Source organism: Dyadobacter ginsengisoli DSM 21015 (assembly GCF_059568735.1).
Map to the genome: position 1 here is coordinate 288,358 of NZ_JCANTY010000009.1, position 99,903 is coordinate 388,260.

General features: G+C 49.3%; 76 protein-coding genes. 46 read left to right on the forward strand and 30 right to left on the reverse strand.

Translation table 11 applies throughout. The features are described 5' to 3' along the window. Window positions 1-55 precede the first annotated feature (55 nt). From BP71_RS30465 to BP71_RS30475, 3 genes are read left to right on the forward strand one after another with little or no spacing between them, the layout of a single operon-like run. Window positions 56-649 carry a hypothetical protein gene (locus tag BP71_RS30465; protein WP_496385392.1) on the forward strand — a complete coding sequence of 198 codons (594 nt, stop codon included), beginning with the start codon at window positions 56-58 and terminating at the stop codon, window positions 647-649. Beyond that, on the forward strand, window positions 649-3,993 hold the full coding sequence (locus BP71_RS30470; protein ID WP_496385393.1) for a VCBS repeat-containing protein: 3,345 nt from the start codon (window positions 649-651) through the stop codon (window positions 3,991-3,993). Before BP71_RS30465 ends, BP71_RS30470 begins: the two co-directional genes overlap by 1 nt. An 8-nt stretch (window positions 3,994-4,001) precedes the next feature. Further along, window positions 4,002-7,340, forward strand: a complete 3,339-nt coding sequence (locus tag BP71_RS30475; protein ID WP_496385394.1) for a VCBS repeat-containing protein — start codon at window positions 4,002-4,004, stop codon at window positions 7,338-7,340. Here the strand turns inward: BP71_RS30475 and BP71_RS30480 are convergent, their stop codons facing one another. From BP71_RS30480 to BP71_RS30500, 5 genes are all read right to left on the reverse strand, one after another. Further along, window positions 7,341-9,725 carry a TonB-dependent receptor gene (locus BP71_RS30480; RefSeq protein ID WP_496385395.1) on the reverse strand — a complete coding sequence of 795 codons (2,385 nt, stop codon included), beginning with the start codon at window positions 9,723-9,725 and terminating at the stop codon, window positions 7,341-7,343. Between the two features lie 63 nt (window positions 9,726-9,788). Next, window positions 9,789-11,003 carry a DUF4249 domain-containing protein gene (locus BP71_RS30485; protein WP_496385396.1) on the reverse strand — a complete coding sequence of 405 codons (1,215 nt, stop codon included), beginning with the start codon at window positions 11,001-11,003 and terminating at the stop codon, window positions 9,789-9,791. Next, window positions 11,004-13,748 carry a glycoside hydrolase family 31 protein gene (locus BP71_RS30490; RefSeq protein ID WP_496385397.1) on the reverse strand — a complete coding sequence of 915 codons (2,745 nt, stop codon included), beginning with the start codon at window positions 13,746-13,748 and terminating at the stop codon, window positions 11,004-11,006. Between the two features lie 97 nt (window positions 13,749-13,845). Beyond that, window positions 13,846-15,141, reverse strand: a complete 1,296-nt coding sequence (locus BP71_RS30495) for a hypothetical protein (protein WP_496385399.1) — start codon at window positions 15,139-15,141, stop codon at window positions 13,846-13,848. A 59-nt stretch (window positions 15,142-15,200) separates the two neighbouring features. Then, a complete protein-coding gene (locus BP71_RS30500) occupies window positions 15,201-15,989 on the reverse strand; it encodes an SDR family oxidoreductase (RefSeq protein WP_496385400.1) in 789 nt (262 codons plus the stop codon). 177 nt (window positions 15,990-16,166) lie between these two features. On the opposite strand from BP71_RS30500, the gene purH reads away from it, so the two are divergent. The 3 genes from purH to BP71_RS30515 all read left to right on the forward strand — a co-directional run bounded on the left by purH (window position 16,167) and on the right by BP71_RS30515 (window position 20,363). After that, the gene (purH, locus tag BP71_RS30505) at window positions 16,167-17,702 is read left to right on the forward strand and encodes a bifunctional phosphoribosylaminoimidazolecarboxamide formyltransferase/IMP cyclohydrolase (protein WP_496385401.1); all 1,536 of its coding nucleotides are present in this window, start codon (window positions 16,167-16,169) and stop codon (window positions 17,700-17,702) included. A gap of 61 nt (window positions 17,703-17,763) precedes the next feature. Next, window positions 17,764-18,582 carry a hypothetical protein gene (locus BP71_RS30510; protein WP_496385402.1) on the forward strand — a complete coding sequence of 273 codons (819 nt, stop codon included), beginning with the start codon at window positions 17,764-17,766 and terminating at the stop codon, window positions 18,580-18,582. Window positions 18,583-18,743: 161 nt separating this feature from the next. Next, window positions 18,744-20,363 carry a sodium:solute symporter family transporter gene (locus BP71_RS30515; protein ID WP_496385403.1) on the forward strand — a complete coding sequence of 540 codons (1,620 nt, stop codon included), beginning with the start codon at window positions 18,744-18,746 and terminating at the stop codon, window positions 20,361-20,363. A gap of 135 nt (window positions 20,364-20,498) precedes the next feature. Here BP71_RS30515 and BP71_RS30520 read toward each other — a convergent pair whose 3' ends face one another. Next, window positions 20,499-20,942: a peptidylprolyl isomerase gene (locus BP71_RS30520; RefSeq protein WP_496385404.1), complete on the reverse strand. Its 444-nt coding sequence runs from the start codon at window positions 20,940-20,942 to the stop codon at window positions 20,499-20,501. A gap of 132 nt (window positions 20,943-21,074) precedes the next feature. Next, window positions 21,075-21,842 (reverse strand): lytic transglycosylase domain-containing protein, encoded by a 768-nt coding sequence (locus tag BP71_RS30525; RefSeq protein ID WP_496385405.1) that lies wholly within the window; start codon window positions 21,840-21,842, stop codon window positions 21,075-21,077. Between the two features lie 450 nt (window positions 21,843-22,292). Here BP71_RS30525 and BP71_RS30530 point away from each other — a divergent pair, with 450 nt between their 5' ends. The 6 genes from BP71_RS30530 to BP71_RS30555 all read left to right on the forward strand — a co-directional run bounded on the left by BP71_RS30530 (window position 22,293) and on the right by BP71_RS30555 (window position 26,740). Then, window positions 22,293-23,483 carry a molybdopterin molybdotransferase MoeA gene (locus tag BP71_RS30530; protein WP_496385406.1) on the forward strand — a complete coding sequence of 397 codons (1,191 nt, stop codon included), beginning with the start codon at window positions 22,293-22,295 and terminating at the stop codon, window positions 23,481-23,483. A 53-nt stretch (window positions 23,484-23,536) separates the two neighbouring features. Beyond that, entirely contained in the window at window positions 23,537-23,776 is a 240-nt protein-coding gene (locus tag BP71_RS30535; protein WP_496385407.1) for a MoaD/ThiS family protein, read from the forward strand. Window positions 23,777-23,799: 23 nt separating this feature from the next. Further along, a complete protein-coding gene (locus tag BP71_RS30540) occupies window positions 23,800-24,228 on the forward strand; it encodes a molybdenum cofactor biosynthesis protein MoaE (RefSeq protein ID WP_496385408.1) in 429 nt (142 codons plus the stop codon). Between the two features lie 66 nt (window positions 24,229-24,294). Then, the gene (gene moaCB / locus BP71_RS30545; RefSeq protein ID WP_496385409.1) at window positions 24,295-25,203 is read left to right on the forward strand and encodes a bifunctional molybdenum cofactor biosynthesis protein MoaC/MoaB; all 909 of its coding nucleotides are present in this window, start codon (window positions 24,295-24,297) and stop codon (window positions 25,201-25,203) included. Further along, a complete protein-coding gene (gene moaA / locus BP71_RS30550) occupies window positions 25,175-26,206 on the forward strand; it encodes a GTP 3',8-cyclase MoaA (RefSeq protein WP_496385410.1) in 1,032 nt (343 codons plus the stop codon). Before moaCB ends, moaA begins: the two co-directional genes overlap by 29 nt. Window positions 26,207-26,323: 117 nt before the next feature. Further along, window positions 26,324-26,740 carry a T9SS type A sorting domain-containing protein gene (locus BP71_RS30555; RefSeq protein WP_496385411.1) on the forward strand — a complete coding sequence of 139 codons (417 nt, stop codon included), beginning with the start codon at window positions 26,324-26,326 and terminating at the stop codon, window positions 26,738-26,740. A 62-nt stretch (window positions 26,741-26,802) separates the two neighbouring features. Here the strand turns inward: BP71_RS30555 and BP71_RS30560 are convergent, their stop codons facing one another. The 3 genes from BP71_RS30560 to BP71_RS30570 form a co-directional block, all read right to left on the reverse strand. Further along, window positions 26,803-28,020, reverse strand: a complete 1,218-nt coding sequence (locus BP71_RS30560; RefSeq protein ID WP_496385412.1) for a glycosyltransferase family 87 protein — start codon at window positions 28,018-28,020, stop codon at window positions 26,803-26,805. 27 nt (window positions 28,021-28,047) lie between these two features. Beyond that, window positions 28,048-28,977 (reverse strand): alpha/beta hydrolase, encoded by a 930-nt coding sequence (locus tag BP71_RS30565; protein ID WP_496385413.1) that lies wholly within the window; start codon window positions 28,975-28,977, stop codon window positions 28,048-28,050. Between the two features lie 263 nt (window positions 28,978-29,240). Further along, complete coding sequence (locus BP71_RS30570; protein WP_496385414.1) at window positions 29,241-29,828, reverse strand: hypothetical protein; 588 nt, start codon at window positions 29,826-29,828, stop codon at window positions 29,241-29,243. A gap of 129 nt (window positions 29,829-29,957) precedes the next feature. Between BP71_RS30570 and BP71_RS30575 the strand changes: the two genes are divergently transcribed. The 3 genes from BP71_RS30575 (at window position 29,958) to BP71_RS30585 (ending at window position 37,089) form a co-directional block, all read left to right on the forward strand. Further along, entirely contained in the window at window positions 29,958-33,038 is a 3,081-nt protein-coding gene (locus BP71_RS30575; RefSeq protein ID WP_496385415.1) for a PVC-type heme-binding CxxCH protein, read from the forward strand. Window positions 33,039-33,509: 471 nt separating this feature from the next. After that, window positions 33,510-36,089, forward strand: coding sequence for a PVC-type heme-binding CxxCH protein (locus tag BP71_RS30580; RefSeq protein WP_496385416.1), 2,580 nt, complete (start codon window positions 33,510-33,512; stop codon window positions 36,087-36,089). 79 nt (window positions 36,090-36,168) lie between these two features. Beyond that, on the forward strand, window positions 36,169-37,089 hold the full coding sequence (locus BP71_RS30585) for a hydroxypyruvate isomerase family protein (protein ID WP_496385417.1): 921 nt from the start codon (window positions 36,169-36,171) through the stop codon (window positions 37,087-37,089). A 90-nt stretch (window positions 37,090-37,179) separates the two neighbouring features. On the opposite strand, the gene BP71_RS30590 is transcribed toward BP71_RS30585, so the two are convergent. Next, window positions 37,180-37,488: an isoamylase early set domain-containing protein gene (locus tag BP71_RS30590; RefSeq protein ID WP_496385419.1), complete on the reverse strand. Its 309-nt coding sequence runs from the start codon at window positions 37,486-37,488 to the stop codon at window positions 37,180-37,182. Between the two features lie 146 nt (window positions 37,489-37,634). Continuing rightward, window positions 37,635-39,896: a TonB-dependent receptor gene (locus BP71_RS30595; RefSeq protein ID WP_496385420.1), complete on the reverse strand. Its 2,262-nt coding sequence runs from the start codon at window positions 39,894-39,896 to the stop codon at window positions 37,635-37,637. 176 nt (window positions 39,897-40,072) lie between these two features. On the opposite strand from BP71_RS30595, the gene BP71_RS30600 reads away from it, so the two are divergent. After that, on the forward strand, window positions 40,073-40,483 hold the full coding sequence (locus BP71_RS30600) for a DoxX family protein (protein WP_496385422.1): 411 nt from the start codon (window positions 40,073-40,075) through the stop codon (window positions 40,481-40,483). Between the two features lie 43 nt (window positions 40,484-40,526). On the opposite strand, the gene BP71_RS30605 is transcribed toward BP71_RS30600, so the two are convergent. Beyond that, window positions 40,527-41,498, reverse strand: a complete 972-nt coding sequence (locus BP71_RS30605; protein WP_496385424.1) for an aldo/keto reductase — start codon at window positions 41,496-41,498, stop codon at window positions 40,527-40,529. A gap of 203 nt (window positions 41,499-41,701) precedes the next feature. On the opposite strand from BP71_RS30605, the gene BP71_RS30610 reads away from it, so the two are divergent. From BP71_RS30610 to BP71_RS30635, 6 genes are all read left to right on the forward strand, one after another. After that, window positions 41,702-42,424, forward strand: coding sequence for a M23 family metallopeptidase (locus BP71_RS30610; protein WP_496385425.1), 723 nt, complete (start codon window positions 41,702-41,704; stop codon window positions 42,422-42,424). A 66-nt stretch (window positions 42,425-42,490) separates the two neighbouring features. Beyond that, a complete protein-coding gene (locus BP71_RS30615) occupies window positions 42,491-43,777 on the forward strand; it encodes an aminotransferase class V-fold PLP-dependent enzyme (protein ID WP_496385426.1) in 1,287 nt (428 codons plus the stop codon). A 180-nt stretch (window positions 43,778-43,957) separates the two neighbouring features. Then, window positions 43,958-44,566 carry a Cj0371 family chemotaxis-regulating polar lipoprotein gene (locus BP71_RS30620; RefSeq protein ID WP_496385427.1) on the forward strand — a complete coding sequence of 203 codons (609 nt, stop codon included), beginning with the start codon at window positions 43,958-43,960 and terminating at the stop codon, window positions 44,564-44,566. Between the two features lie 12 nt (window positions 44,567-44,578). Further along, window positions 44,579-45,751 carry a glutathionylspermidine synthase family protein gene (locus BP71_RS30625; RefSeq protein WP_496385428.1) on the forward strand — a complete coding sequence of 391 codons (1,173 nt, stop codon included), beginning with the start codon at window positions 44,579-44,581 and terminating at the stop codon, window positions 45,749-45,751. Between the two features lie 246 nt (window positions 45,752-45,997). Further along, window positions 45,998-46,330, forward strand: a complete 333-nt coding sequence (locus BP71_RS30630; RefSeq protein ID WP_496385429.1) for a hypothetical protein — start codon at window positions 45,998-46,000, stop codon at window positions 46,328-46,330. Window positions 46,331-46,508: 178 nt separating this feature from the next. Further along, window positions 46,509-48,188, forward strand: a complete 1,680-nt coding sequence (locus BP71_RS30635) for a glycosyl hydrolase (protein WP_496385430.1) — start codon at window positions 46,509-46,511, stop codon at window positions 48,186-48,188. Here the strand turns inward: BP71_RS30635 and BP71_RS30640 are convergent. Next, window positions 48,172-51,135: a glycosyltransferase family 2 protein gene (locus BP71_RS30640; RefSeq protein ID WP_496385431.1), complete on the reverse strand. Its 2,964-nt coding sequence runs from the start codon at window positions 51,133-51,135 to the stop codon at window positions 48,172-48,174. The two genes, BP71_RS30635 and BP71_RS30640, sit on opposite strands and share 17 nt — an antisense overlap. Beyond that, window positions 51,132-52,451 carry a glycoside hydrolase family 2 TIM barrel-domain containing protein gene (locus BP71_RS30645; RefSeq protein WP_496385432.1) on the reverse strand — a complete coding sequence of 440 codons (1,320 nt, stop codon included), beginning with the start codon at window positions 52,449-52,451 and terminating at the stop codon, window positions 51,132-51,134. The genes BP71_RS30640 and BP71_RS30645 overlap by 4 nt, the downstream gene beginning before the upstream one ends. A gap of 193 nt (window positions 52,452-52,644) precedes the next feature. Between BP71_RS30645 and BP71_RS30650 the strand changes: the two genes are divergently transcribed. The 13 genes from BP71_RS30650 (at window position 52,645) to BP71_RS30710 (ending at window position 69,189) form a co-directional block, all read left to right on the forward strand. Then, window positions 52,645-53,283, forward strand: a complete 639-nt coding sequence (locus BP71_RS30650) for a GntR family transcriptional regulator (protein ID WP_496385433.1) — start codon at window positions 52,645-52,647, stop codon at window positions 53,281-53,283. 366 nt (window positions 53,284-53,649) lie between these two features. Continuing rightward, window positions 53,650-56,826, forward strand: a complete 3,177-nt coding sequence (locus tag BP71_RS30655; RefSeq protein ID WP_496385434.1) for a SusC/RagA family TonB-linked outer membrane protein — start codon at window positions 53,650-53,652, stop codon at window positions 56,824-56,826. 12 nt (window positions 56,827-56,838) lie between these two features. Further along, window positions 56,839-58,425 (forward strand): SusD/RagB family nutrient-binding outer membrane lipoprotein, encoded by a 1,587-nt coding sequence (locus BP71_RS30660; RefSeq protein WP_496385435.1) that lies wholly within the window; start codon window positions 56,839-56,841, stop codon window positions 58,423-58,425. A 10-nt stretch (window positions 58,426-58,435) separates the two neighbouring features. After that, the gene (locus BP71_RS30665) at window positions 58,436-60,499 is read left to right on the forward strand and encodes a beta-N-acetylhexosaminidase (RefSeq protein ID WP_496385436.1); all 2,064 of its coding nucleotides are present in this window, start codon (window positions 58,436-58,438) and stop codon (window positions 60,497-60,499) included. Between the two features lie 115 nt (window positions 60,500-60,614). After that, window positions 60,615-61,415 (forward strand): creatininase family protein, encoded by an 801-nt coding sequence (locus BP71_RS30670; RefSeq protein WP_496385437.1) that lies wholly within the window; start codon window positions 60,615-60,617, stop codon window positions 61,413-61,415. A 52-nt stretch (window positions 61,416-61,467) separates the two neighbouring features. Beyond that, window positions 61,468-61,848, forward strand: coding sequence for a RidA family protein (locus tag BP71_RS30675; protein WP_496385438.1), 381 nt, complete (start codon window positions 61,468-61,470; stop codon window positions 61,846-61,848). A gap of 33 nt (window positions 61,849-61,881) precedes the next feature. Continuing rightward, window positions 61,882-62,835 carry a 3-hydroxyacyl-CoA dehydrogenase family protein gene (locus BP71_RS30680; RefSeq protein WP_496385439.1) on the forward strand — a complete coding sequence of 318 codons (954 nt, stop codon included), beginning with the start codon at window positions 61,882-61,884 and terminating at the stop codon, window positions 62,833-62,835. Then, window positions 62,832-63,965, forward strand: coding sequence for a mandelate racemase/muconate lactonizing enzyme family protein (locus BP71_RS30685; protein ID WP_496385440.1), 1,134 nt, complete (start codon window positions 62,832-62,834; stop codon window positions 63,963-63,965). Before BP71_RS30680 ends, BP71_RS30685 begins: the two co-directional genes overlap by 4 nt. Beyond that, entirely contained in the window at window positions 63,962-64,900 is a 939-nt protein-coding gene (locus BP71_RS30690) for a DMT family transporter (protein WP_496385442.1), read from the forward strand. Before BP71_RS30685 ends, BP71_RS30690 begins: the two co-directional genes overlap by 4 nt. Before the next feature lie 13 nt (window positions 64,901-64,913). Next, on the forward strand, window positions 64,914-65,870 hold the full coding sequence (locus BP71_RS30695; protein ID WP_496385443.1) for a dihydrodipicolinate synthase family protein: 957 nt from the start codon (window positions 64,914-64,916) through the stop codon (window positions 65,868-65,870). A gap of 68 nt (window positions 65,871-65,938) precedes the next feature. Then, on the forward strand, window positions 65,939-66,682 hold the full coding sequence (locus BP71_RS30700) for an SDR family NAD(P)-dependent oxidoreductase (protein ID WP_496385444.1): 744 nt from the start codon (window positions 65,939-65,941) through the stop codon (window positions 66,680-66,682). 29 nt (window positions 66,683-66,711) lie between these two features. Then, window positions 66,712-67,785, forward strand: coding sequence for a hypothetical protein (locus tag BP71_RS30705; protein ID WP_496385445.1), 1,074 nt, complete (start codon window positions 66,712-66,714; stop codon window positions 67,783-67,785). Window positions 67,786-67,797: 12 nt separating this feature from the next. Beyond that, complete coding sequence (locus BP71_RS30710) at window positions 67,798-69,189, forward strand: Gfo/Idh/MocA family protein (protein WP_496385446.1); 1,392 nt, start codon at window positions 67,798-67,800, stop codon at window positions 69,187-69,189. Window positions 69,190-69,196: 7 nt separating this feature from the next. Here BP71_RS30710 and BP71_RS30715 read toward each other — a convergent pair whose 3' ends face one another. Together BP71_RS30715 and BP71_RS30720 are read right to left on the reverse strand one after the other, a co-directional pair. Beyond that, a complete protein-coding gene (locus BP71_RS30715; RefSeq protein ID WP_496385447.1) occupies window positions 69,197-69,532 on the reverse strand; it encodes a cupin domain-containing protein in 336 nt (111 codons plus the stop codon). Window positions 69,533-69,544: 12 nt separating this feature from the next. Then, window positions 69,545-70,207 (reverse strand): hypothetical protein, encoded by a 663-nt coding sequence (locus tag BP71_RS30720; RefSeq protein ID WP_496385448.1) that lies wholly within the window; start codon window positions 70,205-70,207, stop codon window positions 69,545-69,547. 427 nt (window positions 70,208-70,634) lie between these two features. Here BP71_RS30720 and BP71_RS30725 point away from each other — a divergent pair, with 427 nt between their 5' ends. The 7 genes from BP71_RS30725 (at window position 70,635) to BP71_RS30755 (ending at window position 80,201) form a co-directional block, all read left to right on the forward strand. After that, window positions 70,635-71,189 (forward strand): hypothetical protein, encoded by a 555-nt coding sequence (locus BP71_RS30725; RefSeq protein ID WP_496385449.1) that lies wholly within the window; start codon window positions 70,635-70,637, stop codon window positions 71,187-71,189. A gap of 136 nt (window positions 71,190-71,325) precedes the next feature. After that, the gene (locus BP71_RS30730; protein ID WP_496385450.1) at window positions 71,326-71,889 is read left to right on the forward strand and encodes a carboxymuconolactone decarboxylase family protein; all 564 of its coding nucleotides are present in this window, start codon (window positions 71,326-71,328) and stop codon (window positions 71,887-71,889) included. Between the two features lie 94 nt (window positions 71,890-71,983). Then, entirely contained in the window at window positions 71,984-72,550 is a 567-nt protein-coding gene (locus BP71_RS30735; RefSeq protein ID WP_496385451.1) for a carboxymuconolactone decarboxylase family protein, read from the forward strand. A 27-nt stretch (window positions 72,551-72,577) separates the two neighbouring features. Continuing rightward, entirely contained in the window at window positions 72,578-75,349 is a 2,772-nt protein-coding gene (locus BP71_RS30740) for a TonB-dependent receptor (protein ID WP_496385452.1), read from the forward strand. A gap of 6 nt (window positions 75,350-75,355) precedes the next feature. Next, window positions 75,356-76,573: an MFS transporter gene (locus BP71_RS30745; RefSeq protein WP_496385453.1), complete on the forward strand. Its 1,218-nt coding sequence runs from the start codon at window positions 75,356-75,358 to the stop codon at window positions 76,571-76,573. A gap of 191 nt (window positions 76,574-76,764) precedes the next feature. Next, window positions 76,765-77,907 carry a DUF3179 domain-containing (seleno)protein gene (locus BP71_RS30750; protein ID WP_496385454.1) on the forward strand — a complete coding sequence of 381 codons (1,143 nt, stop codon included), beginning with the start codon at window positions 76,765-76,767 and terminating at the stop codon, window positions 77,905-77,907. Window positions 77,908-77,981: 74 nt separating this feature from the next. Continuing rightward, window positions 77,982-80,201, forward strand: coding sequence for a TonB-dependent receptor family protein (locus BP71_RS30755; RefSeq protein WP_496385455.1), 2,220 nt, complete (start codon window positions 77,982-77,984; stop codon window positions 80,199-80,201). Window positions 80,202-80,350: 149 nt separating this feature from the next. Here the strand turns inward: BP71_RS30755 and BP71_RS30760 are convergent, their stop codons facing one another. The 3 genes from BP71_RS30760 to BP71_RS30770 form a co-directional block, all read right to left on the reverse strand. Beyond that, window positions 80,351-81,916, reverse strand: coding sequence for a hypothetical protein (locus BP71_RS30760; RefSeq protein ID WP_496385456.1), 1,566 nt, complete (start codon window positions 81,914-81,916; stop codon window positions 80,351-80,353). After that, window positions 81,916-82,449, reverse strand: coding sequence for an RNA polymerase sigma factor (locus BP71_RS30765; protein ID WP_496385457.1), 534 nt, complete (start codon window positions 82,447-82,449; stop codon window positions 81,916-81,918). The genes BP71_RS30760 and BP71_RS30765 overlap by 1 nt, the downstream gene beginning before the upstream one ends. A 199-nt stretch (window positions 82,450-82,648) precedes the next feature. Beyond that, window positions 82,649-82,972, reverse strand: coding sequence for a hypothetical protein (locus tag BP71_RS30770; RefSeq protein ID WP_496385458.1), 324 nt, complete (start codon window positions 82,970-82,972; stop codon window positions 82,649-82,651). A 197-nt stretch (window positions 82,973-83,169) separates the two neighbouring features. Here BP71_RS30770 and BP71_RS30775 point away from each other — a divergent pair, with 197 nt between their 5' ends. After that, entirely contained in the window at window positions 83,170-84,342 is a 1,173-nt protein-coding gene (locus BP71_RS30775) for an alpha/beta hydrolase family protein (RefSeq protein ID WP_496385459.1), read from the forward strand. Here the strand turns inward: BP71_RS30775 and BP71_RS30780 are convergent, their stop codons facing one another. The 4 genes from BP71_RS30780 to BP71_RS30795 form a co-directional block, all read right to left on the reverse strand. Next, window positions 84,343-84,759 (reverse strand): hypothetical protein, encoded by a 417-nt coding sequence (locus tag BP71_RS30780; protein WP_496385460.1) that lies wholly within the window; start codon window positions 84,757-84,759, stop codon window positions 84,343-84,345. Between the two features lie 55 nt (window positions 84,760-84,814). After that, entirely contained in the window at window positions 84,815-87,262 is a 2,448-nt protein-coding gene (locus tag BP71_RS30785; RefSeq protein WP_496385461.1) for an outer membrane beta-barrel protein, read from the reverse strand. 98 nt (window positions 87,263-87,360) lie between these two features. Further along, window positions 87,361-88,980, reverse strand: a complete 1,620-nt coding sequence (locus BP71_RS30790) for a M56 family metallopeptidase (protein WP_496385462.1) — start codon at window positions 88,978-88,980, stop codon at window positions 87,361-87,363. Window positions 88,981-88,992: 12 nt separating this feature from the next. Next, window positions 88,993-89,379, reverse strand: coding sequence for a BlaI/MecI/CopY family transcriptional regulator (locus tag BP71_RS30795; RefSeq protein ID WP_496385463.1), 387 nt, complete (start codon window positions 89,377-89,379; stop codon window positions 88,993-88,995). Window positions 89,380-89,532: 153 nt separating this feature from the next. Here BP71_RS30795 and BP71_RS30800 point away from each other — a divergent pair, with 153 nt between their 5' ends. Further along, window positions 89,533-89,760 (forward strand): hypothetical protein, encoded by a 228-nt coding sequence (locus tag BP71_RS30800; protein ID WP_496385464.1) that lies wholly within the window; start codon window positions 89,533-89,535, stop codon window positions 89,758-89,760. Here BP71_RS30800 and BP71_RS30805 read toward each other — a convergent pair. Both BP71_RS30805 and BP71_RS30810 read right to left on the reverse strand, forming a co-directional pair. After that, window positions 89,757-90,161, reverse strand: coding sequence for a hypothetical protein (locus tag BP71_RS30805; RefSeq protein ID WP_496385465.1), 405 nt, complete (start codon window positions 90,159-90,161; stop codon window positions 89,757-89,759). The two genes, BP71_RS30800 and BP71_RS30805, sit on opposite strands and share 4 nt — an antisense overlap. Before the next feature lie 95 nt (window positions 90,162-90,256). Then, complete coding sequence (locus tag BP71_RS30810) at window positions 90,257-91,459, reverse strand: SGNH/GDSL hydrolase family protein (RefSeq protein WP_496385466.1); 1,203 nt, start codon at window positions 91,457-91,459, stop codon at window positions 90,257-90,259. A 315-nt stretch (window positions 91,460-91,774) separates the two neighbouring features. Between BP71_RS30810 and BP71_RS30815 the strand changes: the two genes are divergently transcribed. Together BP71_RS30815 and BP71_RS30820 are read left to right on the forward strand one after the other, a co-directional pair. Then, window positions 91,775-92,698: a methylenetetrahydrofolate reductase gene (locus BP71_RS30815; protein ID WP_496385467.1), complete on the forward strand. Its 924-nt coding sequence runs from the start codon at window positions 91,775-91,777 to the stop codon at window positions 92,696-92,698. Between the two features lie 419 nt (window positions 92,699-93,117). After that, window positions 93,118-93,618 (forward strand): hypothetical protein, encoded by a 501-nt coding sequence (locus BP71_RS30820; protein ID WP_496385468.1) that lies wholly within the window; start codon window positions 93,118-93,120, stop codon window positions 93,616-93,618. 285 nt (window positions 93,619-93,903) lie between these two features. On the opposite strand, the gene BP71_RS30825 is transcribed toward BP71_RS30820, so the two are convergent. The 4 genes from BP71_RS30825 to BP71_RS30840 all read right to left on the reverse strand — a co-directional run. Beyond that, a complete protein-coding gene (locus tag BP71_RS30825; RefSeq protein WP_496385469.1) occupies window positions 93,904-94,431 on the reverse strand; it encodes a hypothetical protein in 528 nt (175 codons plus the stop codon). A gap of 110 nt (window positions 94,432-94,541) precedes the next feature. Further along, window positions 94,542-94,877 carry a hypothetical protein gene (locus tag BP71_RS30830; RefSeq protein ID WP_496385470.1) on the reverse strand — a complete coding sequence of 112 codons (336 nt, stop codon included), beginning with the start codon at window positions 94,875-94,877 and terminating at the stop codon, window positions 94,542-94,544. 402 nt (window positions 94,878-95,279) lie between these two features. After that, complete coding sequence (locus BP71_RS30835) at window positions 95,280-95,867, reverse strand: cupin domain-containing protein (RefSeq protein ID WP_496385471.1); 588 nt, start codon at window positions 95,865-95,867, stop codon at window positions 95,280-95,282. Between the two features lie 221 nt (window positions 95,868-96,088). Continuing rightward, window positions 96,089-99,903 (reverse strand): FG-GAP-like repeat-containing protein (locus tag BP71_RS30840; protein ID WP_496385472.1); only part of this gene is annotated, 3,815 nt, incomplete at its 5' end.

The window sequence follows — 99,903 nt, forward strand, 5'->3', positions numbered from 1 at the left end:
GCATATTGCCAAAAATGCTCGAACACATCGAGCATTTTTGTTTTTTTAGATTACAATGAATATTGGCAAGCAAGTATACCTGCTGATCATAGCAGTGGCAGTGATGATCGGCTCCTGCGGAAAGCGGGATTCAGATGAAGAGACAGCAGAAAAGTACTTTCAATCGCTGGGAGAAAATCAGGCGCGGTTGCTGGTTCAGATAAATGGAAAAGAGTTCTATTCCGATGCCAGCGTTTTTGGTGGACAGATCCTGCTTTCCGACAATGTACTGAACATTAGCCTGACCGACCAGTTCGGGGGTAAAACGATGCTCAGTCTCGCAAAAGAAAAGTGGTATGAGCAACATCCGATCCGCTGCGTGATAGAGCCTGATGCTCCCGATGGAACAAGCCTGAAAATCGGGAAGATTATCGATAAGCAACAGATGATCGGCGAAGGGTACATGATGACGAAAGGGGAGATTTCTGCGCCGGTGTTTACAAAGGACAAAATGATCTTTAAGATAAAGGGCGAGGTTGGGAAATACAGTGATTTCCAGCGCCCCGACCAGTTTTTGCCAGTTGAGGGGATGATCGTTTACAAAAAGCCCGCAGTTAGCCTGGGTAACATCACAGAAAAGGAGGCTTTCAGTTCTATGATTCCAAATTAATGATGCGCAGATCTGCCATTTCCGTTTCAAAGGGGCTTATTCCCTTCCTGGTGTTTCTTATTTTTTCATGTAAAGAAAAAAATGAAGACGCTCCCGGATTATTCGAAGAACTGAATGCCTCAGAAACCGGTATCGACTTTATTAACAAAATAGAGGACCGTGAGGATATCAACATATTCAACTACCGTAATTTTTACAATGGTGGCGGGGTATCGGTAGGCGATATTAACAATGACGGCTTGCCTGATATCTATTTTACCGCAAACATGGGTGAAAACAAACTTTACCTCAATAAAGGTAATTGGAAGTTTGAAGACATCACTGCCAAAGCCGGTGTGGCAGAACCCGATAAATGGAGTACAGGAGTGGTAATGGCCGACGTGAACGGAGATAACCTGCTTGATATATATGTATGCAATGCCGGCTATCAGAAATTTGTCAACAAACAGGGGAATTCACTCTATATCAATAATGGCGACCTCACTTTTACCGAATCCGCCGCTAAATATGGCCTGAATGAGACAGGCTACACGACACATGCCGCTTTTCTGGATTACGATCTCGACGGCGACCTGGACGCCTATATCCTCAACAACAGTTTTATCCCTGTAAATACGCTTAACTACGCCAACGACCGTAACCTCCGTGCCAAAGACTGGCCGGTAAAGGACTTTTTGAAAGGTGGCGGAGCCAAACTCCTGCGAAATGACCAGGGCAAATTTGTAGATGTGAGCGAGGAAGCGGGCATTTATGGCAGCCTCATAGGCTTTGGGCTTGGTGTAACCGTCGGCGATATCAATGGGGACCTTTACCCGGATATTTATATCTGCAATGACTTCTACGAAAAGGATTATCTGTATATCAACCAGAAAGACGGCACTTTTTCAGAGGAGCTTGAAAAACGCGTCAAGCACACCAGTCTTGCGTCGATGGGCGCGGATATGGCCGACATTAACAATGACGGTTATCCGGAGTTGTTCGTTACCGATATGCTTCCCCGAGATGAGTATCGGTACAAGACAACCACTTCATTTGAAAATCATTACCTGTTCAATCTCAAAAAAGAGAAAGGGTTTTATAACCAGTATATGCAGAATAGCCTGCAACTGAACAATCAGGATGGCACTTTCAGCGAAATCGCCAATTACTCCGGCGTCGCGGCAAGCGACTGGAGCTGGGGCGCCTTGCTTTTTGATGCGGATAATGATTCGAAGACCGATATCTATGTATGCAACGGGATTTTTCACGATATCCTCGATCAGGATTTTATCGATTTTTTTGCTAACGAGGTTACGCAAAAAATGGTGATGTCCGGAGAAAAGGAAAACATGCAGAACATCATCGATCGTATGCCCTCGACACCCATTGCGAATAACTTTTTCCATAATGAAGGAAATCTTCAGTTCAGGGAGAAGGCGAAGGAGTTTGGGTTTGGGAAGGCATCATTCTCTAATGGTGCAGCCTACGCCGATCTGGACAACGACGGGGACCTCGATCTGGTGGTCAACAATGTTAATGAACCCTGTTTTGTATATAAAAACAAATCGGAGGCAGCAAAAGAAAAGAACCACTTCGTGCGGCTTAATTTGAAAGGGGAAGGGATGAATAGCAGGGCCATCGGCTCACAAGTAACGGTCTACGCGGGTGGGCAGGTTTTCAGCAGACAGGTGAACCCCTCTCGTGGCTTTCAGTCCAGTACCGAATATCCATTTACGATCGGCCTGGGGAAGATCGATCGTATTGACTCTATCCGTGTGTTGTGGCCCAACCGTAAGTTAAGCCGTCTGACAGGCGTCAAAACGGACACTATGCTGACGTTTGCGATCGGTGATGCGAATGCAGACTTTATTATGCGTACCGAACAGCCACAACCGGTACTCAGTGCAGTTGTGGGAACAGGACTTGGGGCGCATCAGGAAAATAAATACGAAGATTTTTACAGTGAGCGGAATATCCCCGTGATGCTCTCGCAGGAAGGGCCTAAGGCGGCGATAGGTGACGTGAACGGCGATGGGACGGATGACATCTACCTCTGCGGAGGAAAGGAACAGGGCGGGCAGCTCTATTTTCAGAAAGGAGGAAGGTTTATCAAGTCCACACAGAAGGCATTCACGGATCTGGCGGGCTTCGAAGACACTGCCGCGACGTTTTTTGATGCCGACGGCGACGGAGATCTGGACCTGGTGGTTGGCAGCGGGGGAAATGAAACGCTGGTGACCAGCCCCGATTTGCCTACCAGGCTTTATTTCAATGACGGAAAAGGAAATTTCGCGATCAATATCCGGGCACTACCTCCCAATGCGATGAACACCGCCGCGATCGCGCCTTGCGATTATGACCGGGATGGCGATCTGGATTTGTTTGTGGGTAGCCGTAGCGTACCGCGCGAGTATGGGTCGAGCCCGTCGAGCTACCTTTATGAAAATGATGGGAAGGGTATATTCAAGGAGGTCGGCAAAACGATCGCTCCGGAGTTGAGCAAACTGGGTATGGTGCGGGATGCCAGTTGGGTCGATGTAGACGGTGATCAAATAAAGGAACTTGTTGTCGCAGGCGACTGGATGGCCCCGGCGGTATTGAAATACGCGCAAGGGAAATTTCAGAAAACGCAATCCGGGCTGGAAGCTTACGCTGGTTTTTGGGGCTGCCTGAAACCCGTGGATCTGGATGGAGATGGCGACCAGGACATTGTACTGGGCAATATTGGTGAAAATTTTTCATTGAAAGCATCCGCCGCTTCGCCCCTCAAAATCTGGATCAACGATTTCAACAAAAACGGAACGATCGAAAAAGTAATCTCTAAAACCGTCGACGCAAAGGATGTGCCGATCCTTCTGAAACGCGAGATGACCACGCAGTTCCCTTTTTTAAAGAAGAAAAGCATTAAGCATTCCGAATACGCGACCAAAACCGTGCAGGACTTGTTTCCGGCCGATCTTCTGGATGGTGCCGTGGAAAAGTCTGTCAACTACATGGAATCGGCCATAGCGGTCAACGATGGCAAGGGGCATTTCAAAATCACCCCGCTTCCGTACATGGTGCAGTTTTCTTGCCTGAATGCCATTGAAAGCGCGGATGTCAACCAGGATGGCCGGCCCGACCTGATCGTCGGCGGCAATTTTACCCATTTCATACCCCAGCTCGGAAGTCTGGATGCGTGCCGCGGCAATGTGTTGATCAACAAAGGCAACATGCAGTTTGACGTGCTGCTCAGTAACCGAAGCGGGCTGGTGCTGGACGGTGAAGTAAAGCAAATCAGTCCTATTGAGATCCAGGGGCGCCCCTACCTCATCGGGCTGATTAATAACGCCGTCCCGGCGCTGTTCAAAATCAACAAACTGTAATCGTTTCAATGCAATTCAAAAGACTGTTTCTCGTAGGTATTATTGTAGTCCTGGCAGGCGTTTTCATGTCCTGCTCGAAGGAGAAAGACCGGCTGGATTACAGTTTTGACCTGCTCACTTCGGAACGGACAGGGATTGATTTCTCCAACACACTCAAGCCGACCAGGGATTTCAATATCTTCTATTATATGTACTTCTACAATGGGGGTGGGTTGGGGGCCGGCGACTTCAACAACGATGGCCTGATCGACCTCTGTTTTTCGGCCAATCAGGAACCTAACCGCATTTACCTGAACAAAGGGGGAATGAGATTCGAAGACGTGACGCCCAAAGCCAATTTCAAAGGAGAAAAGGGGTGGTCAAACGGTGTATCTGTGGTTGATATTAACCAGGATGGCATGCTCGATATTTACATCAGCCAGGTCGGGAATTTTGAGAATATGAAAGGACATAACCTGCTTTTTGTATGCCGCGAAATCACGAAAGAGGGTATTCCCGTTTACGACGAGCGCTCGAAGGAATATGGACTGGACCTGGTCGTGTTCGGAACGCAGGCGCTTTTCTTTGATTATGACCTGGATGGCGACCTCGATATGTTCCAGCTTAACCATTCTGTACACCAGAACGGAACATTTGGGCGACGGGACCTTTTTGCAGACACCTATCATCCGCTGGCGGGCGACAAGCTTTTCCGGAACAATGGAGGGAAGTTTGAAGAAGTATCGCGCACGGCGGGTATTCACAGTTCTGCTTTGGGATATGGCCTGGGATTGGGAGTAGGAGACCTCAATTTCGACGGCTATCCCGATATGTACGTCGGTAACGATTTCCATGAGAATGACTACCTGTATATCAACCAGAAAAATGGCACATTCACCGATCAGACAGACTCTTCGCTCATGCACACGAGCCAGTTTTCAATGGGCGTCGATATCGGTGACCTGAACAATGATATTTTCCCCGAAATCGTATCGCTCGATATGCTGCCGTCGGATTATGAGATCCTGAAAAAGTCGGAAGGCGAGGATATGTACAGCATATTCCGGTACAAGATCAGGCAGGGTTATAACTACCAGTTTGCCAGAAACAATCTGCAATACAACAACGGCAACGGGACTTTCAGCGAAATGGGCATGTATGCGGGCATGCATGCGACGGACTGGTCATGGGCTGCATTGTTTACCGACTTTGACAACGACGGTTTGAAGGATCTATTCATTTCGAATGGTATTCCCAAACGGATGAATGATACAGACTATATCCGGTTTGTATCCGGCGACGTGGTTCAGGAAAAGATCCGCAATAAGAATTTCGACGAAAACGACCCCGGGCTGGCTGATAAACTGCCGGAGATCAAGTTACCGAACAAGTTTTTTGCAAATAAAGGAGATTTGTCTTTCGCGGATCTGGCCGGTAACATCCGTAATGACCAGGTTTCATACTCCAATGGAGCGGTATATGCCGATCTCGATAATGACGGCGACCTGGATATGGTGACCAATAATATCAATGAAAAGGCATTTGTGTATGAAAATCTGAGCAGTCAGAAGACCGGCAAAAACGACTACCTCCGGTTATACCTCAAAGGGAAAAAAGGGAACCTGAACGCTATCGGCGCTAAATGCCTGGTATTCAAAAAAGACAATGTGCTGAGCTACGAAAAATTCCCGGTGAGGGGTTTTCAGTCAAGCATGGAAGTGCCCCTGCATATTGGATTGGGGAAAAAGGCTGATGTGGATTCAGTGGTGGTCATTTGGCCGGATAACAGGTATCAGACGTTGCAGCCCGCAGCATTACACGATTCCATATCGCTGACTTACCCGGAAAAGCTGCCTCTTTTTGATTACGAACACGTTAAACGAGCCCGCGCCAGCAGTTCGTACGCGTTCGAGGATATTGCTGCCACGCTGGGCATTAATGTAAAGCATGAGGAGAATAACTTTATTGAGTTCGACCGCAACTCGCTGATTCCTTTTGAAGTAACGGCTGAAGGCCCTGCGCTGGCCATTGCGGACATTAATCACGACGGGCTGGATGATATTTATGTAGGCTCATCCAAAATGCTGAAAAGCCATTTGTTCCTGCAAAAACCGGACGGCAAGTTCACGGAATCTTTTCAACCGACGTTGGCACGTGACAGTACCTATGAAGAAGTGGACGCGACCTGGGCCGATGTAAATCGCGACGGACATGTCGATTTGCTGATTGCTACAGGCGGAAATGAATATAGCAATAATTCGCCCTACCAAATGCCGCGCATTTACCTGAACGATGGCAAAGGGAACCTGAGTGCTAAGGAAGATGCCTTTGCCGATATCTTCGTTACGGCGTCGTGCATTATTCCGTTCGATTTTACTGGGGACGGCATTACAGATCTCTTTATAGGCGGACGGGCCGTTCCTTTGAATTATGGTGAAATTCCTCGGTCCTATTTGTTGAAAAATGATGGCACGGGCAGGTTTATGGATGCAACAGCGCAGTATAGCAAGGAGCTGGCATCCATAGGCTATGTCAAGAATGCAAAACTGGCGGATATGGATCGTGACGGGGATCAGGACCTGGTACTGGCATTGGAATGGGGGGGGATCTGCATGATGCAAAACAATGGGAGGACATTTATCAAAAAGATGCTCACAGTCCGCAACGGCTGGTGGAATTTTGCCATGTCGTATGATTTTGACGGTGACGGTGATATGGATATTCTCGCAGGAAATCTCGGATTGAACAGCCGTCTGAAAGCCGATGAAGCGCAACCCGTGAAAATGTATATCAGTGATTTTGACGGTAATGGCAGGAAAGAACCGATCCTGACCTCTTACCTCAACGGAGTAGAAGCTCTTTTCCCGACTAAACAGGAAATGGAGAAGCAAATGCCGGTGATCAGAAAAAAGTATATCTATGCTTCGGAATTTGCCAAAGCGGGTCTGGGAGATTTGGTGGGGGAAGACAAACTGAAAAAAGCACAGGTGCTCACGGCTGACTATTTTCAGAACGCGATACTGGTCAATGACGGCAAAGGTAACTTTGCCCTGAAACCACTGCCGTTCCATGCGCAATGGGCGCCATTTTACGACGCCCATATCATCGATGCGAATGGCGACAAGCTGCCAGATGTGCTCATGATGGGCAACTTCTATGACTGCAATATCCAGATGGGGCGTTACGATAGCGACTACGGTACAGTGCTGATCAATACGGGGCAGTGCAATTTCAGAGTTGAGCAACTGAACAATCTGCCGATCAGGGGGCAGGTGAAGAAGCTCCGCGAAATCAGACTGAAAGGCGGGATGGGCATTGTTGCGGCCCGGAACGATGACAAACTAATGGTTATCAGCCGGAAAAAATAATCAGAAAGTGAAATGGTATGCGATCGTGGCGATGGGCGCTGCGAAAATGTTGAGCTGATAGCTTTTCGTAACCTTGTTTTCTGTTTTGAAAAATACGGAATAGGCATTCTTGCGGGCATAGATATTGTAAATAGAGAATGTCCAATGCCCGTTACAACGCCGTTTTTTCATACTGGGATTGTAAATGTTCCAGGCGAAGTCGAGGCGATGATAGTCCGGAATGCGTTTGTTGTTGCGCTGGTCATAGAACGGGTACACGTTGTTCTGATAGTTGATAAAACCCAACGGCTCGGTGTAAGGCCTTCCGGTACTGTATGCAAATGTGAAGCCGAATGAGTTGTGACTGTCGATCGTCAGGTCGAGCGATGCATTGAAATTGTGCGGTTTGTCGTAGTTGGCGGGATACCAGTTGCCATGATTTACGAGTTCGACCAATGCCGCTCCCTCGCGGACGACGTTGAGTGAGCGGGCGAAAGTATAGTTGGCCCAGCCTTTCACATTGCCTTTCTTTTTGGATAACATTAATTCGACGCCGTACGACCGGTTTTTCCCCTGAACAAGCTGCGTTTCGGGAAACCGTTGCAGCAGAAAATTAGCGCCGGGTTTATAGTCCATCATGTTGTTGGAAAGGCGGTAATATCCTTCCAGTGAAAAATCAAAAATGTCTTCTTTGAAGGATTGATAATAGCCGGCGGTAAACAAGTTACTGATCTGCGGTCTGATATGTTTGTCACTCGTTTTCCATCGCGAGGTAGGAATCGGCGTTGCAGTATTGGACACAACCTGAATGTACTGCCGCATCAGATTGTAGCCGAATTTGAGCGAAATGTGTTCCGCCAGTGCATAGCGGATACCTACGCGCGGCTCCGGACCGCCATAGGACCCGGCGATTTTTCCTTGGCTATACAGGGTCGAATCAATGACAGAATAGTCATCCCTGGGCTGTCCGGGTTGATAGTGGCGTACAACTGCCGGCCCCGCTGCTAAAAACAGTGAATAGCGGAGGCCGACGGATACGGCCAGTTTTTCGGAAAGACTAACCTCGTCGTCGGCATAAAGGGCCAGTTCAAGGGCACGTTCGGCAGGTGTTTGAATGTAGTTCACGTGTTTGCTCTGGCCGGGCAGCAATGTTCCGGGTTGGATGCGGTATTGCGTGGCGATGATACCGGTTTCGAACTTGTGGCGTGTATGCTGGTAATTGATGTTGGATTTAATCTGCCGTTGCTCCACCGCTGATTCGAGCCGTACGACATTGCCGGTTTTCTGCTCGCGTGTGCCGATATTAGGAGTATATCTCGCGAAAATAACGGAGGTCTGGACATTCAGATGGGGAGAGAGCACATGCAGCCAGCGCAGGATGGAGTTGGTAGTGATGTGTTTATAATAAGTGTCCGTCCCGACGACATTGGGCAGGTTGGTAAGCAAATCTGTTTTGAAATAATCATCACTGTGATAGCCCATCCAGGTGAGGGTGTTCCGGTCATTGATTTTCCAGAATGATTTAATCGACAGTTCGCCGAACCGGGCACGGATGTTGTCCAACCTTTTATCCAGTTTGGGAAGAATAAAATCATTGAATGCGCCACGCCCGGCTACATAAATGCCCAGTTTGCCTTTTATCACGGGCGCATCCACCATCAGGCTGTTGGAAACCAGACTGATCCCTCCCGCCAGTTTGAGTTTTTCAAGATTGGGATTTTTGGTTGATATATCCAGCACGGACGCAACCCTGCCGCCAAAGCGCGCGGGGACGTTGCCCTTGTAAAGGTCCAGATTACTGACGGTGTTGGGAGGGATCACCGAAAAGAGCCCGAACATATGGGTTGGATTGAAAATCGGGGTATCGTCAAGCAGGATCAATGTCTGATCCGTAGTGCCTCCCCGAATGTTCACACCATTGGAAGCTTCACCCACGCTCGAAACGCCCGGCAACATCTGAAGACTCCGGAGAATATCCAGCTCGCCAAATGCCGAGGGTAACTTTTCAAGTGTTTTAATATTGATTTGAAGCGAACCCAGGACGGGTTGCCTGACTGTCTGATCAAAACCTTTGCTGGTAATCAATACCTCTTCCAGCTGGTTGGATGTTGGTGAAAGCAACACATCGAAATGCGCTTTTTCGGTGCCGTCTTTGATGAATGCGCGAAAAGTTTCATAGCCCACATGCCGGATCACCAATACATGATCGCCGGAAGGCAAATTAACGGAAAAACTGCCTTTTTCATTAACCCGTACCGTCGACCCGTTGCGCCTGTAATCGATCACTGCCGAAGCTTCTTTTAATGGCACCAAAGTAACCGAATCCCGCACCTGGCCTGTCACGACCACCTGTGCAAAGCCATTGTATCCGGTGATGGCCAAAAGCAAAAAGAAAAAACGCTTCATGTATAAATTATTCAGTCATTCCAGTTTCGTGGCGGATTCATCCTGCTCTTTCAAATTATTGTCCTACTCCGTCCACCTCCATCCTCCGGGTAAAAACGGCGTCCTCGACCGGCTCTTCTTGCATATTGCGAGGGGGATGTACGGGCGCTCCGGAGAGCGTTCTTCCAGGATCTGGTCCCGGTTGTGGATCGTTTTGAAAAGCTGGTTGAGCAGAGCTGCATTACGGATTTTCTTCCGCCAGAGCATAGTCCTGTATTCTGCCGTCGAAGAAGCCGTGAAATAGCCGATCACCAGTTCGTTTTTGTCATTGGTATTGACTACGTTGCCCTGGATAGGTGCGGGAGGTGTATCAGCCAGCGTTCCTGAATTTGCCGCCTGATCCTGGATCAGCTTCAGGAACCTGTACGCGCCCGGTGTTAATGAGTTTTGCTGTAAACTGACCAGGCAGGGATTGGATTGAAGCAGGGGAATTTGCGCCACGAGCTTGTCTTTCTGGCTCTGTCCGTTGGTATATACATCGGAATAAATGTTGATGCCATTGCTGTAAAAGATATCCCAGCACAGATCTTCACAAGAGTAGTCAAAGACACTGTTGAAAGGCATGGTGAGATCCTTGAAACAATCGCCGTCCACGCCATTTTCGACGTCAAAAAGGTAATACTTCCCCTGATTGCAAGTGGCGCAGGTCTTCTGCACTTCCCAGAGTGTCCATTGCCAGCGATAAAAATTCTGTTCACCTGCCGGGTCATCAAAATCCAGGTAAATGTCGTTGCTGGGTGTAAAATCGCCGTAGTATTCGGAAAGCCTGGATATTCCTTTGGGATTAAAAACATCATATGCACGCGTAACCGGCGCGACGGGTAACATCTTCTCAATGCCCGATTCGTAGCTTTTACCATCTTCGGTAATGAATTGGAGCTGATAGGAATCGCCGGTTTTGCCGCGGAATGTCGGCGGAAGATCATATATCCCGGATTCGCCTTCTGTAAGCGAGACCTGAGAGGAGCCGTTCACGATAAGCTTTACCCTGGCACCCGAAAGCGGCAATGTGGAAAGCCCTTTGGTCCAGATAGTTTGTGTGAATTCAGAGCTCTCATTTTTTGCTTCCGGATTGGTTTTAGATAAGGAAATAAATTGGGGAATGTCCATGTTGGTAATCACGCCATCGACCACGATATATTCCTTCGCCGTACCAAAAACCACGCTGAATGGCTCTACACACGCATTGTTGCATGTCAAGAGGATCAGGAGAGCCGTTAGTAGCCGTTTCGTTATCATTTATTCAACCACAATTTTCTTGGAGTAAAATTGTCCGTCTCCGTTTTTGAACCTCAGAATGCAAATCCCATGGAGGCCGTGTGCATTGATTTCCGAGCAGATGACCTGTCCTTTCGCGAATGCCCCGAGCGACTTTTGCACCAGAATAGCCCCGGTTGCATTGCATATTTCAAGTGTATAGCTACCGGTTTCGGGAATTTTGGAATGAACCAACAATGTTTTTCCTGCGGGTAGCGGGTTCGGGAAAGCCTGTATGCTGTTTTCCTTCTCTTGAAAGTCCATACCGGTGATTACCGACAATCCGTCCCGGACTATCGAAATATTCAGGGGGTTTTGACATTGCCAGTTCGTGCGGATCATCAATTGCCGGTTCTTAAGGTCGTAATAGGCCGTTTCGGGCCGGAACTCGCCAGGCAGGTACACCACCGGCAGCGCCTGGCCATCCAGCGTGACTGAAACAGGCGGAGACGTTACATGCTCGATTTCAAAAAGCATGACCCGTTGGGGGAGCGCCTGACTATGGCTTTGTGTGCGCCGTACACTGATCTGAATGTTATTTTCTGAAACATTTCCCATCAAATCTATGAGCTCGAACCTGCCGCTGCTCAAAGTCGTGGGGTCGGTACCGTCGTCATGAAAGAATGTGAAAGTAGAGGAAGGGACCGAGACATCCTGGAAAAACTTCACGGTGAGGCTGTCGGAACGATATTCATTTGTAGATCTCATACCGACTGAGGTCGCCATCGGAACAAATGCACCTGCCTTCGCATATACAGGAATATGATCGATTGTTAAATTGGGATATGCTGCACCTTCATTCTGCATTGAATTGGTCCAGAAATTGAACCACTTACCTTCCGGTAACACGACCTTCCGTGAAGGCATGCCATGGAGGAGCACTGGCGCGATCAGCAGATTTTCTCCAAAGAAATATTGGTCAGCGACATTCCCCAATGCCTTGTTCGGGGTGAAATAATCCAAGGGCATGCATATTGGGCGGCCCGACATGCTGTTTCGCCATGCGAGCGAGTAGAGATAAGGTAATAGCTGATACCGGATTTGCATGTACCTCTTAACTATGGAGTAAAACGGCTCGGTCAGGTTGAACGGCTCGACGTTGGATCGTCCGCCATTGACACGGAGGACGGGGCTGAACGTCGCCATTTGCAGCCATCTTAGATCCAGCTCCTCATCTTTCTCCGGCTTGTCCGACATTGTGACAAATCCGCCGGCATCGGAGTGCATATAGGCGAGCCCCGACATTCCGGACTGGACTATAATGGGTATCTGGGTTTTCAGCCCTGCCCAATAGCGGGCGACAGCGCCACTCCAGGGCAGCACACCAAAACGCTGGGCACCGGTCCAGCCGGAACGGGTGAGATGAAAAAGCCGTTTGCCCGGGTAATTTTGGTGGTAAAAGTTGTACAGGTTTTGCGACCAGAGGAGGGGATATAGATTGTGCATCTGAAATGCATTGCCGGGTGTAAAGGATGCGTTCCGGAACTCATACTCCGGCTCGGTTTGATCCGACCACCAGCCCTCGATGCCTTCATCGATTAGTTTTTTGTATCGGCTTGTCAGCCAGTTCCGGGTAGCAGGTTTGAAAATATCCAGCAGTGCAGCCTCTCCGCCTGGAATATCCTGGACGAAAGTGTCACGCCCACCGGTTTTTGTTGCGAAGAGCGAGAGCGATTCCGCGTTGCTGTAATCGGGTGTTTGAGCGGTCACATAGGGATCGTTGGAAAGGATCGTTCTGACGCCCTTTTCGCGTAACCGCCTGATCATTTCTACCGACTGGGGCCATTTGTCCTGATCCCATTCAAAACTGCCACGGTTATCCAGCCCTCCATACCACTGCGGATCGAGGGCGAGTGCATCCACTGGAAATCCCTGGCTTTGCAGTTTACTGATCGCAACGGTCGCGTCACTTTCATTCTCATATCCTGTTTTGGATTGGATGTAGCCCAACGCCCAGCGTGGTGGAAGAGGCTGGCGACCGGTGAGCAGGGTGTATTTTTCGAGGATTTCATCGTTGCTGTCGCCATCGATGAGGTAATAGGACCATTGCCCGGTGCTGGCGGCTTCTACCGTCAGGCGTGTGGAATCGACCGCACCCACATACATACGAATGGAGCCTGGATGGTTGCTATCGAACAGGATGCCGTACCGGTGTGAAGATACGATGAATGGGACATTGAAGCTTTGGGACAGCCCAGTAAGCTGATCGTAGTAGACTGGCTCAGCGGTGTTGTAAAAATCGAATGCCTTCCTGTTCAGATCGGGTCCGAATGGACGGGCACCGGCACCGTGGAATACGTCTTTTGGGTCGATGCCAAACGTAAAGCGAATAGAGTCCCGGGTGACAGTTACGCCGTTACTTTCCCGGATCTTGATCTCCGTGCCGGATAGTAATGTTATGCTCAGCGGTTTTTTGGTTATTTCAAGTGCTGATTTGCCAAAACGGATTGAGAGCAAACCGGCGGTCTCTGTGATCGGCGGCAGGGGAGTGAGGGGATTGGGTGCAATCGTGTAAGAGCTATCACCTGCGACACCCGTACCGGAAAGGATAGTCTGAATTTTGAAAATGCCTTCGGCAGGCACCTGCACGGTCATTATGCCTTTTGTCCCCTGAATCGTCAGGCTTGTTGGCGATTGCCGGAAGCTCACAAAATCACCGCTCCCTTGTCCGTGTGAGTACGGGCCTGTCAGAAGGAATATCAACGCAAGCAAGTACTTGTTTATCATAAGCTTAAAACGGGAAGGAGCCGGCGGGCCTTCTTCCTAAATTTAAGTTAAATAAACCGAATTGACTTGCTATTGTCCTATAATTTATGCGGTAAGATCAAAGTTTGAAGTTAAGCGATCCATTGATGGTAAGCATCCTGGTATATTGGTCGTATGTACCGCCAAACCGTGAAAAGAAACTCTGCCAGGTATCGTCGGGCATGGGAGTCTCGTTTCTTTTTTTCGAAGAATAGGTGTGACTTTCGATTTTAGGATAAATGCCACCGATAAATTTCGCCGTGAGGCGGAGGGTTAGCCGCTTGCCGAGCGGGTATTTCGCTCCCAAACCCGCATTGATACCGATCATCGTGTAGGGTCTTTTTAGTTGAGACCAAATCGTCATATAACTAATTGGTGCTTCTTTACTCTCCTGATAACCCGCAGATAGCCCGATTTCACTGTCTGTCATCCTTACAAGGCTTGGACCTGCGAATGCAAATAGCTGCAATTTGCTCTTCTCTTCCGGGATCAACACATACACGGCCGAAAGGTCAAGCTGAATGGTTTTGTAAGAATAATCGCGCATTTTTAGCTGCGGAATAAACTTTTCGGGCGTGAGCAGGTGCAGCGGGAATTTGACAGTATACCAGCCCATGTTGTCAACATAGGCATGGCGGTTAGATGTATTATTAACGTAAGCGTCGAGGTTAATACTCACCCTTTTGGCAAGACGCAGGTCAAAGCTAAGGCCGATGGGGATAGAATAGCTGTTGCTGAATTTTGTCTTTTTATAATCATCAACCATTTTTTCTTTTCCAAAATTTACGTCAAATCCTGTCCTGTTATACCCCAATCCGACATAAGGACCAATGTGAAGTGAAGTTTTGAACTGGTTGAGGTTTTGTTCATAAACGGTTTGTTCAGACTTTATGGCTTCATTCGCATAATAGGTGAGGTTCTTGAAATAGCGGGCAGAATACTGCGGCTGAATATTGGATTCTGAATAATATTGTTCCAATAACTCTTTCCCAAAAATGAGCGGTAGTGCACGTTTAAAATGGGCTTGGGAAACAACGAGAAGCGAATCATCTTTTTGGATATAGAAAAGCTTCTCATCTTCATTGAACAAAAGGCTGAATTTTCCTTTGACAAACAGAACCAACAAGCAGGTCTGCGATTTGATGTCCCTGCTTACCAGGAATCTCCCATTGGCTGATCTGACTTCCTTGATATCACTAAATGGTATACGCCGGATCTGATCCTCTTTTTTGAGGGCAAGGTTTTTCTTTTTAAGGTTTACAACGACCTTTCCGGTTAAGACATTCTCATTGGATTTAAGAAAAATGCTGTCATTTTGAGCAATAGAAGTAAGTGCGATGGCCGACCATAGCGCGGTAAGTAAATATCTGATCATAAGAGGCGTTTATGTAACCCAAATATACTAAAGATCATGAGATACAAGCCCTCTCGGTGTCACAAACTCTCCGTCCGCCCCCCATCCACAGCCAAGCTCACCCCATTAATACTCCCCGCAGCCGGGCTGCACAGGAATGCCACTGCCGCGGCTACTTCCTTGGCTTCGCTGAATCGGCGGATGGGAATGGAGGCTTTCAATTCTTCGGCAACCTGCTCCTTGGGTTTGCCCTGGCTTTTGCTGCGCATTTCAAAAACGGAGTCGAGTCGCGCCGTTTCGGTGTAGCCGGGGAGCACATTATTGACCGTAATGCCAAATTGCCCCAGTTCCAGCGAGAGCGTTTTGGCCCAGCTGGCCACGGCACCGCGGATGGTGTTGGATACGCCGAGGCCGATGATAGGCTGCTTCACCGAAGTGCTGATAATGTTGACAATGCGGCCGAAACCTTCCTTCTTCATAGACGGTACCACGGATTGCGCCAGAAACTGGTTGTTGATCACATGCATTTGAAATGCTTGCAGAAACTGGTCCGTTTCCGCTTCGATGATCGGGCCGCCGCTGGGGCCGCCAGTGTTATTGACAAGTATATGAACGTCCGGACAGAGCCGGAGATAGTTTTCGATGGCTGATTTGACGACCGCGTGGTCGGCGAAATCGGCTACCACGTAGCGGTGAAGCTGGCCGAGCGATGTATCCAGGTCTTCGACGGCCTCACGGAGTTTTTCTTCATTCCGGGCTACGAGGGTCACATTTGCGCCCAGTAACGCGATTTCAACGGCGGCGGCGAGGCCGATGCCCTGGGTACTTCCGCATACCAATGCTGTTTTTCCGGTCAGGTCTAGGTTCATGGTTTTGACTTTTTAAACTTGATTTCAGAATGATAACGTTTTGTTTTTCGGCTGCTTCGATTCAGACTTCGTACTTTTTTCGGCTATCTTTGCGGTTTATTTTTCAACATGGGACCCGCCGAAAAGCTGAAAGTAAGCAAAATCCCGCATTTGTAATCTTAGAGCAAACGTTGCACAATGTCTAAAAAAATCCAATCCGCGCTTATTTCTGTTTATTACAAAGACGGACTTGAGCCTTTGGTCCGCCTCTTGCATAACAATGATGTCAAGCTTTACTCGACCGGAGGAACGCAGACTTTCATTGAAAACCTGGGTGTTCCTGTAACTGCTGCCGAGGAACTTACCGGCTATCCTTCCATTTTCGGAGGACGTGTAAAAACATTGCACCCTGCGATTATGGGCGGCATTCTGTATCGTCGGGACGACGAAGGAGATGTGGCACAGGCACAGCAATATAATATCCCTGCTATCGATATGGTGGTGGTAGATCTATATCCTTTCGAGGAGACCGTAGCATCCGGCGCGAGCGAGGAAGAAATCATCGAGAAAATAGACATTGGCGGTATTTCACTGATCCGCGCAACTGCCAAGAATTTTAAAGATACGCTGATCGTCTCTTCCCGCAGCCAGTATGCAGAGGTGGTGGAGTTGCTGAATGCGAAGGCAGGTGCAACCGATATCGAAGACCGCCGGTATTACGCTGGTCAGGCATTCGGAGTTTCCTCGCACTACGACGGGGCGATCAACCGCTTTTTTACGACCGGAAAGGAGAAAACCGAAAAAGATCTCTTCGACTTTACCAGCCTGGCCTCGCAAACATTGCGTTACGGCGAAAATCCACACCAGAATGCGACCTATTACGGCGACCTGGAAGGTATTTTCGATAAACTGCACGGGAAAGAACTTTCTTACAACAATCTTGTAGATGTAGACGCGTGTGTGAGCCTGATCGATGAATTCGTCGACGCGGAGCCTACATTCGCAATCATCAAACATACCAACGCCTGCGGTATCGCCACGGCTCCCACCGCGAAGCAAGCCTATGACAATGCGCTGGCATGCGACCCGGTGTCGGCATTTGGCGGTGTGGTGATCACCAATACAAAAGTGGACCTGGCCACTGCTGAGGAGCTGAACAAGTTGTTCATGGAAATCCTGATCGCACCTGCCTATGAAGAGGAGGCATTGCAGCTGCTGAAATCCAAAAAGAATCGGATTCTGCTGAAACGTAACGCCGTGGATCTTCCCCAGGTAATGTTCAAAACGATACTGAATGGGGTGCTGGTACAGGATAAGGACCTGTCTACGGAGGTGGCATCGCAATTCACGACTGTTACTGAGAAAGCGCCTACTGATAATGAGTTGACTGCGCTTGAATTTGCACTGAAAGTCTGCAAGCATACCAAATCCAATACAATCGTACTTGCCAAGGAAAACCAGTTGCTGGCAAGCGGAACGGGACAAACCTCGCGCGTAGATGCATTGCGCCAGGCGATCGAGAAGGCAAAGGCATTTGGCTTTGACCTGAACGGCGCGGTAATGGCGTCTGATGCTTTCTTCCCGTTTGCCGATTGCGTTGAGATCGCGCATCTTGCAGGGGTAACCGCCGTAGTTCAGCCCGGTGGTTCGATCCGCGACAAGGATTCAGTTGACTATTGCAATGCAAATGGCGTTGCAATGGTGACCACAGGGGTTCGTCACTTTAAGCATTGATTTTTAATGCCACAAAGAGCACGAATGTTTTCGTGTTCTTTGTGGCAAACAAAATTTCCCTTTGAAAACCCGCCCCATCCGGAAAGTTGCTCAATTCTTTCTGACCGGATTATTCATCCTGTTGGGCAGCCTCTTTTTTCTCTATCCTCAGATATTCTACTGCGAGTTGATCGCCAGTTCCGGTTTTAGATCGGACAATGGAAAGGTCTATTTCAGTCCGGATATTTCGAAAAGCAAATACAACAAGCTAAAAAGCGTCGTAGCACTGGCCGAAGCACGCGTCGATTCCTTCTATTCAGGCCGAAAATCAAATCCCAAAGTCATCATCTGTCAGACACCGCAGCAGTACCAGAAGTATTGCAGCAGTACCGAGGGCGCGGGGTGCAGCATTGGCACGCCCTGGGGGAGTTCATTTGTGATTTTAAATGCGCAGGGAATGAATATTGACGTGATCGCGCATGAAATGGGGCACATCGAACTGCTGGCAAGACTGGGCTGGTGGAAAACGACAACCGACATTCCCCAATGGTTCAATGAGGGGCTTGCATTGATGCTCGACCGACGATTTGTGACGGAAATATTGCCCCGTGAGCGGTACCGCGCATATAGGTACGAATGGCGCTACTACACGAGAAACGGGCGCGAAATGCTCCTGCTGGATGATATTTCAACCATCACCGAATTTTTCAAAGGTGACCAGAAGCACGTCATGACGGCCTATATGACGTCCGGTATGGAGGTTTCTTATTGGGTAGCAAGGCGTGGTAGTGCTGGTTTACAACGATTTATAGCCGATATGAATGCCGGCGTTCCGTTTAAGGAGGCATATGGGCCCCATACACCCCACCATTTTAAAGATTCGAAGAAAATATCAGAGTAAAGCTTCATGAATATCCTCTTGTAGCTATATTTATGGGCTCCTTTTGAAAACAGGGAACAAAACAGCCATGTCCTTTTTGATTTTGTACTATTTTCGGAAAATAATGTACGTTTCGATCTAAGCTGATCCATCTCATTCATTCATCTATTTTATTATTTGAAATGCAACAATTACAGACCCTGGATTATGTCGTTTTCTTCTTCTATTTCATTTTAGTGTCCGGTTATGGTTATTGGATTTATCAGCGGAAAAAATCAAATGTTGAATCTACGAAAGACTTCTTCCTGGCGGAGGGCTCATTGACCTGGTGGGCCATCGGCGCATCACTGATCGCGTCCAACATATCCGCGGAACAGTTTATCGGGATGTCAGGAAACGGGTTTTCCATGGGTTTGGGTATCTCCACTTACGAGTGGATGGCGGCGGCGACACTGGTGATAGTGGCCGTCTTTTTTATGCCCATTTACCTGAAGAATAAAATTTACACAATGCCTCAGTTTCTGAGTCAGCGCTATAACCAGTCGGTGAGTCTGATCATGGCGGTGTTCTGGCTCGCATTGTATATTCTGGTGAACCTTACTTCGATCCTGTACCTGGGTGCACTGGCAGTGTCGGGTATCTCGGGCCTCAATTTTCAGTTTTGTATGATAGCCCTGGCGACTTTTGCTATCATCATTACCATTGGCGGGATGAAGGTGATTGGTTTTACAGACGTGATCCAGGTGTTTTTCCTTGTAATCGGTGGATTGGCAACAACCTATCTGGCGATCAACCTGGTTTCCGACAATGCCGGCGTGGAAGGGATCATGAACGGGATCAGGGTAATGCGCGAAAATCACGATGATCACTTTCATATGATCTTCCCCAAAGCGAGTCCCTTTTACATGCAATTACCCGGCTTGACGGTGCTGCTGGGCGGTATGTGGATCGTGAACCTGAATTACTGGGGGTGTAATCAGTATATTACCCAGCGTGCATTGGGAGCTGATCTGAAAACGGCTCGTAATGGTATCCTTTTCGCTGCATTTCTGAAATTACTGATGCCGGTAATCGTTGTGTTGCCCGGTATCGCCGCTTACGCGTTGTATAGCAAGGGGATGTTCCAGGCCGAAATGCTGGGTGAAGACGGTGTAATCAACGCAGACAAGGCCTATCCGGTACTGCTTAACCTGCTGCCCACCGGTTTGAAAGGTCTTTCATTTGCTGCATTGACAGCCGCCGTGGTTGCCTCACTCGCGGGTAAAGCAAACAGTATTTCCACGATTTTCACGCTGGATATTTTCAAAAATTACATTGGTAAAAATGCCGATGAAAAGACACTGGTTCGCATCGGACGTGCCGTAGTGGTAATCTCGATGATCATCGCGATCATCGTGTCGCCTTATATGGGTATCGATAAAAAAGGAGGCTTCCAGTTTATTCAGGAAATGACCGGTCTGTTATCACCGGGTATTTTTGCCTCGTTTATCATGGGCTTTTTCTGGAAGAGGACTAACTCTGCCGGTGCTTTGTTCGCAATTGTCGGCGGTTTCCTGATCGCCCTTGCGATGCATAATAATGTATTCCCGTTTGCAGACTGGTCACAGGTGCCGTTCCTGGATCGTATGGGTCTGGTATTCCTGATCTGTGTAGTTGTGATGGTTATTCTCGGTCTGATCCTGCCCGACGAGCGGAAAGGTCTGGCCATCGATGCTTCCATGTTTATGCCGCACCGGACGTTTGTGATTGGGGCGGTTGTTGTAATAGCCATCATTTCCTATCTGTATGGACATTTCTGGTGAGATATTGGGAGGGTAGCAAAGAACCGCTTGTACTAACTCAAACATGTTTAAAATTAAAAGGCCGGCTGATCCATTGTACAATGGATCAGCCGGCCTTTCTCTGTGGTGGTTACCACACTAATATTTCCGAAGGGCTTACGCCTCCTCTTCGATGATCGTAATCTTCTGGATTTTGTCACCCTGACGGATCAGATCTACTGTCTCCACGCCTTCTACCACACGGCCGAAGCAGGTATGGTTTCTGTCCAGATGCGCGGTGTTATTTCTACTGTGGCAGATGAAGAACTGAGAACCACCGGTATTGCGTCCGGCGTGTGCCATGGAAAGCACACCACGGTCATGATATTGGTTACCACCAGTCAGTTCGCAGTCGATTTTGTAACCTGGTCCCCCACGACCGGTTCCGGTAGGATCGCCGCCCTGTACCATGAAATCGGGGATCACACGGTGGAAGATCAAACCGTCGTAAAAGCCTTTTTTAGAAAGGTCAACAAAGTTTTTCACTGTTCCGGGTGCATCCTCATCGTAGAATTCGATCAGCATGGTCCCTTTGTCAGTGATCATTTCCGCTTTTGTCATGTGTTTTAAAGAGTATTTTGGATAAAAAGGTACGTTGTCCGAAAGGCTGTTGAGCCTTGTGCATTAACAACACAAAGAAAAGGATAATGTATCCTTTTCTTCTCATGAACGGTCAAAATAAAATAGCTGGGATTACGATCCTGCGTCGGCTTTGGCCAGTGCTGCCATTTTTTTCTGCTCGGTTTTGAATGCCGACAGGCGGTCGACGACCTCGCCGCTTCCCCATTCACGGCTTCTTTCCGGATTGGAGAACCATTCTTTTACAGCAAGCACCTTGTAGAGATATCTTGCGGTTTCCGAATTCAGCCGGAGTTTGAAATAATCGTCTTTATTTTGCGAATCCATCCTGTTTTGGATGTGCGTCGGACCTGCGTTGTATGCAGCGGCAACCAATGTCCAGGAACCCAGCTGGCGGTATAAATTGCGCAGGTATTTACCTGCTGCGTGGGTCGATTTGACCAAATGTTTGCGGTCGTCCCTGGTTTCGTTTACAACCAGCCCGAGAGATTTTGCGGTGGAAGGCATTAATTGCCAGTACCCGCCTGCGCCGCGATGTGAGGTGACATCATCGCTCATTGCGCTCTCTATCAAAGGAATATATTTAAAATCGGCTGGTACTCCGTACTTCTTAAGAATGGGTTCAATGATCCGCATTCTCTTTTTGGTCTTGGTCATCAGCTTACGAAAAGTGGGGTTGTCGTAATTTCTGATCATGTTTTGATATCGCTCGGCGATTCGAAGCTCTGATAATGGGATAGCCTCGCCACAGAAGTCAATAGCAAGAAGATCTGAATCAATAATGTTGGTTTCTTTCAGCTCCTTCTTTTCCACCTCCACCTCGCTCACCGGGGATTTCCCAAATATTGCGATTGAGAAGGCCATAAAGATAAGTCTAATCATGCATGTTGTATTTCGTGAAACATCATTTTAGGCATCTAGCCAGAGTGCAAAGATAACGGTATTGAATTAATAATATTTCAAAACGGACTAAAAAACTGATTGATAGGCGATTAGTAAAAGTAATTCTAGGACAAATTAAAGAGTGGGTAATTTGGTGTTTGAGGCGTATATAAGGAAAAAGTCTTTGTTGAAAAGCTGGAAACAAAAATTTTAATTGGTAAAATCTGCTTTGTGCAAATTGTAAGTTTTGGGGGAATATATAATTTTATTGTGATTGGCTAATTTTGAATTTTAATTTTATATTGATAATCAATCGGTTACAAACTATTGTAAATCCAAAATCTGGTATTATCTGGATTTGAGTAACCAGTTTTGGCTTTCCCCCTAAAAAGTGAGTCCGTTTGCTGCATCGAATGTAGTAACTTGCATTTCCGGATATCTTTTCGAAATATGGTCACTGTCAACGAGGCGAAAGAAAGAATTATTGCAAATGCATCCCCCCTGCCGGTAGTTCGATGTGGTCTTGAGATTGCATTGGGTAGTGTGCTGGCGGAGGACGTGATCGCACCGATCTCGTTGCCGCCTTTTCGGCAGTCGTCCATGGACGGCTACGCGATTTGGAGTTCGGATATCCGTGAAAAGGACGTAGTGTTGAGGATCACAGGAGAATCCAGGGCGGGACAAACTAAGTTGCCTGAGCTGTTGCCGGGGACAGCTGTGAGGATATTCACGGGCGCGCCTGTACCCGATCATGCGACTGCGGTGGTAATGCAGGAAAACACTTCCCGGAAAGGTGATGCATTGACTGTCCACGAGTTCCCGGTTACCGAAGGGAAAAACATAAGGCGGGTGGGGCAGCAGATTCGGGAGGGGACTGTTGCATTGTCTGCCGGTACGCCGGTGTCACCCGGCGCCATCGGGTTTTTGAAAGGTATGAATGTCAACGAGGTAATGATACGTCGTAAACCCACTATCGGGTTACTGGTAACGGGTGACGAACTGCTGCATGCTGGCGACACGCTGGTGCCGGGCAAAATATATGAGTCCAACTCAGCAATGCTTGCGGGTGCATTGCGGCAAGAAGGTATTCAGAACGTGGAGGTTGGTTATACCTCTGATGATCTGGAGGATACGATCCGGGGACTTGACAAATTATTGGAAAGTCACGACGTCGTACTGGCCTCCGGTGGGATTTCGGTAGGCGATTACGACTTCGTAGGGGCGGCTCTGGAAGCTCTGGGAGCCGAAACCATCTTTTACAAGGTGAGACAAAAACCGGGTAAGCCTTTGCTGTTCGGGAAGAAAGCGGGAAAACTGATTTTTGCCCTGCCCGGGAACCCGGCTTCGTCGCTGGTTTGCTATTATGAATATGTACTTCCTGCATTGCGCCGGATGACAGGATGGAACGATCCGTTTATGAAATCCCGTTTGATGCCGATCCGCGGAGCGTATGCATTCGATGGCGAACGGGACGAATTTCTGAAAGCAAAAATAGATGGCAGGGAAGTGGTGCCGCTGGATGGACAAGAGTCGTTTGTGATCGGGTCGTTCGCAGTGGCGGACGCGCTCATTTATCTTCCCGTGCATCAGAATAGGATACAGGCAGGCGACCTGGTAGAGGTTCACTTGCTCCCGTTCTGAACCTGCGGGACGCAAATGGGGTTTACATTGCATATCAGGCCAAATCGGAACCAATGAGCTTTCATGTCAAATATTTCGGAATGCTGGCGGAAATTGCGGGAATGTCGGACGAAATCTGGACGGCGGACCGGGCAATGACAGTGGGCAATTTCCGATCGCAGATTATGGAGAAATATCCTGCCATGCGGGATAAGAAATTCAAGATTGCAGTAAACCAGAAGATCTCGGAGGATTTCGTTCCCATCGAGATACCCGCCGAAATCGCATTGCTGCCGCCGTTTGCTGGAGGGTAGGAGATAACCAGAGAAAACTATACGTGAAAAAGGTATTTGTACAAGGACCTATCAGTCCTGATTTTGTTTCGAAGTCCATTGCCAGCCATCAGTCCAAAACAGGTATTGGTGCGCATGCTATTTTTCTCGGCCAGATCCGTGCTGACGTGAAAGAAGGCGGTGCCGTGACGGGTATTGAGTATACCGCCTACGAGGAAATGGCAGAACAGGCCTTCTATGTGATCAGGGAAGCCGCATTTGCGAAGTTCGAGCTGACATGCATGCATATTTATCACAGCCTGGGCCTCGTCCCGACTGGTGAAATCAGCCTGTTTGTATTCGTCTCATCCCCGCACCGCAGAGCGGCATTCGAAGCATCCGAATACATCGTGGAGGAAATCAAAGCGAATGTGCCGATTTTCGGTAAAGAGCTGGTCGGCGAAGCCGGCCATCTGTGGAAGGAAAACAAGTAGATCGAGTCAAGAGACAACCTGTTATTTCGTGCATTGCGACGGAATATTCGTCATTCAAAATCATAAATGGTTGATATTACGCATAAAACAAATACACTTCGTGTTGCTACTGCGCAGGCTATCGTGCAGGTAAGCAAACCGGAGACGGTGGAGGCGATCCGGAACCGCGCAGTACCTAAGGGCGATGTCTTCGAAATGGCGAAGGCGGCCGGCTTTCTTGCGGTTAAAAAAACACCCGACCTATTGCCGGACTGTCACCCCATTCCGGTGGAGTATACAGGAGTCCAATACCGGATTGAGGATTTGACCATCGTTATCGAGCTGACGGTCAAGACTATTTACAAAACCGGCGTGGAAGTAGAGGCTATGCACGGCGCTTCGGTAGTCGCATTGACGATGTACGACATGCTTAAGCCGATCGATAAAGGGGTTGAGATCCGGAATATCAGGCTGCTGGAAAAGAAAGGGGGTAAAAGCGATCGCAAAACAGCTCCGGATGGATTGAAAGTGGCGGTAGTGGTTTGCTCGGACAGCATTTCAAAAGGTATCGGTGAAGACAAGTCAGGTAAAAAGATCGTTGAGAAGCTGGGTGCGTTCCGGCTGGATGTGAGCGATTACAGTATCATTGCGGACGATAAGGCAGGCATTCAGGACAAGTTGCGTACATTGCAGGAAGCTGGTTATGATATGGTATTGATCACCGGCGGTACGGGGTTATCACCCCGTGATGTGACGCCGGAGGCGGTAGCCGAGCTGCTGGACAGGGAAATTCCGGGTATTGTCGAAACTGCCCGGCAATATGGCCAGGAAAGGGTTCCGACATCAATGCTATCCAGATCGGTAGCGGGTTTTATGGATGAAACGCTTGTAATCACGATGCCGGGGAGCACCGGGGGCGTTACGGAATATATCGATGCGCTTTTCCCGCATGTTTTACACGTTTTTAATGTTTTGGAAGGAAAGAAACACGATTAGGAATACGCTGATGGCATTGCCTATTATAGATATATTTGGTCGGAAGCATACTTATCTGCGCATTTCGCTGACGGATAAGTGTAATCTGCGTTGTACCTATTGTATGCCGCAGGAGGATATGCAGTTTATGCCAACCAAATGGCTGATGCAGGCGGATGAGATTTCCCATATCGCCGGGCTATTTGTAGAAATGGGGGTCGAAAAGATCCGGCTTACCGGCGGTGAACCGCTGGTAAGGAAAGATGCCGGCGAGATTATTTCCAGCCTTGGTAAATTACCTACCTCGCTGACGCTCACGACCAATGCTGTTTATATAGACCAGTTTTTGTCTCAAATGAAAGACGCAGGGGTTACGTCGTTGAACGTTAGCCTCGATACTTTAAAGGAAGACCGCTTTAAGGCTATTACGAAACGGGACCATTTCAAAAAGACGCTCGACCATATTCAACTGCTTTTGAAAGAAGGCTTTGTGGTGAAAGTAAACATGGTCGTCATGCGCGGCACGAACGACGACGAAGTCAATGATTTTGTCAGATTGACCCTGGATGAGCCTAATCTCCATGTTCGTTTCATAGAGTTCATGCCTTTCAAGGGTAATCAATGGGATCTCTCCAAAATTGTTTCCTATGCTGATCTGCTGGAAACTGTCGGCAAAGACTTTGAATTCCAGCCTGTGCCGGGAGAATTGCATGATACGGCGAAGCGGTTCCAGGTAAATGGCGGTGCCGGTACTTTCGGTATTATCGGGACGGTGACCCATCCGTTTTGTGAAGGTTGCAACCGTATACGTCTCACCGCGGATGGTAAGCTGAAAAACTGCCTTTTCGATACTTCGGAGGCGGATCTGCTGACACCTCTGCGCAAAGGCGAAGACATTAGTCCGCTTATTTACGCTCACTTTCACAAGAAACACTTCGCACACGGCGGCCATGCCGGGTTCTCCGAACAGCAGGCGAAGGCGGAATATGAACAAAACCGCGAAATGATCGCGATTGGGGGGTAGCGCCGCTCAGCCCTCATTTTGAACCGTCCAAACTTTGTAAGCAACATGGACCGGGTCGGTTACCTCATTGGTGCAAAATAGTTTAGCAAATACCAATCAGTTAACCTTCATTAAGCCATGACGAACATCTTAAAAGCCACTGCAGCCGCTACTTTCGGATTATTTTTTATCGCCGCTCAGATCCAGGCGGATCCCATTGTTGAACCCAAAGCCGAATGTAAAAACAATACCTGCGAAAAGTTTCGTGTGGGTATGTATCGTGTTCGCGACACCATGTCGATGAATGTGATGATGGAGAAAGAAAAAGGAGAGAAAGTGGCAATCCGGTTGTTGGATAGCAAAGGAAATCTCCTGCACGAGGAGTTTATCCCTAAATACCTTAGCAAAGTAGGTCGAAAATTGAATTTCGATGAAATGAACGACGGTGTGTATACCATTGAAATCTCGAATGATCGCGAGAAAATCGTGAAGAACGTCTATCTGTCTACCAAGGAGGTGCGGGAGGTGAATAGGACCTTGATGGGAGCAAACTAGCGAGACGAGCAATATATTTCCGGCGTTACAGGATGCAGCCGCAGCATTCCTGTAACGCTTTTTTATTGTGCAGTTTCCACTTCCGTCGGTCGGGGGAGTAATTCGGTTGCGAGCAGGTCGTAAATGATTTTACCCCAAATGATGATGCAGGGTACTGCCTTGATCACATACGGCCAGAAGAAATTGTCGCGAACGAACTTAGGGAACAGGTCCGTAGGTGACAATGTCGTGAAGACAAATGCAAGCACTAAGAGGGTGTAGTTCAGTTTGGTAGGCGCCTGGAAGTAGTACCACACTGCCACGCCTGCAATGGCTATTATGAAGGTCGGAGACTCGGCGCGGTGATTGAAAATGACGACCCACACCAGTACCGAAGCCAGCATCAATGCACGGAATACAAAATTGCCATACTGTTTGATTCTGAGCAGCGGCAGGCAGAACAGCACTATTCCGGCAAGGTTAACATAGGTTTTATTTACATTCCACGAAAACCAGATTTTCAGCCAGCCGATAACGGAAAGGCCATCCGAAAAGTCACGGTCCGCAGCCAGGAGCCGTCCCCAGTTTTTGTACAGAGATACAAACTGATTGGGGCTAACAACGAGAATAGGTAGTATCGTGAGCAAAACGACCCAGGCGGCCGTTGTATAGGCCAGTTTGAACTTGTTGGGATACAGCAGATATATCGCCAGCGCAACAATACCGAATAGTTTGATATAGATCGTGCACACGATGCACAGCGACGCCAGCCAGTACTTATCCTTTTCCAGGAAACCAAATGCAAACAACAGCAGGCCGGCGATCAATGCATTGCTTTGTTCATTCTGCGTAGCTGTAAGGAGCTCCACCAGCATAAACGCGACCATCAGCCCCTTGGTGCGGATGTCGATCCGTGGAAGGTTGTAGACCGAAAAAAACAGCACTGCGACATTGAGCAGATTCCAGAAAAACAGACCCAGCATGGTCGGCATGACGGAAAAAATTCCGAAGACCAGCGCAAATGCGGGGCTGTATTTGTACAAATCCCAATGTTCCGTAGTATGCCATCTATACAAATTCTTTCCCTCTATCAGGTGAAAGAAAGATTGTTTGAAAATGACGTAGTTATTGTAGGTAGTATAGAGCTGTGGTTGGTTGGCAAATGTTTTGGGATGCGAGAATATCGATTGGAGCGTGGCAAATGCCGCAATACCCAAAACAATAAATAGCAATGACTTCTTACTGACTACAAGGCGGTTGAAAGCGTCCATGAACTGATTAATCCTTGATTTTTTTCTCAAAACTAGGGATTAAATTATCCTCACACATTAATTTTTCTGATAGCCCGATGCTTTTAGCCAGCCTTCCATAGCTGCGGGCCAGTTGGCGAGAGAACCTTTGCCCTCGGTACGCATGCCGTAGCCATGCCCGCCTTTGGGGTATAAATGCATTTCAGCGGGTATTTTTTCCTTTTTCAATGCCAGGTAGTATTCGATGCTGTTCTCGACCGGCACACCCGTGTCGTCCATCGCATGGACAAGGAAGGCCGGAGGCGTCTGATCCGAAACCTGCAGCTCGTTCGAGTAGTATTTGATCAGTTCGTCGGACTTCTCAGGCCCCAACAGGTTGTCACGCGAGCCGCCATGTGAGATAGCAGGCTGGAAAGAGATAACCGGATAAATGAGTATTGAAAAATTCGGTTTGCCATCCGGAGATGCTTTCTCGCCCATGTTGTGATGTGTGGAGAGTGTCGCAGCGAGGTGTCCGCCCGCGGAGAAGCCCATTACACCGATTTTGTTGACGTCGATATTCCATTTCCCGGCGTTTTGGCGGATCAGTTTCATGCCCTGCATAGCGTCCATTAACGGAACCTCGTGCTGGTGTGTCATTGCTTTGTCGCTGGGTAGGCGGTATTTCAGTACGAACGCGGAAATGCCGCGCTCATTGAACCATTTGGCAAAATCACTGCCCTCGTGGGAAGCCGCCAGGATACCATAGCCGCCACCCGGGCAGATCATCACCGCCGCGCCGGTGGCTATTTCACTTGGGGCAATATATGCTGCAATGGTTGGAACGGTTACGCCACTGATGCGCAAGATTCCTTGCGCATCGGTAACCGACTTCTCTTCAACGCTGTTATTTTTAGAATTGGGTATTTTACCTTCAGGCCAAAGGTTAATGGTTTCGGTTTGTGCCATAGATGGAACAGATAACGCGAGCAGGCTCAAAATTGTGAGGATACGTGTTGTTTTCTTCATTGATTTTCTAACTTTTCCACGAAAAGACGCATATTTTAGCAATATACCCTCAAATCGCAGGTAACCATCGTTTTACTTGCAAATCTGGCTGAGCTGCATACCCCACGGCAACATCGACGGGCGAAAAACGACTTTTTCAATCATGCTTTTCCAGCACCACTCGAGTTGGCTGAATGGTATGTTCGCGACCGTTCGAAAGCCACCGGGCCGTTTGTAATTCATCGTTTACTTGCTCGGTATTATCCGGCAAACAAAAGGTCGATTTATGGCTTCGGTGGGTTGATCATGATGTGCGCGCGATGGGTACCGGGGTCCATGATCCAAGGCATGCCCGGAACATCGGGTTTCAACGGGAGACCGGTGCTTTCGGCGGTGGCGAAGGGAATGTAAACGACATACCGAAGGTAACCGTTTTTAAGAGCGCCGGTAGTCGCGTCATAATTGTCCTTCGATCCCGACAGGACGTATAACGTGGAAGATTGCTTCGGCATTTTCAATGTCCCGTTTTTAACTTCCTTTTCGCGAATGTCGAAGATATCCTTGGGGTTCTTTCCCTCCTTCGCCAGCACGCGGCCGCGCTCCATAAAAGGTTCGAGTTCAGCAAAGTAGCACGACACATTAATGTCCTCTTTCTTGGGGTCATCGGCCAGGCAAACGAAATCATTACTGCCATCACGGAGGATCTTGAATGTTCCGTCGGGTCCATAGCCATAAACTTTCGCACCAGCCTGTTTATCAGCGGGTGCCGCCATCACGGCAGTCTTGATCTGTACCTCTGCGGCAGGGATATTCTGGGCCGAAACCTCCGCGGCGAAGCAGAGCGCAATGCAGGAAAAAAAAGTCTTGTTCATGATAGTAAATGTGAGTCGGTGGTCTCTTATAAACTAAATAAAAATTATTATTTGTAAAAATGACACGTTTAGGCTTTGGGTCGAGCATAACGCTTTCTGATTCAAGGCCCGAAAACGCCCGATTTACCCATGAACTTAAAAAAATCGCTTATCCTCTTTCCAGCCGGTTGCCTGCTGGCCGGTTTGATGGTCGCCTCTTATCAGCGTTCCAATCCCAGTACTATTGACGCGGCGACTGCCGATACGCTCTATAAAGACCTTTCTGACGCGCAAAAGCGGTCTTCAAGGTACGCTATCGCTGGTCTGACTGTCGCCAACGGGCTGGAAGCGTCCCTTTTTGCTTCGGAACCCACGATTACAAACCCCACCAACATCGATGTCGATCACCTGGGACGTGTATGGGTTTGTGAAGCCTACAATTACCGACCAGCCATTAATGGCAATCCTGTTAAAAATGAGGGGGACCGCATTGTGGTGCTGGAAGATACCAATGGAGACGGGAAGTCGGATAAATCGACGGTGTTTTACCAGGGTAAGGAAATCAATGCGCCATTAGGGGTTTGGGTAATGGGCAACAAGGTGATTGTTTCACAAAGCCCATACGTATGGCTCTTTACCGACGAGGACGGCGACTTGAAAGCGGATAAAAAAGAAGTCATTTTTGAAGGAATAGGCGGCGATCAGCATGATCACGGAATGCACGCGTTCGTTTTCGGACCGGACGGTAAGTTGTATTTCAATTTCGGAAACGAAGGAGGTCGCTTGCTGGATGGAAAGGGAAATCCTGTCATCGGGAAAGACGGACAGCCGATCGATTTCAAGAAACTGAAACAGGGAATGGTTTTCCGCTGTGATCCTGATTTTACCAATATTGAAGTGCTGGGTAACAATTTCCGTAATAACTATGAAGTAGCGGTAGACAGCTACGGTACAATGTGGCAGTCGGATAACGACGATGACGGTAATAAGGGTGTGCGTATCAATTACGTCATGCAACACGGTAATTACGGATATACCGACGAAATGACAGGCGCGGGCTGGCGTGCGAACCGCACCAATATGGAAGATTCCATTCCCTATCGCCACTGGCATCTGAATGATCCTGGTGTGGTGCCTAACCTGTTACAGACAGGTTCCGGCTCACCAACCGGCATGATAGTATACGAAGGCAAGCTATTGCCTAAGGAATTCTGGGGGCAGATAATCCATTGCGAACCCGGTCATAATGTGGTGCGTTCGTATCCGGTTGAGAAAGCGGGGGCGGGTTACAAGGCCGGGATTGTCAATATCGTCGATGGTAAAAGAGATCAATGGTTCCGCCCATCGGATGTCTGTGTTGCTCCGGATGGGTCCCTGCTGGTTTCCGATTGGTATGATCCGGGTGTAGGTGGTCACCAGGCAGGCGATCAGGCCAAAGGACGCATTTATCGCATTGCGCCTGTGAATACACCTTACCGCATTCCGAAATTCGATTTTACAACTGTGCAGGGCGCACTTGAAGCATTACAGGGGCCAAGCCTTTCGGTACGCTATCAGGCCTGGAATGCATTGAACGCAATGGGGCCGAAGGCAGCTCCCTCACTGGAAAGACTTTTTGCAGACAAAAAGGCTGAACCCCGCATGCGGGCACGGGCGCTGTGGTTGCTGAGCAAATGGGCAATCACCGCAAAGAAAACCGTCGACCTGGCAGTAAAAGAGACCAATCCTGACCTGCGTATAGCCGGCCTGCGCGCCGCAGGAGAATCCAGTCATCTCGATGTAATCAATTATATCAAAGTGCTGGCCAAAGATTCCGATCCGCAGGTACGCCGTGAATGCGCATTAGCCCTGTATCACAACAAATCGGCTGAGGCTCCCATTCTTTGGGCACAACTGGCGCAACAATACGATGGTAAAGACCGCTGGTATCTGGAGGCGCTGGGAATCGGTGCGGATGGGCAGTGGGACATATTCTTCAAGGCTTGGCTGGTTAAGGCGGGAGCGAATCCGGTAGCGACGCAAGCGGGAAAAGACCTTGTGTGGCGCGCTCGCGGAAAAGAATCGGTGCAGTTGCTCGCATCCCTGGCAGGAGATCCGGCCGTGGATTTGAAAAGCCGGCTAAGGTACTTCCGGGCTTTCGATTTCAACCCTGCCGCCCAGGAGAAGTCATTGGCATTGCTTAAAATCATGAAAGGCTCTGCGGCAGATCAGGATAAGGTTAATGAACTCGCATTGCGCCATCTGGATCCCACATTTGTAAAACAAAATACCGAAGCGATGGCCGCATTGAAGAAAATGTTGGATGCGTCGTATGGAACACAGGTATATCTCGAGTTGGTAGCCAAATATGAATTGGCATCGGAGAATGACCGCCTTTTGCAGATGGCGATCGAACAATCATCATCGAGGATGGGCGGGGCGGCAGCATCCCAGCTCATGAAGCAAGGGGGTGCACCGGCAGTCTGGAAAGTGGTCAAGGGGGCGGACAGAGGTAAAAGCAATAGTATTTTAACGTCATTGAAATCCGTGGGTAGCAAGGACGCATTGGAGATTCTGAAAACCGTTGCTACGGATAATGGTTATGAGGAAGATATTCGCGTCACAGCCGCTAAGTCACTCGGAGGCACGATGAGCGGGGAAGATCAGGTGCTGGTGCTTTTGAAAGAAGGAAAGCTGAGTGGTAACGCCAAAACGGCAGCAGTTCAGGGGTTGGCTGGTGCTTGGCGTAAATCGGTGAAGACGGAAGCGGCCAAATACCTTGATGGCACAACGACTGTCGCACGCAAACATCCGGAAGTTAAGGAACTGGTAGGGATGAAGGGAGATATCAGCAAAGGTAAGCAGGTGTTCACTTCCTACTGCTCGGTTTGTCATCAGGTTAACGGAGAGGGCATGGATTTCGGCCCTAAACTTTCTGAAATCGGTAGCAAGCTGCCAAAGGAGGCGCAATATGCAGCCATTTTTGATCCAAGTGCCGGAATTGGTTTTGGCTATGAAGGGTTTGAGGTAACATTGAAGGACGGTACTTCTGTTTCGGGGATTGTTTCCAGCAAAACAGAGACAGACCTGATCCTTAAATTCCCCGGCGGATCGACGCAGGAATACAAAATGTCGCAAGTAAAATCGATAAAGCAGTTAAAGGATTCGATGATGCCTGCTGGCTTGCAGGACGCGCTCAGTACAGAGGAACTGGTGAGTCTGGTGGATTATTTGAGTAATCTGAAGAAATAACAAAAAGGAGGAGCTATCAGGCTCCTCCTTTTATTTCCATCAATACCTGTCCACTTCTAGTTTTTTGCTTTCATTTTCCGATAGAAATGCCTGTACTTCACGGTGCGACTGCCTGGATCGTTTTCGGCCTTTTTGAGGGTTCTATCGATAATCAACTGCTTAACTTTTTCTTTCATAGGGTATTATAGTGCTTGTGTTTTGGATTCTAAAGTTAACCTTGTTTTCGGTTGATTGCAAAGCCATTCAGCGCATCGAAAGGTTACACTTCCAAAACTTCTTTTCATTATTCAGGAAACATGAGGTATTTTTATCCGTTTTTTGAATAGTCTGCATCATCAAAAATTTGTTTTGAAACAATATAATAGCCTGAGATCTGCCTGGTGTGTTGCGGCTCTTTTTACCTCCCTCTCTTTTCAAGGTTTTAGTCAAGTTGCTGATTCATTAGAGATTGTAAATCCAGATAGCGCCTATGTGGCTTTATCGGAAGCGGAGAAGCATTTCTCGCGCAATGCGGTGGCCGGTATACAGGCGGCCGACGGACTCGAAGCTTCGCTCTTCGCGTCAGAACCCGACGTCATCAATCCCATCAATATCGATGTCGACCACCGTGGACGCGTGTGGGTGTGTGAGGCGTACAATTACCGCCCAGCCGTCAATGGGAAGTCCGAGCTGGGTCAGGGCGACCGGATCCTGATCCTGGAAGACAAGGACGGGGATGGCAAATCGGATGTTACCAAAGTATTTTACCAGGGCCCCGAGCTCAATGCGCCGCTGGGGATATGGGTGATGGGCAACAAGGCGATCGTCTCACAAAGCCCATACGTGTGGCTTTTTACGGATACCAATGGCGATGATAAGGCCGATAGGAAAGAGTTGATTTTTAAAGGAATAGGTGGTGTACAAAACGATGCCGGCGTGCATGCTTTCGTTTTCGGGCCGGATGGGAAGTTCTATTTTAACTATGGTAATGCGGGCAGGCAGCTTGTCGACGGGCAAGACCGGCCATTGCTCGACAAATATGAAAGACCAATTGATTTCCGGCAATACAAGCAGGGTGTGGTTTTCCGCTGCGAACAGGATTTTACAAAAGTTGAAATCATGGCCGAAAATTTCCGGAATGGCTGGGAAGTTGCGGTCGACAGTTACGGTACCATGTGGCAGTCCGACCAGGAGGAGCCGGGTAATGGTGGCGACCGTGTTTCCTATGTGATGGAGAATGGGAATTTTGGGTATGTTGACGAAATGACGGGTGCCAGCTGGCGTCTGAACCGCACTAACCTGGAAGATGAGATACCACGTCGCCACTGGCACCAGAATGATCCGGGTGTTGTCCCTGATTTGCTGGAAACGGGATCGGGTTTTCCGATGGGTATGGCGATATATGAAGGTAGCCTGCTGCCGCGCCGCTACTGGGACCAGATCCTGCTGGCCGATGCGGGACAAGGCTACGTCAGTGCTTTTTCGGTACAAAGTGAAGGTGCAGGTTTTAAGTCGACGGGCATTCTGCCTATTGTTGAAGGAAAACGCGACAAATGGTTCAGGCCCACTGATGTTTGTGTTGCCCCGGATGGCTCCTTGATCGTTTCGGATTGGTACGATCCGGTGATGGGCTCGAACAAGATGAAAGATCGGAGCCGGGGGCGGATATACCGCGTTGCCCCTGTCGGTGTACCCTATAAAATCCCTGTTTTTGACCTGAATGTGCCTGAACAGGCAGTTAAAGCACTTCAAAGCCCGAATTTATCCCAGCGGTACCTGGCCTGGAACGCATGCGTCAGGCACGGTTGGGCGGCGGAGCCATTTCTGGAAGACCTTTTTCGCCAGTATAACGCAAATCCAAAATTGCGGGCGAGGGCGTTATGGGTGCTGAACCGGATCGAGGGTTTCAATTACCGGAACCTGGACATCGGTTTCCGAGAGTTAAACCCCAACCTCCGGATTACAGCGTTGCGCGCGGTACGGCAGCGCAACAGTGACCCCACAGAATACATTAAACGACTCACCTCGGACAGCGATCCGCAGGTAAGACGTGAATGCGCACTGGCCATCAACCATAATCATACCTATGAAGCATTGGATGTATGGTTGCAACTGGCGAAACAATACAAGGGGAATGATCGCTGGTCGGTGGAAGCACTGAGCATTGGCGCCTATGATCAATGGGAGCGTATATTTCCGGCGTGGCTAGAAAGGGCGGGCGCGAAACCGGGCGCGACGGACGCCGGAAAGGACATTATCTGGCTCGCGCGCACACGGAAGGCCATCCCTTATCTGAGCGCACTGGCTGCCGATACTTCGGTAAGTTTTAAAAGCAGGCTGCGTTATTTTCGTTCGTTCGACTTCTTCCATGCGGGTTATGAGAAAACACAGGCGCTCCTGAGTGTGCTCAATGTCAATTCATCCGACCGGATCGAGGTGAGCAAGCTGGCGCTTTTGCATTTGGACAAATCATTTGTTACTAACTCGCAGCAGGGACTCACCGCCCTGAATAAATTGCTGGACGAGACTTACGGCACCGAGCACTACATCGATCTGATGACCCGCTATGAACTCGAATCGGAGAACGACAGGCTACTTAAACTTGCATTGGATAAATCCGACGAGGTCGTCGGACGCGATGCGGGGGCTTTGCTGCTCGAACAGGCTGGTATTTCCTATGTGACGCAAAAGCTGGCGGGTATGAATGAGGCCAGGAAATCGGCTTTGCTGGCGTCCATTCAGACGGTCGGCAGCAGCGAGTCCGTTTACCTGCTCCGGTCGACGGTGCTGAATGCCAGCGAACCGCTGAGCGTGCGTAAGCATGCAGCCCGCTACCTCGGTAGCAGCTGGCCGGGTGAAGAGGCAGTGGTGAAGCTGCTTACCGGGGGCCAGATCGACGGCGAAGTGAAGGAAGCGGCCCTCGAAGGAGTGAAGAATGCATTCCGGGAGGAAATCAAAGCGCAACTGGCGCCGTACTTCCCCAAACCTGTGGTAGAGGAAGTGGTCGCGGCCCCGCAGGAAGAGCCCAAGGCCGGGAAGGAGAAGCGGAGAAAGCGCCGAAAAAACCAGTAGAATCAAGTTTACGGGGCGGTTTTCGGTATATTTCACCCGGGATGATCTTTACAGTCTGAAAACAATAAATTGAAAATATATGCTCCGCAGAAATTTTGTAAAATCTTCCCTTGGTTTGGCTGGTGCCGCGATCGCAACAGGGGAGGCATTCGCAACAGCGCCCACTGCCAAGAACAAGTTTAAGCTCAAATATGCGTCTCACTTCGGGATGTTCCAGAACAGCGCCGGAAAGGACGTGATCGATCAGCTTAAATTTATGGCAGACCAGGGGTTTATGGCCCTGGAAGACAATGGCATGATGGGCAGACCCGTGGAGCAGCAGGAGGCCATTGGGAAAGAAATGAGCCGCCTGGGAATGGAAATGGGCGTATTTGTAGTGGATAAAGGAGGTAACGGCGCCAATACGCTGGCAGCGGGTAAAAAAGAATACATCGACATATTCCTGAATGGCTGCAAGCGAGCCGTGGAAGTAGCCAAGCGCGTGAATGCAAAATGGATGACTGTTGTTCCGGGCGATTTTGAAAGAAACCTGCCGATAGGCGTGCAGACTGGGCACGTGATCGATGCATTGCGCCGTGGTGCGGAAATTCTGGAACCGCATGGCCTGGTGATGGTGCTGGAACCGCTGAGCGATTCACCCAACCTGTTCCTGCGTACATCCGACCAGACTTACGAGATCTGCCGCGGGGTCAACAGCAAATCCTGCAAAATTCTGTACGATATTTACCATATGCAGAAAAATGAAGGCCGCCTGATTCACAATATCGATATGACATGGAGCGAGATCGACTATTTCCAGATCGGTGACGAACCCGGCCGTAAGGAACCGACTACCGGTGAGATCAACTATAAAAACATCTTCAAATACATTTACGACCGTAGTAAAAAAGAAAATAAATCCTTCATCATGGGGATGGAACACGGCAATTCCAAACAAGGCAAGGAAGGAGAGGAAGCGCTGATCAAAGCCTACGTGGAAAGCGACAGTTTTGCGATTTAGTGACTGTAAGCAATAGGCTTATAAAGTTCAAAGAAAAACCGGGAAGAGATTTCTCCTCCCGGTTTTTCTTTGGCATAAAGCCAGCGGCACTTACAAAACCACCACCGAATTTTCAGTAGCGTCGACGCCGGCAGGTACGTATTTGTCCGCTGCCCAGTCGTTCTCCCATTTTGCATCGTCGAGGATGTAGCGGAATTGATATTCTCCGGCACCCAGTTCGAGGCTTGTTTTGAATGAGCCGTCTTTCTGTTTTTTCAATGCAATAGCTTCTTCCGGATTCCAGCCATTGAACTCACCTACGAGCGAAATTTTCTTCGCTTCAACTGCCGCCTCAGCGGGAACTGTAAACGTTACTTTGTAAACAGACTTACTTTTTACAAACTGTTTTGTTAATGCCATAATCAGTAGTGTTAATTGGTTGATGGCTCAAAGATACAATCAAAAATTATTCAAATCAATGAATATCAATATCATGAATGTTTTATGTCTTCGAAAAGTTATATAATAACGTTTTTAGCGACATTTTTAGCCATCTCATTAAAACACTACCTTAATGTATATCGCATTCCCAAAAAGCCCCTGATTCCCTGATTAGGCGCATAAACATAGGACGGATCGAACGTTAAGCGGTAAGGATTATCGGGTGTCGCAATTACCTGTCCTTGCCCATCAAATTTTACGTTTTTGTCAAACGGATCATTCGCTCTGGCGATGGAATTGGCCGGAGGAGTGAAGTTGAGAAGGTTCTTTACGCCTCCGTAAATTTCGAGTCCGTTATCAAACTTCTTGGTAATCTGTATATTCTGTATTGACCAGACGGGTGAATTCGCTGCCCGGGGATCGGTCTCACTGAGAAGCGGTAACCGCATCGGACCATAGATATTGCCGGTATAATCAAGGGAAATCCCTGCTTTCAGGATCTCATAGGAAATAGCCCAGGTACCTGTAAATTTCTCCGTAAGCACAGGGCGAAAACGCACTCCGTTCTCTTTCTGATAGTTATCCATTAATGTACCACCGGCGATGATCTTCAGTGGAAAAGGGAAGTTGAAGTCCAGGTTCAGGTTGATACCCTTCGAAATGGCATAGCCATCGAGGTTGTCGTAAATGATCTCATTGGGGTTGGTGTCGTAATCGGGCAGGATGCGGTTGGTGAAGTAGGTATAAAAGACTGACGCGTCGATGCCGATGAATGAGTTCCCCGTCACGATCTTTTTCACCACGTTGATATTGGCATTCCAGCTTTGTTCCGGTTTCAGCGCTTCTTTCAGGATTACCTCGCGGGATCCTGTCAAAGCAGCATGGTCTTCGGTAAAGAGGTTCACGATCCGAAAACCGCGGCCAATGTTCAGACGAACCACGTCGGTTTGGTTGAATTTATACTTGTAGGCGGCACGGGGAGTGAAAATACTTCCATGGCGACTGTTGTAATCATAGCGGGCCCCCAGCAAAATGGAATGCGGCCCGGTCTTGATTTCGTCCTGAATGAAAATCCCCGGCAGGTAAATTTTGTCCGCATGGTCCTGCCCGTCCAGATAACGAGTGGCCGGTGTGTTGTCGTTATAGAAAGTATAGCGGAAAGGCGTACCCATTAACAGGCTGTGTTTACCGATCTCCTTGTCCCAGAGAAATTGCGCAAAGGCTATTTTCTGGTCCGCATTGAATAGAACGTCGCCATAGGTAGAGTTTTGGTTATGCGAGCTGAAAGAGTATTGTAGTGTGATTTTTTCAGCCATGGGTAGCTGATAGTTGCCAAGAATCTCAAACCGTTTGGTGTAGATACTTTCGCCGTAAACCTCATCGCCTCCACGATATGACCGGTTCCACTGCATTTGTCCGCCCCAGCGATCTTCATAGTAATAACGGGCGGCAATGTTGGCCTGCCGGTTGTTTTTGAGATTGAAGGACCATTTGTTGAAAACCGAGATTCGATTCTGGAGTGTCAGGTCGGTGAACCCATCCTTGTTGTTGTCGATTGGATTTTGGTAGTTGAAATAGTTTATTCCAAGCAATGAACTGCTTTTTTCAGAGGGCGTGAACTTCACCCCCAGATCTACATTATAGTCGCGCCATGTCGTGCCGAAAACATCTGCGGAAAAGACCGGCGCCTTGGATGGGTTTTTTGTAATGATATTGATCAGTCCGCCCACCGCTTCGGAGCCATAGAGGGTCGATGCCGGTCCTTTTACAATCTCGACCCGTTCGATGAGGCTGTTAGGGATTCCGGAAAGTCCGTAAACCGTAGAAAGCCCGCTTACCATCGGCATGCCGTCGATCAGGACCATCGTATAAGGCCCTTCCAGCCCGTTGATGTGAATGTCGCCGGTGTTGCAGACATTACAGTTCAGTTGTGGGCGCACCCCATTTACATAGCTCAATCCTTCGAAAATGCTTGGAACCGGGTTCTTGTAGAGGAATTTTGATGTAATGATATCCACAGGAACAGGACTGTCGAGTTTGGAGACTTCTTTCATGGTACCGGTTACGACTACTTCCTCCAATGCATTAGCCCCGGTTTTCATCAGAAAGTCTTTCACCGTGCTTTTTTCGATCCGCACATTTTTTTCGGTAATGGTCGGCAACGAAACATAGCTGACGCGCAGGGTATATACGCCTTTCGGAATGCCGCTGATACGGTACCGCCCGGCGGTGTCGGCGGTGGTTCCTGTTTTCAGTTCATTAATATAAACCGAAGCGCCGAATGCGGGTTCAGCCTGGCCATCCAGGGAAATCTTTCCCGAAAGACTAAACTGTGCCATCGCTTGAAATGACAAGACGCTCAGGAGCAGGAGTATGAGTAGTTTCATAGAATGACCAAATTATTATTTTATTTTTCTCTTAATATAAATTTAGGCAAACCTAAAAATAAAACTTGATAAATGAAAATTTAAAATTTGGTTACAACGAGGTTCGTTGTGAAACTATCTGAGGTATGGCGTCGGTTAGCAAAATGCTTACTCACTTAAATCAGTTTTAACTCACTATGCTTAAAAAATTTCTGAGACCTGTTAAACTTCCCGGGTCGGTGGATTGGGCCGTTCTGATCCTGCGGATTGGGATTTCATGTTTGATGATCACCCACGGCTATGCGAAGCTGACCAGCTTTTTAAGCGGTGATCATTCCTTTGCAGATCCGATCGGTATAGGCGAAGAGCTTTCTTATCTTCTTACTATCTGTGCCGAATTCGGATGTTCCATTCTGGTGATTCTTGGGCTGGGGACCCGTCTCGCATTACTTCCTCTGATCTTCACCATGTTGGTGGTGGTTTTCATCGTGCATGCCAAAGATGCGTTTGATGTGAAAGAGCATGCGCTCCTTTTTCTCCTGGGGTACATTGCTGTATTTCTTACCGGACCCGGGCGGTTTTCGGTGGACAGCAAACTGTACCGCTAAAAAAATGCCTTCCGGAGACACGGAAGGCATTTTTCTGTCACTGCTATTGCGACCATTTGGTCGGTTTACGGTCCCAGCGGTGAACTTTCATCCTTTCGGCCACTGCTGCGTCGAGTTGGGCGCCATCGCTAGCGGCCACGTTGGCGCGTACGTGCGGGAGCTTACGCATACCCGGGATCGTCGTGTGTACGTCGGGATTGTTGAGGATAAATCGTAACGCAAGTTCCGGCATTGTCATACCTGCTGGGATGTCTGCACGAAGCGCTTCTGCCTTATCCACACTCGCATTCAGGTTTTCAGGTACGAAATAGGTCGAACGCCAGTCGTCCGCCGGGAAAACGGTTTCTTTTGTCAGTGTGCCAGTTAAAGTACCCTCGTCGAATGGCACGCGGGCGATCACGCCGATATCCATTTTCCGGCAAAGCGGGAACAAGTTATCTTCCGGAGCCTGGTCAAAAATATTGTAAATGACCTGCACGGCATCGATCAGGCCGGTTTTTAAGGTTTCCAATGCATTGTCCGGTTCCCAGCGGTTGATACTGATCCCCCAGGCAGCAACCTTCCCTTCTTTGGTCAGTTTCTGGATTGCCTCCTTCCATTCATCTTTCTGCGCCCACGCATCCTCCCACACGTGGAATTGCAGCAGGTCAATCTGTTCGGTTCCCAGGTTTTGCAGACTTTTCTCCGTGTATTCTACGATATAGTCCGCCGGGAATACATCTTTCAATACGGATTCGGGGCGAGACGGCCATTGGCGGTTTTTGGGCGGGATCTTGGTCGCAGCGTAGAGTTTTTTGTCTGGATGCCGTTTAATCAGCTCACCCAGAATACGTTCGCTAAGCCCTTCCCCGTATCCCCAGGCCGTGTCGAAGAAGTTGACACCCGATTCGACAGCCAGGTCCAGCGAGTCATCCGTTTCCTTGCGATCGGAACCTGTCCATCCCGCAAGTCCCCACATTCCATAACCTACTTCGCTGACTTCCCAGCCAGTTCGTCCAAAACGACGTTTTTGCATTGTGAATTAATTTTAGTGTTATACCATTAAAGAATTTGCCTGCATTTATTTAACCCAGAAGGGATACATTTGCAGGACTTTTTTATTAGTGAGCCCTGTTGTGCTACGTTCTTCAAAAATAAGGTTAAGTGAAAGAAAAAAGGGTGATTAATGCATTATTGATGACAGTGAAACGAGTTGTCGGTGTCCTACTCATTATTTGTATGGCCGGTTTGACGAATCAGAGTGAATCTTCCGATAAAATTGCAGAATACTGCGCAGCTTTCCATCAGATCCAGATGGATATCCGTGATAATACCATTACGCCGGATTCTGCCCGCCAGGCCTTTGCGGCTGTGATGCGAAACATCCGTGCAGCGTTCCGCCGGGACACCTGCCGGGCGATCGACTCTTCCCATTTTGTATATCCGGTGAAATGTTACACACCGCAGGAGTCTATCGGTGCGAAAGGCAGAGGCTACCGGCCGGATGGTTTCGACCTTTTCGATATGAACGCCAAGGGGAGTCACCCGGCTCACGATCTTTTCGTGCGGGACAAAGACCAGGACGTGCTCGACGACCGCACCTGGAAGCCCATCGATGTGCTGGCATTTACCTCAGGCCTGGTGGTGGCCACCGAAACGAGCTGGAAATACGACAGCGAGTTCCGGGGCGGGAACTGGATTTGGGTTTATGACCCGTGCCTCGACGGCCTTTTCTACTACGCACACAACAATATCGTGGAAGTTCAGCCAGGACAATGGGTCAATATGGGGGATAAGATCTCCGAAATGGGACGTACCGGTTACAATGCCTACCAGAAGCGCTCGCCTACGCACCTGCACCTCATGTACCTGCAACTCGACGCCGAGGGGTTCCCGATGCCTTATAACACTTATGACTGGCTGAAACAGGCGACGGTAAAAGACGGTTTGGAGGCAGAGTGATTGGTATTGAAGTAGATAATCGATAAATTGTGCTTCACTCCATTACTATTCCTTAAACATCATTTTATGAACAACCGCCGTTCCTTTTTTCGGAAGAGCGCTGCACTGGGCATGGGCGCTTTCGGTATCAACAGCCTTTTCAATGAGCTCCACGCGGAGCAATTCCTTGAAGCGGAAAAGCTTTGGGACAATAGCAGTGACGGAAACGAAGATTACTGGTCTGTGATCCAGGATGCCTACACCGCGAGCAAAAGTGAAATCATTATTCTGAACAACGGCGGCGTGTCTCCCTCGCCGGTGGTGGTGCAGGAAGCACTGGACAAATACAACAAAGCTGCGGCACAGGGGCCTTCCTATTATATGTGGCGCATTATGGATAAAGGACGAGAACCACTCCGGCAACGCCTGGCCAAGCTGGCAGGTGCCGACGCCGAGGAGATCGCGATCAACCGGAATGCGACAGAGGCATTGAACACGATCATTTTCGGACTGCCGCTCGAAAAGGGGGATGAGGTAATCGGTACTTTGCAGGACTATCCTAATATGGTTCAGGCCTGGAAACAACGTCAGATGCGCGATGGTATCGTGTATAAACAGCTGTCCTTTGATTTCCCGATCGAAAATGAGGAGCAGATCGTGAAAGCATATGCCGATGCGATTACGCCCAGGACTAAAATTATCCATGTTACGCATATCATCAACTGGGTAGGCCAGATCATGCCGGTTAAAAAGCTATCGCAGATGGCCCATGCGAAAGGTATCGAGGTAGTTTGCGACGGCGCTCATACATTCGGCTTGCTCGATTATAAGATACCGAATCTAGAATGCGATTATTTTGGCACCAGTCTGCATAAATTTCTCAGTGCCCCGGTGGGCAGCGGCATGATGTGGATCAAAAAAGACAAGATCGAAAAGATATGGCCATTGCTATGCAATAGTCAGCCGAAAAGCGGCGATATCCGCAAATTTGAAACACTGGGCACCCGCAGTTTCCCGATAGAGCAGGCTATTGGCGAAGCTATCAACTTTCAGGAAGGCATAGGAAGTAAACGGAAGCAGGAGCGGATCCATTATTTGAAAAAATACTGGGCGGAAAAAGCGGCGCAGATCCCCGGTGTCAGGATCCACACGTCATTGAAACCTGAATTTTCTTGCGCGATCGCAGGTGTCAGCATCGACGGTATGAAACCGGAGGAGCTGGACGGTAAGCTCATGAAGGATTATCAGATTCATACTGTGGGCATCAATTGGGAAAATATTCATTGTGTGCGGGTTACACCGCATGTATATACGAAGCTCAGCGATCTGGATAAGCTCGTGGGAGCGATCGAAAAAATTGCAAAAAAAGCCTGAGAAGTCCGCGATCACAGAGATGGAGCATAGCTGGCTGACAAACCGGCTATGCTCATTTTTTTTACCGTCTGTACGCCGGTAGGGTTGGATATCAGTTTGAAAAGCCATTGACACGAATGATTCAAGAACAAGCACGCCGATCTGCTATTTTTGATAAATCCTCAACCGAAAATCACCAAGATGACACAGTTACGAAAGGGTTCTTTTATCAGGAAGATAAAGGACATCAGCATGGGGAGTGCACTGGCTCTCGCCCTGTTGTCCGGGACGACGTTTGTCGCCTGTTCCTCGGACGACGAATCGGAGTATAGCTATGAAGAAACTTCTTACGGCAAAGGCATCCGATCTCATATCAAGGAGATCAGTCCCGGGGAGTTCAGGATCGTGAATGAAGAAAGTGTACCTGCCGACAGCTCTGTTGCCATTGTTACCTACCTCGACGGACATCAGGATAAGTTGAGCCCAACTGCTGCCAAGGCATTGATCGACCAGGAAATCCGCTCCAACTCGAATATGACGCATCACAGCGGATTATCGAGTATGTTGCTGTACGGTGGAATGGGGTATCTCTTGGGTCGAAATTCGTCCAATTCCTATATGAACAACTACAGGGACGGGCAAGGCGATGGTCGGAGCCGCTCATACTACGCAAATCCGGGTGCCTGGGCAAGTTCCCGCAGCGCAGTACAGGATGTGAACGCATCACGATCTACCCGGATGGTGACATCGCGGCCTGCGGGAGGCCGGAAAGGGTTTTTCGGAAGGATGTCCGGAAGAAGCGGAGGTTAAAATCAAAATGGCATGGTAAAACTGAAATCATTTCCTAATCCTCCCCAGACAGCATTACAAAAGGCTGGCTGGGACTGGGCATTGGGCACAGATACGACACCCTATGTGGTGAACGACATGGTCACCGTTCCCGAGGAACAGGCAGAGCGTTATTATGAAGCGGCCGATACTTTGTATGATATGTTCATAGAAGCGGGGCAATATGCCATTGATCACGAACTGTTCAAAGAAATGGGCATTTCTGAAAATCTCGTGGAACTGATCAAGCATTCATGGAACGATGACCGGCAAATTCATTTATATGGTCGTTTCGACCTGGCAGGAGGATTTGACAGCGAGCCGGTGAAGCTGATCGAGTTCAACGCCGACACAGCCACCTGTGTTCCCGAAACGGCCGTTGTGCAGTGGGCGCACCTGCGCATGAACGGAATGGAAGAGTCGAAACAATTCAACACGGTGTTCGAAACGCTGGTCGGGCAGTTTGCTTATCTCAAAGACGAAAACAGCGATCTGACACCTTCCGTCCTTTTTTCAACCATGCGTGGGTATCCCGAGGATGACACAAATGTGGCCGTGCTTATGGAGGCGGCCAGGGAAGCGGGTTTTGACACTGAATTCGCATATATAGACGAGGTAGAGTTTTCAAACGGGGACGGTGTATTTTTTCAGGAACCTGAGCATGGTCATTTTGTCCGCTTCGACTTCTGGTTCAAACTCGTGCCCTGGGAGTATATAGGGGCCGATGAGCCGGAGCTGGCGGGTATGCTCACGGAAATCGTGAAAAACCGCAAAGCGATCATTCTCAATCCGGCTTACACATTGCTTTTTCAATCCAAATACATTCTTAAAATCCTGTGGGACCTTTACCCATATCACCCGCTTTTGCTGCAAACGGAACGTTACGCATTACCTCACAAAAAATCCGTGAGCAAAGTCTTGCTAGGCCGCGAAGGTGCTAATGTGGCTATTCATGATAAAGGTGGTCAGGTGCTTCAGACAGTGGCCGGAGAATATGACGGGCAATCGAGGATTTATCAGGAGTATGTACCATTTCCGACTGATCCGGAGGGCAGGACCTACCAGGCCGGTGTGTTCTTTGCGGGAGAAGCCTGCGGGCTTGGTTTCAGAAGGGGCGGGGAAATATTGGATAATACCGCGCAGTTTGTGGGGCACGTGATTGAATAACCACTACGTAATTTTACTTGCTTGTGAATCAGATCGTTGTGTGAAATAGGGCGTTGGGAAGCGCAATTCAACCGCAGGCTCACTTAATCTACCGTTTACTAATCATTTTGAAGGAAATTCGTGCGCCAGGCCGAAGTTTGTAACGGTTTTAGCACTGCCTGCTGGTACGAAAGTTTTAAGGAAGCCGGAAACTTTGTCAGCAGATTATCAAGTTCATCGATCCTTAATTCTTAAAACGGAAACGTTATGATTCACGAGAAAATCTTTCAGCTTAAAAGTGGTAGGGAAGTCAAAGTAGTAGTAAAAAGTTATTTCCTGCATGACAATCCACAGCGTGATATGGAATGTGAAATACTGATCAGGGAGCCCAAGGAAAAATTCTTTCGCACCCCAATCGGAATTGATCATCCGCAATACTGGAAAATGAAGCGGTCCAGCGTACAACAAGCGAAGATTCTCCTCATAGAATACAGCGGCATCACACAGCGCCAGATCAACCAGGCCATTACGGAATTCAACCGGATACTGAGCTATCCGCCAGCGCAAATCGGATTACAATACGAGACGGAGCTGGTTTAAACCAGAGTAATTTTAAAGAAATACAGCACACATTATCCTGAACTAATCAAACGCACACACTGACCGGGCGTAGCTCTTTTTGCTACTACCCGGTTTTTTGTTGTTGTGCCGTTTATTTATTGCCCAACCGCACGCCGGATTTTATTAATTTAAGCCCACAGTGATATCTAAATGGGCTATGATAAGAAGAAAAGGCATCTACATGGTGGCAGCCGCATTGGTGCTAGCGGCCGTCATGGCTTATCTCTTCAGGTACACGGAAGTTTACAAATCATCCACTGAGCCGGCTGTTTTAATCAATTCGGATTTTAGCGAACAGGTAATTGCGCATTTCAAGCGTTCCGATTCGATTATCACATTTAACCCGGAATTCCAGCACCTGTCACTGAAATTGTCTCCCGATGCTGAGGAGCAGGGCATAGCTGCGGTTTTGAAGAAGATCGACGCGGAACGAGACTGGTTATTGACGATCGTAACCGGGGGCAAAGGTACTTTGCAAAAATGTATAGAAGGAAAGTACGATGACGCTTTTAGCTCCCTGTGCAAAGCACTGCCGCGTGGAAGAGGGACAGTGTACCTGCGCTGGAACCCGGAAATGGAAGTGCCTGTGGAGCGGTATGCATGGCAGTATCAGGCACCGGGCGACTATATCAATGCTTTTCGACACATGGCGGGAGTTTGCAGGCAGGGAGCCCCGGCGGCTCGCATCGTCTGGGGGACTGCCGGATATCCCGGCGCCGATGAATATTGGCCAGGTAAGGATGTCGTAGATGTTGTTGGTATTTCGGTGAATGGGTCAAGTGAGCGGACGGCGACGGCCTATCCTCCCGATCCGGATTTAGATGTGGCGCTCAGGAGGAAGCTTATCCGCACCCGTTTCGCGGATAAGCCAGTGATGATGCTGGTTGCAGGAGGCGATAGCATTGCCAGTTCCGTGCAAAAGCGTTTGGGTCCGGTATGGAGCGTGATTAAAACCGAATCCGCCATAGTTTTTCAACCATTTTCTGACTTGGGTGAATTACCTGTAAATGCTGAACCCCCATTGGTCGGGGTATACGACCCGAAGCAATTGCTTACGGCATCGCCCTCGGTAGATGTGGAACATCTGTTTGTAGACTTGGTTAGTATCCAGAATGGAGAGTTCGAAAAGGAATTTGAAGGCGTTCTGACGAGAGGGAATCGGCCTGTTATTACGGTGGAGCCGTGGCGGGATGGGAAAGTGAGGACAGATTCATCCGTGTTGCTGAACACTATCAATAACGTATATGACGGGGAGTTCCGGGAAGTATTCCGGGTAGCTGCAAAAGCGCAACTGCCCGTTTATGTCCGGTTTGCGCATGAAATGGAGATTCCCATTCATCGCTATTCCTGGCAAAGCCAGGATCCGGTGTTGTATATCAAGGCATATCGGCACTTCATGGAATTAGGGAAACAGATCAAAAATGTGCGCATGGTTTGGGGGCCGGCAGGCGACCGTGGTTCAATGGAATGGTACCCTGGCGACGATATGGTTGATTTTGTAAGTATTGCTATCTACGGGTTGCCAGACAAAAACATTACGGATCCTGAGAAGCAAGAATCGTTCGAGTCGATCTACAACCGGAAGGCGTGGCGCATGCGGCTTACCTCCAAACCTATTTTTATAACCGAATTCGGAGTTAAAGGACCGGAGGCCTACCAACGCAAATGGATGGAAAATGCGGCGCGTGTAGTGGCCCGTCATAAAGAAATTGCGGGTACCTGTTATTTCAATTTAGCGGATAATCCCAAGGTATGGGGCGATATTCCTGCGCCGGATTGGAGCATCAGCAGGGCCACATTTGACCATTTCATCCATACCTTCAATGCGAACCGGTAGATAAAAGCTTTTTGCTTGCCTGCAATGGCGTGTTCAACTCGGAATCGGTGATGGCGACGACCGTCTGACCGTTGAGAACGTACAGGTACAAACGGTATAATGATGGATGCTTTGGAATTTTAAGTGCGAGCGCCGGGCCTGTTCCCGCGTCGGTCATTTCAATCGGGTTATTGAATCCGTCTGTCCGGACGAGCTTCCATTCGAAGCGGAAACCCGTCTGATTTTGATCTGCCACCAGCCAGCGTTCATTTTGCCAGGCAATCGCATGGTAGGCCAGGGTTTCGCCTTCGAAAGTTCCCAGTGCAGGTTTAAGTATTTTGAAAGCCGGCACAGAAGGCGGAATACTTCTGTCTTTCCAAAGGTATTGCAATTCCTGCAATGCTATTTTGGGTCGCCCGAGGTAATCTCTCAGCCCGTCGAAGCTTACGTGTTCGAAGATCTTCTCGTCCTGCCAGTTCGAAATAAACACACCGCTGGTGGTACTGCGCATTGCATTGTAAGCCGGCACGGAGCTGTAACTGAAAAAATACGGGTGTCCGAATCTTTTCAGGATTGCGTGACCAGGCAACCCCTGCGGCTCAGGAATAACGAGGCCAAACGCATCGATCGCCGGGGCAATCTGGTGAATCAGATCGGCCCATTCCGGTGTCTCCGGTGCCAGTTCCAGATCAATCGTAAACGGCCGGGCAGGATCGGTCGCCTTCACGGCAGCAACCACTTTTTTCAACCAATACAAATAATGTTTTTGCTGATCCGCTAAACCGCCCTGCTGCCGAAACTTTTGGATTGTTGCATTTCCCAGATTCCAGGAAGCAATGTGCTTTCGGTCTTTCAATTTTCTGACAGTACGCAGAATCGTCGATGCCAGTTCATCGGCTTCTTTTTTGTTTTGTATGAAATCAAGCGTTTCGGGTATCCAGAAAGTGTAATGGACTTCAATGCCCTGCTGTTTTGTAGCGCGGAGCACATTATAGTCATAAATCCCCGGTCCAAAATGCCGGATAGCCAGTATGCCTTTTTTTCGCATTTCCCGGAGATCTTCTTCCAGTTCGGGTTTTGTAAAGGCCGGCTGCCGACGCGACCAGTTGTGTCCTTTGGTGTAATTGACACCATGCACTCCCTGGAAAAAAGCCTTTGCCGGGGGAAGAATGGTAGCTGGCGCAGTGTCGGGCTCAGGCAATTGCAAAGCGCTGTATAATGCGTGGAAGTCGACTGGGTGTACTGGGTGATGTGCTGCCAGGCGCAGGGCGTACGATTGATTTTCTTTCCCGACAGTAAGGCTGCGTTCGACTAATGGGTCGAATCGTTTGTAATAAATAATAGCGCTGATCACCATAACAATGATCAGAAACGCGGATGTTCGTACGCCGCTGTAAATTCGTCGCCTCAATATCCAGAAATTCCCTTTTATTTCTTTAATGGCCCGGAATGCAGAATCCAGTACCGGGTAAGCATTTGAAAGCCCGCGGATTTGTTGCTGGCGGCTGGCGGCGATGTTGAAACACATGAAGAAACAGTTGAGCCCTGCAAATCCCGCCATGATGAGGTTGTAGGGGTTCAGGTCCTGGTAAAGTCCGTAACCAATGGCAAGCAATGACAAAGCCAATACGGCAAGATTGGGAATGTTCAGAGGCCAGTTGTTGGCCTCGTTCCCATCTTTGGGAGTAGGATCGTAAGGGATTTTTTTGCCTGCGATCGTATAAACGATGCCCAGAATGAAGATCCACCAGGTTCCTATCACCAGCAGTCCCCCCACTACATGAAAACCCCTTTCTTCATCTTCCATCACCCACCATTGCACAAAGTGCCGGATGAGGATCGTGCAGGAAGCCATGGGCAGTAGCACCAGCCCGAAGTCAACCAGGTCGAAATGCATCGGGCTCATACCCAGCAGAAGCGCCAGTATGGGTATCAGAAAGTTGATGAGATAGATGAACCCCGACAGGTAATGCAACGGTATAATCCCGTAATGAATTTTCTGGCTCCAGTTAAACTTTGTGAAAAGCCGGGGATAGACGTGCACAAACAGGTCAAAGACCCCTCTCGACCATTTGAGCTGTTGCTTATAATAGGCCGATAGTGTCGACGGAACGAGCCCGCGCGCCAGTACGGCCGGTACATATACGGACTTCCAGCCTTTTGCATGCAGTTGCATGGACGTGTGCATATCTTCTGCAAGCCCAGCTGCGTGCCCGCCAATGGACTCCAATGCGGTGCGCCTGAATGTACAGTTCGCGCCGATAGCCAACACCGTCCCATACTTGTTCATGGTCATCATCATCGGCCCGTAAAACTGGTAGGTTTGCTGGGCAGCACCCTTCGCAATCAGGCTCTCGTCATGATTTTTATAAGCCTGGACAATCTGTACATAGCCAATCTCCGGGTTATCGAAATGCGAGATGATCGGGTCGAGGAAATCGGGAAAGGGGACGTGGTCGGGGTCGAGGACGACACAGAGCTCCCCATTGGAAATCGCCAGTGCGTTGTTGATATTGCCTGCTTTTGCATTCTTCTTTTCCGTCCGGGTCACATGATGCACTCCAAGACGGCCGCAGACCTCCCTGAGGTACGGGTCATCCGCTTCGTCGCACAGGTAGGTTTCATGCGGGTAGGTAATGGCCTGGATGGCTGTGAGGGTTTCCACGATCATGTCGTAGGGCTCGCCGGCGCAGAAAGTCGTGAAAATGTCAACCGTGTACCGGTGGGTAAGCGGAGGTGTTAACGGGACGGTTATGTAAAGATAATGATACCACTCGTGCAGCACTTTCAGGCAAGTGAACACGAACGTAACGACGAGCATCCAGTACAAAGGAGCATAACCTCTGACAGACTCGGAAAGCACGCTGGTGAGGAAAAACCCCATCGAAATCAGTCCGAAAAAAATCATCAGCCGAAGCATGATCAGCTGCTTTCGGGTGGGAGGCTTTACGTACAGGGCTTGCTTCATGGACGATTCACAACGTAAAAAGGTGTGTTACAGGATACAAAATGACCCTTTTCGTCATACACCATTGCGAAAATACGGTAGGGGCCTTCTTCCATAGGAGCCGCAAAAGCCATCCGGAGATTGCTCCCGGGATTATTGACGGTCATGATGGCTTTCAATTTTGCTGTGCTGTTGTTGTGGTTTTTGCGGTACCAATCTTCCTTGAAAATCTGCCAGCGGATGGAGTGAACAGGTCTGTGACCTTTGAGCATCAATACTTCCGCCGTGGCCGGGCTCTGAGGAGCGAGGATAATGTTGTCGCGGGCGCCTTTCCGATTCAATAACATATATCGGAGCCCGGGGTACTTCCAGGGAGAAGGCTTCCCCGTCCAGATAGCCCGCATTGTGCCGACAGTTTCCGAAGGAGCCCCATTTTCATCGAATATGCTAAACCAGGTGTGGGTCGTTTCCTGTTTGTCGCCCCAGAAAAAAACGCATGAACCCAGGTATCTCGGGTCTTCCAGCGGCATGCTTTGCTGATAACGCCGTTTGTAAATTTCAGCCTTCTTATTGCTGGTATCTTCAATGTAAGCGCCCCAGGCGGTTTGCTCCGTTCCTTGCCAGGGACCATTGATTCCCCACTCCAGCAGCAGATAAGGGCCTTTCCAAAACCAGGCAAAATTGGCCAGGTCGCGGCGTAACAGGGGGAGGTTGCCGAAAATGTTGAAGGAAATAATGTCAATATCGCATCGCATGCGAAGGTTGAAAATGTATTTCGGATTGAAATTCAGGACGGTCGTCGTAATGGGATGATCTGGGTCCTCCTGACGGATCATGTCGGTCAGGTTGTTGAATGCCCTGTAAAAAGCATTGTATGTCCATTTGTAAGGGAAGTCCAGCTCATTGCCGAGGCACCACATGAGTACCGAAGGGTGTTTGCTGAACCGTCTGATCAGCGACCGGAACGCATTCAACCGCGCCTGACTAATCCCGGAATTGTCGTAGAGTGATATATCGCCACTATTCGGCAGCGGCAGCCCAACGATAACAGCGATGTTGTTGACGCGGGCGCTATCCAGTATTTTGGCCAGATTTGTTGTATCCCAGGTCCGTACCGTATTACCACCTGCCTCCCGGAGCTCACGGAAACGGGTAAAGCCGCCCGCACCGCGAATCTGAAAAGGCTTCCCTTCCCTGATCAGGGTAAACCGGCCATCTCGCTGGTCGATATACACTTTGGCCGAGGAGGCGGGTTGCCGGTTTCCATGACACCCTGAAAGCAGGCCGGTAAACGTTATAACCAGCAAAAACAGAAGAAGGGCAGGTCTGTTAAACAATATTGGATGCATTTGAAACCGGACAGGGCAGCCCCTGACATTTCTAAATAAATCAAAAAAGGTCGGATATTAAAATTATCGGCGAAATCGGGATAGAACCGACTTGACATGGCAACGCACATTTTTCCATTTATTGACTACCTTTATATAAAAGTTTTAGTTTACCAAATTTTGGATTATTGTTTACATTAAAATGAAGGAAGACTCACTCTCAAACAAAGCTTATACAGAACTGCGGAAAAAGATACTTTCGAATCAGCTCACCTCGGGCACCCGGCTCAAAGAAGACGAATGGTCTAAAAAGCTGGATGCGAACAGGATGGCGATCCGGGAAGCGCTGACCAGGCTTTTGGGCGAGCAGTTGATCGTGCAGGGGGAAAAAGGGGGCTTTTTTGTCAAGACCCTCACTTTGGACGACAGTCACAAAATCCGCGAGTTGCGTGAAATCCTGGAAGTAGGTGCTTTGCGTCTGCTCATCCAGAAGATTACCGCAGTGCAAATTGTGGAACTGGACCGCATATGCGACGATTTTACGTCGATGGTAGAGCGGGGCTATTTTGGAGGTGCTTGTGAAGCGGATGTGAAATTTCACGAGACATTAATAGAATGTGCTGGTAATGAAAAGCTTGTAGGTTTATATCAGGCAAGTAATATTCCCTTGTTTCACCAGAAGCTGGGTAAAACGCAAACCCACATGGACGATTACGAATTGACCGATCAGGAGCATCGTGAGATCGTTGCCGGTATCAAAGAGGGCAACATCAAACGTGCGGAGGAGGCGCTAATGAAGCATCTTACCCGTGGTGAGGTAGCTTCCCTCGATCTCGCTTGAACTTCACTGTGTAAGCTCCAGGTCTCACGGCCGGTTTCAAACGCCTTGAAACCGGCCTTTTTCTTGCCATAGAATTTTCGGCTTTCCTGTTTTCAGGTGGTCAGGTATTCGGCCATTCTCGTACTGGGCGATAGATCCTTTGCCCGGAGTGGGAATGAATAATTTTTTCTTAATTTTTATGTTGACAAAAAAATAATATATTTGTTAACATAAAAATGCGATTATCATTTACCGACAACTTGAAGTCCTGTAAATGTTCCGTAACCGGTGTTGACTAAACTCGTTTGCCTATGAAAAGAGTGACACAGCGTGTAATTGCCCAAGAATTGCCGATTAAACCCATCTACTGTTCCGAAATCTTGAAGTATGAAAAAATCTCTAGAACCTGTGGGGCTGACGGAGGTCCCATTGCTGACGAGCCTGTTACGTAATCGCCTCAAATTCCTATTGCTGTTGATATACCTGATGGCAGGTGCCGGGGTATTCAATCAGATCTATGCACAACAAGACAAAAAAATCACGGGAAAAGTAATCGACCAGAAAGGAGCGCCTGTACCAGGCGCTTCTATCGTGGTGAAGCAGTCGACATCCGGCGCTATTGCGGATAAAGACGGTATATTCAGTATTTCAGTACCTGAAAATGCAGGCGCCCTTGTGATATCCTATATCGGGATGAAAACAAGAGAGGTGGCTATTGGTAATCAGCGTGACCTCGGTGATATCGTGCTATCGGATGATGCGCTGGGGCTTCAGGAGGTGGTAGTGACGGCATTGGGGATTGAACGTGCGGCCAAGACACTCACCTACGCGACTCAGAAAATCGGAGGGGATCAGGTAAATGAGATCCGGGATGCCAATTTCACAAACACGCTTTCGGGTAAAATAGCCGGGCTCTCCATCACGCCTTCGGCTAATGGCCCGGGCGGAGCGACGCGGATCGTTTTGCGGGGTAATCGGTCGATCCAGGGTTCAAACAATGCACTGATCGTAGTCGACGGAGTTGCGATCGATAATTCTTCGCCCGCGGGGCAGGTGCGCTACGATGCGGGCGGGCATAGCGGAAGCGATGGCGCGTCGAGCATTAACCCTGATGATATTGAGTCGATCAACGTGCTGAAAGGTGCAGCCGGCGCTGCGTTGTACGGCAGTCGCGCGGCCAACGGCGTGATCATGATCACCACCAAGAAGGGGAAAAGCGGCAAAATTAATGTGAATGTAAATTCGGGCGTGACATTCGATCAGGCGCTGGTTACGCCGTCTTTGCAAAATCAGTATAGTCAGGGTTCGGGCGGGGTATACTCGACTTTGACCAACGGAAGCTGGGGCGCGCACATTGCCGGTCAGAGTGTTCAGGACTGGGCCGGGAATACGGTTTCGCTCAAAGCATATCCCGATAATATCAGCGATTTTTTCAAAACGGCTGTCTCTTCCAACAATTCGGTGGCCGTCAGCGGCGGTTCTGAAAAAGTGCAGTCTTATGTGTCTTACGCCAATAATTATATCAATGGGATCGTGCCGCACAACCGGCTGTCCAGGAATACTTTTAATGCCCGGCTGAGCTTTGATATCACCAGTCGACTTTCCGCCGATGCCAAGGTGACCTACATGTTACAGGATATTTATAACAAGCCGGGTGTCGGTGGCGATGGGATGGTAGTGGCCAATGTTTACCGTATGCCGCGTACCGTGGATCCCGCGACTTTGAAATCGTATAAAAAAGTGGACGTCACAGGCGTGGAAACGCCGACTTACTGGACCAGTCCGGATGCGGTTTATATGAATCCTTACTGGACAATCAACAATACCCATCACGACGAGAACCGGAGCAGGGTAACCGGACTTTTTGTGCTGCGGTACAAGCTGACCGACTGGCTGAATATTCAGGGACGGGTAAGTTCAGATAGTTATAATGATTTTATCAGCCAGAAATACGCCAATAATACGGTCAACTATGCCAGGCAGCCGGGTGGATACTATTCAGAAGGAAATGACTATATCGCAGAGAGGAATGCCGATCTGTTGCTGACCGGGGTAAACAATATTGCCCCGGATCTGAAGTTGACGTATAGCATTGGGGGTTCGATCCTGACCCGGAGCATGCGGCACCGGGTCAACGCGGCCGACGGACTTGGATTTGCCAATAAATACGACCTTAGCTATGCAACGACCCTCAAAACAGAGACCGCCACTGCGAAGCGTCAGTTGCAGTCGGTGTATGGAACGGTGCAGTTTGGGTACAAGGATTATTTGTTCCTGGACCTCACGGCCCGCAACGACTGGTCGAGTACGCTGCCTTCGCCGTATTCCTATTTCTATCCGTCGGTAGGGGTGTCCGCCGTGATTTCCGAAATGGTGAAACTGCCCACCTGGGTGAGTCTGGGCAAAGTCAGAGGATCGTTTACGAAGGTAGGTAACGACGCGGACCCGTATCTGTTGGGGCAAACGTATACCTATATCCGTGGAGGATTCGGAGGGTATATTGCCAGCAGCAGCACGAAGGCGATCGCCGACCTGAAACCCGAATTGACCCAGTCCGTTGAGTTTGGTACGGAATGGAGATTTTATAATAACCGTTTCGGCATTGATCTTACTTATTACAAAACAAATTCAAAGAACCAGCTGCTGCGTGTTGCTTCGCCGGCATCATCGGGTTACTCGACTTTGAATGTCAATGCGGGAAATATACAGAATGAAGGCTTTGAAGCGGTGTTGTCGGTAAAACCTGTGGTGGGGAAGAACTTCTCCTGGAATATGGGCTTGAATTATGCGGTGAACAAGAGTAAAGTCGTGGAGCTGTATGAGGGGGTGAGTCAGCTATATCTTGGATCGTCAACCAGTGTTCGCACGGCCACGCCGTTGATCAGGGAAGGCGGTGCGTTCGGGGATTTGTACGGATATAAATGGAAGACATTGAATGGACAATATGTTGTAAGCGATAAAGGGGTACCGGTTAAAAGTGATGACATCGAGAAGCTGGGCAACTACAATCCGAAGTTCTCGGCTGGTTTCAGCAATAATTTTTCCTATAAAAACTGGACGCTTGGCGTGCTGGTTGATGGTAAATTCGGAGGTGTGATCACTTCGGGTACCGCCGCGCAAATGGCTTACAACGGCACCGGTGCCGATACAGAGAAATATCGGGACGCCGGTTCGTGGGTGGTGCAAGGGGTTACCGCTGAGGGAGCCGCCAATTCGGTACCGGTCAATGCGGAAACATTCTGGCAAACGGTGGCGCAGGGAGATTATTCATGGGGGGAGTTTTTTACCTATCACGCTACCAATGTGCGGGTAAGGGAGCTCACGTTGGGGTATGATTTTAAAAATCTGCCCGGTTTCCTGAGTACCGCCAGACTGTCGTTCGTGGCGCGTAACCTGTTCTTTATTTATCGGGGTAATGCCATTCTGGATATTCCTGGCATTGGTAAGCGCAAGATGGATTTCGATCCTGAAATGAGCTTAGGCAACAGCAATTACCAGGGGATCGAATATTTCAATCTTCCCTCGACCAGAAACATCGGATTGAACCTCAAACTATCATTCTAAAAATCACTTACTATGTTGACGAGGATAAAAAATATAAGCCCTGTGCTGGGCCGGCTCCTGGTAATGGCTGTCATTGCCGCCGGTTTTGCGGGCTGCACCGATAATTTCGATTCTCTCAATACCGACGCTACGAAGATCAGCAGTGTCGGTAGCAAGGAATATCCTTTCATGTTTGCCTACGCGCTGATGGCGCCGACATTGAGTCCTGATAACTTCGAGGTGGGTGAGGGGACGATTGCCTCGGTGTATTCCCAGTTTTTGTCACAGGCGGCCCATTCGTTTCCTACGGATCGTTACGTGATCCGGCAGGACTGGATGCCTGCCTGCTGGAATCCCGTTTATACGGCTGCGGCTCCGCAACTGAAAACGCTTATGGCGGGTACGGATCCGCAAAGTGCCGAAAATGCATTGGCGAATATCTGGTGGGTATGGATGTTCCATCGTGTGACAGACTACTTTGGGCCTATTCCCTATACCGACGCGGCTTCGGGTAAAAGGTATGTGTCGTACACGCCGCAGGATTCGATCTACTACGATTTTTTCAAAAGGCTGGATGTGGCGTCGGGTGTGCTGAAGTCTCGCGCGGCTGACAAGCCCTTCGGAGCTTACGATCTGGTTTATAACAAAAATGCGGCCCCGGCGACAGCCTGGATGAAGTTCGCGAATACGCTGCGGCTGCGCCTGGCCTTGCGCATCTCGAAAGTGAATCCCGAAATGGCCAAAAAAGAAGCGGAAGCAGCTGTTGCCGCGGGCGTGATCACCGATATCGCCGACGACGCCTATATGCCTAAGTCGACCACCACCTATGCCGAGTACAACGGACTGGCCGTGACGGCTGGCTGGGATGATGTGCGCATGAGCGCGTCCATGGAGTCGATTCTGAAAGGGTATGGCGATCCGCGTCTGCCGATTTATTTCCAGCCGTCGGTGGTCACAGGTACGTACGAAGGCGTTCGAAACGGCTTATTTACTTCCGAGAAGATCATCGACATCAATTCACGGTTGTATAATTCCAATATGGGCACGCGTTGGGCCACCTGGGTCGGTAGCGACTGGAAAACCACCTACAATGTTTCCCAAAACATCCTGCACGCCGCCGAAGCTTATTTTCTGCGCGCGGAAGGTGCGCTCAATGGCTGGAATATGGGTGGTACTGCCGAGGATTTTTATAAAAAAGGAATACAGATGTCGATGGCGCAATGGGGTGTGACCGATCAGGCGGCGATCAGCAAATACATTGTGAATACGGCTGTGCCCATCGCTCCGAAAGACGGCATGAATTCTCCTGCAGTGAATGATTATCCTGTCAAATGGAGCAATTCCGAAAGCATGCAGCGGAAGCAACTGGCGCAACAAAAGTGGCTGGCGTTGTTCCCCGACGGTATGGAGGGCTGGGCTGATGTGCGGAGGACCGGCTTGCCGAAACTCTACCCCATCGTACACAGCGAAAATTCCGATTTGCCCGAAGGTACATTCATCCGGCGGATGCCTTTTTTGGATACAGAAAAACAGACCAATGCAGCCGAAGTGGCGCGGGCCGTCAAAATGCTGAGTGGGCCTGATAATGCAGCCACACCGCTTTGGTGGGATAAAAACTGATCAATAGAATATGTTCGTACGCCTGTTGCTTGCCAGCCTGCTTGTTATTCCTGCTTTTGCACAAAAAACGCCCGTTCTTTTCCCGGAGCCTGAATCAATTCGGTATAGTGCTGAAAAATTACCGGTATCGGCGCTGACGGTATTTATACCGCGTTCTGCTCCGGAAGAGGTGCAATTCGCCTTGAAAGAACTGAAACGGACAATCGGTGAGCAGACTGGTTTACCGGTTAAACCAGCCGCAGCGGCCGCTGCGGCTGGTTTTCAATTTTCGATCCGTGAGCCCGGACACGCATTGCCCGAAGTAGCGGATGCCAGCGGGGATAGTCGGCGCGAGGCTTATAAACTTTCGGTTTCCCCGAAAGGAGTACGTGTGGAGGCGCAGACTTCGGCGGGGCTTTACTATGCCGTGCAAACGCTCCGCCAGCTCGTGACCGGCAAAGGGAAAGAGGCATTCATTCCGGGTGTTTCTCTCGAAGATCAGCCTAAACTGGCATTTCGGGGTGTGATGATGGACTTTGCACACGGCGGTCTGCCGACGCTGGATGAGATCAAACGGCAGATCGACTTCCTGGCGATGTGGAAGACCAATCAGTACTACTTTTACAATGAGGTCAGTATCGAATTGAAGGGTTTTCCTTCATTGGCATTCCGTTCGGGATACACGCAGGAGCAGGTGAAAAGCATTATTGCCTATGGAAAAGAGCGGCATATGGATGTGGTGCCGTTCCTGAATTTGTACGGCCATTTGCATGAATTGCTTAGAAAAGAAAAATACGCTGACCTGGCCATCGGGCAATATGGTCATGAACTCGATCCGCGCAAGTCTGGCACAAACGAATTGCTTCGAAACTGGATCAAACAATATACCGATCTGTTCCCAGGGCCATTTATCCACGTAGGGTTCGATGAGACCTGGGAAACCAAGCGCATTGCCGACGACCAGGATGCCGGTATCAATTCGGAAGATTTGTGGGTTCGGCAGCTTACGTTCGTGCGGGACGAGATGAAGAAGTACGGCAAAACCGTCCTTGCCTGGACCGATATGAACAATTACTATCCGGATATCATCAAAAAGATCCCATCGGACGTGATCCCGGTGATCTGGGAATACAAGCCCGATACCGCGGAGATCAATCGTTATCTCGATCCGGTCTTGAAGGAAAAGAAACCCTTTTTCATTCAACCCGCTGTTTCTGGCTGGGGGCATATTTACCCTGATGCGGACTATACATACACCAATATCGACCTCTGCCTTCGCGCAGGCATGCAAAACAAGGCGCTGGGTTTTATCCATTCGGTTTGGACCGACCCAGTGGAGCCGTTTGTGCGGGCTTCATGGCTGTTTATGGCCTATGGCTGCATCGGGGCATGGCAGGGACAGGTCCCGGATAAAACCACTTTCACAAAAGCATATAGCCGCCTGTTATACCCGACCGTCGCAGATGAACTGGGGAAGGCATTCGATTACCTGGCAGCTTCCAATGTTGCGCTGAACAAGTGTCTGGGGCGTAATACCGGTGGAATGCCGCGGGGTACTATTATCGAGAGCTGGTCGAATCCATTTTTGCCTTATTACCTGAAAAACACAGAGGAGCATGTTGCTGATTTGAAGGATGCAAGGAAATGGAGCGAGGAGGCTCAGGAACAGCTCATTGCCGCCTTGGCGAAATGCAGCCGCAGAGATACGGCGTTCATTCATTCGATGATCGTCACGGCGAGGCTGATGGCTTATTCGGCTACGCGTTTTTTGTGGGCCAAGACCATCTGCGACCGGTGGAACGAATCCATGCTCCGGCGCAAAAAGAATGACTTCGTGGTTTACGACATCACTTATCTCTGCCATGGACTGCTGATCGACCTGATGGACGAAAATGGTGAGCTGAAATCGGCCTATGCGGAGGCCTGGCGGTCAGAATATTTGCCTTACAGAGTCAATACGATCCTGGGACGTTTTGATGTCGAGTATGGGCTTTGGCAGAAATTATATTTGAAAGTCATCGACTATCGCATCGGGAACGCGCCTGAGCACATTGCGGACCGGCCATTTGAAGAATTGTTTAAGCCTGATTTTTGAGAGGAATGTAAAGTGTTGAAGTGTATTGAAAATATTTGTAAACTATTTTTATTATATTTTGTAAACAAAAAATTTAATCAATACATTTGAAATAGGGGATTTTACAAAAAAGAATATGCTGTTTTCCAACCTCAGTTACCCATCCGTCCATGAGCAGAATGAAAATGCGGTGGTAGTACTTCCGCTGGGAGCGATTGAGCAGCATGGCCCGCATATGGCGGTGTCGACAGATACGGATCTTGTTACCTACATTGCTCGTGCAGCAGAGGAGCTGCTGCCGGCAAAAGTGTTGCTCTGCCCGACCCTTCCATTCGGATCCAGTCACCATCATTTGTCGTTCGGCGGGACCATCAGCATAAATCCCGCTTTGTATACGAATGTGATCGTGGACCTGGTCGGTTCACTATTGCGGAATGGCTTCAGGCGGATTGTGCTGCTGAATGGTCATGGGGGAAATGTCACACCCGTGAAGCAGGCGCTTGCGATCCTGAGCAAGGACTACGACGAGGCATTTCCTGCCAACATAGCGCTGGTTACTTATTGGGAGCTGGGCGGTAAGTCATTTGCGGGCGAAGCACCCATGGAAAGCCCGGCACTGAGCCATGCCTGTGAATACGAAACGAGTATGATGCTGCACCTTTTCCCGGAGAAAGTGTGGATGGAGAAAGCTGAGCGCGCCGGTAGGCCAGCCAGTAACGATTACATTCCCTGGGAAGACGATGAACCCTACCGCGGCGTGACGCTCTTCAGGCAAACTGCGTTCATTTCAAGTAACGGAAGCAGCGGAGAGCCTCAGCTGGCTACCGCTGAAAAAGGAAAACACCTGATCTGTAAGGCTACGGAAGCATTGGCGAGCTTTCTGGGAGAATTCGCCGGGTGGGAAGTTGGGGTGAGGCTGTCTGCTTCCGGTAGCTGATCATTTTCAATTTTTAACGACAAACCAAAGGCCGAAAGCCGAAGCATACAAAATGTCGAAAACAGAAATCAAGCACCCCGATAAACATGTCAGCACCGGCGCTTATTCTGCCGGTGTTCTGAAAAACGGATGGCTGTTCGTGAGCGGGCAGGGGCCGCTGGATCTTGCTACCGGGGAAGTGAAACATGGCACCGTTGAAGAAGAGACTTTGCTGACTCTCGAGCATGTGAAGAAGATCGTGGAAGCGGCAGGAGGAACTATCGACGATATTATGAAATGCACAGTGCATTTGGAAGATATACATGACTTCGATCGCTATAATGTCGCCTATGCATCTTTCTTCAAGGGCGTACTTCCGGCACGCACCACCGTACAATCGGTGCTGTCGGACGGCATCAAAATCGAGATCGACGCCATTGCGCTGATCGGTTAACACAAGGTTTTACAGCATTTAGCTTGCATTGTAATGAGTTTGAAACAGCGCATTGGTACGGTAGGCCTGGGCCTGATGGGCAGCAGCATTGCCACATGCATTCTGGCGGCCGGCCACGAAGTGACGTCACTGGTGAAAGAAGTAGAAGAGGCAGCACCGGCGCGGAAACGCATCCTTGCGTTCCTGACGGAGCTGCAAGAAGAAGGGTTGCTGAAAGAGGAGCCGGGTGCTGTATTGGACCGGATCACAATCACGACGGACGTCGGTCAACTGGCTGGTCATGAAGTGGTGATCGAATCGATTACCGAGGATATGGAGGCAAAAAAGGCCGTATATGCGGCGCTGGAAACCGTGCTGTCGCCAACGGCCATTATCGGGAGCAACACTTCGGCCATTCCGGTGTCGGTGTTGCAGGCGGGCCTGCGGTATCCGCAGCGGCTGCTGGGGATTCACTGGGCAGAACCGGCGCATATCACCCGGTTTATGGAAGTGATCTGTGGGAAAGATTCGGACGTGGTTTATGCCGAAAAGATCGTGGGGCTGGCTGAGACATGGGGCAAAGAGCCGTCGCTGCTGAGGAAAGACATACGGGGCTTCATTACCAACCGCATTATGTACGCCATGTTGCGGGAGGCGTTCAACCTGGTAGAGAATGGTTATGCAACCGTCGGGGATGTGGACCGTTCGCTGCGCAACGACCTGGGTTACTGGATCACTTTTGCCGGGCCGTTCCGATTTATGGACCTGACGGGCATTCCGGCTTATCTGACGGTCATGAAAGATCTCTTCCCGGATCTGGACAACCGCCGGACGGCACCGGAAATGATGGAAAAACTGGTTGCATCCGGGGCCAAAGGCGTAAGCAATGCCCAGGGTTTTTACCCTTATACCGAACAGACCGCGGAAGCGTGGGAGAAAGCATTCATCGATTTCAGCTACGACATCCGGAAACTGGCTGAAAAACACACCCTGCATTTAGGAGCATGACAACGATCATATCGATACGCGCGACGGAAGTGGTGGTGCCGGCCAGGCCGGGGAGCCTGAATTCCGAAACCGTGCTGGACAAGGATAGTGTATTCGCCAAAAAATTCATGACCGGTGAGCGTTGGACGGATTTCGCCAATCAACCCAAATGGATCCTTGAAATAACCCTGGCCAACGGGCTCACGGGCATTGGCGAAACCTACCGGAGCGCTTCGGGCGGACTGATCCGGGAAGCGATGGGGGAGTTTGTAGGGAGAGATATTCTTAAACTCAACTGGCGGCGACTGCCGGTGGTTGACCAGCGCATTTATGAAGCATTCGAAAGTGCCGTGCTGGATCTTGTGGGGAAGTTACTGCACGTACCGGTGTACCAGCTGCTCGGCGGTGGTTACCGCAGCAGGATCGACTGTATGGGCTGGACGGGCCGAAGGACGCCGGAAGATGCCGCCCAAAAGGCATTCGAAGCGATGCAAAAAGGACATAAGGTATTTAAATTCAAATGCTCGGACGAAGATCCGGTGAGGCTCTGGACCGGGGAGATCAAGCGGAAATGCGGCGATGGAATCAAGGTGTTATTGGACCCGAACCAGCGTTGGAATGACGTCGAAACGACGATGAATTTGATGGAAGGCGTGGAAATGGGGGTAATGCTCGGGCTGGAAGATCCGATTCTCCATTGGGATGTGGAAGGTTTTCAATACCTGAAAAAACATTTGGGCATTCCGTTGTACAGGCACATTTCGTTGCCTTACACGCAGGACATCCGTGATATGATCCCATTCGTACGGGCAGATGCCGCGGACGGCTACAATTTCAATGGTTCGGCCTATAACTGCGTGTTGCTAGCCGAAATAGCGCATCTCGAAGGAAAGCCCTGCTGGCGGGGATCGGAGGTCGATCTCGGTATTTCGGAAACGATGGGCCTGCACATCGCGGCGGCAAGCATTAATTGCACGATCCCGTCCGACATTTTTGGTGAGCTCGTCCGGGTCGATGACCTGATCACCCGTTCCATCGCATTTGAAAACGGCGCGGCCATTGTGCCACAGGGAGACGGTTTGGGTATTACCCTCGACCGGGTAGCGCTCGAAAAATATCAAACAGGAAATATTTTAACAGCCCATTCATGAAGAAAGCCATTCTTTCCTGGACAGTCCTATTTCTCTGCAACCTGATCTGGTCGTTCCATTTTACTTGCATCAAGCTGACGCAGGATCAGGTAGGGCCTTACTTTACGGTCTGGCTGCCGATGCTCCTTGCTACTATTTTCCTGGCGCCGTTCGTCTGGAGGGATTTCAAAAAGGGAGGAAAGAAGATTAAGGATGTGCTGATTTTCGTACAGCTTGCAGCGGTGGGTGCATTTCCCTCACAGGTGTTTATGACCTGGGGCACTCAGTATTCACTGGCCAGCAATGCAGCCATCTTCGTGCTCGCATTACCGGTTATCACGGCGGTCTTCGCATTCTTTTTACTCAAAGAAAAAATGAACCGCATCCGCTGGATCAGCTTCGGGATAGCCATTGTGGGCGTATTGCTTTGCTCGACGGACGACATCCGGAATATGGACATGAGCTCGCGGTATGCATTGGGCAATATCCTGATTTTCATCGCGATTATCGGCAATGCGTATTATAATGTAGGCTGTAAAAAAGTCGCTGCGCAATACAGCGAAATGGAAATGGTGTTCTATACCTACCTCGTTATGGTGATCCTGCTTGCGCCGCTGGTGTGGTACTACGAACCGGAAATGTTTGCGGTCATACCGCATTACACGGCTCAGACCTGGACCGGAATGATCGCGCTCACGCTCTTTCATAACTTCCTTTCCATGATCATGTTTTTCAGGGTACTGAAACACCTGGATGCCACCCAGGTTGCATTATCTAATTACCTGATCACCTTCATGGGATTGCCGATCGCGGCATTCGTGCTTGGGGAAACATTGAAAACACAAGCGATTATCGGAGGGATACTGGTTTTGGCTTCTACCTTGATACTCACAATCGTTGATAGCAGGTCGACCCGGCAGAAAGAGCGGAAAGAACTGGTTAAAGTCAGTCCATAAACAACTAATGTGTATGAATTCAGAGAACGAACTGTTTGGTGTCGTGCCGATTATCCCGACACCATTTACTGAAGATGAGGAGATTGATGAAGCCGCACTCCGAAGCCTGATCGACTTTGCCGTTTCCTGCGGTGTGGAGGCGGTATGCCTGCCTGCTTACGCCAGCGAATTTTACAAACTAACCGACGAGGAGAAACTACTGGTTGTAAAAATCGCAGTGGAACATGCGGCTGGCCGGGTAAAGATCGTCGCCCAGTCTAATCACCCATCGCTGAAACAGGCAGTGCAGCTGGCACAGGCGAATGTGAGGGCGGGTGCGGACGTGGTGTCGCTCGCTGTTCCGCGCATTTTCAGCCTGCCCGATGATTCGTTGAACGCCTATCTCTCTGAATTTCTGCGATCCATACCGGATACCCCCGTTCTGATCCAGGATTTTAACCCGGGAGGACCGTCGATCAGCGTCGACTTTATCCGCGGCCTGATGGAGAAGCACCCAAATTTCAAATACCTGAAGCTGGAAGAACCATTGTGCGCACCGAAGTTTGAGCGGATTATCAAAGAAACCCAGGGGCGGATCGGCCTTTTTGAAGGCTGGGGTGGCCTTTATATGCTGGAACTGATCCCGATCGGTATTCGCGGGGTCATGCCCGGTCTGGCTGTGTCGGACATCCTGCAGAAGGTCTTTGCGCTCCGCAACCGGGGTGAGCACGGGAAGGCGTTCGATCTGTTCGAAAAAGTAATGCCGCAGATCTTCTTTTCCTTACAGAATATGGAGCTGTTCCATTACGCGGAAAAAGAATTGCTGATCGCACGCGGTATTTTGAAAAACAGTATCTCGCGCAAGGCGGCTTATATTCCCGACCCTTCGTCGGTTTCTTATATCAAAGAATTGAATCAGAGGATATTGGATATATTGAATGATGAAACGTGGGAAATAAAATCACTGGAAACAACCTTCTCAAAAGCGTGATACAGAACACTAAAAAAAGTACATTTAAGACCGGCAGATCCAAAACCACAAAAAAACACGCTGGTCGAATGAACATTTTTGAATCGCAGGTAGCCGTCATCACCGGCGCCGCATCCGGCCTAGGGCTGGTGATCGCACACAAATTGCTGAATGAAGGAGCAAAGGTAGGGCTCCTGGATCTGAATGAAAGCGCGCTTGGCGACGAGTTTGTCGGTAATGCCGAGCATGAGGAGCTCATTGGGGTGGACGTGACCGACGAACTGCTGGTGAGCAAGGCGGTGGCGCGGGTTGCGGAGCGGTTTGGCAAAATCGATATCCTGATCAACTGCGCGGGCATTACCGGCGCGACCAATATCAAAAGCCATGAAGTAGATACCCAGAACCTGCAAAAGGTCTTCAACGTCAACTTCATGAGCAGCTTTTACACTGCGAAGGCAGTGCTTCCCTATATGCTGAAAAACAATTATGGCCGCATTCTGCACATTGCATCCATTGCCGGCAAAGAGGGGAATGCGGGAATGCTGGCTTACTCGGCATCAAAGGCAGCGGTCATCGGAATGACTAAGGTGCAGGGGAAAGAATATGCAGAAACGGGAATTACAGTCAATGCACTGGCTCCGGCGGTGATTCAGACACCTCTCGTCGATGCGATGCCGGAAGCCCAGGTCAGGTACATGACCGACAAGATTCCCATGAAGCGTTGCGGAACGCTCGAAGAGGCCGCGAACATGGCCGCATTCATTGTTTCGCCTGAAAACAGTTTTACCACAGGCTTTACATTCGACCTGTCCGGCGGCAGGGCCACCTACTGACAAAAAGCCGACAGCCAAACCAATCCGTTATGGAAAATACCCCGCTTAACTTCACTGCTCCCATTGAAGGAGACGTCCTCCATGCCTATGACGGCGTTTTGAAGGACGGAACATTGAGAATTACCGTCAAAATAGCAGCACCGGTCGATGCTGAGATCGAAGTGAACGGTGTGCCCGCGCGCTGGCTGGACGACCATTTTGAAACACAGGTTTTGTTGGAGGGCCATGAAAATAAACTGGTGGCCAGGAACAAAAAGACCGGTGAGCAAACCGGCATCACTGTCTTCCTCCTGAAAAATTTCGCGGGGCATTATCGCTTGTCGATCGATGATAATATCTGGTTTTTGAGGGACATTCAGGAAAATAAAGACAGCTACCAGTCTTTGTTTGAGAATCCTTTCCTGGCATTTTTAAAACAGGTCCATGCCGAATATGGTACCAAAATCCATCTGAATCTCTTCTATCAGACCGATGGGTTCAGTCTATCCGATTTTACTGATCAATATAAAAGTGAATGGAAGGCCAATGCCGGTTGGTTGCGGCTGAGCTTTCATGCTTTGCAGGAATTTCCGGATATGCCTTATGTGCAGGCAGGTTATGATCAGGTCAAAAAGGATTGCGACCTGATCATGAACGAAATCCGGCGGTTTGCGGGCGAAGAAGTAATGCGGTCGGTGACCACGATCCATTGGGGAGAGGCGACTGTCGAAGGCTCCCGGGCGATGCGCGACGCAGGTTACACCGGTCAGCTCGGGTATTTCAATGTGGACGACAATTTGCCGTCTGCTTCCTACTACCTGACCGTCCCGCAGCGGCGGTACCTCAAAAAGCGATTTGTATGGCGCGACACCGCGGAAAATATCACCTTCGTACGGGCGAGCATCGTGATCGACACCAAGAAGCTGGAAGATATCCGCCCGCATCTGGATGCCCATGTGCAGAAGCCGCCGTTTCTCGATCTGCTCGTGCATGAGCAGTACTTCTATCCTTTCTACTTCAACTATCAGCCCGACTACCGTGACAAGATCCTGACGGCCGTACAATGGGCGAAGGATAACGGGTATACCCCCGAGTTTTTGAGTGAATCCATTTCCCATGCATAAGTTTTGAACCCCATGAAGCAGGACCGCAGAAATTTTATGAAACTGACCGGCCTCGGGCTGGCTTCGGCTGTGACATTATCATCGTATGCGCCGGACAGAAAAGCCGGGCGTTCTGTCGGCGCGGCACAGTTCAATATGTGCAATTATGCGGCGCCGAAGCTGGAAACGGTGCGGATCGGCTTCATTGGCCTTGGCAACCGCGGCATGGCGGCGGTGGAGCGGATCAATAAGATTGCGGGGGTGGAGATTAAGGCACTATGCGATCTGCGACCGGAGAAAGTAGCAGCGGCTACCAAAATGACCGAAGCGCGCGGACATAAGCCACAAGGTTACCATACGAACCCGGACGCGTGGAAAAAGCTTTGCGAGCGTACCGATATCGACCTAATCTACATTGTGACGCCCTGGGCATTACATACGCCGATGGCTGTTTTTTCGATGAAGCACGACAAGCATGTGTGCGTGGAAGTGCCAGCGGCCAAAACCATCGATGAATGCTGGGAACTGGTCGAAACTTCGGAAAAGACGCGCAAGCATTGCATGATGACCGAAAACTGTTGTTACGACTTCTCTGAGCTGCTCACACTCAACCTGGCCCGACATGGCTTCTTCGGTGAAATTATCCATGCCGAGGGCGCTTACATCCATAATTTGCAGGAGTATGTGTTCGATAAAGAGCGGTTCTATCAGATGTGGGAGTTGAACGAACTTTCACAACGGACCGGGAACCTCTATCCCACACATGGCCTGGGCCCCATTTGCCAGGTGATGAATATCAACCGCGGGGATGCGATGGATTACCTGGTTTCCATGTCGAACAATGATTTTGTAATGGGAGATACTGCCCGTGTTTTGGCTTCAAAAGATTTGTTTTTCAGGCCCTATGTAGGTAAGCCGTTCAATGGGATGATGAACACCTCGACGATCCGTACGAAAAACGGCAAGACGATCATGGTGCAGTTTGATGTGTCTTCGCCCAGGCCCTACTCGCGCATTCAGCTGGTAAGCGGCACCAAAGGGGCGGCTTTGAAATACCCCGAACCCGCCCGCTATGCAAAAGGGCATGAATGGATTTCACCCGAAGAATACAAAGCGCTGGAAACGCAATATACGCCGCCCATTGTGAAGAAAATAGGCGAAGTAGCGAAGCAGGTGGGAGGCCACGGCGGTATGGACTTTCTGATGGACTGGCGGACGATCGATTGCCTGCGCAACGGCCTCCCGCTCGACCAGGATGTGTACGACGCTGCATTATGGAGTTCCATCGGACCACTCAGCGAATGGTCTGTATCACACCGGTCCAACTCCATCGATGTGCCTGATTTCACCCGCGGCGCGTGGAAAACCAATGCGCCCATCGACATCTCCATGGAGAAAGGGGGGACGACAACCGTAAAGCTGTGACGTTCCTCTACTGCTTTTCGAGCTCAATAAAGTCCTGACGGGCCGGTGTAAAGCAGTCGATCACCCTACACTGTGTATGTGCTACGGCCGAATGCGGTGCATGTGGCGGGATGTGTGCGGTCATGCCCGGCGTCAGCAGCAGGGTTTCACCATCGATGGTAAATTCGAGTTCGCCTTCGAGTACATGGCACCATTGTTCATGAAAATGGCTGTGCTCGGGCAGGACGGTTCCCGCGTCGATCGTGAAGTGACCAAAGGTTTGCTGCTCCGAATGAGCCAGCGTCCCATAGATCCCATCCCAGATTTTAACGATTTTGTTGGTTTTGAAATTGACGAATGGCATTTGAATAATAGCTTAACGAGACTTAAAGATCGTAAAGGTACTCTTTGCCACGATACTTTGCGCCAGGATGCCGGTATTCGGAAACTTCCTTTTTACACGTGCGAGATCCCTGTCATACTCTGCCATCAGCGCAAGTCTCTTCCATTTGATACCGACAGCCACGGATCCGGCAGGAGCGAAACGATCGTAACCGAACGCATCCCAATGCGCATACTTCCCGTCCTTTTCTTCAAATAAGTTTGCAACAATGAGCGCATTTACACCAACCCTGGCATCTACGAAGAACGTGAGCAGGGATTTGGGATTGATATGCCATCTGGCGCCTATTTCAGCGGTACCGCGATGATGCCTTTCCTTGGTAAAATATTTGTCTGCAGTCCGGCTGGGACTATAAAACAGATCAGGATGAAGGTCCTTCTGGGCATATTCAAGCCGGGTTAATGCGGAGAGATGAGGCGTGAATTTCCTTTCCGCCCATATTCCGGTGCCCCAAGAATAATTTGAAGTGAAATTGTGAATCAGTCCGGGGATCGTGGAATATTCTTTGTCGTATTTCTTGTTGTAATAGTCTCTTCCCCATTCTGCGGAGATGCCGAATTCCCATTTCTCCGTATGCTGCGCCCGGGTTACGCCAGGCATATAGATGACGAGTAATAAGTAGATGATTCTTTTCATAAAACTTTAAATAAGGGAGTTGATCAATGAGTCTCATTCAGGTATTAATCGGATTTTCTCTGTTTCCTTATCAGTCATTTTCCCTTGAACCACTTGTAAGTAGCAAATTTCCCGCCGAAGTCCTCTATGACTGATTTCAATTTTATTGTCGTTGGAAAGTCTTTTGTTTAAAGACATCCGGGGCAGAGATACTAACCACGCGGCACCCCTGTTTTTTCAGAAATGCAATGCTGTCGCTTCTTCTTTCCCGGCATTGAGAACTGGCATCGTTAAGATGTCCTGCATCGGAGAAAATGACAATCAAGGGTTGACAGCGGCGATCGGTTATAATGAGGTTGGTACACAAAATTTTTAAGCCGCAACCTGATGATTTTGCAGTCGTTTCGCTACATTTGTGTAAACTGCTTAAAATTTCAATATTTCAACATTGCGCAGGATCATTTCCATATTGCTGCTTGGGCTGCTGCTTTATAACATGGTGGGCTACTCGATAGTCTTCCTGTCGGAGGAGCGGTATACCATCAGCGGTCGTGGCAAGGATCTGGTGGAGCAGGCCAAAGGATCGGCAGATATCGTGATCAAAGTGCCAGTGGCGGTCCCTTACCAGAACGACTGGGACGCGCCAGAACCTGTGCAAGGGCAGATCGAGCACGAAGGGCAATTTTACCAGATGAAAAGCCGCCAATTGATCAACGATACCCTGTACGTGCAATGCGAGTTTGATCAGAATGCGCGCGACCGGTTTAGCGAGCTAGTTTCCAGGATCAACGACCAGGTAACAGGCCATTCGACTGATCCGGAAAAAGGACAGCATTCCGGTATCTTAAAGCATTTTCTCAAAGAATATATGACGGCGGACTGCAAGCACTTCTTCTACTTGCTGGAATGGGAGCCCGCCCAGGATGCATTCTATTCGTTCGTATTATCGGTATCACCCGAAGAGCATTACGCCATCCCATCCCCGCCACCAGATCTGGCTTAGTATTTCCTGATTTCCTGTGTAACCTATGTGTATGTACATGCGTGCTGCGCGCATGATGACGTGTATTTACGTACAACCACGCATATACAGGTGTACACGGGAGAAAATGATTTGCTAAACCAAGACATTCTACCTGATGGCACATATTTCCCTGCCCGACGAGCCACTTCCCGGCATTGTCGGACTTTTCAACTTCCGGCCCGAAACTGCCGCACCGCTCCAGTTGCTGGCGGAGACCCTGCTACGGGGTGAGTCGCCCCTGACGAGTGGCGAACGCGAGCTGATCGCCGCACACGTTTCCTACCTTAACAACTGTCATTTCTGTCACACTTCACATGCTTCGGCGGCGATGGCACATCTGGAATGCGACCTGCGCCTGATCGATGACATTAAGCAGGGCTTCAACGAAATTCCCGTGTCCCCCAAGCTCCGCGCATTGCTGAATATTGCCGGCAAAGTGCAGAAAAGCGGCCGGGAAGTGAGCGAGGACGACGTGGCGGCAGCCCGTGAAGCCGGCGCCGGTGACCGCGACATCCATGACACGGTGCTGATCGCCGCGGCTTTCTGCATGTTCAATCGCTATGTCGACGGACTGGGCACCTGGGCGCCTCAGGACCATGAAGCATACCGTGAAATGGGTCAGCGCATGGCGTTCACAGGTTATGTACGTTACCCGGTAAAGCAAGAGTCAGAAGTCTGAGAGCACGTTGCATCCGTTAGCTATGGAAAACCGGAAAGACGGCACTGCCGCGTTTATTCCGGGATATCACTGTCAATTATTTCGAAGTTCAAAGATGCCACATATACCACTACCCGGGCATTTGCCGGGAATTACGGGCCTATTGGAATATAGCCGGGCAACGGCTGAGCCGATCCGCCAGCTGACGCAGTTCATTTTGCGGGGAGAAAACTCATTGTCCCCTGCTGAACGCGAGCTGATCGCGACGATCGTTTCGCATCAGAACGAATGCCGTTTCTGCACCGCCGCGCACACGGCCGCTGCCGATCTGTTGCTGGGCGAAAGCGAAACCTGCGAGATCATGAAGCAGGACATCGACGCCACCCCGGTAAGCGACAAAATGAAATCATTGCTGAAAATCGCCAAACAACTGCAGGTCAGCGGTAAGGCGGTGACAACGGAAGCTATTTCCGAAGCAAAAGCGAACGGTGCTACGGATCCGGAAATCCACGATACAGTGCTGATCGCCGCGCTGTTCTGCCTCTACAACCGCTATGTGGATGGTATGGCGACGGTGGCTCCTCCCGACCCTCAATTTTACAAAGGACTGGGCCAACGTTTAGTGGATCACGGTTACAATCGGCTGCCTACTGGCTACGATCACCTCAAAAAAGAAAATTAACCTTCCTGAATATTGATAATCGAACCTATGAAAAGACTTTTACCCATCCTCCTCATGACATTCAGCCTGTTTCTTACGCAGACCGCGTGGGCGCAGACGACCAAAATTTCCGGTCACGTTTACGATAGTGAATCGCAGAAGCCTGTTTCCAATGTTTCGATCTCCGTGAAAGGCAAAAACACCGGAACGACTACGAATTCTGAAGGTTTTTTTGAATTGAAATCGGCCACGCCCGCTACGCTGGTTATTTCACTGGTTGGTTATGCCCGGCAGCAAATAGAAGTGGCCTCCGGCGAAAGCCTGCGCATCAACCTGGTACCCAGTATTGAGGAGCTGGACCAGGTGGTGGTGACGGCCTCCCGCGTCGAAGAAAGTATTCTGCGCTCGCCGGTAAGCATCGAGAAAATGGACGCCCGTGCGATCCAGCAAACGCCTTCGGCCAATTTTTATGACGGCCTGGTCAACCTGAAATCGCTGGATATGGTTACGAGCAGTCTGACCTACAAGCAAATCAACACCCGCGGATTCAATACGACCGGTAACAGCCGCTTCCTGCAACTGGTAGACGGTGTCGACAACCAGCCATCCGGCCTGGGATTTGCAATGGGCAACCTGTTTGGTCCGCACGACATCGATGTTGAGAGCGCCGAGCTGATCCCGGGAGCAGCTTCGGCATTGTATGGCCCCATTGCGTTCAACGGAATGCTCAATACACGCACCAAGAATCCATTTGAATACCAGGGCCTGAGCGCCCAGACGAAGTTCGGCGTCAACCACATCGGTGACGGCACGGACCTGGGAGCGAAACCGTTATACGATCTGGCGATCCGCTATGCCAAGGCATTCAACAACAGGTTTGCCTTTAAGCTCAATGCTTCCTATCTCAAAGGAACCGACTGGTATGCCAATGATTACACCGACATCGACCCTAATACGAACCCAGAAAACCGCGGCCCTAACAATCCGGGCCGCAATGCGCTGAACATCTACGGGGACGAGGTCGCACAAACGCTTCCCGGTATCGGGCGCGTTTCCAGGACTGGTTATGAAGAAAAAGACCTAGCTACTTATGGCGTTTACAGCCTGAAATTCAATGGCGCATTTCATTACCGCATTACCGACAAACTGGAAGCCATTTACCAGGGCAATTTCAACCAGGGGACTGCTCAATACACGGGCAGTAACCGGTTTGTGATCAACGACTTTAAACTGGTGCAGCACCGGCTGGAACTGCGTGGCAGCAATTTTTACGTGCGCGCCTATACCAACCACGAGTATTCCACCAATTCCTACAATACCCGAGCATTGGGCCAGCAGATTAACCGGACGTGGGTAAAGGATCTTGCGGGTAACACTGTCACGCCGGACAAGGCGGATGCGACCTGGTTTGAACGTTACGCCGCAGCGTACACCGGTTCGGTTACGGGTGTCACATTGCAGGACCACGCGGTGGCACGTGCATTTGCCGATCAGGGACGCATTGATCCGGGCTCCGATGCATTCAATACGGCCAAAGACCGGCTGATCAAGACACGTGGACTCGCAGGTGCAGGTATTTTCAGCGAATGCAGCCTGCGGCACATAGAAGGTATGTATGATTTCAGCTCTGTATTAAAGGTGATCAGCTTTCAGGTGGGCGGAAATTACCGGAAATATTATCTCAATACGGCGGGGACCCTTTTCGATGACAAGGACAAAAACCTCACTAATGAAGAATATGGCGTTTTTGCGCAGGCTTCCAAGTCGCTTTGGAAAGACCATCTGAAACTTACGGTCTCGGGACGTTATGATAAGAACGAGAACTTTACAGGACGTTTCACACCGCGGGCTTCTGCGGTTTTCTCCCCAACGGAAGACCATCATATACGAGCTTCCTACCAAACCGGCTTCCGTAACCCGACGATCGGCGACCAGTACATCAAGCTGAATGTCGGGCCGATCATCATTCTCGGTGGTGCGCCGGTGAATTCGGTAGGTTTGAATGCCTATGAAAACTCGGTGACCATCGCCTCGTTCTCCGCGTTTGCAAATGCTTTTGGAGCGGATATGCAGAAGGATATACCTTTTCCGCAGGCAGTGGCCAACAATAAGGACAAGCTTGTGAAATCTAATGTACCCTATATCAAATCGGAGAAGGTGAAGAGCTGGGAAGTGGGTTACAAGGGGTTGATCAGCAAACGGGTCCTGTTTGATATCAACTACTATTACAGCCAGTATACCGATTTCATGATCAACACCGTGGTGGCCAGGGCGAAATCGGCTGTTACACTGCCGGATGGCTCTATCAACCCCGTTGCGGCGGGTGAGCTGCTCGGTGCCGACCGCCAGTTGTTCCAGCTGTATACCAATGCTTCCGACAAAGTTTCGATTCAGGGAATCAGCGCGGGGCTCACCTATTCACTGGTTAAAAACTATAAGATCAGCGCGAATGCCACGTGGATCGATTTCAATATCCGGAATGCCGATCCCAATAACATTCCTGCATTCAATACGCCAAGCTGGAAAACAAACGTGATGTTCGGCAATGCACGCCTGACAGACCGTATCGGTTTCAACGTAGCCTGGCATTGGCAGGAAGCATTCGACTGGTATGGCACATTTACCGAAATGCGGCCAGGCCGGGTGAACGCTTACAACCTGCTCGACGCGCAGGTGAGCTACCGAATCCCCAGCCTGAAAACAGTCGTGAAACTGGGTGGTTCCAATATCACCAACAAGTACATCGTCCAGGCCTACGGGTCACCGGCGGTGGGCGGTTTGTACTATGTGAGTCTGAATTTTGATCAGTTATTCCGCTAACCCGTTATGGAAACATTGGAAATAGCCCAGGTGGAGTCTCAACAAGTGACCGGCAAATGGCTCGCATTCGCATTGTGCGTGGTGAGCTATACGCTCAGCGGCACAGTATCGACGCTAATGTCCGTATACCTGCCTGTGGCGATACCGGAACTCAACGGGAGCGCCGTAAACGAAGCGGAGCTGGGAAAGATCGGCGCTTATGTGAATGCGATCTTTCTGTACGGCTGGATGACGGGCGGGTTGTTGTTCGGCATTGTGAGCGACCGGATCGGCCGGGTAAAGTCGCTGGCGCTGGTGACGGCCATTTACGGGCTTTCCACCTGCCTGGTCACGATCGTTCCTGACTGGTACACATTATTGGCAGCCCGGTTCCTTACGGGGATGGGTGTAGGCGGTGTGTTGCTGATCAGCACGGTATACATTTCAGAGATATGGGCTGCGCGCAGCAGGGCAGTTATACTGGGTATCCTGGCGGTTTGCTTTCCGGTAGGGATCGTGACCACGGGCAGCCTGAACCTGCTTTTTTCGGACTGGCGGACGGCGTTCGGCATCGGTGTTATCCCGGTAATTGCAGCGGTTCTGATTTTCCTGCTGGCACCGGAGTCGGATCAGTGGAAGCGGGTCAAAAAGGTGGACAATAACCGTGAAAGTATCTTTGACGAAAAAAACAGGCCCAATGTGGTGGCCGGTTCGCTGATCTTCGGCTCTGTGCTGATAGGTCTCTGGGGAATATTCTCATGGCTTCCTACCTGGGCTCAAACGTTGCTGGCTTCGGGCCAGGACGGCCAGAAAGAGCGGGGCCTTATTATGATCCTGCTTGGAATGGGCGGCATTACCGGCGGTGTGTTTTCCGGCATCCTGATGAACCGTTTTGGCAAGCGGAATACCCTGATGGCCACGTTCGCGACATGCGTCGTGATGTGCGGTGTACTATTTGTGACCAACCGAACTTTTTCCGGTATCATTTACATCGAGACGGCGATGCTGGCATTCTGTTTCGGGATCAGCCAGGGCGCATTGTCCAGCTACATCCCGGAGCTATTTCCGGTAGCGGTACGGGGCACAGCGACGGGTTTTTGTTTCAATGTCGGCCGTTTTTTTACGGCGACAGCGGTTTTTTTCATTGGCTCATTGGTGGCGGTGCTCGGCGGGTTCGGAAATGCACTACTGGTGTTTTCGGTGCCCTTTCTGGTAGCATTGTATGTCACAGCCAGAAGCAAATGAAATTGAATTTGCGTATTATCATAGGTTAATATAATTAGGCAAACGGGTTTGCCATTTGGCGAACCCATTTCTTTTTTCTGCAACTACTATGGCGCGTTGGCATCGGCGGTTGCTGGTGATAACACCAGCAAAGGCTCATAGCCGGGCGATCCAACCCGAAATCCCCAACTGATTTCATACCAATACCTGATATGAAAAAGATATTTTACCTCGGCATAACCGGCATTATCCTTTACGAGATCGCCAAAGTCTATTTCATTATGCCCATGCCCGGCAGCCAGCGGATGAACAGCATCGACGCGGCTTACTGGTTGCATGCGTGGCGCTGGCCGCTGCGCATCCTTTTCTGGGCGATGATTTTAGGAGGAGGCTTAGCCGTTTTTTCAGCTAAAAGAAAATGGTTCCCTGCATTGCTCCTGCTCGTTGCGGGCGGCATTACCTATGCAGCCAATTACGAAATGGCCGCGGATACGATGTTTTATCAACCGGCAAGAGTCACTCAAAACAATGCGGCCGCAAATAAAGTGAATCCCGACCGGCTTGTGATCGGTGTTGCGGCCAACGGAGAGGCGAAAGCTTATCCGATCCAATATATCGGTTACCATCATCAGGTGCGGGACGTACTCGGAGGAAAGCCCATTATGGTGACATACTGTACGGTTTGCCGTACAGGTCGAGTTTTCGAGCCGCTGGTTGACGGCAAGACAGCGGTTTTCCGGCTCGTGGGAATGGATCATTTCAATGCGATGTTCGAAGACGGCGAAACGGGCAGCTGGTGGCGGCAGGCCAATGGAGAAGCCATTGCGGGGCCATTGAAAGGGAAAACACTGCCTGAATTGCCGAGCTCGCAAACTTCACTGGCGCAATGGCTGAAACTCCACCCCGACAGCAAGGTTATGCAACCCGATCCGGTGTATCAGGCCAAATACGATTCCATGAGCCGCTATGAGAGTGGACGTGGCAGGTCGGCGCTGACGCTGACTGATACGCTTTCCTGGAAAGACAAGTCCTGGGTAGTAGGTGTACAGGCTGGTAAGGCGAGCAAGGCATTCGACTGGAACCGCCTGAAAAAGGAAAGGATCATTAATAATGAGGTTGGCGCCGTTCCGATGATCGTAGTGCTGGCATCTGATAACCAGAGTTTTGTAGCATTCGAAAAGGGCGATCCGGCTGCTTTTACCATTAGAAATGACACTTTGTACAACGGAGCCAATGCGTATAATTTGCTTGGCAAACGAATTGCCGGGGCAGGCAGCGATCTGAAACGGATCAACGCCTATCAGGAGTTCTGGCATAGCTGGCGTACTTTCCATCCCGCCACTCAACAATATTGACAGAGATTCATGGAGATACAGCGCCTGCAATTTCTTCCTGTTATCAAAATAGTCCCCGTATTTACAAATGCCTGATGAAACACCTATTTACAACCACAATCATTTGCTCCGCCCTTCTTCATGTTGCCCATGCACAAACAGATAAACCTGAAAAAAAGATAGATTACGACAAAGTATTTGACCTCCATGAAGTGACAGTGGGCGAACGCAGGAATACCATACATACTGAAAGGCTTCCGGATGTCCATAACACCTACATTACTGCCGGTAAAAAGAGCGAAGTAATCCAGATCGACGGTGTGAATGGCAATATAGCTGAGAAGACCGGCCGGCATATTTTTGCCAAAATACCCGGCGTGTTTGTGTATGACATGGACGGCAGCGGCAACCAGATCAACATTTCGACCCGTGGCCTCGACCCGCACCGGTCGTGGGAATACAACATCCGGCAGAACGGCATCATCACGAACTCGGACATGTACGGCTATCCGGCGAGCCACTATAGCCCGGCGATGGAATCTATTCAGCGGGTGGAGCTCGTGAGAGGAACCTCGTCATTGCAATACGGTGCGCAGTTTGGAGGGATGATCAATTACGTAACCAAGACGCCGGACACTACCAGGGCATTTACCTTCGAAACCATCAATTCCGCAGGATCTTTCGGGCTTTTCAGTTCCTATAACGCGATTGGCGGAAAAGTGGGTAAGCTCACTTATTCGGCTTACTATCAGAAACGGCATTCGGACGGTTACCGTAAGAACGCGAAATCTGACGCGCAGTCGCAATACGTAAGCCTGTTGTACGAATTCAGCAAATCACTCCGTATCAAAGCGGAGCTGGGGCGTTCGGAATATGTGTATCAGATCCCCGGACCGTTGACGGATGCGATGTTTAGGGAAGACCCGCGGCAGTCGACCCGTTCCAGGAACTATTTCAATCCGGACATTTACGTGCCTTCCATTGTGATCGACTGGAAAATCAATCCTTCGACGCAGTTGAAACTGACCACATCGGGCGTCTATGGGGCGCGGAACAGCGTACTGTTTGATGCATTCGCCAATGTACCGGATACGATCAGCCGCGTGACGAACGCATATCGCGCACGTCAGGTAGATATCGACAATTTTAAAAGCCTTACTTCGGAGCTTCGTTTCATGCATCAATATGATGTGGCCGGTTTCAGGAATGTGGTTTCGGGAGGGATTCAGTATATGCACAACAAACTACGTCGCCGCCAGCAGGGTAAAGGGACCACAGGCAGCGATTTTGATCTGTCGCTTACCGATCCGCAATTTGGCCGAGATATGTACATGACTACGGATAACATCGCGTTGTTTGTGGAAAACCTCATTTTCATCACGCCCAGGCTGAGTCTATCACCGGGTGTAAGGATAGAAAAGGGCTCTACGGATATGGCCGGCAAGATCAGTTATTATGATCCCCAGAATCTTCCTAACACCATTAAACACAGTTTTCCGCTCTTCGGGATCAGTTCACAATATCGCTTGGGTAAGAATGGCCGAGCCTATGCGGGATTCTCACAAGCTTATCGTCCTGTGGTCTTCAAAGACATTATCCCGGCTTCTGTACTGGAACGCGTGGATAAGAACCTGAAAGATGCTTACGGCTACAACCTGGAAGCGGGGATAAGCGGTAATATCAACGAAGTACTGAAATACGACATAGGCCTGTTCCAGGCGATGATCAACCATCGGATGGGAACTGTTTCGATGAAGGATGAGAATGGAACTGCATATTTGTACCGGACCACCACCGGCGACAGCAAAACGCGCGGCTTGGAAGCCTATCTGGAATACACTGTATTCAGGCAGTACAAGGGCGTTGTACCTTCAACAGAGCTTTCCTTTTTTACCTCCACCTCCTATTTTGATGCGAAGTATGTGCGGGGAACCGCTGTGCAGGATAATGAGAATAAAAGCGTAGCCGGAAACAGGGTAGAGGGGGTGCCTGCGTGGATTTCGAGGAATGGGATTCAGTTTCAATACAAAAAACTGTCGGTCACGGCACAGTACAGCTATGTGAGCTCCAACTTTGCAAACCCGCTCAACACCGTAGAACCCTCGGCGAACGGCACGATCGGTGAAGTGCCGGGTTACGGCCTGCTCGACCTGAATGCCACGCTGCAGCTCGGACAACACTACAAGCTCCGTTTCGGTGTCAATAATATCACCGATAAGCAATATTTCACTAAACGTCCGACCATGTACCCCGGCGCAGGCGTATGGAGTTCCGATGGCCGGAACATTGGTGTCTCGTTTGGGATAAAGATTTAGTGCTTTGGCCGCTCGTGGACGAAAGTGGTCAGAGGGAGGAAAGGAAGCACTGGTCGCGGAAGCCACTTTTGTTTATAGCAAAGATGATGATGGGCTCCGGGAGAGCTTCCTTCGACAGGAAGCTCTCCCGGAGCCCGGCTTTTTTGGTGCTATCGGATCAGGAAACGTAAATAAATTTGCCAGTTGATCATTTTTACATCGAATGCCGTGTCTTTCGATAAGTTGCTGACAGGCAGGATGACATTCAATCCTACCGGAATGCGACTGTTGAATGCAATGCGTGGATGAACTATTACTCCGGCTTTCAGCGCCCATTGGCGCGGATGGACGTACCCTTCCATAGCACCAGATTTCTTCACCGTAACCAATGGCCCCTGAGTAAGCCGACCGGTGCTGTCTTCTGTTTCTTTCCGAATCAGTGCGTTGGAAAATCTGGCATATGAAATGCCGGCATTGAGCGAAAACCACTTTGCTGCCACATACTGATATTGCAAGGAAAAATTCATTCCCGTTGCTTTGATGAAATTCACGTTGTAATGAATATCTGTGAAAGAGGAGTCGGCTTGCCGTATGGTTTCCGTTTGGCGTTTGATTCGTTTGTTATCGCCGAAATAGGACTGCACCGGCAGAAATGTGAAAGTGACCCCGTGCCTGTTCCAGGTTTTTGTCAAAAATAACCCCGGGATGGCTGCCCGGGCGGGGCGGCTGACGCTGTCGGCCCCCGCGAATAGGTAGGGAGAGTTGGGGTCGATACCGCTCGCCGACCATTCCGGCCCAAAATGGATGCCTTGATGCAAGACCCTGTCAGGTTTTGTAGCTTGTTGCACAGAAGATTCGGTTGCGGGTGCCTTGATCCGGGCAGTCAGATTGCGTTGGTCGCTTTCAAAATGACCGGGCATGGATAGAAGGCTGTTTATGAAATTGTCGGAGCCCAATGGAACATCGTTTTTTTCATGGCTAACAGATGTCGCACTGGCATTTCCGGCGAAACGGGATTGTGTGTTACCGCCTTTTAAGTCTTGGGGGCTTTGAATGAAGCTTTCCGGTTGAATACGTCTCCGGACGCTCCTGTCGCTTTCCCCGAGGCTCCCTGGGTTTGAAGTCGTTTTCCTCCGGCTTGCAGGTGCCTCGGTAGTCGTCTCTTCCAAACGCGATGTATTGTTCCTTGCAAGGCTTCGGGAACCTGGCTTCGTGGCTGCTATGCTACCGGAATGACTCGTTATGGTTGCCGTGTCGGTTTTTTTGAGGCTAGCTGCGTGACTGCGATCATCGGTTGTTTTCGCTGCGTTTTCAAAGACCGCTTTTCTCGAACCGGAGCGTGGTCCCGAGTTAGAAGACTCTGAACTTTGTGACAATGTCTCGTTGTGCGGTAGCGGTTCCGAGAGTTCGCTGAATGTTTTGTGCGGGGTTTTCTTTTCGTAAACCGAAGGTTGTACGGTCATTTTATTACGTTTTGCCTCATCTGACCTTTTAACAAATGTCCATAAAACAACGGCCGCTGTGATGGTAACAATAGAAACGGTCACCAGTACCATCTTGAATTTCAGGATAGACTTCCATGTCCGGAAGAAGCCGTCCGGGTGGGAATGGCGTTCGGTTGCTGCCGACGAATCCAACATGCCGTTCATATCTGCCCATGCATCGTCCGTCGGCACTTCCGGGTCGGGAAGCGAGCCATAGAGATACTTGTTGAGATGTTTGTTTTTCCTGTTCATCAAAGAGGGCTTTCAAAAATTACTTTCAACCTGTTTCTGCTCTCGCTTAGATGCCATTTGACGGTACCGTCACTGATAGCCAGCATTTCAGCAATTTCCTTCACCGAGAACCCATCCAGATAATACAAGCTGCAAATTCTGCGCGTGGCAACGGGTAGTTGCATCAGATACACATGCATGTCGTTACCCGGAAGCTGCTCAAATGGACTTTCACAGGATACAAAACCCATGTTGTCTTCGATCTCCACGTAATCGAATGCCTGTGTTTTCCGGTCGCGAAGCAATGTGAGGGCTGCGTTTCGAACGGTCGTATACATCCAGTTGAAAAATTCGCCTTTGGTGGAGTCATATTGGTCGATGTTTGCAAATACTTTCAACATCCCGTTGTTCACGGCCGTCAGGATGTCGTGTTTGTCGTCAAAAAAGTTTTTGCACAAAGCAAACAAGACAGGGTAAAATTGCCGGTACAATTTTTCCTGACTTTGGCGCTCCTGCCGCCTGCAACCTTCCAGTATCTTATCTAATTGGTTCAATTCGCACTTTTATGCATGACCGGCCGTTGCCAGTGGCCGGTCATGAAGGGTGTTATTGTAATGAAACGTTTACATTGCTTTTTTGGTAACCACGTTCCGTATGGCTGGTCAAATGTCCGGTTGTATTTCCGGTTCGCATGAACAAGCCTTTTGAATAGGTTGTCATTAAAGCAGGCAAACTATTTTTCTGTTTTCATGATCATCGATGTTTAAGTTTCCATGCCTTAGTGCTGTCGACCTTAATGCTGTCCCCCACGTTAGTGCCACCTGATTTTACACTGTCTACAGGAATAGGACCCGTCTTGATGGTGTCAATCTTCACACTGTCAATCTTCACACTGTCAATCTTGATGCTGTCGATCTTGATGGTATCCGTTTTTATACTGTCTACATCAATGCTGTCCGCATTTGTCCGTGCGGAAACAGGCGCCGGCGCATTCTCTTCCAATTGGCTACGCTCGCAGGCAACGAGCTGAACGAGCAGTAATACAAAACACAATACCAACCATTTTTCGGTTCTCATGACCATTGGTGTTTAAATTTGAAATGATATAAACCAGGAGAAGCGCTTCCAATAAAATAAACTACAAGAGATGGGTGCGAGGTTGGGTGAATGCCAAAAAAAATAGCAGGTGATTTCGTGGCCAGGTTTCATGCTAAGTAAAAATCCTGTTTTGCAGCGTTTTGGGATGGAGATTTAACTTCTGAAGTGTTTGCTACATGAAAAGATTAATCATTGCCTGCCTGTTGCTGATCGGTTTTCAAAAGACGTTTGCCCAGAACTACGATGAGGCCAAAGTCCCGGCCTATCACTTACCGGAGGTATTGAAGATGTCGGGCGGGAAAACGGTGAGAGACAAAAAAGCGTGGGAAAAGGAGCGGAGGCCTGAGGTGTTGAGGCTTTTTGAGGAACATGTGTACGGACAAATGCCCACGGACTATGATAGTATCCGGTATATGCTCACCCAGGAGGATCAACCTGTGATGGGCGGCAAGGCAACATTGAAGCAAGTGGTTGTGACGGTGTTCAGGAACCGACAATCCGTTCCGATCCACGTCGTGCTTTTTGTGCCCACGCAGGCGCGCAAGCCCGCACCGGTATTCCTGCTCATTAACAACCGGGGCAAGGAGAACACCGACCCTACCCGTGCTAAAAAGAGCGAGTTCTGGCCTGCGGAAATGGTGATCGACAGCGGGTTTGCCATTGCGGCGTTTCATGTGAGTGATCTCGCGCCCGACAACAAGGATACCTACATGTCGGGCGTGCTGCAAAAGCTGTATCCTGAACAGCTCAAAAAGGATAATGGCATGAAGGCCATCGGCGCCTGGGCTTGGGGAGCAAGCCGGGTGATGGATTACTTTGAGACAGATAAGGACATCGATGCCAAAAAAGTGATCGTGGTAGGGCATTCACGGGGAGGCAAAACGTCTCTTTGGGCAGCAGCGCAGGACCAACGATTTGCGGCCTGTGTCACCAACTGTTCAGGCAATACCGGCGCCGCGTTAGCGCGGCGGCAATTCGGGGAGCGGATCAGCCGGATCAACACGACGTTCCCGCATTGGTTTAACAATAATTATAAAAAATACAACGACAAGGAAAATGCATTGCCTGTCGATCAGCATATGCTCATTGCATTGATCGCCCCACGGCCGGTGTACGCTACGAATGCGTCGAAGGATCTTTGGGCAGATCCCAAAGGTACGTTTTTGGCATTGAAAGCGGCTGAGCCGGTGTATGCCTTGTATAAAATCCGTTCAGGCCTGCCCAAGGACCCGCCGGGGATTGATGAGCCTATAATCGGGTCGCATTTCGGCTACCATAACCGGGAAGGTGAACACAATATGACGGCTTATGACTGGACCAATTTTATCCGGTTTGCGAAGAAATTATAATTATTTGCGCCGGGCCTTCCTCTTGGTGAAAACGATCGGAGAATCGAGCGTGGTGCTGTATCGGGCCTCGAGATTGGAAACAAGCGCTGGTTCTATATAGATAAAGTCTTGGTAGTAATACTTGACGTACTGCCCGTTTTTGACAACCTGGTAAGGTTGACCTTTGTAGATCCGGAAGAGTTTTCCTTTCCTGTTCCGGTAACCCCAAACAGCGTCTTTGGGTACCTTTGTTTTGATACCTGTTTTGTATTTGACGCGCATATACTTGCCAAACTTTTGTGGCCATATGTCTCGTATGGTACTGTCTGGTCGCATGGCATCGATGTCAGCGCTGCGGTAGAATAGTGCAGCACGTTGGCCCTGGGCATTTTCTGCCAGTATCAGAGAGCAGCCAAGCATCAGGTGATACAGTTTCATGTTGTGGCTTATTAGTTTATGTAAAACTACTTGATTACAAGTAATTTAGCAATGCCTAATTCTTTACACGTTGTTCCTCACTACCTGATCCGCCAATGTTTCTGCGTCCTTTGTTACCTGTGCCCTTGCTGAAATTCCAGGTGAACGAAGCGACAAAGACACGGGTATCTGCGTCGTTAAAGTAGGATGCCTGGGCATTGGGGATATTCAGGATCCGTCCATTTGGCTCCAGCGAGCTGAAAATGTCACGCAACGAGAGTTTGACGATGCCTTTGTCCTTCATGATCTTTTTCTGAACGGCCGCATTGACCAGGAAGAGATCATCTTTGTCAAACTGGGCACTCTGGCTTTTGGTGATGTAAAACCCGCTTAACTCGGCGCTCCAACCTTTTTTGAAAAGGAATTGGTTATTTGGACTGATGTAGCCATATGTAGAACCTGTGGTGCGCCTTGCATCGCCCGGCATGCCGCGGAAGTTGTTGCGGATCAGTTCTGCGTAGAAGTTACAGGTCCACCAGTTGCCCGCTTTGAGCTGCGCGGACAAAGTGATACCACCCCAGATCAGTCTGCTGATATTCCCGGTTTTGCTGATGAAAATATTTCCGGCTTGTTCGATCACCTCTCCGTGCATGTCCCGGGTGTAATTGTATAGCAATGAGAGGTTGAAACGGCTTTTATAGTTCAGTGAAAGCTGTAATTTATTACCCAACTCAGGTTTCAGGTAGGGATTCCCGGCGAAATAGGAGAATTTATCGAGTAAGAAAATGAAAGGGTTGAGGTCCTGATAATACGGACGTCCGATCCTGCGCCCATACGAAAAGTTCAGGCGGGTTTGGCTGCTGTCGAGCTTGTAGCTGAGGTAAAAGGTTGGGAATAGGTTGGTATAGTGCAGTGAAAAAGAGGAATCCGGTTTCAAGGCGTTGCCCAGCTGGTGTCCGTATCCGTTTGTGTTTTCTGCACGGAGGCCGCTTTGTACCGACAGCCGGTCAAAATCCCGGTTGAAATTCAGATAGGCCGCATTGATGTTTTCGGTATACCGGAAGCGGTTGGATTTGTCGTAGTCAATGGAAACAGTTGTGCCTTCGTGCAGGAAATAGTTAGCCGCATTGTCGGTCCGGACGAGACTGGTTTTTATGCCGGTAGCGAACTTGCCCTTTCTGACGGGATTTTCACAATCTGTTTTGGCGGAGTAAATGCGGATAGTCGAAGGCAGGTCGGTAGTGATTTTCTCCTGTTTTCCGGGACTTTGATCGGCGTTGAGAAAGTCATTCAGGAATACCTGCCGTGCATTGATCTGGTAGCGGATATGGTCGATGTCAAATGTTACCAACCTGCCTGTGCTGTCGTATTGATGGCTGAAATTGAGGTTGATGCCGTTCTGAGCAAACCGGTTCCTGTCGCTGTTGTCGGCACGGATCAGTGAATCGATCACGCCGGATGCATTGCGCATCGTGCTGTTGACGGGCCGTTTTTCAGTGGAATGGGAGTAGGCACCTGTGAATACGAAACCCCAGGTAGTTTTTTCATTCGCGTAAAAGTCGATACCGGTTTTCAGGTTGACGGTACTGTTTCTGGGATAGAAATAGGTTGTCTGGTCAAAAATGGAAAGGAACGTTTCGTTTTCGTCATAATAGCGGCGCTGGATGTCGAGTCGGCGCCATTGATCCTGGCTGTTGAAACTGACATTGTTGAAAAAATTGAACCTGTTATTCCGATAGTTCAAATTGGCGTTTTCATTGTGCCGCCAGTAGCGGGAACGCGCGGGGCCGACGGTCATGCTTCCGCTGAAACCCCGGATTTTCGTTTTACGGGTTTTGATATTGATGATCCCTGCACTTCCGGCAGCGTCGTAACGCGCAGGAGGGTTGGAGATTAGTTCGATCTTTTCGACTGAATTGGAGGGCAGGGAGCGCAGATAGGCTGCCAAAGCGGAGGCTGAAAGGTAGGTCGGCCGGTTATCGATCATGACAAGCACACCCGATTGTCCTTTCAGGCTGATATTGCCGTTTTGGTCGACCATTATCCCGGGCGATTTTTCGAGCACTTCCAGTACATTGGCACCGGCATTGGAGATCAGTGCGTCGACATGGATCACCGTCCGGTCGATTTCGTATTCGATAAAATTCTTCTGAGCCGTGACCCCGACCTCATTGAGCCTGACATCGGCCGGTTGTAATGTGATTTGCCCCAGATCGACTTTCTGAGCAACGTCGGTGATGTCTATTTTATGGCTCACGAAATTCCGGAAACCCATCATCGTAACTGAGATGAGGTAGCCGCCGGTTTTTGGCTTGGCGAGTAGGAATGTCCCATCCCGCCCGGCCACCTCGGTTTTGACAAGACTAGAGTCGGTGGCGGCGAGCATTGATATGACGGCGCCTTCGATAGGTTTTTGATCCGGCGTTACCACTTTTCCTTTTATCTGGGCATATGCATGTCCCAACGTTGCCAGCAGGACAACGGCGATCCTCAGGGTGAATTTCACCCGAACAGAAATCTTCATGAACGTGATTTTAAGAGTATCCTATTTTTCGTGACTAATGGGCATACTTATGCCTGCTTACTTCCGTAAGTGTTTAAGGCTAATATTTGTCGAATCGACTATTTGTGGCTTCCGTATGTGAAGTCGATGACGTCGTCCGGGTTGTTCAATACTGCGTCTAGTATGCCCTGATGTACTGCGTTGGGTTGTTTTATTCCGTTGATAATCAGTTCCTCGTTGGTGATTTTGAAGTCGATATTGCCTCTGGAAATCGATATGCCCTGCCGCTCTATTTCGGTCAGTATTTTCTCTGTAATAGGGAGTGGTTTTACACGGAACGGCCGGGCTATCTGCAACGGCTGATACGTGTGCAAAAGTTGCGTGTTATAGTTTTTCACATAACCGCTTTGCAATAGAGAAGATTGTCGCCCAATGCCCGACGAATCGGTGGCATGCGGGTATGTAGACTGGTAGATCGGGGATAGGGATCGTTGCAATGGTCCTAGCGTGTCAGGAAGTACCGGTTTCGTGGAAGAGCCCGGCGATTTCGCAGGAGCAACCACGGGTTGTTTTTCGTTATTTTTTGTAATCGGCTTTTTGTCAGTGATTTCAATGGATGAATTGGCTTTCCGTACCGGGCGTTTTGGGCCAGGTTTTTGCTGTATGACAGCGCCACTTGTACGCCCGACACCGACCTGCGGTGCATGGGTTTGCGCGAACATCACGGAGAGCGTGAAAAATGCGAGCAGTGTTACCAGCAATACGGTTTTCTCAGCAGCACCCAGTGTAGTGTTGGAACGGGAGGCAATCCTTTTGGCACGTTGTACCAAACCACCTTTCCCTGTAAACGCTAATTGATATACGTTTTCACTGAGCTGGTGTTCCCGAAACGAGAGAAGTGCCTGGATGTAGACGGACTTGTTTCCGGAATAGCGCAATGCCATATCATCGCAACAGTTTTCACGTTCATCCCGGATCAGTTTTGAAATCCATAGAATACCCGGGTTGAAGAAAAAGAGCAGTTCGGTGAGCCGTTGCAAGAAATTGACGAAGAAATCGAAGCGCCGGATGTGCGCGAGTTCGTGCAGTAACACCATTTCGATCTGGTCCACCGGAATGGAAGTGATTACACCTAGTGGCACCAATATGACAGGCCTGAAATGTCCGAGAACTGTCGGGATCTTTACCAATCCTGATTGGAATATCCGGACAGATTGTGTAATTCCCATTGCACGGGCAAAGGTGGCCAAGCGCTGATCCCAGTCCGGCCCGATACTGTAAAGCTGCTGTGTTTTTAGTTGGTATACCCGATAAAGCCCCAATAATAGTCCGCCAAACTTGACTGTGACGACCAAAAACCAAAACAGTGTAATGATCCGGATTTTCCCGACCAGGAAACCGCTTACTTCACCAAGGATATCGTCTTGCTGAGGCGGTGTTTGCCTGAAATATTCTGCATCCACACCCGAATTGTTTAAAAACACGGCTGTGGCGGAGCCAGAAGACGGTGACCACAATTGGCCGGAAAGAAAGAATGCGGAGCCTGTCACCAGTAGGAAGAGGAGTATCAGACCGGTCAGGAGATTGTACCGGACTTCCGGCCTGCTGGCATGCGTTGAGACCACAATTACAGCTGCCAGAAGCGCAGCCACGACGCCGATCCATAATGAATGCAGAAGCATAATACCAATTTTTTGAACGAGTGCCGCGACCGTTTCGGAATGCAGGAAGTGTTTCATGGCTGGTTTGGTTTAGGGGTTTTCTTTATCCAACTGATCCAGTACCGCGCGGATTTCGTCGAGTTCGGCCCTGGATGCCTTTTTGTTATCGAGCAATTGCATGACCAGGTTGCTTGCTGAGCCGCCATAGAGGTGATCTACGAAACGATTGAGCAGAAGACCCTTGGTTTTTTGCTCTTCTTCAACAGCTTCATACACATGCTTCATGTTACTTTCGTCGCGTTTCAGCATCCCCTTTTCAGCCATCAGTTGCATTTGCTTGAGGGTCGTGGTGTAATTCACTTCCTTGATCGCGTTAAGTTTTCCATGTACAAAGCGGACGGTGGAAGGGCCATGTTTCCAAAGAATGGAAAGGATATCGATTTCAGCCTTGGTGGGCTCGGATTTTTCGGGGTTCATACGTAATCAGATTGAGTACTTTTCAAAGGTACGATTTAAATCGTACGATACAAATATTATGTACGAAAATTGATAGACGGGCATAAATTTTGAAGGCTGTTAGAAAAGGAAAAAGTCTTGCTTTCCTTTGTATTACAAAAGCACTTGAAAATCATGAAAAATAAAAAGTTGCCCGAGGATCAGACACTGGTATTGTTTACCGATATGAATGGAGTTCCGCGTGAGGGGATTTACAAGAGGGCCTCGAAAGCATTTATTGAGGCGATCGGGGACGAAGGACCGGAGGATACGGGGAATATCTATCCGGAAGAAGACATTGTGTCGTGGGAATACCTTGAAAAGAAAGATCGGCCTAATCCGGATATTATGGTGATCCTTTAAGCCGCTAACAGCCTGCTGTTTGCCATTCCTACAGATACCGGATTGAATCGTGATGACTTGCGGGTGACGAGTACAACCCGGTGATTCGCCGGATCGACATCCACACTGATAATTTTACCAATCGCGAGTTCGCGCCATTCTGGGTACGAGGCATCGTAGTCGAATTGGATTTCGACAGATTTTTCAGCTAAAAGCTGAATTTTCAGCCTTACATTTTCAGGACGCAGCACAGACGGCCTGACCGGGCGAGCTTCCACGATTACCGCTTCAAATTCCCGTCCGTTTTTTAATACCTGCCTCAGTTTCCTGTGTTCGGCAACCAGGGCCCATTTCGTGCCGATTATAAACAGGGCAGCCGTGGCCGAAAGAGCGATGACTGTATAGAGTGTGAGCGTTTCCATGTGCTAAAAGGTTTTACCGGAGTGCAAGTTGCACCGACATCCCCGAAGCGCCAAGAAACAGTTAGTGAACGGATTCTTGGTTGATTTAATGGCGATTAATCCGTCTGGTTCAGAGTTTGCTTCAGCCAATGCCTTTTCTCAGCGAGGTCGGCCAACGCGGTCCCAATTTTAGCATGCCCGCGGGCGTTGATGTGGTCATCAATGGTGAAGTAATCCTGTCGGCTTAGCAAGAGGTGTACATTGATAAAGTAAACACCGGTCAGTGGATGGACAGCCTGATACGCCTGCAATTCATTGACGATGGGATAATTGTAGGTGCCCAGGTCAAAAACTACAATCGGTCCCTGGTAGCGCTCGCGTATCCTTTTCAGGTAGGGGAAAAAGTTTACGGCATGTTCTGACTCGACGACCGGAGAAGCGGCAACCTGCTGAACGGGCGCTTTGGAAGCGGGTTGAACGGCGCTTTTGATTCCGCTTACTATCAGCCAGCGAAGGCTAAGAAACAAACCTTTAAACGGGAAATAAGTTTTATTGATTATGTTCTCTTTCTCCGCCACTCCGAACCCGAACGCATCAATTCCGGGCTTTTGAGTCTCCGTCAAATTGGCTTTATTTTCCTCGAGATCGTTATAACAGTATTGTATGACGAGCATTTTGCAGGAGTCGAGATCAACTTCGCTGAGGAGCTTGGTCTCCCGGTGCGTGCCGTAAGAAGTAATAGCAGTGTTAAGAACGTTTACCTGAAGTTGTTTTTCGAGCACCTCCGAGAGTCGTTCGTCTTGCTCAACACCCCAACCCATTCCGTGGGAATCACCTAAAACTACCACAGCCGGATACCGGAGGCTCGCTTCGTCATCGCGCACACCAAGCGAGTTCGTTTTAATTTCCACATCAAATTCAGGATTGGTAAACCTTCCGGTAATATTGGATCGAAAGCGGTAGGTGAGTAAGGAGTCGTACCGGGATAGATCACTATTGAAGTTAGTGGTACTTCTAAAAAAGCCATATTGTCCCCGGACCCAGTCGTAGTAACCGTCCGATAACGGGGTGTAGCGCTGATAGTTAGCCATGTACACAACGCTGCCGACCAGGGCAGCCTCACCGATGGTAAAGATGCCCAACCATACGGCCAGGCGACTCAACCGGTTACCGGAAACCGACCAAAGCATTATAATCAGACCAATAGGGAACAGAAAAAAATAGATCGGGAAAATGGTGGAATGCCTGACAAAGAAGTCCTGGCGGAAAAGCGGTATACAAAGTAACAAAAAGCCAAACAAAAAGACTTTGATATTCATTCTATTGTGTTATTTTAAGAGAATTTGTAAATATAGATAGTTTTTAGTTTTTCCATGGAAGTTAATTCTCTTAGTGAGTTACCGGTTGATGACAAATAGAGCAAAATGTGCTTCGTTAGTAAATTTTGGAGTTTTTGCTAATCCATTAGGGTTGTCTTTCTGACTGCATCAAAGCTATTTTTTCGAAAACAGGCTGCCCTTTGAAGCTCGTAGCATTACCCCGGCGCCCGGCCGTCTGCCGAATGATTTTTTTGCACTTCCGAATCCCGTGAGTAGATTTTTGATCTATTTTGCAGCAGCTAAAATGATGTACGCATGTTTGCAAAGAAGTTGTCCAACCGGGAATCAGGCTTAATCCTGTACGGCATAACACCACCGAAGGCCGAACAAACAACTGAACGGATCAGAGAGATTGCCCATATTCAAAGCACGCGTGCCCTGGCGCTGGGTGTTGACGGACTCGTGATCTATGATTTGCAGGATGAAAGCTCGCGCAATGGTGGACAGCGTCCCTTTCCTTTCACACCGACTATCGATGCCTGGACTTTTGCGAACGAGTACCTGGACGTGGCAGGGCTGTCGAAAATTGTTTATTGTTCGGTCGGAAAGCGGGATCCGGAAGCGATGAAGAACATGTTTGAGGCACTGCCTGCCAATGATGCGTTGGTACTGGTGGGGTTACCGTCGCGGAATGAAAAGGCGCTGATGAACCTGAGCGACGCTTACGAGCTCTGGAATAACGTCGCAGTGGATAGCAGATTGGGAGGAGTGGCCATTGCCGAACGCCATGCTGCGGATAACAATGAACATTTGAGACTGATCGGGAAAATCGTGAATGGCTGCTCGTATTTTATTACCCAGTGCGTTTACAGCGCCGATTATATGAAGCAGCTGGTTACTGATTTGTGTGCGGAATGTGTGCTCCGGCAGGTTGAAATGCCTACCTTAATTTTTACACTTACTCCATGCGGCTCGGCGAAAACGCTGCAATTCTTGAACTGGCTGGGAATCCATGTTCCCGGCTGGCTGGCCGAAGAATTGCATCAGAGCCATGACATATTAGCGAGGTCAGTCGAGATCAGTACTGAGATTGCCCGGGAAATGGCGGAATTCTGTTATCAAAGGGATGTCCCTTTCGGTTTTAACATTGAGAGTGTCTCGGCGCGGAAAGTCGAGATTGAAGCTTCAGAACAGCTTTTGATGAATGTTAAAGAAGTGCTTAGCGGGTATTTTAATTAGAGACGAATGCTTTTCGGTTCAATCGCCGAATTCCCGACTGAATACAGCCGGCGCTGACCTGGTGCCGGGAAACTCACGCAAAAAAGGAAAGAAAAAATCGAAGGGCCAGCAAATCACGCGCTGAAATCCAGGATTTATACAGGCAGAACCGGCCCTGACCTCCTGCGACTGTAAAAACAGCTTTTCAGTAATTCCGTCGTGTCCGGGCGTGATACATTGATTTGTGAGACGTTAATTTGATGCCCTTTCCAGCCAGAATTTGCCCGATATGTCGATCAGCAGCAGTTGCAAAACCGGCGTTTAATGAGAGATTAGATCTGCTATCTAACATTTTAAAGCCGGTATTGCTGAGACGATTAGAAAATATAAGATAGTGATTTCACTTCAGAAGCCTCTTTTTACCCAAACCCCGATTAAACATGCGAGTTGTGTTGTGGATAGCCTTTATCTTTTTTATTTCATGTAAAGCAAAAAAGGAAATATCGGTGCCAGATCCTAAGCCTATCCCAGAATCTGATGGAGATACCTGTCGAATAAGTCGAATAACATTTCCGGGGAATGAAATACTTCAATATGTCTACACAGATTGGAAGATTAGTCAAATCATATTAAAGGCACAAGGTCGAGAATATGTCACTGCAACCAAATACGATGCTAGTGGTCGGTTAGAAAAGCTTAGTGGGCCTCTTGTTAAATGTACCTACGAATATGATGAACAAAACAGGGTAATTAGGGAAAATAGGTTGCTAGACTTCAATGCTCCACGCGGCCAGGGGCATTATGAGGCTCGTCTTTTTGAATATAATACTTCAGGGTTGATGGTTAAATGCTCATATGTAGAAGGAGCTGATCATGGATGGCAGATCCGTCGAAAAACCTTGTTCAGTGCTGGCCAAATATTTTTTATGTATGTCCCTTAGATGGCATTTTCATTGGGCTGTCGCTCTTTTAGTAATTGTCTTGCCGCTTCAAGTGCTTCTGGGACATACTTTTTTGATTACAATTTTCGTCAACATTTCTACTGAATAGCTGTCATATTTTTCTTTGAACTTCGCTACGCTTTCTTGAAATCTTGCCTTCTCTATTTGGCCTTTTTCTTCTGGTGCTGGCTTAGTTGTCCCGTTCTGGAATATCGTGAAACAGCTTCGCTACCTTCGACAAACACGCTTACAGTCCGAATCAACATCCAAAAACGTGATCAGAGCCTAATCTATTTGATCGAATCTTATAACGTAAAGCAATCGATATGTCTCTTCTCCACTAAGCTTATCCTGTTCTGTGCTAAATGTAAAGTTCTTTTTTAGAGCCCTTTCTATTAGGCCAATATCATCAATAGCCAGCTCTGCACCCAAGTTTTCTCCGAACTCGATTTCTTTAATTTTTCCCTGTTTATTGTAAAAAAATATCGCGCTAATTGTATTCTTAGGGAGCGGCTTTCCAGCATCCGAAAAAGCTGTTTTCAATACTTCATAAAATTGGGACACACTTTCCTTCGTGTGCGACACGTATCCCGTGGGAATCGAAGATTCATATTTGTTTTTATCAATTTCCTTAACCAGATCAATGGAATTCAATTTATTCTTTGTATTCCGAACAAACGACATTCCAGTATCCATATTAGTTGTAATGGCATAGCTTTCACCGTCCGAAGTGTTCAAGATTCTCTTATCGACTTTTTGGCTAATCCCAATTACAGGAGTTAGTAAGGACAGAAAAAAAAGGTACATTTTCATATTAAAAGACTTTTTTAGTACATGGAGAAGAATCAAACAACTTAAACATTGCCTGGGGACTAAGGCTTGCATCTATGTTCCCAGTATAGATAGGTCAAGAGTTGTCAAATTCACCCATATAGTAATACCATTGACTCACCGCAGTCCCCCAAAGTTGCTTGGCCCTTGGTTCCATTATTCGAAATTGATATCAACCAATTAAGATAGTTGAGCTCTTGCACATTATTCACTGGTGAGCAGCACGATGGACCAGTTCCAGTAGGTCCACTCATACTCAAAATCATTAAGTCGCGCCACACTTTTGCTTCAAATTCAATGTTAATTCTTCCTTTGGTTGTATAATTATCAGTGCCATTCGGATAGGGGCGGTCCTGATATACGTGAAACAACTCTTCTGCAATAGTAATTGCATTGAGGCTGCTAGCCCTTATAACCTTGTAATCCATGAAAACATTGTTGTCGCCGTTGAACGGGTTGACTCATAGGTGAAAAAAGAAACGAGAAACGAAAGTTATGAGCTAACCATATCATTGTCCCTTGAAGAGGGCACGTGTACATCAGAAAGACACCCGAAGAGCCTTTTATTGCAACCAAATCAAGGTTTACGCCGACAATGTATTTCGAAACCTATAAACCTGGTAATTCGGCTACTCCTTAATTGTAATAACCGAAGGTTGCGTAGATTTGGGTGGAAAGCTTAGACGGAACTGGTAGCACGTTTTGGTTTACACTTCCACGATAAGGATAGCACATATAGGGCGGTGGATAGTTTTCGTTGTGCGAATATCAACGGCTATTTGGAGCGCTACTTGTCAACATCCGCGTAAACCCCATGTTGTGCGTTCTTACTATTTAGTAGCATTGGGTTCTTTATAAACCATTCCATACTTCTTCTCTGTTACTGAATACTCTTCTTCAGTTTTCTGTTTAGCGGGCATTCCAACTAACGTGCCATTTTCTATAAAATACTCTTCAAACCCAGCGGGTGTATACTGAAAAACCATCAGTAGATTTTCTTTTCCGGTATTGTCAAGACCGTGCCATGTGCCTCTTGGAACAAAAACAACATCACCGGTCTTTACGTGTACAAATTCTTCATCCAGGGTAAGTATTCCTTCTCCCTTGTGAATGAAAATAAGTTCATCGTTATTCAAATGTTTATGAATGCGCATTTTACGCCCAGGACTCTGGTCTTCAACACAAAATGAAACAGCATCTACACCTTGTTTGGCTTTGGAAATTTTTATCGTTATCGGCACCTTTCGCCTGCCCGTCAAAATATGAATTCCCTCATCTTCATGAACAACAATTCCCTTGTCGTTAGCAGAAACAGGTTTAGTAAAACCATTTTTTGATAGCCCGGTAAAAAGCGCGGTGCAAAATCCCAGAATTCCTGTACTGAGAAATTTTCGACGAGGTTGTTGAAAGAGGTTCATAGTTTAATTGTGTATTGGAAGAGAGGCTATCCATTGGAAAACATACTCATGACGCTCATTTGATCATCGCCTAAAACAGATAGAAAATTCCCTGTTAGTCCTTTCTCGTTTTGTTAACATTCATGGTAAAATACTGATTAATAATATGTTAATTCAGAACATGCCAAGCAGGAACAGCAGCGCTCACCCGCTGCTGTTCCTGTTCACTTCAAAGCCCAGACTTACTCCTTTACAAACTGCAGTACCTGCTTTTCTTCAACGTTTGACAACCTATTTGCTGAAACTTCACTGGTTTGCAAATACAATAAATAAGTCCCTGTGGTTAAATTGTTCACTGGTATTTTGATCGTTTGATTGGCATCGGAGCTGGCGGTAAACTGCTTGACCACCCGTCCCGCACTGCCTACAATCTGCACCTGGATGCTGCTATATGCCTTGTTGAGTTGCAGTTGCAATTCATCGGCGGTCGGGTTGGGGAATCCCAGGATTTCCGTAACGGTTTTATCCTGCAATAAGACGATCCGGCTGTGGTCAATCTCACCGTCATGGTGAATGGTCTTTAAGCGGTAATATTGTTTTTTGCCATTGGCATGAAGATCAATAAAACTGTACGTATGAAGCTCGGGAGAATTTCTGGCATCCAAGTGACCAATTACATTGAAATGAAACCCGTTATCGCTTTTTTCAATTTCATAACAGCAGATCTCGCTTTCATTCTCGGTAACAAACTTGACCTGCGCGGACTGGCCCTGGGCTTGCCAGGCGACTTTGAATGAGATCAGGTCTACCGGCAAAGCGCCCCCGGTTGAACCTGCGTTCACAGAAGGTATATATCGCCATGGGCCATACATTTGCCCGGTGACGGCAGTAACAGGATCGTAATGTACCCTGGCCCTTATTTTGGTGTACTTGCCGGTTTGTTTATCGACCAGGCTTTTAAGCTCCGTACCCATGATCGTCAGATCGGTATAGCCCGTTTGCTGGGAGGTATACAGGACACTGTTGGTAATGGGGGTGCCACTGTAAGGCTCATAGCTAACCTTTGTTTCCCAGACCAGTTTCCCCTTATCCCTTCCCAGAAAAGATTTGGCAAAAAGCCCTGTGCCAAAATTGGAAAGCGGGAAATTACTGCTGCTGATAGGCGTATTTAAATCAACATTGTACAGATTAAGGTTATTACGGTTGCTGATGGTTGCCGCGTTGCCATGGTATACAAATGCGGCACCTTCACTAGCTTGGCCGTTGCGATAACGATAAGCTCCTACGATGACATCGCTGTACCCATCCCCGTTTACATCGCCCGCACTGGATACGGAAACGCCCATAAATGCGCCTGTTTGGTTGCCTTCTACTCTGGCGGTCGCGATGGTATTGATCCCCGTGGCAGAGCCATGATAAAGAAAAGCGGCACCTTCACCGGAATCGCCATTGACGTAGAAATGAGCGCCCACGATGATATCGCTGTACCCATCCCCGTTTATATCCCCTGCACCGGCTACTGAAAAGCCCATATTGGCGTTTGCCAGGTTGCTTTCTATCGTGCTGCTCGCAATGGTACTGATCCCTGTGGCTGAACCATGATAGACGAAAGCGGCGCCTTCGTTGGTTTCACCATTGCCATAATTTACAGCACCTACGATGACATCGCTGTACCCATCCCCGTTTACATCGCCCGCACCGGAAACGGAACCGCCCATTGTTGCATTTACCTGGTTGCCTTCTATCGTGGTGATCGCAATGGCACTGATCCCTGTGGCTGAGCCATAATAGATAAAGGCGGCGCCCTCATCGGTTTCGCCATTGTGGTACTTCGAAGCACCCACGATGACATCGCCGTAACCGTCGGCATTTACATCGCCCGCACCGGCTACCGAATAGCCCATATTTGCATTTGCCTGATTGTTCTCGAGCACGACGGCGGCGATTGTATTGATCCCTGATGCGGAACCGTGATAGACAAAAGCAGCGCCTTCATCGGTTTGGCCATTGTCGTAATGATAAGCTCCTACGATCACATCGCTATACCCATCCCCATTTACATCCCCTGCACTGGCTATGGAATGGCCCAAATTCGCGTACATCTGGTTGCTTTCGAGCACAGCGGCGACAGTGGTATTGATCCCCGATGCCGAGCCATGATAAACAAAAGCACCACCCTCACTGGGTTCACCATTGATGTATAGCATAGCCCCCACGATGATATCGCTATACCCATCCCCATTTACATCCCCGGCACCAGCTACGGAAAAACCCAAATATACATTCGCTGGGTTGCTTTCTACCTTTGCGGCGGCCGTCGTACTTATCCCTGTGATTGAACCATGATAGATAAAGGCGGCCCCTCTATTGCCTTCGCCATTGTCGTATTGATAAGCCCCTACGATGACATCGCTGTAACCATCCCCGTTTACATCACCGGCCCCGGCTACGGAAACGCCCATATTGGCATTTGCCTGGTTGCTTTCTACCATAGCAGCCGCGGTGGTATTGACCCCAGTCGCCGAGCCGTGATAGGTAAAGGCGGCCCCTTCATTGGTTTCACCGTTGTCGTAGGTCCGGGCGCCCGCGATGAGATCGCTGTACCCATCCCCGTTTACATCCCCGGCACTGGCAGCAGAAACACCCATATTGGCATTCGCCTGGTTGCTTTCCAGCGTTGCGGCGGCTATGATATTAATCCCTGTGGCCGAGCCGTGATAGACAAAGGCGGCCCCTTCGTTGGCTTCGCCATTATCGTAGAAGTAAGCCCCTGCGATGACATCACTGTACCCATCGCCGTTAACATCACCCGCACAGGCTATGGAAACGCCCAGTCTTGCACCTGCCTGGTTGCTTTCTATCGTTGCCACGGAGGTGGCATTGATCCCTGTCGCCGACCCGTGATAAACAAAGGCAACCCCCTCATCGGTTTCGCCATTGTCGTACTGCCAGGCACCTACGATGAGATCGCTGTACCCATCCCCGTTTACATCCCCTGCACCGGCTACGGACCTGCCCATTTGTGCATCTGACTGGTCGCTTTCTATCACGGTGGCTGCACTGATACTCAGTCCAGTGGCCGAGCCGTGGTAAACAAAGACGGCCCCTTCCTCAGTTTGGCCATTGGCGTATAGGTAGGCCCCCACGACGACATCGCTGTACCCATCCCCGTTTACATCTCCCGCGCTGGCTACGGAAATGCCCATCTGTCCACCCGCCTGGTTGCGTTCCAGTGCTGTGGCAGCGGTGGTACTGATACCTGCGGCCGAACCGTGATGGACAAAAGCGGCACCCTCATCGGTTTCCCCATTATCATATTGATAGGCCCCTACGATGACATCGCTGTACCCGTCCCCGTTCACATCTCCTGCACTGGCTACTGAAATGCCCATATTGGCGTTTGCCTGGTTGCTTTCTATCGTGGTGGCCGCAGTGGTATTGATACCAGTTGCGGAGCCATGATAGATAAAGGCGGCACCTTCATCGGTCTGGCCATTGTTGTAGAAAAAGGTCCCTACGATGACATCGCTGTACCCATCGTCGTTTACATCCCCTGCACTGGATACAGAAATACCCATTTGTGCATTGATCTGATTGGATTCTAGCGTGCCGGTGGCTGTGGTGCTGATCCCGGTGGAGGAACCGTGGTAAATGAAGGCGGCCCCTTCATCGGTTTCGCCGTTGTCGTACAGGTTGGCCCCTACAATGACATCACTATACCCATCCCCGTTCACATCCCCTGCACTGGCTACGGAAAAGCCCATATTGGCATTTGCCTGGTTGCTTTCGGTCATCGCGGCAGCCGTAGTGCTGATCGGGTCAATGGTGATGGGGTATGCTGCACCGGCTGTTTGGACATGAATCGCATAGTCATCCTTATTTTTTTCAAAAGCTGCGGCCAGTGTCCTGCCATTGGCGTCCCAAACCTTTAATTGTTCGTAATTCAAAACCACACCGCTCTGCTCATGCACAAATTGCAGCCGGTCGCTGCTCAACCGTTGTTTCAATGTGGTCTGCACACTGAAATTCAGTTTCAGCTCTTCATCTTCCGACAAGG

What these genes read in the sequence shown, in the direction of transcription:
- BP71_RS30680 (WP_496385439.1), top strand. Translation starts at nt 61,882, where the DNA reads ATGAGTTTGAAACAGCGCATTGGTACGGTAGGCCTGGGCCTGATGGGC.
- BP71_RS30640 (WP_496385431.1), bottom strand. Translation starts at nt 51,135, where the DNA reads ATGAAGCAAGCCCTGTACGTAAAGCCTCCCACCCGAAAGCAGCTGATC.
- moaA (WP_496385410.1), top strand. Translation starts at nt 25,175, where the DNA reads ATGTTTTGGAAGGAAAGAAACACGATTAGGAATACGCTGATGGCATTG.
- BP71_RS30735 (WP_496385451.1), top strand. Translation starts at nt 71,984, where the DNA reads ATGCCACATATACCACTACCCGGGCATTTGCCGGGAATTACGGGCCTA.
- BP71_RS30630 (WP_496385429.1), top strand. Translation starts at nt 45,998, where the DNA reads ATGATTCACGAGAAAATCTTTCAGCTTAAAAGTGGTAGGGAAGTCAAA.
- BP71_RS30595 (WP_496385420.1), bottom strand. Translation starts at nt 39,896, where the DNA reads ATGAAACTACTCATACTCCTGCTCCTGAGCGTCTTGTCATTTCAAGCG.
- BP71_RS30590 (WP_496385419.1), bottom strand. Translation starts at nt 37,488, where the DNA reads ATGGCATTAACAAAACAGTTTGTAAAAAGTAAGTCTGTTTACAAAGTA.
- BP71_RS30800 (WP_496385464.1), top strand. Translation starts at nt 89,533, where the DNA reads ATGAAAAATAAAAAGTTGCCCGAGGATCAGACACTGGTATTGTTTACC.
- BP71_RS30660 (WP_496385435.1), top strand. Translation starts at nt 56,839, where the DNA reads ATGTTGACGAGGATAAAAAATATAAGCCCTGTGCTGGGCCGGCTCCTG.
- BP71_RS30610 (WP_496385425.1), top strand. Translation starts at nt 41,702, where the DNA reads ATGGCCGGTTTGACGAATCAGAGTGAATCTTCCGATAAAATTGCAGAA.
- BP71_RS30520 (WP_496385404.1), bottom strand. Translation starts at nt 20,942, where the DNA reads ATGACAAAAGCGGAAATGATCACTGACAAAGGGACCATGCTGATCGAA.
- BP71_RS30720 (WP_496385448.1), bottom strand. Translation starts at nt 70,207, where the DNA reads ATGAAAAGAATCATCTACTTATTACTCGTCATCTATATGCCTGGCGTA.
- BP71_RS30620 (WP_496385427.1), top strand. Translation starts at nt 43,958, where the DNA reads ATGACACAGTTACGAAAGGGTTCTTTTATCAGGAAGATAAAGGACATC.
- BP71_RS30750 (WP_496385454.1), top strand. Translation starts at nt 76,765, where the DNA reads ATGAAAAAGATATTTTACCTCGGCATAACCGGCATTATCCTTTACGAG.
- BP71_RS30775 (WP_496385459.1), top strand. Translation starts at nt 83,170, where the DNA reads ATGAAAAGATTAATCATTGCCTGCCTGTTGCTGATCGGTTTTCAAAAG.
- BP71_RS30795 (WP_496385463.1), bottom strand. Translation starts at nt 89,379, where the DNA reads ATGAACCCCGAAAAATCCGAGCCCACCAAGGCTGAAATCGATATCCTT.
- BP71_RS30825 (WP_496385469.1), bottom strand. Translation starts at nt 94,431, where the DNA reads ATGAAAATGTACCTTTTTTTTCTGTCCTTACTAACTCCTGTAATTGGG.
- BP71_RS30530 (WP_496385406.1), top strand. Translation starts at nt 22,293, where the DNA reads ATGGTCACTGTCAACGAGGCGAAAGAAAGAATTATTGCAAATGCATCC.
- BP71_RS30585 (WP_496385417.1), top strand. Translation starts at nt 36,169, where the DNA reads ATGCTCCGCAGAAATTTTGTAAAATCTTCCCTTGGTTTGGCTGGTGCC.
- BP71_RS30615 (WP_496385426.1), top strand. Translation starts at nt 42,491, where the DNA reads ATGAACAACCGCCGTTCCTTTTTTCGGAAGAGCGCTGCACTGGGCATG.
- moaCB (WP_496385409.1), top strand. Translation starts at nt 24,295, where the DNA reads ATGGTTGATATTACGCATAAAACAAATACACTTCGTGTTGCTACTGCG.
- BP71_RS30810 (WP_496385466.1), bottom strand. Translation starts at nt 91,459, where the DNA reads ATGAATATCAAAGTCTTTTTGTTTGGCTTTTTGTTACTTTGTATACCG.
- BP71_RS30700 (WP_496385444.1), top strand. Translation starts at nt 65,939, where the DNA reads ATGAACATTTTTGAATCGCAGGTAGCCGTCATCACCGGCGCCGCATCC.
- BP71_RS30555 (WP_496385411.1), top strand. Translation starts at nt 26,324, where the DNA reads ATGACGAACATCTTAAAAGCCACTGCAGCCGCTACTTTCGGATTATTT.
- BP71_RS30785 (WP_496385461.1), bottom strand. Translation starts at nt 87,262, where the DNA reads ATGAAGATTTCTGTTCGGGTGAAATTCACCCTGAGGATCGCCGTTGTC.
- BP71_RS30685 (WP_496385440.1), top strand. Translation starts at nt 62,832, where the DNA reads ATGACAACGATCATATCGATACGCGCGACGGAAGTGGTGGTGCCGGCC.
- BP71_RS30635 (WP_496385430.1), top strand. Translation starts at nt 46,509, where the DNA reads ATGATAAGAAGAAAAGGCATCTACATGGTGGCAGCCGCATTGGTGCTA.
- BP71_RS30745 (WP_496385453.1), top strand. Translation starts at nt 75,356, where the DNA reads ATGGAAACATTGGAAATAGCCCAGGTGGAGTCTCAACAAGTGACCGGC.
- BP71_RS30790 (WP_496385462.1), bottom strand. Translation starts at nt 88,980, where the DNA reads ATGAAACACTTCCTGCATTCCGAAACGGTCGCGGCACTCGTTCAAAAA.
- BP71_RS30820 (WP_496385468.1), top strand. Translation starts at nt 93,118, where the DNA reads ATGCGAGTTGTGTTGTGGATAGCCTTTATCTTTTTTATTTCATGTAAA.
- BP71_RS30705 (WP_496385445.1), top strand. Translation starts at nt 66,712, where the DNA reads ATGGAAAATACCCCGCTTAACTTCACTGCTCCCATTGAAGGAGACGTC.
- BP71_RS30565 (WP_496385413.1), bottom strand. Translation starts at nt 28,977, where the DNA reads ATGAAGAAAACAACACGTATCCTCACAATTTTGAGCCTGCTCGCGTTA.
- BP71_RS30600 (WP_496385422.1), top strand. Translation starts at nt 40,073, where the DNA reads ATGCTTAAAAAATTTCTGAGACCTGTTAAACTTCCCGGGTCGGTGGAT.
- BP71_RS30665 (WP_496385436.1), top strand. Translation starts at nt 58,436, where the DNA reads ATGTTCGTACGCCTGTTGCTTGCCAGCCTGCTTGTTATTCCTGCTTTT.
- BP71_RS30730 (WP_496385450.1), top strand. Translation starts at nt 71,326, where the DNA reads ATGGCACATATTTCCCTGCCCGACGAGCCACTTCCCGGCATTGTCGGA.
- BP71_RS30500 (WP_496385400.1), bottom strand. Translation starts at nt 15,989, where the DNA reads ATGAACCTAGACCTGACCGGAAAAACAGCATTGGTATGCGGAAGTACC.
- BP71_RS30780 (WP_496385460.1), bottom strand. Translation starts at nt 84,759, where the DNA reads ATGAAACTGTATCACCTGATGCTTGGCTGCTCTCTGATACTGGCAGAA.
- BP71_RS30525 (WP_496385405.1), bottom strand. Translation starts at nt 21,842, where the DNA reads ATGATTAGACTTATCTTTATGGCCTTCTCAATCGCAATATTTGGGAAA.
- BP71_RS30465 (WP_496385392.1), top strand. Translation starts at nt 56, where the DNA reads ATGAATATTGGCAAGCAAGTATACCTGCTGATCATAGCAGTGGCAGTG.
- BP71_RS30470 (WP_496385393.1), top strand. Translation starts at nt 649, where the DNA reads ATGATGCGCAGATCTGCCATTTCCGTTTCAAAGGGGCTTATTCCCTTC.
- BP71_RS30740 (WP_496385452.1), top strand. Translation starts at nt 72,578, where the DNA reads ATGAAAAGACTTTTACCCATCCTCCTCATGACATTCAGCCTGTTTCTT.
- BP71_RS30625 (WP_496385428.1), top strand. Translation starts at nt 44,579, where the DNA reads ATGGTAAAACTGAAATCATTTCCTAATCCTCCCCAGACAGCATTACAA.
- BP71_RS30835 (WP_496385471.1), bottom strand. Translation starts at nt 95,867, where the DNA reads ATGAACCTCTTTCAACAACCTCGTCGAAAATTTCTCAGTACAGGAATT.
- BP71_RS30760 (WP_496385456.1), bottom strand. Translation starts at nt 81,916, where the DNA reads ATGAACAGGAAAAACAAACATCTCAACAAGTATCTCTATGGCTCGCTT.
- BP71_RS30575 (WP_496385415.1), top strand. Translation starts at nt 29,958, where the DNA reads ATGAACTTAAAAAAATCGCTTATCCTCTTTCCAGCCGGTTGCCTGCTG.
- BP71_RS30515 (WP_496385403.1), top strand. Translation starts at nt 18,744, where the DNA reads ATGCAACAATTACAGACCCTGGATTATGTCGTTTTCTTCTTCTATTTC.
- BP71_RS30710 (WP_496385446.1), top strand. Translation starts at nt 67,798, where the DNA reads ATGAAGCAGGACCGCAGAAATTTTATGAAACTGACCGGCCTCGGGCTG.
- BP71_RS30605 (WP_496385424.1), bottom strand. Translation starts at nt 41,498, where the DNA reads ATGCAAAAACGTCGTTTTGGACGAACTGGCTGGGAAGTCAGCGAAGTA.
- BP71_RS30655 (WP_496385434.1), top strand. Translation starts at nt 53,650, where the DNA reads ATGAAAAAATCTCTAGAACCTGTGGGGCTGACGGAGGTCCCATTGCTG.
- BP71_RS30495 (WP_496385399.1), bottom strand. Translation starts at nt 15,141, where the DNA reads ATGATCAGATATTTACTTACCGCGCTATGGTCGGCCATCGCACTTACT.
- BP71_RS30570 (WP_496385414.1), bottom strand. Translation starts at nt 29,828, where the DNA reads ATGAACAAGACTTTTTTTTCCTGCATTGCGCTCTGCTTCGCCGCGGAG.
- purH (WP_496385401.1), top strand. Translation starts at nt 16,167, where the DNA reads ATGTCTAAAAAAATCCAATCCGCGCTTATTTCTGTTTATTACAAAGAC.
- BP71_RS30690 (WP_496385442.1), top strand. Translation starts at nt 63,962, where the DNA reads ATGAAGAAAGCCATTCTTTCCTGGACAGTCCTATTTCTCTGCAACCTG.
- BP71_RS30670 (WP_496385437.1), top strand. Translation starts at nt 60,615, where the DNA reads ATGCTGTTTTCCAACCTCAGTTACCCATCCGTCCATGAGCAGAATGAA.
- BP71_RS30815 (WP_496385467.1), top strand. Translation starts at nt 91,775, where the DNA reads ATGTTTGCAAAGAAGTTGTCCAACCGGGAATCAGGCTTAATCCTGTAC.
- BP71_RS30480 (WP_496385395.1), bottom strand. Translation starts at nt 9,725, where the DNA reads ATGAAGCGTTTTTTCTTTTTGCTTTTGGCCATCACCGGATACAATGGC.
- BP71_RS30830 (WP_496385470.1), bottom strand. Translation starts at nt 94,877, where the DNA reads ATGGATTACAAGGTTATAAGGGCTAGCAGCCTCAATGCAATTACTATT.
- BP71_RS30475 (WP_496385394.1), top strand. Translation starts at nt 4,002, where the DNA reads ATGCAATTCAAAAGACTGTTTCTCGTAGGTATTATTGTAGTCCTGGCA.
- BP71_RS30535 (WP_496385407.1), top strand. Translation starts at nt 23,537, where the DNA reads ATGAGCTTTCATGTCAAATATTTCGGAATGCTGGCGGAAATTGCGGGA.
- BP71_RS30715 (WP_496385447.1), bottom strand. Translation starts at nt 69,532, where the DNA reads ATGCCATTCGTCAATTTCAAAACCAACAAAATCGTTAAAATCTGGGAT.
- BP71_RS30650 (WP_496385433.1), top strand. Translation starts at nt 52,645, where the DNA reads ATGAAGGAAGACTCACTCTCAAACAAAGCTTATACAGAACTGCGGAAA.
- BP71_RS30485 (WP_496385396.1), bottom strand. Translation starts at nt 11,003, where the DNA reads ATGATAACGAAACGGCTACTAACGGCTCTCCTGATCCTCTTGACATGC.
- BP71_RS30770 (WP_496385458.1), bottom strand. Translation starts at nt 82,972, where the DNA reads ATGAGAACCGAAAAATGGTTGGTATTGTGTTTTGTATTACTGCTCGTT.
- BP71_RS30805 (WP_496385465.1), bottom strand. Translation starts at nt 90,161, where the DNA reads ATGGAAACGCTCACACTCTATACAGTCATCGCTCTTTCGGCCACGGCT.
- BP71_RS30695 (WP_496385443.1), top strand. Translation starts at nt 64,914, where the DNA reads ATGAATTCAGAGAACGAACTGTTTGGTGTCGTGCCGATTATCCCGACA.
- BP71_RS30755 (WP_496385455.1), top strand. Translation starts at nt 77,982, where the DNA reads ATGAAACACCTATTTACAACCACAATCATTTGCTCCGCCCTTCTTCAT.
- BP71_RS30675 (WP_496385438.1), top strand. Translation starts at nt 61,468, where the DNA reads ATGTCGAAAACAGAAATCAAGCACCCCGATAAACATGTCAGCACCGGC.
- BP71_RS30490 (WP_496385397.1), bottom strand. Translation starts at nt 13,748, where the DNA reads ATGATAAACAAGTACTTGCTTGCGTTGATATTCCTTCTGACAGGCCCG.